We start from the raw sequence: 115343 nt of genomic DNA on the forward strand, positions 1-115343 counted from the left end.
CGGCTGCTGGCACGCGCCGCCGAGGCCGCGATCCACCGCGCCCCGCCCCACCGCTTCCCAATCCCGCCGGCACCCCCGGTCCTCGCGCCCTCCCCGGTCCCGCCGGCATCCCCGGTCCTCGCGCCCTCCCCGGTCCCGCCGGCACCCCCGGTCCTCGCGCCCTCCCCGGTCCCGCCGGTGTCCCCAAGCGGCCCGACACTCGACCTGGCCGCCTGACCGGCCCGCTCCCACTCCCGCCAACCCCGCGTCCGCATCGGTGATCATGAAGTTGGCGGTCCGGGGAAGCGCTCTCTGGTCGGCTAACTTCATGATCACCGCCTTGGGTGGGGGTGGGTGGGGCGTGGGGCTGGGTCAGGAGGGTGGAGACGCGATACTGTCTTGTTCAGTCGCGATGTATCGCGTTATGCTCCTCGCGATACCTGGCGTGTCCCGGGCGGGCGCGTCATCGAGGGGAGGACGCCATGGCCGGTTGGACTGTCGACAGCCCGCAACGGATCACGTTGGACGAGCCGGTCACCCGGCTGGAGGTCCGGCTCGTCAGCGGTCGGCTCAACGTGGTCGGCACCGACGGCCCGGCCCGGGTCGACGTCACCCGGGTCAGCCGCCGGCCGCTCGTGGTCGAGATGCACGACGGCCGGTTGACCATCCGGCACGACCGGATCGCCCGCTGGCCGGGGGTGCTCTGGTGGCTCGGCCAGCTCCGCCGCCGGTTCCGCGCCGAGGTGTCGGTCGCCGTCCCGGCCCAGGCGGTGGCCGACCTGCACCTGGTGGACGGCACGCTTGTCGCCTCCGGGTTGCGCCGGGACACCCGGGTCGACGTCGCCTCCGGCCAGGTGACATTGATGGGGCTGCGCGGTCGCACCACCGCCAAGGTCGTCTCCGGCCCGGTGGAGGCGCTGGGCATCGGCGGCGACCTCGACCTGGAGACGGTCTCCGGCGAGCTGATCCTGGCCGACAGCGCGCCCGACCGGGTCCGCGCCCACGCGGTCTCCGGATCGATCACCTGCGACCTGGACAATCCGCGGGGCAGCGAGATCCGGCTCAGCGCCATCTCCGGCAGCATCACCGTCCGGGTCCGCGAGGACAGCGACCTCAGCGTGCACCTGCACACCACCTCCGGCCGGATCACCAGCGGCTTCCCGCAGGTCTGCGGCGGGCAGCACGGCTTCGGCGCGGTGAAGGACAGCCACGGGGTGCTCGGCGGGGGCGCGGGTAAGCTCTGGGCGTCCGCGACGTCCGGCAGCATCGCGCTGCTGGCCCGCCCGGTCGTGGACGCCGACGACGTGGAGGATCTGCCGTGACCGCCGTGTTCAGTCACGGGCGGCTCCGGCTCTACCTGCTCAAGCTCCTCGACGACGGGCCGAAGCACGGCTACGAGCTGATCCGCCTGCTGGAGGAGCGCTTCCTCGGGCTCTACGCGCCGAGCGCCGGCACCATCTACCCGCGCCTGCAACGGCTTGAGGTCGAGGAGCTGGTCACCCACACGGCGGTGGGCGGGCGGAAGGTCTACGAGATCACCGAGGCGGGCCGCGCCGAGCTGCGGCAGCGCGCCGAGGAACTGGTCACCCTGGAGGCCGACATCAGCGCCTCCGTGGAGGATCTGTCCGCGCTGGCCGGCGAGATCCGCACCGAGGTTCGCGGCTCGGTGCGCGACCTGAAGCGGGAGCTGCGCGAGGCGACCCTCCAGACCCGGCAGGGCCGCTGGACGCCGCCGACCACCCGGCCCGGTGGCAACCGGGGCCGGGCGGGCGGTGGGAGCGGTCCGGACCCGGCCCGTCCGGCCGAGTCGCCGCTGCTCGCCGAGTTCGACAAGCGGCTGGCCGCGTTCACCGTCGAGGTCGGTGCGCTGGTCCGGGCCGGGCGGCTCAGCGACAACCAGCTCCGCACCGCGATCCGGCTGCTCGACGGCGCGCTCGACGGGCTACAGCGGCTGCTCCGCTGACCTCACAGGTTGTTTCCAGCTTCCGCCCAGCGTGGCCGCAGCCGGAGCACGGATGATGGGTGCCATGGCGGCTACCCAGACCGAGGCCCGACTGCTCGTCGTCGAGGACGATCCCAACATCCTCGAACTGCTCTCCGCGAGCCTGCGCTTCGCGGGCTTCGACGTGGCCACCGCGACAAGCGGCAGCGCCGCGCTGCACGCCGCCAAGGACCACCGGCCCGACCTGGTGGTGCTCGACGTGATGCTGCCCGACCTCGACGGCTTCGAGGTCATCCGGATGCTCCGCGAGGGCGGCACGCGTACCCCGGTGGTGTTCCTGACCGCCCGGGACGCCACCGACGACAAGATCCGGGGGCTGACCCTGGGCGGCGACGACTACGTCACCAAGCCGTTCAGCCTGGAGGAGTTGACCGCCCGGATCCGGGCCGTGCTGCGGCGCACCGCGACCGGTGAGCAGGCCCCGTCCCGGCTCACCTTCGCCGACCTGGAGCTGGACGAGGAGACGCACGAGGTGCACCGGGCCGGCCAGCGGGTGCAGCTCTCGCCGACCGAGTTCAAGCTGCTGCGCTACCTGATGCTCAACGCCAACCGGGTGCTCAGCAAGGCGCAGATCCTCGACCACGTGTGGAACTACGACTTCCGCGGCGACGACAACATCGTCGAGTCCTACATCTCCTACCTGCGCCGCAAGGTCGACAACACCCAGCCCCGGCTGATCCACACCCTGCGCGGGGTCGGGTACGTGCTGCGCAAGCCGGCGGCGTGAACGCCGTCCACGACGCGAAGGGCTGGGTGCGCAGCGTTCCGCTCCGGTTGAAGCTGGTCACCGCAGTCCTGGCCCTGGTGGCCGGCGCCCTGCTCGTGATCAGCGTCTCCACCGCCTACTTCCTGCACAACTACCTGGTCGGCCGGATCGACGGCGAGTTGAACGACCAGCTCGACCGCGGTGTGACGGTCAGCCAGAAAAACTCGACCACGCTGCCGACCGACTACATGGTGGCGCTGTGGAGCAGCTCCGCCCAGCGTGGCGCCGCGCTCCGCGACGAGACGCTGCAGGACCAGGACCTGCCGGCCGGCATCGAGGACCAGTCCTGGTACGACAGGCACGCCAACGGCGGGGCGTTCACCGAGGAGGGCGCCGACAAGCGGGTCCGCTGGCGGCTGATGGTCCGGCAGGACAGCGGGGACTCGTACCGGGTGATCGGGCAGAACCTTACCGATGTCGATCTCTCTGTGCGGCAGTTGCTCTGGATCGACCTCCTGGTGGGCGGGGCGGTGCTGATCATCCTGGCGTCGGTCGGCGCGGGCATCGTGCGTACCAGTCTGAAGCCGCTGGTGGAGATCGAGCGGACCGCGGCGGCCATTGCCGGCGGTGACCTGACCCGGCGGGTGCCCGACCCGGAGGAGGGGCGGCCGTGCCCCACCTCGGAGCTGGGCCGGCTCTCCCGGGCGCTGAACGCGATGCTGGCGCAGATCGAGGCCGCGTTCACCGCCCGGGCCGCCTCGGAGGCGGCGGCGCGCAGCGCCGAGGTGGGCGCCCGGGACGCCGCCGCGTACGCGCAGGCGTCCGAGGCGCGGGCCCGCCGGTCCGAGGAGCGGATGCGGCAGTTCATCGCGGACGCCTCGCACGAGCTGCGGACGCCGCTGACCACCATCCGGGGCTTCGCCGAGCTGTTCCGGCAGGGCGCGGCGCGGGCCCCGGAGCAGACTGCCGACCTGCTGCGCCGCATCGAGGACGAGGCGTCCCGGATGGGGCTGCTGGTCGAGGACCTGCTGCTGCTGGCGCGGATGGACCGGGAACGGCCGATCGCGTTGGCCCCGGTGGAGTTGCCGGTGCTGGCCTCGGACGCGGTGGAGGCGGCCCGGGTGGTCGACCCGGACCGGCGGATCGAGCTGGAACGGGAGCCGGGCGCCGGTCCGCTCGTGGTGCTCGGTGACGACGCCCGACTGCGGCAGGTGATCGGCAACCTGATGACGAACGCGCTCACCCACACCCCGCCGGACGCCGCGGTGACGCTGCGGTTGCGGGCGGAGCCGGGGAACCTCGCCGTGGTGGAGGTGGCGGACAACGGTCCCGGCCTCACCCCGGAGCAGGCCGAGCGGGTCTTCGAGCGGTTCTACCGGGTGGACGCGGCGCGGACCCGCCGGGCCGGCGGACCGATCAGCACCGGGCTCGGCCTGGCCATCGTCGCCGCGCTCGTCGCGGCGCACCACGGCACGGTGGAGGTGGCCGAGACGCCGGGTGGCGGGGCGACGTTCCGGGTGAAGCTGCCGCTGCTGCCCGAGGCGCCCGAGCCGGGCGAGTGACTTACAGAAAACATTCAGGCGGATTCCAGGCTGGTGACAGTGCGACGGGGAAAGCTGTAGGCATGACCGACCACGAGACCGAGCCGCAGCGGTCGCCGGCACCTGCCGACGCCGAGCCGTCGCACCACACCGCCGAGCTGCCCCGCGCCGAGAGCGGGACATCGGACTCCACCCCGGCCGCCGCGTCGGTTCCGGCCGACTCCCCGGCCGCCGGAACCAACGCCCACGCCGACTCGCCGGCCAGCCCGTACGCGCCGTCGTCCGGGTCCACGGCCAGCCCGTACGCCCAGCCCACCGGGACACCGGCCAGCCCGTACGCACCGCAGCACCCGACGTCCGGCCAGCACCCCTGGTACGGGGGGCAGCAGCACGGCGGCTGGGCGCAGCAGGGCGCCGCCGGCTATCAGTCGCCGCAGCAGGCCGGAGGCACCAGCTATCCGTCGCAGCCGCACTCCGGCGGGCCCGTGCCGACCTACCAGGCGCAGCCCGGGCACCAGCAGTATCACCCGTATCAGCAGCATCAGCACCAGGCCGGGCAGCCGGTCCCGCCGTGGGGTCAGCCGCAGCAGCCGGCGCGGCCGAGCCGGGCCGGCAAGTTTGTCGGCGCGGGCGTGCTGGCGCTGGCGCTGATGCTCGGTTCCGGCGTGGCCGGGGGCGCGCTCGCGCTCGCCCTCGACGGGGGCGGCGGCGTCACCCGCACCTACTCGGCCGCCCCGGTGATCAACAGCGCCGACCTGCCCAAGATCGCGGCGTCCGTCCAGGACAGCATCGTGACGATCATGACGGACAGCGGTGAGGGCTCCGGGGTGATCCTCAGCGCCGACGGGTACGTGCTCACCAACAACCACGTGGTCGCCTCCGCCAGCGGCGACACGGTGAAGGTGGTCTTCGCCGACGGCAAGAACGCCCCCGCGAAGATCGTCGGCACCGACCCGAAGACCGACCTCGCCGTGGTCCAGGCCAGCGGCGTGAGCGGCCTGAAGGCGGCGAAGTTCGGCGACAGCGACGGCATGCAGGTCGGCGACCAGGTGCTCGCGCTCGGTAGCCCGCTCGGACTCCAGGGTTCGGTGACCGCCGGCATCCTCAGCGCCCGCGACCGCACCATCTCCGCCGGTGAGGGCGGCCAGCAGCAGGCCCCGCAGCAGGGCGTCAGCTCGATCTCGGGCCTGTTGCAGACCGACGCCCCGATCAACCCGGGCAACTCCGGCGGCGCGCTCGTCAACACCCGGGGCGAGGTGATCGGCATCAACACCGCGATCGCCACCGCCGGGCAGGGCAGCAACGGCAACATCGGGGTCGGCTTCGCCATCCCGAGCAACAAGGCCAAGGACGTGGCGGAGAAGCTCCAGCGCGGCGAGAAGATCAGCCACCCGTCGCTCGGGGTCAGCGTGAACGCCGCCGAGGACGGCGGCGCGCTCGTCGCCGCGGTCACCCCGGGCAGCGCCGCCGAGAAGGCCGGGCTCCAGCGGGGCGACGTGATCACCAAGTTCGGTGACAAGGTGATCAACGACTCCAACGATCTGGTCGGCGCCGTGCAGGCCGGCAAGGTCGGCGACCGGGTCGAGATCCAGTTCAAGCGAAACGGATCCGACGAGACGGCAACCGTGACGCTCGCCGAGACGTCATAGTTCCCGAAGACCTGCCTCCCTCGCGGGCGGCGGGCGACAGAGCCAAGGGGGTTGGCTCCGTCGCCCGCCGCCCCTCTTCGTCCCTCACCCGGTGCGGGTGACCCCGCCTCACCCGCCGTTTACCCGGTGCCGGCTCGGGAACCCGTCGCCCGCCGGGGACCAACGGGGAGGGGCGCGTAACCGTGAACCAGCCGCTGTCGGAGCGCACGCGAGCCGGGCCCCTCCGGATCGCGATGGTGGTGCCGCCGTGGCTGTCGGTGCCGCCGCCCGGCTACGGCGGGCTGGAGCACGTGGTGGCCGGCCTGGTCGACGCCCTGGTCGAGCGCGGCCACGCGGTGACGCTGTTCGGCGCCGGCACGGAGCACGGAACCGCCGCCGAGTTCGTCTCCACCCACCCCGAGTTGCAGTACGACCGGATGGGCGAGTCGTTGCCCGAGTTGGCCCACCTGGCGCAGGTCGACCGCCTGGTGGACCCGGCCGACTTCGACCTCGTGCACGACCACACCACGATCGGTCCGATGGTGGCGGGTCGCCGCCGCGTCCCCACGGTGGCCACCGTGCACGGCAACCCCGTCGGCGAGTACGGCACGGTGCTCGGCAACACCGACCGCGGGGTGGGCCTGATCGCGATCTCGCACGCCCAGCGCCGAGCGAACCCCGGACTGCCCTGGGTCGGCACGGTGCACCACGCGATGCCGGTGCGGGACTTCCCGCACAAGCGGACGCCGGGGGCCGGGCCGGTGCTCTGGCTCGCCCGGTTCAGCCCGGACAAGGGCCCCGACGTGGCGATCCGGGCCTGCCGGGCGGCCGGGCTGCCGCTCACCCTGGCCGGCAAGTGCCACGAGCCGGCCGAGCGCCGCTATCTGGAGCAGGTGGTGGAGCCGCTGCTGGGCGACGACGTCGACCTGGTGGTGAACGCGGGCCGCGAGACGGTGCTGCGACTGCTGCTCGACGCCAGGTGCCTGATCATGCCGGTCCAGTGGGCGGAGCCGTTCGGCATGGTGATGGTGGAGGCCATGGCGACCGGCACCCCGGTGGTGGCGCTGCGCCGGGGCGCGGTGCCGGAGCTGGTCCGCCCCGGGGTCACCGGGCTGGTCTGCGACCGCGCCGAGGAGTTGCCGGCGGCGTTGCGCGCGGCGGCCGACCTGGACCCGGCCGACTCTGTCGCGCACGTCGCGGAGAGCTTCTCGGTGGAGCGGATGGCCGCCGGCCACGAGGCGGTGTACCGGGGCTTCCTGGCCGGGCGGGCGACGGCGGAGGGACCCCGGGCGGTCGCCCGGCTCGTGGCCGGGTGACCGGTCAGGTGCGTTCGGCCACGAGCGACGCCGCGGCGGCGTCGAGTTGCCGCGCGTACCCGGGGCTGATGCTGCCCTCGCGCCGACGCTCGGCGATCTTGCCGCGGAGCCGTTCCACCGCGGCCGTCACCTCGCCCTCGTCGCTCGCGGCCACCGCGTTACGCAGCAGGTTGCGCAGGTCCACCCCGACGTCGCTGCGGATCTCACCGTCGGTCAGCCCGGCCTCGATCAGCCCGTCCACCCGCTCGGCCGGGTCGACCGGGTCGCCGGCCGGCGCGGTCGGGCCGCCGGTGGTGGGCCGGTCGGTCGGCGCGGGCGGCGGCGCGGGGGTGGGCGTCTCGGGTTCGGGCGACGCGGTGGTGGGGGTCTCCGCCGGCCCGGCGGTCGGCAGTACCCGCGGGACCACCTGCCGGTCCGGGGTCAGCACCGGTGCCAGCAACACGGCGGCGGCGACAAGCACCACGCCGGCGCCGGCCAGCGCGAGAACCCGCCGGCGGCCCGGCGCGCCCCCCTCCGGCGGCGGTGATCCGGACGGCGGCGGCGGGCCGGACGGCGGCGATGATCCGGCCACCGGCAGCGGCGGGCCGGACGGCAGCGGCGATGATCCGGCCGGCGGCGGGCCGGCCGGCGGCGACGGCGAGGTCGAAGCCGCCCGGGGCGGCAGCGCGGGCAGCGTCACGGTCGGCGACAGCATGGTGGCGGCCTGCGGATCGGCGGGCAGCAACTGGTCGCGGAGCACGGCCGCCACCCGGTGCGCGGTGGGCCGGCGCCGCGGGTCGCGGGCCAGGCAGCGCAGGCAGATCTCCGCGACCGGCCGGGGCAGCCCCGGTACGCCGTCCAGCGTGGGCGGCGCGCTCTCCGCGAGCGCGGCGCTGAGCTGCTCCCAGGTGTCCGCCGGGTACGGCGGCTGGCCGGTGAGCGTCTCGAAGAGCAGCACGCCCAACGAGTAGACGTCGGTGGCCGGCTGGGCCGGCGCCCCGTCGAGGCGTTCCGGCGCCACGTACGCCGGAGTGCCGAACGTGCCGCCGTCCTCGTCCTCGTCCGGCGCTCCGACCCGGGTGGCGATGCCGAAGTCGAGCACCTTCGCCCCGACCCCGGTCATCATCACGTTGGCCGGGGTGACGTCCCGGTGCACGATGCCGAGCCGGTGCGCCGCGGCCAGCGCCTCGGCCACCTGGGCGCCCGTCTCCACCGCGGCCGGCCAGGGCAGCGGGCCCTCGGTCAGCCGGTGCTCCAGTTCCTCGCCGCTGAGCAGCTCCATCACCACGAACGAGGTGATGGAGCCGTCGGGCGCCACCGTCTCGCCGTAGTCGTGCACGGCCGTGACGTGCGGGTGGTCGAGCTGGGCGGCCGAGCGTGCCTCCTCGCGCACCATGTCGCGGAACCGGGCGTCGGCGGCGAGCGAGGGGGCCAGGACCTTCACCGCCACCACCCGGTCGAGCACCTCGTCGCGGGCCCGCCAGATCACCGACATGCCGCCGGCACCGATCCGGTCGATGAGCCGGTAACGCCGGGCCAGCAGGCGGCCGGCCTGGAGTGTCGCCATCACCTCGCACCTGCCTGGGCTCGGGAGCGCTATCAGGTTGCGGGAATGTGTCCGGGCTGTCAACGGGCGTCCGACTGCCGTCACACCCCGCGTGCCCGCAATGGCGAGGCGTGATCGACGGGACCGACGTCGCCAGCGCGGGCGGGCCGTCCGGCCACATGCCAGGATGAGCGGCATGGCAGGCGGTCCGGTGGCGTTCGTGCTCGGCGGCGGGGGCGTGCTGGGCGCGGTCGAGGTGGGCATGCTGCGTGCGTTGTTCCGCGCCCGGATCCGGCCCGACCTGGTGCTCGGCACGTCGATCGGCGCGGTCAACGGCGTCCTGGTGGCCGCCGACCCGACCGAGGCGGTCACCGATCGGCTGGTCCGGCTCTGGGCCTCCCCGGAGGCCGGTGAGGTGTACGGCGACTCGGTCGCCCGGCAGCTGCGCCGCTTCGCCGCGCGTACCCACCTGCACTCGCCGCGCCCGCTGCGCCGGCTGTTGGAGAGCGAGTTGGGCGAGGCGACCACGTTCGCGGACCTGGCGGTGCCGTTCCGCTGCTGCGCCGCCAACATCGAGCGCGCGGCCGAACACTGGTTCTCCACCGGGCCGGTGGTGCCGGCGGTGCTCGCGTCCGCCTCGGTGCCGGGCCTGCTGCCGCCGGCCCAGATCGGCGGGCAGCACTACATCGACGGCGGCGTGGTCAACTCGATCCCGGTCGGCGAGGCGGTGGCGGCCGGGGCGAGGCAGATCTTCGTCCTCCAGGTGGGCCGGATCGAACGCGAGTTGAGCCCGCCCCGCCGCCCCTGGGAGGTCGCCCAGGTCGCATTCGAGGTCGCCCGCCGGCACCGGTTCGCCCGGGAGATGGCGGCCCTGCCCGAGGGCATCGAGGTGCACGTGCTGCCGACCGGCGGGTTGGAGCCGCGCGACGACAGCCCGTGGGCGTACCGGGACATGGCGGCGGTGGGTCGACGGATCAGCCGGGCGTACACCGCCTCCCGCCGCTACCTGGACACCGCGCTGGAGCGTTGATGTCACTGCCACCCCGCTGGATCCGTCGGCTGCTGCTCGCGCCCGGCGTCGTGCTCCTCGCCGTCGCCGTGGTGACCACGCTGCCCGGCTGGGCGCTGCTGGCGCTGGCCGTGTCGCCGCTGGTGCCGGGGCGGCTGCGTCCGCTGCGGCTGCTCTGGATCGGCGCCGTCTACCTGGTCTGGGACGCCGCGGCGCTGCTCGCCCTCTTCCTGCTCTGGCTGGCCTCCGGCTTCGGCCGGCACAAACGGTCCCCGGCCTTCCAACGGGCGCACTACGTGGTCGCCGGCCGCTTCCTGCGGGTGCTGTTCTGGCAGGCCCGGTGGACGCTGCGGTTGAGCATCGACGTGGTCGGCACCGACCCGGACACCGCGCTGCCCGGCCGCCCGGAGTTGGTGCTCTGCCGGCACGCCGGCCCGGGCGACTCGTTCATCCTGATCCACGCGCTGGTGAACTGGTTCCACCGCGAGCCCCGGATCGTGCTCAAGGAGAGCCTCCAGTGGGACCCGGCCATCGACGTGCTGCTCAACCGGCTGCCCAACCGGTTCATCGCGCCCGGCCCGGACGGTCGGGACTCGGCGGTGCGGCAGATCGGGCACCTGGCCGCCGGCCTCGACGACGACGACGCCTTCGTGATCTTCCCGGAGGGCGGCAACTTCACCCCGTCCCGCCGGCTGCGCGCGATCGCCCGGCTGCGCCGGCTCGGCCTGGAGCGGATGGCGCTGCGCGCCGAACGGATGCAGCACGTGCTCGCGCCCCAACCGGGCGGGCTGCTCGCCGCGCTCGACGCCGCGCCGGAGGCCGGGGTGATCTTCGTGGCGCACACCGGCCTGGACCAGATGCTCACCGTCGCGGACGTGTGGCGCGAACTGCCGATGGACAAGCGGATCGTGATGCGCTTCTGGTCCGTCCCGCCCGAGGAGATCCCCGCCGGGGAGCAGGAACGCATCGACTGGCTGTTCGACTGGTGGGCCCGGATCGACAGGTGGGTCGCGGCGAACCGGGACGGCGCGACCGACGCCTGAGCGGCTTTACCCACCGCTTCCGGCGGAGCGGCCCGGCCGCCGCGTAGGGTGCGCTGGTGGAGCAGATCTGCGTGGTGACGACGGTGGTGGACGCCCGCCGGGTGGCGGACGTATTGGCGGCCACGGCCGTCGCCGGCCGCCTGGCGGCGTGTGCCCAGGTCGGCGGGCCGGTGGACAGCACCTACTGGTGGCAGTCGGCGATCCAGACCACCGCCGAGTGGTGGGTGCGGTTCAAGACCACGCCGGACCGGGTCGACGCGCTCGTCGACCAGCTCCGCGCCAGTCATCCGTACGAGGTGCCGGAGATTCTGGTGAGCCGGGAGGACAGCGGCAACCCCGACTACACGGCGTGGATGCGCGAGCACACCCGACCCTAGGTACGCCTACTCTGTCCGCCCGCCCGGCCGTCGGTGAAGCTGGCGGGGTGGAGAACACCGGCTACCCCTGTCCCGGTTGTGGCGCCCCGGCCGACCTCGTCGCCGGCTGCCGCACCTGCGGCCGCCCGCCCTATCCGCCCGCGGCCGAGGTGGTCCGACTGGACCGGGAGATCGTCGCGCTGACGCCGCGGGTGGACGCGGCCCGCCTCGCGTACCAGGAGCTGTCGGGTCACCTGTCCACGGCCCGGCAGCGGCGGGCGGCGCTTGCCGCCCGGATCCGCCTGGAGATCCCCGCGCCGCGCCGGGCGGCCACTGCCGTACCGCCGCCGCAGGTGCCGCAGGTGCCGCGGGTGCCGCCGCAGGTGCCGGCCGCCGTCCCGGTCCGGCCCGGCGGCGCGGAGACCTCCACCCGCGCGGTGCAGGGCCTGCTCTTCGTCCTCGGTGGACTGCTGCTCGGCACCGCCGCGGTGGTCTTCACCGCGGTCGCCTGGGCCGCGTTCGGTGTGGCCGGCCGGGCGCTGATCCTGCTTGCCGTCACCGCGCTGGCCCTCGCCGCGCCGCTGCTGGCCCGGGCGCGCGGCCTGCGCGGCACCGCCGAGACGATCGCCGCGGTCGGGCTGCTCCTGGTGCTCCTCGACGGGTACGCGGCCTGGTCGGTGAACCTGTTCGGGGTGGCCGGCTGGCCGGGCAGCAGCTACGCCGCGCTGGTCGGGGCGACGAGCGCCGCCGTGGCGGCCGGGTACGGGCGGCTGGGCCGACTCACCGCGCCGTGGTTCGCGGCGTGGCTTGTCGCGCAGCCGGTGCTGCCGCTGGCGGTGGCGGCGTCGAGGCCGTCGGCGGCCGGCTGGGCGCTGGTCCTGACCACCCTGGCGTTGGGCGACCTCGCGGTGGTGGTGGCCCTGCGCCGGCGGATCGCCGGTGGCGCGCCGCGCTCCGGCGACGTGGCCGCGGTCGTCCCGGCGGCGACTGGCTCGCCGGCGACGGCCGGTCCGGCGGTACGGGCCGGGGTGGTGCTCGGTTGGCTCGGGCACGGCGGGGCGCTGGTCCTGGCGGCCGGCTGCGCGCTGGTGCCGCTGGCCGTCGGCCGGGCGGCCGGCGCCGCGATGCTGGCCGGCGGTCCGTTGCTTGTGGTGGCGCTCGCCCTGGTCGCGGGCGCGTTCACGGCGGGCGGCCCGGTGCTGCGCGCGGTGGCCACCGGGCTGCTGGTGCCGGTGCTCGCCGTCGCGCTGCTGCGACCGGTCGCCGCCGTCCGCCCGGGTCTGCTGCTGCTCGCGGCCGGGTTGGTGGTGGTGGCGCTGGCCGGGGCGGTGCGCGTGCTGCCGACGCCGGTCCGGACCGGCCCCCGGGCGGGCGCCCTGGCGGTGGCCGCCGGCCTCGGCCCGGTCGCCGTGGTGCTGACCGGTGTGGTCGGCGCGGCCACCGTGGCCGCCTCGTTCCCGGCCTGGCAGGGCGGCCGGGACTGGGCGGTCCCGTCCTGGGGCTGGCAACTGTCGCCGACGCTGCTGCTCGTCGCCGGTGCGGTGGCGGTGCTGGCGCCCCGGGCCGCCCGGCCGGTGGCCGGGGTGGTGGCCGCCGGGCTGGCCGTCCTCGCCGCGCCGGCGGTGGCGACCGTGCCCTGGCCGGCGGTGCTGGTCGTCGACCTCGCGGTGGCCGCCGCGCTGCTGCTGGGCGTCGCGGTCCGGCCGCGCCGGGGGCGGGTCACCGTGCCGGTGGCCGCGTCGACCGCCGCGCTGCTGGTCGGGCACGCGCTGCTGGTCGGTTGCGCCGACCCGACCGGGGCCGGCGCGGTGCTCGCGGTGACGGTCGCGCTCGGCGGAACGGTGGCCGCGCTGGGCCGGCGCGGGTCGGGGGCGCAGCCGGTCGTCGCCGGGGTCGCGCTGGCCGTGGCGCTGCTCGCCGTACCGGCGGTGTTCGTCGTCGCGCTGCTCGGCCTGGGCGCGCCGGCGTGGTGGCAGCTCCGGGGCGGGACCGCCGCCGTCGTGCTGCCGGTGGCCGCCGTCGTCGCGGTCCGCCGCCGGTGGCCCGACCTGAGCGGGTACGCCTCGACGGGGCTCGCGGTGGCGCTCGCCGCGATCGGACTCGGGCCGCTGGTCGTGGCGGGCCGGGAACCGGTGGGGCTCTACGCCGTGGCGGGGGTGTGGTTGGCGCTGGCCGCCGGTGGCGGGGCCCGGCCGGCGGTGGCTGTTCGTGCGGTGGCCGTTCGTGCGGTGGCTGTTCGTGCGGTGGGTGGCGCGCTGGCCGGGGTGGCGCTGCTGGCCGCCGCCCCGGCCGCGCTTGCGGTGCTGGGGAGCCTGCCGGTCCGACCCTGGACCGGGCCGCCCGCCGGCACGGCGGTTGCTGCGGAGACGGCCCGGGCCGGTCTGGTGCTGCTGCTCCTGGGGGCCGCCGCGGCGGCGTACACCCGGTTGGCGGCCGGGGTCCCGGCGGGCCGCGCCCAGGTCGGTGCCGGTGCGGGTATGGGGGTCGGGGCGGACGGTGCCCGGGTCGGGGGCGGGGTCGGTGCGGACGATGCCCGGGTCGGGGTGGATCGCACGCGGGTGACCGGCGCTGCGGGGTCCGGCCGCCGGTGGCTGCCGGCGCTGGCCGGGCTGCCGTTCGGCGCGGTGGCCCTGCCGGTGCTGCTCGCGGCGGCCGGCGCGCCCTGGCCGGCGGTGCCGGCGGTGGTGTTCGCGGCCGGGTTGGCCGCGGTGCTGACGGCCGCGGTGACCGGGGCCCGCCCGGTGGTCCCGGCGGTGCTGCTGCCGCTGGGGGCGGTGCTCGGCGGGTTCGGGTTCGCCGGGCTGCTCGCCACCCGCGCCGGAACACTTGCCGCGTTGGGGGCGCTCGTGGTGTCCGGCATCGTGGTGGGGGTGACCGGCCGTCCGGCCGCCGTCCGGCTCACCGGCTGGCTGGGCGCCGTGGTCGCGGCCACCGGCTTCGCGGTCACCGCGCCGCTGGCCGCCGGGCTGCCGCTGCGTACCGCCGGGTTCGCGGTCCTGGCCGTCGCGGCCGTGACCCTGCACGGGGCGCCGGCGTTGCGGACCACCCCCCGGCTCGTCGATCTTGGACTTGTGGTCGTTCGCAGAACTCGCTATCCCGACATCGCAGGCGCCACAACTCCAAGATCGACGGAGCGGTCGGGGGAGCGGTCGGCGGGGTGGGTGCTCGGGGCGGCGGGGGTGGAGGCGGCGGCGCACGGGGTCGCGCTGTTGGCGCTGCTGCTCGCCGGTGGGGCGCTGCGGTACGCGGCGGCGGTCTGCGTGCTGTGGGGCGCGGTGGTGGCGGTGCGGGTGCTGCGACGGGGGGAGACGCCGGCCGGGCGTCGCCGGCTCGCGGCGGTCGCGGCCGGCAGCGAGCTGCTCGGCGGTTGGCTGCTGCTGGCCGCCGGTGGGGTGGCGGTGCTGGAGGCGTACACGGTGCCGCTGGCCGTGCTGGCCCTCGGCGCCGGTCTGGTGGCGCTGCGGCACCGGCCCGGGCTGACCAGTTGGCTGGCGCTCGGGCCGGGGCTCGGCGCGGCGCTGCTGCCGAGCCTCGTCTCGGTGCTGGCCGCGCCGGACCCGCAACCGCTGCGCCGGCTGGCGCTCGGCGTGGCGGCGCTCGGCGCGGTGCTCGGCGGGGCGGTCCGGCGCTGGCAGGCGCCGGTCGTGCTGGGCGCGGCGACGCTCGTGCCACTGGCCTTGCACGAGTTGGCCCGCGGGTGGGACCTGCTGCCCCGGTGGATCTTCCTCGGGCTCGGCGGGCTGCTGCTGATCGGCCTGGCGGCCACCTACGAGCGGCGCCGCCGCGACCTGACCCGGCTGCGTGCGGCCGTGGCCCGGCTGGGCTGACGGCGGGTTCCCGCGCCGGGCCCGGGGGACCGTTCAGGAGGCGGTCGCCACCAGGCCGGGGGTCGTTCAGGAGGCGGTCGCCACCGGGCGGTCGGTGCGGTCGGCGGGGGCCGGACGGCGGGTCAGCACCCGGGGGCCGGCGTCGGTGACGGCGACCGTGTGCTCCGAATGGGCGGTGCGGGAGCCGTCGGCGGAGCGGATGGTCCAGCCGTCGTCGTCGACCCGGATCTCGTCGGTCGAGCGGCACAGCCAGGGTTCGATGGCGATGGTGAGGCCGGGGGTGAGCTTCATGCCCCGGCGGGGGCGGCCACTGTTGGCGACGTGCGGGGCCTCGTGCATCGTCCGCCCGATGCCGTGGCCGCCGAACTCGCCGTTGACCCGGTAGCCGTAGGAGTGTGCGACCTCGCCGATCGCGGCCGAGACGTCACCGAGCCGGCCGCCGGGTCGGGCGGCGGCGATGCCGGCCTCCAGGGCGACCTCGGTGGCCTCGATCAGCCGCAGGTCGGCCGGGTCGGGGGTGCCGACGACGAAGGAGAGCGCGGAGTCGGCGGCCCAGCCGTCGATGGTGACGGCCATGTCGATGCTGAGCAGGTCGCCGTCGCGCAGCACGTAGTCGTGCGGCAGGCCGTGCAGGACCGCGTCGTTCACCGACAGGCACAGCACGTTGCGGAACGGGCCGCGCCCGAACGAGGGGGAGTAGTCCCAGTAGCAGGACTCGGCGCCGCGCTCGGCGATCCGGCGGCGGGCGTGGCGCTCGATGTCCATCAGGTTGACGCCGACCGCGGCGACGCCGCTCAGCTCGGCGAGCAGTTCGCCGACGAACTGGCCGGTCACCGCCATGCGGGCGATCTCATCGGTGGACTTGAGCTCGATCACGGTATTTTTATACCACGTCCGTTCGCGCCGTCCGGAGAGGGCTATCCTGCTGCCATGGTTCGCCAGCCACTCACCGCCGAACAGATCGCCGCGGGCCGGCGCCTCGGCGTCGCCCTCCGGTCCGCGCGGGCCGGCCGCAGCCTGGTCGAGGTGGCACTGGCGGCCGGCATCTCCCCCGAGACGCTCCGCAAGATCGAGGCGGGCCGCCTGCCCGCACCGGCGTTCGGCACCGTGGTCTGCCTCAGTCAGGCCCTCGACGTACCCCTCGGCGACCTGGCCGACGTGTGGCTGGCCGACATGCGCGTCCGACAGGCGTCCTGACCGATCGCTCCGGTAGGGGTAGCACCACCCCGGACCCGGGGGCTGACGGGATTACCCAGCGCTACCAAAGACGCCAGGATTGGTGACGGAGGGTCGCGCACCGGGTGCGACCCGCGGCACCGGGGGGCGACATCGGATGAGTTCTTCGACGTTGGCGGCACCGGCCACCCGGCGGGGCAGCGACTACGCGCGCCTGTCCCGCCGGGTCGCCGAGGCGGGGTTGTTCGACAGGCGTCCCGGCCGGTACGCGGTCCGCATCGTCGGCACCCTGGGCGCCTTCCTGGCCGGCTGGGCGCTGGTGGCGGTGGTCGGCAACACCTGGTGGCAGCTGCCGCTGGCGGCCGTGATGGCGGTGGCCACCACCCAGGTGGCGTTCCTCGGGCACGACGCCGGGCACCGGCAGATGTTCCGCCGGCGCGGGCCCAGCGAAGCGGCCGGCCTGGTCGCCGGCAACCTCGCCGTGGGGCTCAGCTACGGCTGGTGGGTGGACAAGCACAACCGGCACCACGCCAACCCCAACCACGCCGACGAGGACCCCGACGTCGGCGCCGGCGCGCTGGTCTGGACGTACGAGCAGGCGACGGCGACCCGGGGCCTGGGCCGGTGGATGGCCCGGCGGCAGGCGTGGCTGTTCTTCCCGCTGCTCCTGCTGGAAGGGCTGGCGCTGCACGTGGCGAGCGTCCGGGCGCTCACCGGCCGGGAGCCGGACGGCCGGTGGCGGGTCCCGATGCGGCACCGGGCCGTGGAGGCGCTGCTGCTCGCGGCGCACGGCGTCGGCTACGTCGGCCTGCTGCTGGCGGTCATGTCCCCCGGGAAGGCGCTGCTCTTCGCCGCCGTCCACCAGGGACTCTGGGGCCTCTACATGGGGTGCGCGTTCGCCCCCAACCACAAGGGCATGCCGATGCCGACCGCCGACGACGACCTCGACTACCTGCGTAAGCAGGTGCTCACGGCGCGCAACGTGCGCGGCGGCCGGTTCGTCGACCTGGCGCTCGGCGGCCTGAACTACCAGATCGAGCACCACCTGTTCCCGAACATGCCCCGGGCCAACCTGCGCCGGGCCCGACCGCTGGTCCGGGCGTACTGCGCCGAGCAGGGCATCCCGTACGCGGAGAGCGGGCTCGTCGAGTCGTACCGGCAGGGGTTGGCGCACCTGCACGAGGTGGGGCGACCGCTGCGCGCGGGCTGAGCCCGGCGGGCCGGGCGGGGCGTCGGGGGACGACCCCGGCCCGGTGCGGGCGCAGGCCGGTAGGGTCGTCGCATGGTGGACGGGCGCGACATGGTGCGGAGCGCGGCATGAGATTCGAGATCAGCAAGGTGCTGGACGCCATCGAGGGGCGGGTCTGCACCGACCCCGCGCTGGCCCGGGCCGTGGTCGACCTGGCCGAGGTGATCCGGTGGCAGAACCTGGACGGCGGTCGGCCGGCCAGCCTGCTGCGGCTCGGCATGGTGATCGACGCGCTGTCCCGGCAGATCGGGGAGGACAGCGTCCAGGTCTACGCGATCGTGCACCGGGCGTTGCTGTCCGACGCCGACCTGACCTCCAACGAGCGGATGGTGGTCCGCCGCTGGGCCGACGACGGGCTGGTCGAGGTGCTCGACCAGCCCGGCGACCGGATGCTCGAGGTGGCCGACCTGCTCGGCCTGCCGGTGCTGACCCGGGCCCGGCTCGACGGGCTCGTCGGCCGGTACCCGTGGCTCGGCCAGGCCGGCCGGGCGCTCGCCCCGGTGCCCGGCGCCGGCGGGCCGGTGTTCATCGCGCACGTCGGCGGCGGCCAGGACCCGAGCACCGGCAGTCGCTCGCCGGCCGGCGTCAAGCTGCTCTCCCGCAAGTGGCGCTGCCCCGAGCCGGGGTGCGCGTTGTTCGGTGGGGGCGGCGGCGCCTTCGCCGACCTGGCCGCGATCGACCGGGTCCCGTCCGAGCAGCCGCCGCCCACGCTGCGCACCGGCGCGCCGACCTGCCCCCGGCACGGCAGCCGCCTCTCCGACGCCGGGCAGCGCCCGCGCAGCGAGGTGCTGGCGGTGCGGATCGGCGGGCTGGTACGCAAGCGGTTCGTGCTCACCGAGGCCGACCCGGTGGCGGTCGGGCGGGCGCCGGACGGCCCCGGCGGGGTGCAGCTCGGCCAGTGGCTCAACGACGAGGCCCGGCGCTGGATCAGCCGCAGCCACGTCCGCTTCGACCTGGGGCGCGGGGGCGAGGTGGTGGTCACCGACACCAGCACCAACGGCTCCGGCATCCGGCCGGGCGGGTCCATGGTCGAGACGGACCGCATCCCGCTGCCGCCGCAGCAGTCCCGGACGCTCGGCGAGGGCGACCTGATCGAGCTCTACCCGGGCGTGCAGGTGGGCCGCGCCGCCGAGACGACGAGCGAAGCGACGTACGCCCCGAACTCGGTGATGGCCGAGGCGCCGACCATGGCGATGCGGCTGCCGCGTCCCTGACCCCCACGCGAAAGGGCGCCGGGACCGTCGTGGTCCCGGCACCCTTTTCGGGTACGCGGATCAGGCGGCCAGCACGGCGGCGAGCTGCGCCACCGCGTGGTCGATCTCCTCTTCGGTGATCACCAGCGGCGGCGCGAGCCGGATGGTCGAACCGTGGGTGTCCTTCGCGAGCACACCGCGCTCCATCAGCCGCTCACACGCCTGCCGGCCGGTCATCAGCGCCGGGTCGATGTCGACGCCGGCCCAGAGGCCGCGCACCCGGACGGCGACGAGGCCCTTACCGAGCAGCCCTTCCAGGCCGGTCCGCAGCCGCTCGCCCAGCTCGGCCGAGCGCCGCTGGAACTCGCCGGTGGCGAGCAGCCGGACCACCTCGGTGGCGACCGCGCACGCGAGCGGGTTGCCGCCGAACGTCGAGCCGTGCTGGCCCGGCTGGAGCACACCCAGCACGTCGGCGTTCGCGGCCACCGCGGAGACCGGCACGATGCCGCCGCCGAGCGCCTTGCCCAGCAGGTACATGTCCGGGACGACGCCCTCCAGGTCGCAGGCGAACGTCGTGCCGGTGCGCCCCAGGCCGGACTGGATCTCGTCGGCGACGAAGAGCACGTTGCGCTCGGTGCACAGCTCGCGGACCCCCGGCAGGTAGCCGGCCGGCGGCACCACGACGCCCTGCTCGCCCTGGATCGGCTCCAGCAGCACAGCCACCGTGTTCTCGTCGATCGCGGCGGCGAGCGCGTCCAGGTCGCCGTAGGGGACCACGGTGAAACCAGGTGTGTACGGCCCGAAGTCGGCGCGCGCGTCCTCATCCGTGGAGAAGCTGACGATGGTGGTGGTGCGGCCGTGGAAGTTCCCCTCCGCCACCACGATGTTGGCCCGGCCCGGGGCCACGCCCTTGACCTGGTAGCCCCACTTGCGGGCGACCTTGATGCCGGTCTCCACCGCCTCCGCGCCGGTGTTCATCGGCAGCACCAGCTCCTTGCCGCAGAGCGCGGCGAGCTCCCGGCAGAAGTCGGCGAACTGGTCGTGGATGAACGCGCGGCTGGTCAGCGTGAGGCGGTCGAGCTGCGCGTGCGCGGCCTCGATCAGCTTCGGGTGCCGGTGGCCGAAGTTCAACGCCGAGTAGCCGGCCAGGCAGTCCAGGTAGCGGCGGCCGTCCACGTCGGTCAACCAGGCGCCCTCGGCCGACGAGATCACCACGGGCAGCGGGTGGTAGTTGTGCGCCGTGTGACGCTCCGCGTCCCGGACCGCCGAGGGCGTCCGCAGCATGTCGTCGATGATCACTTGATCGCCTTTCCCTGACGGAGTCGCAACGTGCAGCACTTCGGTCCGCCGCCGGCCTTACGCAGCTCGGACAGGTCGATCCCGATGATCTCGTAACCCCGGTCGCGCAGCTTCGCGGCCAGGTCGGTGGCCTGCGCCGGCAGCACCACGTGCCGGCCGTCGCTGACCGCGTTCAGGCCGAGCACCTCGGCGTCGGCGAGCGTGGCGTGGATCGCGTCCGGGAAGAGCCGGCGCAGCGCCGCCCGGCTGCCCGGGGAGAACGCCTCCGGCAGGTACGCCACGGTCCGCTCGTCGAGCACGGTGAGCGCGGTGTCCAGGTGGTAGAAGCGGGGGTCCACCAACTGCATGGTCACCACCGGATAGCCGAAGACCTCCTGGAGTTGCGCGTGCGAGGCGTGCGCGGTGCGGAACCCGGTGCCGGCGAGCAGGTGGTCGCCGGCCAGTAGGACGTCGCCCTCACCCTCGTTGACGTGCTTCGGGTCGTACATCTCGAAACCGGCGGCCTCGAACCAGGCGCGGTAGGCGGGGGCCTCGTCGGCGCGCTGCGGGTCGCGGAACTGCACCGCCATCGCCTTGTCGTCGATCACCGTGCCGCCGTTGGCCGCGAAGACCATGTCCGGCAGGCCGGCGACCGGTTCGATCAGCTCGACCTCGTGGCCCAGATCGACGTACGTCTGCCGGAGCTGCTCCCACTGCCGGATCGCCAGGGCGGCGTCGACCGGGGCGGTGGGATCCATCCAGGGGTTGATCGCGTAGTCGACGGCGAAGTACGTCGGCCGGCACATCAGGAAGCGCTGGCGGGTGGCGTCCATCGTCATGTGGTGCTCCCAGGGTCGGGCGCGCCCGGCCACGGTCGGCCCACGGGCTGGCGCCGTGGCTCAACCGTATGCGTCCCGGTGCGACGACATCCACCGCGAGAACTTGCGTAGACCAGCGAATCGTTGCGTGTACGCGATCAGGTCCGACGATTCCTTGCGTCGCTCTGGCACGCAGCCGCCCTTGCCGGGGTGCCTGCGGGCCGGATTCAGGTGGCGACCGGCGGGGAGGCGCTCCCCGGATGTCTGAGAGGGTGGCCGGCGTCTCGATCCACTCCACTTCGGCGAGGTGGCGGTATCCCGGCCCGCTCGACCCCGCCACTTCGGCGGAATGGAGTCGATCAAGCGCGGGTTCTCGCCCATCGGGAGCACGTTCCCATCCAATGCGCCTCTGGGGATCTGACCGGACAAGGTTGCGTGGAGAACTGTGCCCCTCCGGGGCCACGCGCTTCCACCATCTCGGACGGCGTGAGTCGAAGAGCGCGGAACACACTTCGGGGGCGGCGAGTCGCCGCCCCCGAAAGAGGTGTTGCCCGGCCGGTGAACCACCGGTGCTGCCCGGTGAACCACCGGAGCTTTTCGGGCTGCCGGTTGCTGCCGGCGATCGGAACAGTGCCCTCAGAACCGATCGACAAACTGTGAGTCAAGCCACTCGCGGAACCGGCCCACCCACTCGCCGTCAGTGGTCGGCCAGTCGAACTGGCCGGTCATCGCCACGATGCCGAGCACCACGGCGGCCAGGCCGACCATGATGCCGATCAGCGCGTCGGTCTTGCCGGCCACGTGCCGGCGTCGGGTGGCGATCAGGCCCAGCACCGCCAGCACCGCGCCGGCCGCGCCGAGCCCGATGCCGTAGCCGGCCAGCGTGCCGGAGAGCACGAAGAGCGCGCCGGCCACGGACACGACCAGACCGAGCGTGGCGAGAAGGCTGGCCCGCGGCTTCTTCGTCAGCTCCGGATCGAGTTCCCGCTCGGGGCGACCGTCGCGGTCCAGGTCGACGGGCCGGTCGGTGTGGGTTTCGCGGTTCGGGTCGACGGACCGGTCGGTGTGGACGTCGCGGTTCGGGTCCACGGGCCGGTCGGTGTGGCTGTCGCGGTCGAGGTTGACGGGTCGGTCGGGGTGACCGTCGCGGTCCAGGTCGACGGGCCGGTCGGGGTGGCCGTCACGGTTCGGGTCGACGGTCGGCTCCGGGTCGACGGTCCGCGCGTTCCGGCCCAACGGCCTGCTGGTCGCCGCCCGGGCCGAGGCGGCCCGCTGCGCTGCCCGCCGCTCCGCCTCGCCGGTCCGTGCCATGGTCTCGACATGCCCGTCGCCGACCGGTCCGGCCTCGCCGCCGCGCCCGTCCGCCGGAACCCGCCCGGCGTCGGTGACTCGCGCAGCTTCGCCGCCGCGCCCGGCCCCGCTGATCGGCCCGGCCTCGCCGGCACGCTTCGCTTCGGTGGCGGTCGAGTCGCTGCGGTACGTGGCCCGCGCCGCGTCGCGGTCGGTGACCACCGGTTGGCCGGCCGTTCCGTCTGCGGTCGGGTGCTCGTCGCGGGCGTCGACGACACCGTCGCTGTTCGTATCGGTACTGTTCGCCGGGGACTTCCGGCGGGACAAGATGTTCACCTTGGCACCTCCTGATGCAGGCGCGGAGGCCGCGCATGACTGTCAGGAGGTACCCAGGCGTGCGGAAATCGACACCCGGTGACGGAACCGGGGCCGCCCGGCGGGGCCGGCTTGCGGCCCCGGTTCCCGCGCCGGGCGGCGCCGTCGTCAGGACTGGGTGCGTGACCACTGCTGGTTGGTGCCGCTCCCGCAGGTGTACTGCTGGACGTCCGCGCCGTCGCCGGTGCCGGAGTTGACCACGTCCAGGCACTTGCCGCTGTGCCGGGCCCGGAGCTGGAACCAGCTGCCGAGCGCGGCCCACTGCCACTGCTGGTTGGCGCCGCTGCCGCAGGTGTACTGGATGATGTTGGCGCCGTCGGCGGTGGACGCGCCGGCGACGTCGAGACACTTGCCGCTGTTGGCGTTGACGAGGCGGAACCAGCCGCCGCCGGCGTCCTGGAACTCCCACCGCTGGTTGCCACCGCCGTTCCAACTCCACTGCTTGACCTCGGCGTTGTTTGCGGTGGAGTTGTCCATCACGTCCAGCACCCGGCCGCTGTGCCGGGCGGTGACCCGGTAGGTGGTGGGCGCGCTGCCGGTGACCGTCCCGGCAGCCGTGTCGATGGTGACCGACGGATACCAGGTCAGGCTCATGCTGGTGGCGGTCGGGAAGCTGATCGGCAGCCACACGTACTGCGAGTCGTTGGCCGGCCCGCCCCAGGCTCCCGCCCACCTGTCACCCATGTACAGGTAGCTGGTGGTGGAGGTGCCCTGGATCGGCAGCACGAAGGCCGGTTGGGAGCTGAACGTGGTGTTGTTGCCCACGTCGGTCCAGCCGCTCCACGGTCCCGAGATGCTCGTCGCGGTGGCGTACCTGGCCTGGTTTGGGCTCCAGCCGGTCGCCGCCGACGTCAGCAGGAAGTAGGTGCTGCCCCGCTTGAACATCGCCGGCGCCTCGCGGGTCGCGCCGGCCCAGAAGTTGCCCACCAGGCCGGCGACGTTGAGATAGTCCGAGGTGAGCCGGTAGATGTGCAGATCGCGGTTCTCGTTGGCGGCCGAGATCATGTACGCGGTGCCGTTGTCGTTGTAGAGCGTGATGTCCCGCGACATGTGCTGCCCGAGCGGCCGGAAGCTGCCGTGGTAGGTGTAGTTGCCGTCCACGGTGGCCGACGAGGCGACGGCCGCCCGCGCCTCGCCGTAGTCCGACCCGTTCTCCTTGTGCATCCACATCACGAACCGGCCGGTGGCGGCGTTGTAGATGACCTTCGGCCGCTCGATGTTGGATCGTTGCAGCTCGGCGGCCGACGTCTGGGTGAGGACGTTGTTGCGGAACTCCCAGGTGCGCAGGTCGGTGGAGCGGTAGACGGAGACCGCCCGGAAGGTGTTGTCCGGATTGCGGTTCTCGCCGAACCAGTAGTAGTAGTTGTCGACCTTGAGGACGCCGCCGCCGTGGGCGTGCACCACGGCGCCGCTCGTGTCGGTGAACTGCGTGCCGTTGGTGACGGTCACCGGGGCCGCCAGCGCGGCCGAGCCCGGCCCGACCACCGTCGCGACGGCCACGATTAGTGCCATGCCGAACGCCAGGAGACGTCCCCGTCCGCTCATCCCACCGTTCCCGCCGTCGGGGAGCGCCCGATCCGTCGACCGCATGCCGGTCACCGGCCGCAGACCGGCGTGAAGCCGCCGGACCAGCCGCTCACGGCCACCATCAGCCCGAACGTGGTCGAGGCGCCCGGCGCCAGCGTCCCGTTCCAGGAGGCGTTGTGGACCACGACGTTCTGACCGGTGACCTCCGCCACCCCGCCCCAGATCGTCTGGATGCGCTCGTCACCGGACCACCGCCACTTCACGCGCCAGTCGTGCATCGGCTCGGTGCCGGTGTTGCGCACGGTGACCGTGGCGATGAAACCGCCGTACCACTGATTGTCGATCGTGGCCGACGCGGCGCACGTCGACGTCGACAGCGTCCGGCCCGGTCCGCCGATGAGGTACGGATCCTGCGTGCCGTGCGTGTCGCTGAACCGGAACCAGTAGTCGGTGTCGGGCGTCAGCCCGTCGATGGTCACGTCGCCGAAGCGCTCCGGCCCGGAGACGGCCTCGGCCACCGGGTTGCGCCGCTCAGTGGCGTCCTCCCGGCTGGCGAAGAGGGTGACGACCATCGGCGGGTCGTAGCCGCAGGGCGGGAAGAGAATCAGCGAGTAGGTGATGGTGAGGCTGGTGGTGGTGGCACCGCTCACCCGGCCGCTGACCGGCAGTGCCGGCGGGCACGTCAGCGTCGGGCCGGGCGTCGGCGTCGCCGCCGCGACGGTGGGCGGCTGGACGGCCGGCGGCTGGACGGCCCCGGTCGAGGTGGCCAGGCCGGTCAGGGTGAGCGCGGCGGCCAGTGCCGCGCCGAGCGTACGAAGCATCTGTTTCTCCTGCACTGAGAGCCCGTCCCGCGGCGTGATCGGCGGGAATGGCGGCACGGCGGACTGCCGGAGAGGGACTGCCCGGCGCGGGGTGCGTACCACCCCGCGCGTCACTCTCCTGCTGGATCGAGCGGCTCGCACCGGCTCCCGAGCGCGACTGGAGTCAGTCTGTCAGTCGACAGGTGTCGATTCAATGGAGTCCCACGGCGCGGCCGGCGCCCGGATGTGAGGCGAGAGGTGACGCTGGGCGGCTAGTCGGGCGCGACGCCGTGGGAACGGAGGATCTGGCGCACGCGTTCGCGCGTGTAGCCGGTCACCCGCACGATGTCGACCTGCCGCATGCCGCTCCTGGATGCCTCCGCGATGGCCGTCGCGAGCTGCTCGCGGGCCACGGTGACCTTCTCCCGATCCTCGGCCGCGCGCTGGGCGGAGGCAGCGGCGGTGGCCTGCGCCAGGTGAAACGCGCGTACCGCATCCGCCAGTCGGTTGGCCATACCGTAGATGATCTCACTGGCCAAGTCAGACACGACTTCCATGGCCATTGATTGGCCAAATGGGTGATGGTAGTTTGGCATTATGCAGGCGGCCCTCGGACAGCGATTGCGCCGCTGGCCGAGGGCCTTGATCGCCTACGAGGAGGCGACCCGTGAGCACCCTACCCACCCTGCCCGACTGCGGAGAACCGGCGACCGTCCGGATCGAGCTGTACACGACGGACTCCCTGGACGGCTGCGTGTACACCTGCGAGGCGCATGCCGCGCCCGCCGTCGCCGCGTTCGGCGGAGCCGGGCTGGCCGCGTACCCGACGGGTCTGAAGCCCGGGGTGTCGCGGCCCTGCGGGCACGTGTACGTCTATCCGACCGGTGCCCTCGCCGACGACCTGGACCACCCACGCTGGTGCGACCGGGACGGCTGCCGGCTCCGGGGCCAGCACCGCTCCCGCACCCGCCGAACGGACCCCGACCAGCCGGCGGCGCTCCGGGTCGGGGTGGGGCTGGTGCGGGCGCTGCATCCCGCCGCCGAGCCGATGGTGAGCCTGCGCGGCGCGGAGGCCGGCCTGCTGTTGTCGATCGGGCAGGCGCGGGTGCTGCGGTACCGCCTGGCCCGCCTGCTCGACCTGGCGGCGGCCACCGGGCGGGTGTGACAACGGCTGACTACGCTTGGTCCGTGCCAGAGGGACACACCATCCACCGGCTCGCCGCCCGACACGCCGAGCTGTTCGCCGGCGACAAGGTGCACGCCGACAGCCCGCAGGGCCGCTTCGCCGAGGGCGCCGCCCGGCTCACCGGCACCGTCCTGGACCACACCGAGGCGTACGGCAAGCACCTGCTGCACCACTACGCCGACGAGCTGGCGTTGCACGTACACCTGGGGTTGTACGGGAAGTTCGCGGACGGGCCGGGGGAGCCGCCGGCCCCGGTCGGGCAGGTGCGGCTGCGGCTGCACAGCGACCGCAACTGGCTGGAGCTGCGCGGACCCGCCGCCTGCGAGCTGCTCACCCCGCCCGAGGTGGCGGCGCTGCGCGGCCGGCTCGGCCCCGACCCGCTGCGCGGCGACGCCGACCCGGATCGGGCGTACGCGCGGATCCGGCGCAGCCCCACCCCGCTGGCCGCGCTGCTGCTGGACCAGTCCGTGGTGGCCGGCACCGGCCTGATCTTCGTGACCGAGGCGCTGTTCCGCGCCGGGGTGCCCCCGCTGCTGCCCGGGCGGGAGCTGACCTCGGCCGGCTGGGCGGAACTCTGGGCGGACCTGGTGACGCTGATGACCCGGGGAGTCGAGCGCGGCCGGATCGACACCGTGCGCGACGCGGACCTGCCGGAGGCGACCGGTCGGGCGCCGCGGGTCGACCGGCACGGCGGCGAGGTGTACGTCTACCGGCGGGCGGGCGCGCCCTGCCACGTCTGCGGGACCGAGGTGAGCCGGGGCTCACTCGCCGGGCGCAACCTCTACTGGTGCCCCACCTGCCAGGCCGGCTGAACCCGCCAGCGGTCCGGCCGGCTCGTCGCGCTGCGCGGGGCTGGCCCGTCGCGTCGCCGCCGACGTTGGCTGCGTCACGTCTCGTCGAGCAGCCAGCGGGCCGCCTCGACGTTGCCGGGGAAGACCTGCTCGCCGTCGATGCTCCAGGCCAGCGTCTGCCCGATCGCCCAGCCGCGTACCCGCTCCCGGTCCAGGCCCAGCTCGGCGGTGAGCCGGTCGAGCCGGTGCCGTACCGCCGCCGGGGAGTGACCCAGCTCGGCGCCGCGGACCAGCGGCACGACCGCGAACTCCCGCTCGCCGACAAGCGGCTTCGGGTCGATGACAAGCCACGGCTCGCGCCCGGCGGCCAGCACGTTGCCGGCGTGCAGATCCTGGTTGACGAGCACCTGCCCGCCCTGGCTCGGCGCGAGGTCGGCGAGCATCCGGAGCGCCGCGTCGAGCAGCCTCCGCTCGTACGGGCGGTTGGCCCGGCGCCACTTGACCGGCATCCGCTCGGCCCAGCCGGCGGCCTCCTCGGCGAGTGACGTGAACGGCGGGCCGGCCGGCACCGCCAGCCGGGGCAGCAGGTCGACCGCGGCGTCGAGCGCGGCGTCGGCCGGCAGCGTGTGCAGCGGGGTGCCCGGGTCGCAGCGCTCGACCAGCAGCGCCCGCCGGTCGGCGTCGTGGGCGAGCAGCCGGATCGCGCCCCGCCCGGCCCAGTGCGCCAGCGCGGTGGCCTCGTGGACGCTGTCGTCGTCCGGGTACTGCACCTTCAACACCGCCCGGGTGCCGTCCGGCAGCTCGGCTGGCAGGGCGAGCGAGGCGTACGCGTAGTCGAACGGCGGCCCGACGGCGGTCAGCTCCCACCGTGCCACGCACTCCGCCAGCCGGTCAGGCAGCTCCGCCAGCCACCCCCGCCCCACAGCTGTCCGTTCGACCCACTGCAGCCCCGCCGGAATCTCCCACCGCACCCGCCCATCCTGCCCGATCGGCTTTGGGTGCAGTTGTTGTCGCCAGGGCAGCAACAGTTGCACCCAAAGGCGGTCAGGGGCGCCAACCGGCGGCGGTCAGGGCGGCTTGGAGCTGGGCGACCACGTCGGCGGGGCGGTGCCTCACGTCGAACGCGGTGAAGCGCAGGATGCGATCGCCCTCGATCCAGACCCGGTTCTGCCGGCGCAGGTCCGCCGCCCAGTGCCGGACGTCCATGTGATGGGCGCCGTCCACCTCCACGTGCAGCCGCCAGCGCCGCCAGTACGCGTCCAGGTAACGCTGCCTGCCGTCGGCGTCCCGGCGACGCTCCTGCCCGTCCGGAACCGGCAGCCCGTGGCGGCGGCAGAGCCGCACCAGGTCGATCTCCGAAAGCGCCTCCGCGCCGCCGGCCACGTCGTGCAGCGTCTGCCGGATCAGGGGTCGCCGCCGGGCCCGGGGCAGCCGGTCCAGCACCGCGCCGAGCTCCGCCGGGGTCACCCGCCGCTGCTGGCAGCCGGCCGCGACGATCGCCTGCGCCTCGTCGTCCGTACGCGCCCAGCCGGCCGCGTCCACCAACGAGCGCGCCATGGTGGTACGGGCCGGCCGGCCCACCTGGCGGTCGGCGGCGGGCAGGTGACGCGCCCGACGGACCCGTACCGCCGGCAGGCCCGGCGGCAGCCGGCGGATCGGGCCGACCGCCCGGCGCTGGTGCGGCACCAGGACGTCCACCGCGTCGTGCCGCCATGCGTCGCGCAGCCCGCCGGCCCGCGCGGCGGCGAGCCCGGCGAGCACCGCGCCGTCGCCCGCCGCCAGCACCGCGATCCACCACTGCTGCTCCCGGGTGTACGGGCCGCCCGGCGCGGCGCGCAGGATCCCGCGACACACCCGGTGCCAGCGACCGCTCGCCAGCAGGTGCCGGACCCGACCCGGCGGCAGAACTTCCGTCGCCTGGGCCCAGGTGAGCACCTCGGACTGCCCGAACAGCAACCATTCCAGCCGCGACGCGTCGTCTCCCGGTATCCGCACCGGTCGATTCCACAGCGCGCTGTGCGCGCTCGTCCGCCCCGAACCGGCACATGGCGCGTGGCCGGGCGGGTGTTAAGCGGGGGCCCCGCCTATACCGGAGGCGTTAACCGGGGCCCCCGCCTTACGCGAGGGCGGCGAGGGCGTCGACGGCCTTGCGGGCGGCGATCAGCACCGGGTCCCAGACCGGCGCGTACGGGGGCGCGTAACCGAGGTCGAGCGCGGTCATCTCGTCCACCGTCATGCCGTTCCACAGCGCCACGGCCAGCGCGTCGATCCGCTTGGCCGCCTCGGACCAGCCGACGATCTGTGCCCCGAGCAGCCGCCCGCTGGGCCGCTCGGCGATCAGCTTCACGGTCATCTGCCGCGCGCCCGGGTAGTAGCCGGCCCGGTTCGTCGACTCGGCCAGCACGGTGACGAACTCGAAGCCGGCCTCGGCGGCGTCCCGTTCCCGCAGCCCGGTGCGCCCCACCTCCAGGTCGCAGACCTTGGTGACGGCGGTGCCGATCACGCCGGGGAAGGTGGCGTACCCGCCGCCGATGTTGATCCCCGCGACGCGGCCCTGCTTGTTCGCGTGCGTGCCGAGCGGAATGTGCACCGGCATGCCGCTGACCCGGTGCAGGCTCTCCACGCAGTCGCCGGCCGCCCACACGCCGGGCACCCCGGTCACCCGCATCCGGCGGTCCACCCGGATCCCGCCGGACGGACCGAGCGGCAGGCCGGCGGCCTCGGCGAGCGCGGTGTTGGGGCGTACGCCGAGACCCAGCACCACGATGTCGGCCGGGATCGGCCCCTCGTCGGTGACCACCGCGGCGATCCGGCCGTCCCGTTCTGCCAGGCCGGTGACGGTCAGCCCGGTGCGGATGCCGATGCCGGTGCCGCGCATCGCCTCGGCCACCAGCTCGCCCATGTCCGGGTCGACGGTGGACATCGGCTGCGCGGCCTGCTCGACCAGTTGGACGGAGAGCCCGCGGTAGACGAGCGCCTCGGCCATCTCGACGCCGACGTAGCCGCCGCCGACCACCACCGCGTGCCGCGGCCGGGGCTCGCGTTCCAGCCAGTCGCGCACCGCCTCGCCGTCGTCGAGCGTCTGCACGCCGAACACCCCGGCCACGTCGTCGCGCGCCCACTCCGGCTGCACCGGGGTGGCGCCGGTGGCGTACACCAGGGTGTCGAAGCCGGCGCGGACCTCGCCGCCGCCGTCCAGGTCCCGGGCGACCACCTCGCGGCGGCCCAGGTCGATGGCGGTCACCTCGTGGCGCATCTGGACGTCGATGTCGTAGTCGCCGTGGAAGGCCGCCGGGGTGCGGGCGACGAGTTGGTCGCGCTCCGGGACCACGCCGCCGATCCAGTAGGGGATGCCGCAGGCCGAGTAGGAGGTGAAGTGCCCCCGCTCGAAGGCGGTGATCTCCAGGTCGGCCCGGCCGCGGCGGCGCCGCGCCTGCGACGCCGCCGACATGCCGGCGGCGTCGCCGCCGATGACGATCATCCGTTCCGCCACGCCGCTCATCCTGTCACGCCCGGCCCGCGCCACGGGCGAGCTCAACCACGGGTCTGCCGGGCCACGTCCGCGACCACGTCGGCCAGGTCGCCGGTACGCGCGAACACCTCCCGCTGCCGCGCCGCGCCGGTGCCGTGCCGGCGCAGCCCGCCGAGCAGTTCGGTCACCCGGTCGAGGTCGCCGTGCCGCGCCAACTCCGGGCGGATCCGGTCGACAATCCGGTCCAGCAGCTCCCAAGCCGGCCGCAGCTCGCCGTCGTGCAGGTCGACGCCCTCGCCTTCCAGCCCGTCGTGGGCGGCCCGCCAGTGCGCCGCCACCAGCAGGTGGTGGTCGGTGTTGACGGCCGATCGGCCGGCGGCGATGTCGGTGAGCGCGGTCGCGACGAGCCCGCGCACGAGCGCGGCCACCAGGATCGCGTCGTCCACGGACGGGCAGACGTCACCGATCCTGATCTCCACGGTCGGGTACTTGGCGGAGAGCCGGGCATACCAGTAGAGCATTCCCTCGTCCAGCATCACGCCGCTGGCGATGAGCTGCCGGATCAACCGCTGGTAGTGCTCGTGCGACTCCAGGTAGGGCGTGGGCGCGACGGACGGCCAGCGTTCCCACTCGATCGAGCGCCAGCTCGCATAGCCGGTGTCCGCGCTGCGCGCGAACGGGGAGTTGACGGTGGCCGCCTGGAGGATCGGCAGCCAGGGCCGGACGTGGTTGAGCACCTGGACGCCGGTGTCCGGGTCCGGTACGCCGACGTGCACGTGCATGCCGTTGTTGCCGGGGCCGGGCACCAGCAGCCGGAACCGCTCGATCATCCGGTCGAAGCGGGGTTTGTCCACCACCGCCGGGACCGGCCCGTCGACCGGCCCGGTGCCGATCGCCAGCAGCCGTACGCCGGCCCGCTCGGCCGCGTCGGCCAGCTCGGCGCGCAGCATCGACAGCGAGTGCCGGATCGAGGACAGGTCCAGCCCCGGCGGGCTGCCGATCTCGATCTGGCTGGTCTGGAACTCGCGTTCCACCTGGCCCCGCAGCTCGGCCGGCACCTGCTCCATCACCAGTTCGACGGCGGGCACGGCGGTGCCGGTGTGCGGGTCGGCGAGCAGGAACTCCTCCTCGACGCCGACCGTCAACAGGTCGGTCCGGCCGTCCGGCGCGGCATCCCGTTCCCGCTCCGCCACTGAGCCGCTCATCGCCACCACCGTCTCCTTCCGACCGGCACGGCACCGTGCCGTGTGGTCGACGCCTTGTTACCCACCGTGTCGACGCCCGGAAACGCGCCGGACGGCGTGTCGGCCCGGCTCGCCCGGTCGGTTTCGCGAGCGGCGGGACCGCTTCGGTCGGCGGGGCCGGCTTCGGTCGGCGGGGCCGGCTTCGGTCGGCGGGGCCGCTTCGGTCGCGGGCGTGCCGGGTGGCCGGTGTGGCTTCGCCAGCTCGGCGAGGTGGCGGGGTCGGAGCGACGCGGACACCGCCACCTCGCCGAACTGGCGCTCGCGGGCGGGCCGGGGGTGACACGACGTTCTAGGGTGAGCGGGTGGCAGGGATGCTGGCGCTGGTGAGCGGGCCGTGGGCGTACGCCCTCGTCCTGGTCACGGACCGGCCGGCCGGGTTGCTGGCCGGCGCTGCCGTGGTCGCCGCGCTGCTACTGGCCACGGTGATCGCGCTGCGGGTGCGGGCGCTTCCCACGGCACCCGGCACCCGGCACACCGCCGCCCTGCGCGCCCGCGCCCGGCGCCGTCAGGTGCCCCGGCAGGTCGATCCGGACGCGCCCGGTCGTCCGCGCCCGCGCGCACCCGGGTTGCGCCCGTCGGCCGCCTAGCCACGCCGGACCGCCGCTGGTAGGGGCGGATCTGCCGGTTCGGGTCGGACGCCGCCCGGAGGCGTGCCCAGCGCCTGGCCGTCCCCCGCGGGCGCGTGGGGCCGGACCGCCGGACGACGCCCGCCGGTCCTTCCGCATGGCTGCGCGGCCGATTCCGTCGTCATTCGCCCTCCGGCGCGCCGTCGTGCGCCCGGGGCGTCCGGAATCGGACCGAGGGGTCTACCCATGCTCGCCTTCGCACCGTTGCACACCGCGGCCTCGGCCGCCGCCGCCGTCGTCACCTGGCTCGCCGACGCGCTCGTCCCGCTCTCCGGCGGCGCCGCGACGGCCGTCGCCATCGTCCTGTTCACCGTCGGGGTCCGGCTGCTGATCTCGCCGCTCACCCTGGCGCAGGTTCGCGGGGAGCGGCGTCGCGCGGCGCTCGCCCCGGAGGTTCGCGACCTCCAGAGCCGGTACGCCGATGATCCGGCCCGCCTCCAGAGCGAGCTGTTCGCGCTCTACCGGCAGGCCGGGGCGAGCCCGGTCGCGGGCTGCCTGCCGGCGTTGTTGCAGGCGCCGTTCTTCATGGTCATGTACCGCCTCTTCGCCACCGGGGACGGCGCGCCGGAGCTGCTGGGGGAGCGCCTGGCCGGCGTACCGCTGGGGTGGCATCTCGCCGACGGCCTGGCCGGCCCGGTGCCGGCCGTGTTCGGGGTGTTGTTGGCCGCGCTGCTGGCGCTGGCCTGGTGGTCGTCCCGGCGGACACGCCGGCTGGCCGCCGCCGCCACGATCACCGCCACCGGCACCGCCACCGCCGCCGCCGCCACCGCCACCGCCGCCGCCACCGCCACCGCCGCCGCCACCGGCACCGCCGCCACCGGCACCGCCGCCGCCGGCACCGCCGTCACCGGCACCCACACCGGTGGCGGCGCGCCGGCCGGCGGCCCGGGCGCGGCGGTGCTCGGGCGGCTGATGCCGCTGCTGCCCTACGGCACCGTGCTGGTGGCGCTCGTGGTGCCGCTCGCGGCGGTGCTCTACCTGGTCACCACCACCGCGTGGACCGCGCTGGAGCAGGGGGTGCTGCGGCGACCGCAGCTGGCCGCCATCGACAAGCGTTGACAAAGGCGGGGACGGGCGCGTAGAACTCGCTCTCAGAGAGCGCTCTCCGCCCCCGTCCCCGCAGAGAGGCAACCCGGATGAAACCGATTTCGGCGGCCCCCGCCGCCTCCTCCACCGTGCCCCGGATCCGCCGCCGGCTCGCGCTGGCCGCCGCCGTGGTCGTCAGCACCACCGCGCTCGCGGCCGTCTCGATGACCGCGCAGGCCGCCGTCCCGTCCCCGCCGTCGGGCTGGAACCTGGTGTGGAGCGACGACTTCACCGGCGCGGCCGGCACGCTGCCGTCGTCGGCAAACTGGATCATCGACACCGGCACCAGCTATCCGGGCGGCCCCGCCAACTGGGGCACCGGCGAGATCCAGACCTACACCTCGAACACCGCGAACCTGTCCCAGGACGGATCGGGCAACCTGCGCATCACCCCGCTGCGCGACTCCGCCGGCCGCTGGACGTCCGCCCGGATCGAGACGGTCCGGTCGAACTTCAAGCCGCCGGCGGGCGGCGTGCTGGCCCTGGAGGGCCGGATCCAGATGCCGAACGTCACCGGCGCGTCGGCGGCCGGGTACTGGCCGGCGTTCTGGGCGCTCGGCTCGCCCTACCGGGGCAACTACCAGAACTGGCCGGGCATCGGTGAGTTCGACGTGATGGAGAACGTCAACGGCATCAACTCGGTCTGGGGAGTGCTGCACTGCGGCGTCGCGCCGGGCGGCCCGTGCGACGAGTTCAACGGCCGCGGGGCGTCCCGGGCCTGCCCGGGCAGCTCCTGCCAGTCGGCGTTCCACACCTACCGGTTCGAGTGGGACGCCTCGGTGAGCCCGCAGCAACTGCGCTGGTACGTAGACGGCCAGCTCTTCCACACCGTCACCCAGAGCCAGGTCGGGGAGCCGTACTGGAGCCAGATGACCAACCACAGCGGCTACTTCATGCTGCTCAACGTGGCCATGGGCGGCGGCTTCCCGGACGGGGTGGCCGGCTCGGCCACGCCGACCTCGGCGACCGTGTCCGGCCGGCCGATGCTCGTGGACTACGTGGCGGCCTACTCCCGGGGCGGAGGCGGCAACCCGTCGCCGACCCCGACCACGCCGCCGCCGGGCGGGGTGCGCAACGCGTACGCCACCATCCAGGCGGAGTCGTTCAACGCGCAGAACGGCGTGCAGGTGGAGACGTGCACCGAGGGCGGTCAGAACATCGGCTACCTGGCCAACGGTGACTGGGCCCGCTACGACAACGTGGACTTCGGCTCGACCCCGCCGCGCGACTTCGTGGCCCGGGTCGCGTCCGGCGCGGCGGCCGGGGTGAGCGGCCTGGTGGAGGTGCGGGTGGACAGCCCGACCGCGACGCCGATCGGCAGCTTCGCGGTCGGCAACACCGGCGGTTGGCAGACGTGGCGCTCGGTGCCCGGCAACGTCGGCTCGGTGACCGGCCGGCACACCGTCTACCTCACGTTCAGCAGCGGCCAGCCGTCGGACTTCGTCAACCTCAACTGGTTCACCTTCCGCCGCTGAGGTGTAAGGCGGGGGCCCCGCTCAACGCATTCGGATGTGGCGGGGGCCCCGCCTAACACCTCGCCGGCGCCGGCGTCAGCGCCCGGTGGTCACCGACTGCCGGGCGCGCCGCCGGCGTACCTTCTTCACCGCCCAGCTCGCGATCATCACGCCGAAGATCGCGAAGAACGCGTAGTTGAACCAGTGGCTGTAGCGGTCGACGTCCTCCCAGCGCGCGCCCAGGGCGAAACCGGCGCCGACGATCAACCCGTTCCACACCGCGCTACCGAGCGTGGTGAACAGGACGAACTCGCCCATCGGCATGCGATTCGCGCCGGCCGGCACGGAGACCAGGCTGCGCACCACAGGCACCAGCCGGCCGATCAGCACCGCCCAGCGGCCGTGCCGCTCGAACCAGCGGTCCGCCTTCTCCAAGTCCGCCAGGTCGACCAGCGGGATGTGATCCAGCCAGCGTTTCAGCCGGTCCTCGCCGAGCGCCGCGCCGAGCCAGTAGAGCACGAGCGCGCCGAGCAGCGAACCGGCGGTCGCGGCCAGCACGATCACCACCACGTTGAACCGGCCCTCGGCGGAGAGGTAACCCGCCATCGCCAACACGATCTCGCTCGGGATCGGCGGGATGATGCTCTCCAGCGCCACCAGCAGCGCGACACCGACCGCGCCCATCGAGTCGATCACGCTCGCCACCCAGCCGGTCAGCCCGGTGAACTGGTTCGGATCGACGTCTTGGGCCAGGGCCATGGCGGTCCTTCCACACGGGTGCCGGAGATCAGCGGGTAGTACCCGGGGCGGTCCGGCCCACACCCGCCGGTGACCCGGCTAACCGTCCGGGTGCAGCGCCGCGTCCGCCGGCCCGCGCCGCCAGCCGGTGAAGCGGACCAGCAGGCCGCCGTGGCTGGGTGAGCAGCAGTACGGCCCGGCCGTCGCCTCCGCCGCCGGGTCGAGCGGCGCGACCCGCACCAGCCGCCACGGCTCGTCGTCGACCCGGGCCCGGATGGTCAACGCGTCCCCGGCCCGGCTCACCCGGACCGTCACGTCCCGTCCCGACCACTCCGGCACCGGCGCCACCGACCAGTCGGAGAACTCGTCGGTCACCACGGCGCCGACCTGCGGCGAGCCGTCGCTCACCTCGACCCCGGCCTTCGTCCACCGCCGCTCGTCCACCCGCACCAGCACGCCGGCCTGGTCGAACTGGGCGGTGTAGTCGAGCCGGAAGGACACCTCGACGGCGCTGTCCACGGCGAACGGCGCGAGCAGCGCGGAGCCGTCGTCGTGCACGAAGCCGTAGCTGGTGCGCCGCCAGAAGTCGCTGCCGCCCCGCGGCTCGACGAGCAGGGCGTCGTCGACGGCCTCGGCCCGCTCGGGCGGGTTCAGCCACGTGCCGGCGGACCAGTCGCTGGCGGATACGTCCACGCTCATGCCGTGCTGACCGGGCTTGCCCGCACGGCACTCGCCCCGCTCGGTGCGTTCGCTCATGCCGGCACGGTAACCGGGTTTGGCGAATCGCGGGTTCGGAGAAGTAGTCGTCGCATGGGTGACAGGTGGTATCAGGAGGCGGTCGTCTACTGCCTCGACGTGGACTCGTACGCGGACTCCGACGGCGACGGGGTGGGTGACTTCCAGGGGCTGATCGGCCGGCTGGACTATCTGGCCCGCCTCGGGGTGACCTGCCTCTGGCTCAACCCGATCCATCCCTCACCGAACAAGGACGACGGGTACGACGCCACCGACTTCTACAACGTCGACCCGCGCCTGGGGACCCTCGGTGACTTCGCGGAGCTGCTGCACCAGGCGCAGAACCGCGGCATCCGGGTGATCATCGACCTGGTGGTCAACCACACCTCGGACCAGCACCCGTGGTTCCAGTCCGCCCGTTCCTCGCCCGACTCGCCGTACCGCGACTGGTATGTCTGGGCGGACCACGAGCCGGCGGACCGGCACCAGGGCATGGTCTTCCCGGGCGAGCAGCACGAGACCTGGACCTACGACCGGACCGCCAAAGCCTGGTTCTACCACCGCTTCTACAAGTTCCAGCCGGACCTCAACATCGAGAACCCGAAGGTCCGGGCGGAGATCAAGAAGATCACCTCGTTCTGGCTCCAGCTCGGCGTCTCCGGATTCCGGATGGACGCCGTGCCGTTCATCATCGAGAAGACCGAGCCGGGCAACCCGAACGCGACCAAGGACTTCGACTTCCTCACCGACCTGCGCCAGCACGTGCAGTGGCGGCGCGGCGACGCGGCCCTGCTCGCCGAGGCGAACGTCGAGCCGGACCAGTTGCCCGTCTACTTCGGCGACGACAGCGGCTCCGGCAACCGCATCCACATGCTCTTCGACTTCATGCTCAACGGCCGCCTGATGCTCGCGCTCGCCCGGGAGGACCCGGAGGCGATCATCGACGCGCTGCGCGACACCCCGAAGCTGCCCACCGGCGGCCAGTGGGCCACGTTCCTGCGCAACCACGACGAGATCGACCTGTCCCGGCTCACCGCCGACCAGCGCAACGACGTGCTGGCGAAGTTCGGGCCGGAGGAGAGCATGCAGCTCTACGGCCGGGGCATCCGCCGCCGGCTCGCCCCGATGCTCGGCAACGACCGCCGGCACATCGAGCTGGCGTACGCGCTGCAGTTCTCGCTGCGCGGCACGCCGGTGCTGCGCTACGGCGAGGAGATCGGGATGGGGGAGGACCTGTCGCTGGACGGGCGGGACGCGATCCGCACCCCGATGCAGTGGTCCTACAAGGACAATGCCGGCTTCTCCACCGCCGAGCCGGAGAAGCTGCTCCGCCCGGTGATCGACAAGGGTGAGTACGGCTACCAGCACGTGAACGTCACCGCGCAGCGCAAGGACCCGCGCTCGCTGCTCGGTTGGTTCGAGCGGATGATCCGTACCCTGCGGGAGGCCCCGGAGATCGGTTCGGGCAGCACCGCCCACATCGACGTGCCGATGCCCCCCGGCGTGCTCGCGCACCGCGCCGACGGGCCGACCGGGACCATGGTCTTCCTGCACAACCTCGGCACCGAGGACGTGGAGGTCGACCTGAGCACCCTCGCCCCGGAGGCCGACCTGCCGATCGACGTGCTGACCGACCGCAACTACGAGGACGTGGGCAAGCTCGACCAGCTCAAGCTGAACGGTCACGGTTACCGGTGGATCCGGCTCTGCCGGGGTGGGGCCCTCTGAGGTGACATGACGGCGGGATAGGCTCCTCCGATCTAGCCACGTTACCGGGAGGTAATCATGTCGGAGGAGCCCCGCGTCGCCATCGTGACCGGAGCCGCGCGCGGCATCGGCGCGGCCACCGCCCGCCGGCTGGCCGCCGACGGCATGGCCGTCGCCGTGGTCGACATCGACGAGTCCGCCACCGGCGAGACCGTCGAGGCCATCACCGCCGCGGGCGGCCGGGCGCTCGGCGTCGGCGCGGATGTGGCCGACCGGGTCCAGGTCGAGGCCGCCGTCGAGCGGGTCGCCGCCGACCTGGGCGCGCCGACCGTCCTGGTCAACAACGCCGGTGTCCTCCGCGACAACCTGCTGTTCAAGATGACCGACGCCGACTGGGACACGGTCCTGGGCGTGCACCTACGCGGCGCGTTCCTGTTCAGTCAGGCCGCACAGAAGCACATGGTCGAGCGGAAGTGGGGGCGGATCGTCAACCTCTCCAGCACCTCGGCGCTCGGTAACCGGGGGCAGGCGAACTACTCCGCCGCCAAGGCCGGACTCCAGGGCTTCACCAAGACGCTCGCCATCGAGCTGGGCCCGTACGGGGTGACCGTCAACGCGGTGGCGCCCGGCTTCATCGTCACCGACATGACCGCCGCCACCGCGGCCCGGATGAAGGTCGACTTCGCCGCGCTCCAGGAACACGCCGCCGCCGAGATCGCGGTACGCCGCACCGGCCGCCCGGAGGACGTCGCGCACACCATCTCGTTCCTGACCAGCGAGGGCGCGTCCTTCGTCTCCGGCCAGGTCATCTACGTGGCCGGCGGCCCCAAGTCCTGACCCGCCCGCGCGGTCAGGTGCGGGGGCGGCGGGTGCGGTGGAGCCAGAGAAGGCCCAGGAGGGGTAGCACCAAGGGGATGTAGCCGTAGCCGCTGCCGAAGTCGGACCAGACCGTCTCGTCCGGGAACAGCTCGCGGTCGGCGATGCTCAGCACGCCCACCGCGAGCACCCCGACCAGCTCGACCGAGCAGCACGCGAGCGCGACCCGGCGGCCGGCGTGCCCGGCCCGGGCCAACCCCACCGCCGCCACGATGTAGATCAGCGCGGCCAGCGCGGAGAGCAGGTACGCCACCGGCGCCTCGTCGAACTTCGTGGCGATCTGCAGTCCGGCCCGCGACGTCGCGGCGATGGCGAACAGGATGTAGACCGCGATCAGCAGCCGGCCCGGCCCGCGGTTCGTGGCGCGCTCCGGCGTGGCGGTCTCAGCCACCGACGACCTCCCAGGTCTGCTGGAGTCGCACCACCACGACCGGGGTGACCAGGCAGACCGCGCAGACGATGGCCGAGCCCCAGCGGGTCGGCTCCATCCGGGCCAGCACCCAGGCCAGCGGCGGTAGGCAGACGAGCGTCACCAGGTAGCCGAAGAACGCACCCGGCTCGCCCGGCCGGTCGCCGCCGCCGAGCGCGACGAGCGCCGCCACGGTCAACGCCAGCAGCGCCAACTCCACCACGGCCAGGCCGGCGAACTGGACCCGGTCCGGCGGGCGCTGCCGCACGGCCGCGACCAGGGCCCAGACCGCGACCGCGAGCGACAGCACGATCGCGATCGTGGCGAGCAACCCGTCCACCGGCGAGCCGGCCGCCGCCGCGCTGGTCATCGACGCAGTGTCGTTCACCGGGCCAGCCTACTAAGCGGCGTAGTAGGGGCGCGTCGGCCGGGTCGGGGCGCGCCGGCCGGGCCGGGCGACTAGCGTGGATCACGCTCCCGGCGTACGCCGGTGGCCGGCGACGACGGCAGGAGGTCCGGGGTGCGGTTCGGGTTGTTCGGCACCGGTCACTGGGCGGCGAAGACGCACGCCGCGGCCATCGACGCCCACCCGCGGGCGCAACTGGCCGGCGTGTGGGGGCGGAACCCGGCGAAGGCGGAGGAGCTCGCCACCCGGCACGGCGTACCGGCCTTCACCGACGTGGACGCGCTGGTCGAGGCGTGCGACGCGGTCGCCGTGGCGCTCCCGCCGGACGTGCAGGCCGACATCGCCGTCCGGGCCGCCACCGCCGGGCGGCATCTGCTGCTGGACAAGCCGCTGGCGCTCGGCCTCGCCGACGCCGACCGGGTGGTCGACGCCGCCCAGTCCGCCGGGGTGGCCTCGGTGGTCTTCTTCACCCAGCGCTTCCACCCGAACGTCACCGGCTCCCTCGCCTCGGCCGCGGCGGCCGGCGGCTGGCAGCACGCCCGGTGCACCATGTTCGCCTCGATCTTTCAGCCCGGTAATCCGTACGGCGGCTCGCGGTGGCGGCGGGACCGGGGCGCGCTGTGGGACATCGGCCCGCACGCGCTGTCGCTGATCCTGCCGGTGCTCGGCCGGGTCACCCGGGTCGCCGCGATGGACGGGCCGAGCGGCCTGGTGCATCTGCTGCTCACCCACGACGGCGGCGCGACCAGCTCGCTCTCGCTCACCCTCGACGCGCCGGCCGAGGCCGTGACCCGCGACGTCGTCTTCTTCGGCGAGAACGGCACCGAGAGCGTCCCGCCCGGCGACGGCAGTGCGCTCCAGGCGTTCGGCGCGGCGCTCGACCAGTTGCTGGCGGAGGTCGACGCGGGCACCCGCGACCACCGCTGCGACGTCCGGTTCGGCCGGGAGGTGGTGGCCGTGCTCGACGCCGCGGAGACCGCCCGGGCGCAGGGGCGCACGGTCGAGCTTTAGCAGACCGGCCGGAAATCGCGGCCATCCGGTCCGGCGCCGGCACCGAATGCCTACCGTGCGGGCAGAGGGAGCCGACGGAAGGTGGAACCGGATGACCCACGGCGACAGCGTCGGTGACGTGCCGGGGCGGTCGAGGTTGCACGCCGTGCCCCCGGCCGCCCCGGACCAGCGGGTGGAGACCGACGACCTGCTGCGGGCGGTGGCGCGCGGTGACGAGGCGGCGTTCGAGCGGCTCTACGGCCTCGTCTCGCCGCGCGTCTACGGCCTGGTGCGGCGGGTGCTGCGCGACCCGGCCCAAGCCGAGGAGGTCGCCCAGGAGGCGCTGGTCGAGGTGTGGCGCACCGCCGCCCGGTTCGACCCGTCCCGGGGCTCCGCCACCGCCTGGGTATTCACCATCGCCCACCGGCGCGCGGTGGACCGGGTCCGGTCCGAACAGGCCGGCGCCGAACGCACCCGCCGGGCCGCCGCCGGATCCGCCGAGACGCCGTACGACGAGGTGGCCGAGGAGGCGGCGGCCCGCTTGGAACGGCAGCAGGTACGCCACTGCCTGAACGCGCTCACCGAGGTGCAGCGCGAGGCGATCACGCTTGCCTACTACGGCGGGCACAGCTACCGCGAGGTGGCCGGCCTGCTCGACACCGCGCTGCCGACCGTCAAGAGCCGCATGCGGGACGGGTTGATCCGTCTGCGCGACTGCCTGGGAGTGGGGCTGACCCGATGACCGACATCCACGCGCTCGCCGGGGCGTACGTGCTCGACGCGGTGGACGACGTCGAGCGGGCCGCGTTCGACCGGCACCTGGCCGACTGCGAAAGTTGCGCGCTGGAGTTGGCCGAGCTGCGCGAGACGGCCGCGCGGCTGGCCGACTCGACCTGGTCCGTACCCCCGCCCGCGCTGCGCACGGCGGTGTTGGCGGAGATCCGGCGTACCCGGCAGGAACGGCCCGGTCCCGCGGGCCGCGTCGGGCCCGCCGCGGCCGGGGCCTGGCGACGCCGGCTGGCCGTCGCGGCCGCCGTCGTGCTGCTGGCCGGCGGCGCGGGCGCGGCCACCTGGGTGGCCCAGGAGCAGCGGGTACGCGACGCGCGCACCGAGGCCGACGCGGCTCGGGACGAGGCGGGCCGGATCCGGGCGGTGCTGGCCGCCCCGGACGCGGTGGTGCGCACCGGCGTCGCGCCGGCCGGCGGCCGGGTGACCGTGGTGGCGTCGGCGAGCCGGGACGAGGGGGTGGCCCTGGTGGCCGGGCTGGCCGCGCCGGGGCCGGACCGGGCCTACCAGCTCTGGCTGATCGAGGGCGCCACGGCCACCTCGGCCGGGGTGCTGCCGGCCGGGCAGGGCGGCGGCACGAGGCTGCTCTCGGGCGTCCGTGGCAAGGGCCTGTTCGGCGTCACGGAGGAGCCGGCGGGCGGCTCGGCGCAGCCGACCATGACGCCGCTCGTGTCGTTCACCCTCACCTGAGGTGAAAGGCGGGGCCCCCGCTTAACGCATTCGGTAGAGGAGGGGGCCCCGCTTAACACGTGGCATCGAGCGGGGCTGCGCTAGCTGTTCAGGATCAGCAGGGCCTCGCCGAGTTCGGCCGGGGTGTCGAACTCCTCGGCCGGCAACGTGCGGAGCGTCTGGAGCGCCTCGGTGCTGGCGCCGTTCTCCTGCCCCCAACGGACCAGATCCTCCCGCGAGACCGGATAGTCGAGCCCGGCCAGGAACTCCTGCAACTGCGCGCCGGTGACGGTCATACCGGCCGGTTACCCGTATGCCCGGCCGGCATGCCCGGTTGCCTGGTCCGGCAGCCTGGTCCGGTTGCCTGGTCCGGCCGCGCGACGGTTTGCCCGGGCGGCACCCGGGTAGCCGCGCACATGCTGGTTCAGCGGCTCGGCGCGCCGAGCGACTTCGACCCGCTGCTGGAGCGCGTCCGGAACGCCCGCATCGTGATGATCGGCGAGGCGACGCACGGCAGCTACGACTACTACCGGCTGCGGGAGCAGTTGACCCGGCGACTCATCGCCGAACAGGGTTTCGACTTCGTCGCGGTGGAGGGGGACTGGCCGGACTGCGACCGGGTGCACCGATCGGTGGTGGGCGCACCCGGCGGCCTGGCCGATCCGCTCGTCGCGCTGGAACGCTTCGAACGGTGGCCCACCTGGATGTGGGCGAACGCCGAGGTGGCCCGCTTCTGCCGCTGGCTGCGGGCCTGGAACCTGGAACGCCCCGAGGGCGAACGCGCCGGCTTCCACGGCCTCGACGTCTATTCCCTCTGGGAGTCGATGCAGGCCATCTTCGACTACCTGGGCGAGGAGGACCCGGCGTCGCTGGAGGCGGCCCAGGAGGCGTACCGCTGCTTCGAGCCGTACGGCAAGCAGGTCGAGGAGTACGGCATGGCCAGCCGGTTCGTCTCCGCCCGGTGCGAGGAGGAGGTGGTGCGGCTGTTGGCGCGTACCCGGGAACAGGCCGCCGCGGACGGCCCGGACCGTTTCTCGGCCTGGCAGAACGCGGAGGTGGTGGCCGGCGCGGAGCGTTACTACCGGGCCATGGTCGGCGGTGGCCCGGAGTCGTGGAACGTCCGCGACATCCACATGGCCGACACGCTGGACCGGTTGCTGGACCGCTACGGGCCGGGCGCGCGGGGCGTCGTGTGGGCGCACAACACGCACGTCGGGGACGCGCGGGCCACCGAGATGGCGGCGGACGGCATGGTCAACATCGGCCAGTTGGGCCGGGAGCGGCACGGCCGCGACGCGGTGGCGTTGATCGGCTTCGGCAGTTACCGGGGCACCGTGGTCGCCGCCCCGCGCTGGGGCTCGCCGGCCGAGACGATGGTGGTGCCGCCGGCGCGCGAGGGGTCGGTCGAGCGCCGGCTGCACGAGCTGATGCCGGACCGGGCGGTGCTGGTCTTCGGCGGCCCGGACGAGCCGGAGTGGGTGACCGGCGAGGCGGACCACCGGGCCATCGGCGTGGTGTACGACCCGAGCTTCGAGTCCTGGGGCAACTACGTGCCGACGCGGCTGGGGGAGCGGTACGACGCGTTCGTCTGGTGCGACGAGACGACCGCGCTGCACCCGTTGCCGGCGTTGGTGACTCCCGGTGAGATGGAGACGTACCCGGCCGGGGTGTGAGCGCGGGTGTTAAGCGGGGCCCCCGCCTATACAAAAGGCGTTAAGCGGGGGCCCCTCCTTTCACTTCACCGGGGCGGGCTCGCGTTCGGCGAGGTGGGCGCGGAGGCCCTCGCCCTCGACGTCCACGTTGGGCAGCGCCCGGTTCAGCCAGCGGGGCAGCCACCATGCGGCGTTGTTCAGCAGCGACATCACCGCCGGGACGATCGTCATCCGGACCACGAAGGCGTCGATGGCGACGCCGATCGCGAGCGCGAAGCCCATCGACTTGATGATCGGGTCCTCCAGGAAGACGAAGCCGCCGAACACCGAGATCATGATGAGCGCCGCGGCGGTGACCACCCGGGCACCGTGTCCCATGCCGCTGATGGTGGCGTCACGGGCGGTCTCGCCGTGCACGAAGTCCTCCCGCATGCGGGAGACCAGGAAGACCTCGTAGTCCATGGCCAGGCCGAACAGGATACCGATGAGCAGGATCGGCAGGAAGCTGACGAGCGGGGCCGGCGTGTCCACGCCGAGCAGCCCGGCCAGGTGCCCCTGCTGGAACACCGCCACCGTGATGCCGAACGTGGCCGCGACGGTGAGCAGGAAGCCGAGGGCCGCCTTGACCGGCACCAGGATCGACCGGAACACCAGCATCAGCAGCAGCACGGACAGGCCCACCACGAGCAGCAGATAGACCGGCAGGGCGTCGGAGAGCTTCTCCGACACGTCGATGCCGATCGCGGTGACGCCGGTGAGCATCACCTCGGCGTTCTGGACGTCGCCGACCTGCCGGCGGATGTCGTGCACCAGCTCCTCGGTCTTCTCGTCGGTCGGCCCGGTCTTCGGGATGACCCCGAGCAGGGCGGTCCGGCCGGACGGGTCAAGCTGCGGCGGGGCGACCGCCAACACCCCGTCGGTCTTCTGGATCAGCGCGACGACCTGCGGCACGGCGGCCTGGGTGGCCTGCGGCGAGTCGGCGGTGACCACGACCGCGAGCCGGCCGGTGAAGCCGGGACCGAAGCCTTCCTGGATCAGGTCGTTGCTGACCCGGGCCGGGCTGCCCTCGGCGGCGGAGGAGGCGTCCGGCAGCGCCAGGCGCATGTCCTGGGACGGGATGGCGAGCAGCCCGAGGCCGAGCAGACCGACCAGGATGACCGGGATGCGGAAGCGGGTCACCAGGCGCGCCCAGCGGAACCCGAAGCCGGAGCGGTCCTCCGAGCCGACGGCCGGATTCTCGACCGCTTCGCGGTTGCGCAGCTTGCGCGGCAGCACCTTCCGGCCGGCGAAGCCGAGCAGCGCCGGGGCCAGCGTGATCGCCACCAGCACGGCCACGGTGACGGTGCCGGCGGCGGCCAGGCCCATCACGGTGAGGAACGGGATGCCGACCACGGCCAGGCCGGCGAGCGCCACGACCACGGTGGCGCCGGCGAAGACCACGGCGGAGCCGGCGGTGCCGACGGCCCGGCCGACCGCCTCCTCGGGGGAGAGCCCGTCGAGCAGGTTCTGTCGGTGCCGGGAGGTGATGAACAGGGAGTAGTCGATGCCGACGGCGAGGCCGAGCATCAGCGCCAGGATCGGGGCGGTGCTGGTCAGCTCGACCGCGCCACTGAGCGCGAACAGGCCGGCCATGCCGACGCCGACGCCGATCAGCGCGTTCAGCATGGTCATGCCGGCCGCCACCAGCGAGCCGAACGTGATGACCAGGACGATCGCCGCGACCAGCACACCGAGCGCCTCGGTCGAGCCGACCTCCGGCTCGCCGTTGAGGACCTCACCGCCGGGCGCGATCTGCCAGCCCTGCGCCGCGGCCTGCTGACCGACCTTCTCGTACGCGTCGCGCTGCTCGGTCGTGACGTCGTCCGCCCGGCCGGCGAACTGCACCTGGATCAGCGCGTACCGGCCGTCCGGCGTGATCGCCTGCGCCTGGTACGGGTCGACCGCGCCGACCACGCCGGGCAGCGTGGCCGCCTCCTGGGTCACCTGCTTGACCACCGCCTGGCCGGCCGGCGTGGTGAGGGCGCCGTCCTGCGGGGCCTTCACGGCGATGGTGCCGGTGGCGCCGCTGGCCGCCGGGAACCGGTCGGCGAGCAGGTCGATCGCCTGCTGCGACTCGGTGCCCGGCATGGTGAAGTTGCTCGCCGTCGGGCCTCGCAGGGTGGCCGCGGCCAGGCCGAGACCGACGAGTACGACGAGCCAGACGACGGCGACGAGTCGCCGTCGGCGCAGGGATGCCCGGCCGAGCCGGTACAGCAGGGTCGCCATGGACCTTCCTTCGTCCTCGGGATTGCGACAGTGGGATCAGGTGGTGGGTTCGAGCGCGCGGCGTGCGACGGCGAGCAGCGCGGGTCGCAGCTCCTCGTCGCTGATGTCCAGGAACTCGCCGCAGGTCTCGGCGATGCCGGCGAGCACGACGAGCGCGGCGACGCGGGCCGCCGGCCGGTCGGAGAAGCCGGCGAAGGCGGCGACCAGCCGTTCGGAGATCTGTTGGATGTGCGCGAACGCCGGCTGTTGGAGCAGGTCCGGGAACTCGCCCCGGAGCAGCGCGATCTCCCGGCGGAACCGGACCGCCAGGTCGACGAAACCTTCGGCGGCGGCCCGTTGGGCCTCGGCGCCGGTGAGGTCGGCGAGCCGGGCGTCGAGCTCCTCCAGCACCGCGATGGCCGGGGCCATCAGTTCGCAGAGCAGGGCGTCCTTGCTGGCGAAGTGGTAGAGCACGGTGGCCTTGGAACAGCCCACCTCGCGGGCGATGTCCTGGAGTGAGGTGCCCTTGTATCCGGTGACGGCGAACCGACGGGCCGCCGCGCTGAGCAGCTCGTCGTGGGTGGCCGGGGTGGCGCGTGCCATGCCCCCAAGCATGCCTGACCGATCGGTCAGCACCTGACCGATCGGTCAGAAGGATTGCGTGGGCTTCGCCACATCGAGGTGTTTGTGCAGGTCAGCTCATTGTCGCGCTGGTCCACCCGGCGAGCCACTCGTCCGACCACGTGAGCGCGCCGGAGCGCAGGTCAGCCACCAGGCCGCGGACCCACTCCAGTTCGGTACGCAGCAGGGCCGCCTGGTACTCGTCCTCGACCAGGAAGAGGCGGGGCAGGTCGATCGTGCTCAACGCCGCCTCGCGCTCGCGCAGTCGCGCCTCGATCGTGTCCGCCCGCTCATCGAGCCGCCGGGCGGCCTCCTCCGGCGGCAGGATCGGCAGGAACGACAGGGCGGCGGGGAATTCCGGGAACTCCCGGGCGGGGGTGGCGAGTGCGTCGGCGAGCCATCCGTCGAGGGTGCGCCGGCCGGCCGGGGTGAGGGCGTACACCGTGCGCTCCGGCCGTCCCTCCGCTCGGATGGTCTCCGCGACGCGGATCAGCTCCTCGCGGCGCAGCCGCTCGATGGCCTGGTAGATGCTGTTTCGCTGCGCGACGTTGACCACGTCGTGCTTTCCCCGCTCCCGGATGAGCTGCTGCATCCGGTACGCGTGCATCGGCGCCTCGACCAGGAGGGCCAGCACCATCATCGCCAGCGGCGAGCGACGAGCCGTCATGTGCCCACCCTAGGCGACCCCTTTTCCTCGCATAGTCATTCTATGTATAGTCATCACATGACTAAAGCTGTCGTCATCGGCGCGGGCCTGGCCGGTCCGGTCGCCGCCATGGCCCTGATCCGCGCCGGCGTCGACGCGGCCGTCCACGAGGCGTACGAGCAGGACGCCGTCGGGGTGGGCGCGTTCCTCACGCTCTCGGTCAACGGGCTGGACGCGCTGCGCGCCATCGGGCTGGACGGCCTGGTGGCCGGGCTCGGGCACCCGACGTCCCGAATGGTCATGCGGAACCACCGGGGCCGCCGGCTGGCCGAGTTCCCCGCCCCGGGCGCCCGCACCGTCGGCCGCTCCGACCTCTACCGGGCGCTGCGCGACGAGGCGCTGCGCCGCGGTGTCGAGTTCGTACACGGCGCCCGGCTGGTCGACGCCGAGGCCCACGAGAACGGGGTGACCGCCCGGTTCGCCGACGGTCGCAGCGTCCCCGGCGACCTGCTGGTCGGCGCCGACGGGCTGCGCTCCCGGGTGCGCACGCTCATCGACCCGGCCGCGCCCGCGCCGCGCTACGTGCCGCTGCTCAACGCCGGCGGGTTCGCCCGTGGGCTGCGCCTGCCCGACGAACGCGGCACCATGCAGATGATGTTCGGCCGGCGCTGCTTCTTCTGCTGGATCGTGGTGGGCCGGGACGAGGTCTGGTGGTTCGCCAACCCGCCGCAGCCGCTCGAACTCAGCCGGGAGCAGCTCGCCGCGATCGGCCCGGACGAGGCCCGCGCCCGGCTGCGCGCGCTGCTCGACGGCGACCCGAGCCCGGCGAGCGCGATCCTGGACCACACCACCCGGATCGAGTACGGCTGGCCCACGTACGACCTGCCGTCGGTGCCGGTCTGGCACCGGGCCCGCATGATCGTCCTCGGGGACGCCGCGCACACCGCCGCCCCCTCGTCCGGCCAGGGCGCGGCGATGGCCTTCGAGGACGCCGTCCAACTCGCCCGTTGCCTGCGCGACGTGCCGGACGTGCCGGCGGCGTTCGCGGCGTACGAGCGCCTGCGCCGTGCCCGGGTGGAGCGGGTCGTCGCGCAGGGACGGCGGACCAGCACCGTCAAGGTGGCCGGCCCGGTCGGGCGGTTGGCCCGGGATCTGGGCATGCCGCTGGTCGCCCGCCTGATGGCGCGCGACGACGGCGCCGCGCAGTCCTGGCTCTTCGACCACCACATCGACTGGGCGGAGCGGGTCCAGGTCTGAGTCAGCCCGCCGGCGTGCCGTGCTCCCGGTCGTACGCCGCCCGGGCCGCGCCGATCGCCGCCCGGTGCCGCTCCGCCCAGTGGGTGAGGGCGACCAGCGACTCGTACAGCTCCCGGGCCATCGGGGTCGCGGTGTACTCCACCCTCGGCGGAACGGTGGCGTGCACGTGTCGGACGAGCAGGCCGTCGCGCTCCAGGTTGCGCAGGGTCAGCGTGAGCATCCGCCGGCTGATGCCCGCCACCCGCCGCTCCAACTCGGTGAAGCGGACCGGGCCGGTCGAGGCGGCGATCAGGATGCCGATGCTCCACTTGCCGCCGACCCGGTCCAGCGCCTCCCGCACCGTGCAGGCCCGGGCCTGGTCCGCCGAGTCGGACGCGCACCGGTCGTCCTCGGACGTCACCGCACCCCCTCCGCTCGACCCCGACGGTGGTCTCGGGAACCATCATGCGCCACGAGGCGCGGCGGGCCGCCGCCGTGTCGGGGTTGCCGGGGCGGGCGCGGCCCGGGAAGGTGGGCGGATGGGCGCCGCTGACGAGACCCGCGACGGGGTGTCGCTGACCAACCTGGACCAGCCGCTGTTCGACGCCGCCGGCGCGACCAAACGCGACCTGGTCGACTATCTCGACGCGGTGCACGGGCGGATCCTGCCGGAGCTGCGCGACCGGCCGCTGTCGGTGCTGCGGGTCCGGCCCGGCCAGGAGCCGTTCATGCAGAAGAACCTGCCGAAGTACACGCCGGACTGGGTGCGCCGCACCGAGGTCTGGGCCGAGGCGTCGCACCGGCGCATCTCGTACGGCCTCTGCGACGACCGGCGCACGCTGCTCTGGTTCGCCAACCAGCGGGCGGTGGAATATCACCCGACGCTGGCCCGAACCGGGCAGGCCGAGCACCCCACCCACCTGGTGCTCGACCTGGATCCGCCGGAGGGCGCCGACTTCGGCGCGGTGGTGCGGGTGGCGCTGCTGGTGCGGCAGACGCTCACCGACGCCGGGCTGGCCGGCGCGGTCAAGACCAGCGGGGCGAAGGGCCTGCACGTGATCGTGCCGGTGGCACCGACGACCACGGCCGAGGAGGCCGCCGCCGCGACCCGGGCGCTCGCCGTCCACGCCGAACGGCTCGACCCGGCGCGTGCCACCACCGCGTTCGTCGTGGCCGACCGCGGGGGTCGGGTCTTCGTCGACTCCACCCGGGCGTACGGGGCGACGGTGGTGGCCGCGTACAGCCCCCGGATCCGCCCGGGCACGCCGGTGTCGTATCCGATCGGCTGGGACGACCTGGAGTCGGCGACGCCTGCCGACTTCACCGTGCGGACGGTGCCCGCGCTGCTCGGGGACCGGGATCCGTGGGCGGAGGCGTTGCCCGCGCCGCAGGCGCTGCCGGCGGAGCTGGTGGACGAGGGGCGGACCATTCCGGTGGCCCGGGTCCAGGCCATGCACGAGGGCAAGCGTCGCGCGAAGGCCCGCCGCGAGGCCGGTTGACCTGGCGCTCCTGTGCCGACGTACGGGCGCGACAGTAGCTGCCACAGTCATGGGCCGGTGCCGGCACATGCGGCAAGCACCACGCCGTCGACCGGGAAGATCAGCACCGTCGCCACGTTCGCGGCGCGGGCACCACACATCGGCAGGCGTAATGGTGGCTGACCCTCATGATCATTTCATTGTGATCATATTCAACCGTGGTGGCCGTTTCGAGTCGGATCAACGACAAGCATAGTCGGGTCGGTGAAGCTCGCGATCTTTCGAGTGGTCGCATTTTCAATGGTCGGCTACTTGAACTGCCGTTGATCGTCGTGACGCGCTGCTCAGTCAGTTCCTTCTTTGGCTTCCGCGCCTCTGCTACAGTCGGCGGGCCTTGGTGAGGCCCTTCGTTTGACAGGCATGCGGCACGTTTGAAGACATCTCAGCTGTTCTGTGGATCTGGAAAACGAAAGTTGGTGAGAAGTGGATGTCCAAGAGTGACCTCGTGGCAATTGACTACACGAATTATCGCGGAGAGCGGGGCATTCGTACGATCCGGCCAGGAAAAATATGGTTTGGCAGGACTGAATATCATCCTGATGAGCAATGGTTGCTCGACGCCGAAGACGTTGAGCGTGGGGTGAGTAGAACGTTTGCCATGTCGGATATTCATGCCTGGTCGGATTGCGGGGCCAGCCCTGGGCGCAAGGAACCCGCCGAGTTGGGCAACGATGTATCTTGCAGATAAGGCGATTCGTAGTCAGTTGACGCGGATGCAGATCACGGTCCCCGGCGAATTTGCGGAATTCGACCCAGAAACCCAGATCCAGCCTTGCTCCATCGACCTCCGACTTGGATGGAGGTTTTGGTCTCCGCGCCGTGGACTGTCGATCGACCTCCGGCGTAGCAAGCTTCTCGAAGTCGCTCCGCGTCGTCGCTGGAAAGAGCGGAACCTCAGGTCGGGCGAATCGATCCTCCTTGTGCCAGGGGCGATGCTGCTGTCACACACGCTTGAGCAGTTCTCGATTCCGCCGAACTGTGCAGGCAAGATCGAGGGAAGATCGAGCTATGCGCGCCTGGGTCTCCAGATTCATTGCGCTGCAGATTTCATAAATCCCGGCTATCGGGGTCGAATGTCTATGCAGTTGGTCAACCTCGGTAAGGTGCCTATCAAGTTGTTCCCTGAGTTGCCGGTCTGTCAGCTCGTTCTGGTCGCGCTGTCCGAGGTCCCGAGCCGCCTGTACGGAGACATGTCGTTGAGCAGCAAGTATAACGACGACGACGGCGGGCCCTCCTACTGGTGGAGGGACCATCTCCTCCGCAGCGTGCTCGAAAAGATGAAGATTCGCGATGTGGCGACCACCGTGCAGGAGGAGATAGTCGCCCGGATCGGCTTGCCGGATTATGACGTACTTCGCAGGCTCGAAGGCTTTGTCGCGCGATCGCGCACTCCTGAGATGGACAGTGCCGATCAGATTCTCGACAACTTCGCACTGAGTGAAGATCGAAAGCGCAAGCTTGATGAGTTGGCGCGTCGCCTCCCTGTCGGTGCTTTTGTCGTTCTGTTGGGGGCCACGATCTCTGTCGCGTTCGTGCAGCCATTCCGACTCCTGCACTACCTGTTGTGGTTGGCAACCGGCGTGTCGGCGGTCGGTGCCTGGATCGCAGCCATGAGGCCGTCATCGAACTATCTCGGCTCCAAAGAATTGGATCAGATCGGGCGTCCTGCGCCTGTGGCCACTGGTCAGACGCCAATCAGCGAATGAAGTGCGCTAGCTCTGACGAAGCTTCAACTGGGCGTAACCGACATTGATCTGATCGCCGAGTTTGATCTTTAGCTCTCCGACGAATTGCGTGAGTTGATTCAGGGCCTCTTGGGGAGAGTCCGCGTCTCCGACGAATTCAAACTCCACGAACGAGCCAATTCCATCGATCGTGTCGATTGCTGCGACTATCTGACTGGATACATCCCACTCCTCGCGGGTTTTTCGTACTTCAACAATTCTGACGAAATCCAACTCGTCGAGTATGTGTAAGACTGCCTCCGCGTCGGTCACGCGCGACTCGTATTCGTGATAATTGGTGGCGCTGGTCGGCCCGAGGTCCAGCTTGCGTTTGAAGTTTATGGACGACGAGCCATCGTCCTCCTGGCGGACGCGGAGCCAGTGGTCGAGTTGATCGACCTGTTCCATGGTTTGGTAGGGGGGCCTGAGATAGGTGTCCCTTTGGACGCGAGGAGAAGTGGGGCGGGCGTCGATTTCCCTCAGCTTCGCACGGAGAGCGTCGGCGTCGTGGAGTACAAACTTTTGCTCGATCTCGATGTACTTCATACGCGCTCCCATGTCAGCGAAGTTGGAACGTCGTCGCTATTCTCCTTCAGTCTATATCGCTATAAGTCGCTGGGGTCGCAGGCGTTGCGGCGGGTGTGGTCTCCCGTGCAGCCGGCCGCCTGACCGGCGGCCACCAGGATCGGTCGGTGGGGGAGCCGTCTGCTCGCAGGGCAGACAAGCGAAACGGGCCTCGCCGGTTTCGGCGAGGCCCGAACAGTCGCTACGACAACTTCAGCTTGTGCCCCCGGCAGGATTCGAACCTGCGCCCCCGCCTCCGGAGGGCGGTGCTCTATCCCCTGAGCTACGGGGGCTCAGCGACCCGGGAAGCGTAGCAAACCCGTTCCCGGATCACCGAATCGGTATCGCCCGTGCGGCGGGTCAGGCGGCGGCGAGCGTGCGACCGCAGCTCGGCAGCGGGTGCAGCGCGATGCGCCGGGGCAGCCGCCGGGGCCACTCGTTGCGCGGCCAGGAGCCGTCCACGATCAGGTGCACGGTGCGTTCCTCGGCGCCGCTGAGCCGCAGGACGAAGTCCCGGGGCAGCGGCGGGTCCACCGAGGGCGTGGTGACCATGAACCGCACCCGCCCCCGGGACGAGACCGCCGAGACCACCTCGGCGGTCGGCATGGTGCCGCGCAGCCGGACCCGGCCGATCCAGTAGACCTCCGCGGCGTGCTCCTGGGCCGCCCGCGTGATCGTCGGGTATTCGGTGCGCACCCACCGCTCGACCGCGCCGACGCAGAGCCCGCAGGCCCGCTCGCGCGGCTCGCGCGGCCCGAGCCCCCAGGCCCGCAGGTACGCCCCGACGGCGCCGGCGTCCATGGCCAGCCCGAAGCGGCGTTCGATGAGCGTGCTCAGGCTCTGCCGCGTCCACAGCTCCTCGTCGAGGCCGAACTCGTCGGGGTGGACGCCCCGCAGCACGTCGATGAGTTCGAGTTCCTGTTCGCGACTGAGCGTTCCCGGCTCGCCCTGCCGCAGTCCGCGACGGACGGCTGCCACCGCTCCGTCACCGCCGATGGTGTGGCGTCGGCACCAGCTGGTCACCGACCGCCCTGCGTCTCTGAGTGCAACCCCCACGTCCTGCGCAACGAGCCCGAACCGTAACCGGTCACGATATGTATGGAGAAAACTCCCGAAGCCGGGCAATGGGTCGTTAACCCTGAAACGCCTTAATCGGTCTAAACGGACAAGTGGGGCGTCAGGGCGTGCCGCCCAGGCGCTTCAGCGCCGCGTTGAGGTTGGCCAGGTCGTTCTGCTGGGTGTTCTTCATGACCTGGGCGACCGCCCGCACGTCGTCGTCGTGCCCCTCGTCGAGGATGCCGTCGATCATGTGGACGCCGCCGATGTGGTGGCGGATCATCATGTTCAGGAACATCACGTCGAACTCGCGACCGCTCGCCGCCTTGAGCTTCGCCATCTCCTCCGGCGTGGCCATGCCGGGCATCAGGCCGTCCTTCACCAGCTCGGCGCCGCCCGGCATCCACGCCATCGGCGGCTGCCCGCCGGTCGGGTCCAGGTTCCAGGAACGCAGCCAGGTCTGCATGGTGCCGATCTCGCCCTGCTGCCCGGTGGCGATGTCGACGCCGACCTGACGTACCTCCGCGTCCTGGCCCTGGCCGAACGCCAGCAGCCCCATGGCCACGGCCTGGTTGTGGTGGGTGGTCATGTCCCGGGCGAAACCGGCCTCGGCCGAGTTGTCGCCCGGGCGGGTGAGCGCCGGGGTGAGCAGGCCACCGGCGTACCCGAGGAGGAGCCCGACCACGACGGCGGCGGCCACGACCAGCAGGCCGTAGCGGCGGGCCGGCGCCCGGCCACCCTCGTCGTCGGTGGCCGGGACCTCGTCGAACTCGCTGTCGGTCGTCACCGGAGCGGTCATCGTGGCGTCCTCACTGGGTCGGCTGCTCGGGCATGTTCGGCTGGAGGTTGTCCCGAGGGGTGGTCCCGGTGGCGGTGACGCCCTGGTCGCAGAGCGCGTTCGGGCCCTCGATCGAGGCGTTCACCCGCAGCGTCTTGATGAAGTCGTCGATCCGGCCGTCGTCGGCGTCGTCGACCTTGAGCTGGAAGCCCCACGCCTGGAGCGAGATCGGCTTGTCCAGCCCCTCGTACGGGCTGAGCATCAGCTTCTCCTGGCCCTGCACCTTGCTCTTGAGCTTCGTCACCTGGTCGGCGGGCAGGTCGGGGCGGTAGGTGATCCAGACGGTGCCGTGCTCCAGGCTGTGCACCGCGTGCTCGTTGGCGATCGGGGCGTCGTAGACGTCGCCCATGCAGTTCTGCCAGGCCTGGTTGTGCGGGCCGCCGACCGGCGGGGACTGCTCGTACTTCAGCGTGCCCGGCTGGTGGTTGCCGCCCTTGAGCAGGTCCTTGTCCGTCTTGCGGAAGTCGACCACGCCGTCGATCGCGTCGGCCCGCTTCTCCCAGGGCTGGGCGCCCTGGTAGACCGCCCACGCGCCGATGCCGATGATGCCGACGGCGAGCACACCGACCGCGACGAAGAGCGCGATCGGGCCCCACGAGCGACCCTGGCTCACCTTCACCGGGGTCACCGGCTTGCGGCCCTTGCCCCCGGTGCCCTGCCGTGGCGTGCCCTTGCCGCCCCCGGCCTTGCCCGCGCCGGCCTTGGCGGCGGGCTTGTCGCCGGCCGCGGGTCGGCCGGCGGCCGGCTTCTTGCCGGTGCTGACCACGGTGGGACGGCGTTCCGGGCCGCCCGGGGTGCTGATGCTCATCGTGCCTCGTCAGGTCGGTCGGTCAGGGGAGCGGGGGTGCCGGTTCACATGCTGGGTCGCCGCCGCGGTGCCCGAGTCTACCCCCGATAACATGGTTCAGTGACTCCCGCAGAACTCGCCGAGGTCGTCCTCGCCGCAGCCCACGCCGTCTTCGACGAACGGGGTCTGGACCGCGCCGCGCTGCCCGCGCAGACCACCGTCGAGCGACCCCGCAACCCCGATCACGGTGACTACGCCTCCACGCTGGCGCTCCAGCTCAGCAAGAAGGTCGGGGTGCCTCCGCGGGAGCTGGCCGCCGCGCTGGCCGAGCAGCTCGGCCGGGCGCCGGGGGTCAAGTCGGTGGAGATCGCCGGCCCGGGTTTCCTGAACATCCGGCTCGACCCGGCCGCCGCCGGCCAGCTCGCCAAGGTCATCGTCGAGTCCGGTCCGGCGTACGGGCGCAGCGACACCCTGGCCGGGCAGCGGATCAACCTGGAGTTCGTCTCGGCGAACCCGACCGGTCCGGTGCACATCGGCGGCGTTCGCTGGGCCGCCGTCGGCGACGCGCTCAGCCGCCTGCTCCGTGCCACCGGGGCCGACGTGGGCACGGAATACTACTTCAACGACGCCGGCTCCCAGATCGACCGGTTCGCCCGGTCGCTGCTGGCCGCCGCCAAGGGCGAGCCCGCCCCGGAGGACGGCTACGGCGGGGCCTACCTCGCGGAGATCGCCACCGAGGTCGTCACGCGCCGGCCGGAGGTGCGGGAGCTGCCGGACGCCGCCGCCCAGGAGGTGTTCCGGGTCGAGGGCGTCCAGCTCATGTTCGCCGAGATCAAGTCATCGCTGCGCGACTTCGGCGTCGAGTTCGACACCTACTTCAACGAGAAGGACCTGCACGACCGGGGCGAGCTGGAGGCGGCGCTGACCCGGCTGCGCGAGCAGGGGCACGTCTTCGAGTCCGAGGGCGCGACCTGGCTGCGCACCACCGACTTCGGCGACGACAAGGACCGGGTGCTGCGCAAGTCCAACGGCGAGTGGACCTACTTCGCCGCCGACTGCGCCTACTACCTGGACAAGCGGGAACGCGGCTTCGACCGGGTCGTGATCATGCTGGGCGCCGACCACCACGGCTACCTCGGCCGGATGCGGGCGATGGCCGCGTGCTTCGGCGACGACCCGGAGCGCACCCTGGAGATCCTCATCGGCCAGCTGGTCAACCTGGTCCGCGACGGCGCCCCGGTGCGGATGAGCAAGCGGGCCGGCACCGTGGTCACGCTCGAGGACCTGGTCGACGCCATCGGCGTGGACGCCTCGCGCTACGCGCTGGCCCGCTACTCGGCCGACTCGCCGATCGACATCGACGTGGAGCTGTGGACGCGGGCCAAGAACGACAACCCGGTCTACTACGTGCAATATGTGGCCGCCCGAACGGCCGGGGCGGCCCGCAACGCCGCCGAGATCGGCCTGAGCCGGGGCGACGCCGCCGCGTTCCGCCCCGAGCTGCTCGGTCACGACAAGGAGAACGAGCTGCTCAAGGCGCTCGCCGAGTTCCCCGCCGTGGTGGCCACCGCCGCCGAGCTGCGCGAGCCGCACCGGGTCGCCCGCTATCTGGAGGAGAGCGTCGCGCAGTCCTACCACCGGTTCTACGACAACTGTCGGATCGCCCCGCAGGGCGACGAGGAGATCACCGACACCCACCGGGCCCGGCTCTGGCTCAACGACGCCACCCGGGTGGTCATCGCCAACGGCCTGCACCTGCTCGGCGTCTCCGCGCCCGAGAGGATGTGACGACCGATGCGCGCGCACGAGGCCGGTGCCCTGCACGGGGACATCGGCAACCGAGGGCCGGGCTGGCTGCGTACCCCGGCCGACGTCAACGCCCTGGTGCCGGCGCTCTGGCCGCGCCACGTGGCGCGCGGCCCGGCCGGCGCGCTCACCGTCGCCGGCCTGGACGTCCGCGACCTGGCCGCCGAGTTCGGCACCGCGGCGTACGTGCTGGACGAGGACGACCTGCGCGAACGCTGCCGGGAGTTCCGGGCCGCCTTCCCGGACGCGGACGTCTACTACGCCGGCAAGGCGTTCCTCTGCCGCGCCGTGGTGCGGATGATCGCCGAGGAGGGCATGTTCCTGGACGTCTGCACCGGTGGTGAGCTGGCCACCGCGCTCTCCGCCGGGATGGATCCGGCGCGGATCGGCTTCCACGGCAACAACAAGTCGGTGGCGGAGCTGACGCGGGCGGTGGACGCCGAGGTCGGGCGGATCATCGTCGACTCGTCCACCGAGATCGACCGGCTGACCGCGCTGGCCCGGGAGCGCGGCGTGCGCCCCCGGGTGCTGCTGCGGGTCACCGTCGGCGTGGAGGCGCACACCCACGAGTTCATCGCCACCGCGCACGAGGACCAGAAGTTCGGCTTCTCGCTTGCCGGTGGCGACGCCGCGGCGGCGGCCTTCCGGATCCTCGACGAGGACGTGCTGGAGCTGCGCGGGCTGCACTCGCACATCGGCTCGCAGATCTTCGACGCCAGCGGCTTCGAGGTCTCCGCCCGCCGGGTGCTCGCCCTCCAGGCGCAGATCCGCGACGCCCGCGGCGTGGAGCTGCCCGAGCTGGACCTGGGCGGCGGCTTCGGCATCGCGTACACCACGCAGGACGACCCGGCCTCGCCGCACGACCTGGCCAAGCGGCTCCGCAAGATCGTCGACGGGGAGTGCGCGGCGGAGAACCTGGCCGTGCCGCACCTCTCGGTCGAGCCGGGGCGGGCCGTCGTCGGCCCGGCCGTGTTCACGCTCTACGAGGTCGGGACCGTCAAGTGCGTGGCGCTCGGCGAAGCGGCCGGCGGTCGCGCCTACGTCAGCGTCGACGGCGGGATGAGCGACAACATCCGCACCGCGCTCTACGATGCCTCCTACTCGGCGACGGTGGCCAACCGCGCGTCGGACGCGGCGCCCATGCTCGCCCGGGTGGTGGGAAAGCATTGTGAGTCCGGGGACATCGTGGTGAAGGATGAATTCCTGCCCGCCGACGTGCAGCCCGGAGATCTTGTCGCGGTGCCCGGCACCGGGGCCTACTGCCGGAGCATGGCCAGCAACTACAACCATGTGCCGCGTCCCCCGGTCATCGCCGTCCGGGACGGACAAGCCCGGGTGATCGTTCGCCGGGAGACGGAAGACGACCTGCTCGCATTGGATGTCGAATGACCTCACCTGTTCGCCTGGCACTTCTCGGCTGCGGCACGGTCGGCAGCGACGTGGTTCGCCTGCTGCACGAGCAGTCGGCCGACCTCGCCGCCCGGATCGGCGCCCCGCTGGAGATCGCCGGCATCGCCGTACGCCGGCTCGGCCGGGACCGCGGCGACCTGCCGGTCGAGGAGAGCCTGTTCACCACCGACCCGCTGGGGCTGATCAAGCGGGACGACGTGGACGTGGTGGTGGAGGTGGTCGGCGGCATCGAGCCGGCCCGCGGCTGGCTGGTCGAGGCGCTGCGCGCGGGCAAGAGCGTGGTCACCGCCAACAAGGCGCTGCTCGCCGAGGACGGCGCCACGTTGCACGACGCCGCCGCCGAGGGCGGCGCCGACCTCTACTACGAGGCGAGCGTCGCCGGGGCCATCCCGCTGCTGCGCCCGCTGCGCGAGTCGCTGCACGGCGACCGGATCACCCGGGTCACCGGCATCGTGAACGGCACCACCAACTTCATCCTCTCCGCCATGGACGCCACCGGCGCCGGCTTCGCCGAGGCGCTCGAGGAGGCCACCGAGCTGGGGTACGCGGAAGCCGACCCGACGGCCGACGTGGAGGGCTTCGACGCCGCCGCGAAGGCCGCCATCCTCGCCTCGTTGGCGTTCCACACCCGGGTCACCGCCGCCGACGTGCACCGCGAGGGCATCACCGAGGTGACCGCGGCGGACGTCGCGAGCGCCAAGGCGATGGGTTGCACGATCAAGCTGCTGTGCATCGCCGCCCGGGGCGGCGACGCGGCCGGCCGGGAGACCGTGAACGTGCGGGTGCACCCCGCGATGATCCCGCTCACCCATCCGCTGGCCCGGGTGGGCGACGCGTTCAACGCGGTCTTCGTCGAGGCCGACGCCGCCGGGCAGCTCATGTTCTACGGCCGGGGGGCGGGCGGCGCGCCCACCGCCAGCGCGGTCCTCGGTGACGTGGTGGCGGTCGCCCGCAACCGCCTCGCCGGGGTGCGCCAGGCAAGCGAGTCGGCGTACGCCGACCTGTCGGTGCGGCCGATGGGGGAGGCGCTCACCCGCTATCACATCAGCCTCGACGTGGCCGACCGGCCGGGCGTGCTGGCGGCGGTGGCGGGGGTGTTCGCCCGGCACGAGGTCTCCATCGCCACCGTGCGGCAGGGCCCGGCCGGCGGCGACGCCGAGCTGGTCATCGTCACCCACGTCGCGCCGGACGCCGCGCTCGCCGCCACCGTGCGGGAGCTGCGCGGGCTGGACACCGTCCGCTCGGTCACGAGCGTGCTGCGGGTCGAGGGCGGCGCGTAACCACGGCGTCCCGCCTGATGGTTAGGGCAGGGTGTACCGGTGGCCGGTCGGGAAGGCTGGTCCACGCTGTTGGCAGACCCCGCGACCGGGGCGACGGAGGCGAGGAGCGCGACATGTGGCGAGGGCTGATCGAGGCGTACCGGGACCGGCTGCCGGTCACCGACGCCACTCCCGTCGTCACCCTGCACGAGGGGAACACGCCGCTGCTGCCGGCGCCGGTGCTCTCCGCCCGGGTCGGCGCGGACGTGTGGCTCAAGGTCGAGGGGGCGAACCCGACCGGCTCGTTCAAGGACCGCGGCATGACCGTCGCCGTCTCCAAGGCCGTCGAGGGCGGCGACAAGGCGATCATCTGTGCCTCCACCGGCAACACCAGCGCCTCGGCCGCCGCGTACGCCGCCCGCGCCGGGATCACCTGCGCGGTGCTGGTGCCGCAGGGCAAGATCGCGTTGGGCAAGCTGGCCCAGGCGCTCGTGCACGGCGCGAAGCTGCTCCAGGTGCAGGGCAACTTCGACGACTGCCTGGCGATGGCCGGCAAGCTCGCCCAGGACTACCCGGTCGCGCTCGTCAACTCCGTGAACATCTACCGGCTGCACGGGCAGAAGACGGCCGCCTTCGAGATCGTCGAGGCGCTCGGCGACGCGCCCGACATCCACTGCCTGCCGGTCGGCAACGCCGGCAACATCTCCGCGTACTGGATGGGCTACTCGGAGGACCTGCGCGACGGCAACGCCACGAAGACCCCCCGGATGTACGGCTTCCAAGCGGCCGGCGCGGCTCCGATCGTCACCGGTCAGATGGTGCCCGAGCCGTCGACCATCGCCACCGCCATCCGGATCGGCAACCCGGCGAGCTGGACCAAGGCTCTCGACGCGCGGGACGCCTCGGACGGGCTGATCTCGGCGGTCACCGACCGGGAGATCCTCGCCGCCTACCGGCTGCTGGCTCGCGAGGTGGGGGTCTTCGTCGAGCTGGGCAGCGCGGCAAGCGTGGCCGGCCTGCTCCAGCAGGCCGCCGACGGCCGGGTGCCGGCCGGCTCCCGGGTGGTGTGCACGGTCACCGGGCACGGCCTGAAGGACCCGGAGTGGGCCATCTCGACGGCTCCGGCGCCGCTGACCATCGCCAACGACGCCCTCGCCGCCGCCCGTTCGCTCGACCTGGCCTGAGGCCACCGGGCCGTCGTGCCCGGGCGTGGAACGGTCACGCGGCGCGAAAGCGGGAGCGGCGCCCGGCGTGCCGGGGTGCGTGCCGGGAGCGCGATCGCGTGCGGCAGACTCTGAGCACACCCGTTGGACCCCTCCTCAGGAGTTGAGTAACTCCCATGTCGCTGCTCGCCAGATTCAGTCTTGCCAACCGGGGCCTGATCGCCCTGATCGCGTTGGTGACCGCGGCGTTCGGGGCGTTCGCCGTGCCGTCGCTGAAACAGCAGCTGCTGCCGTCGCTTGAGTTCCCCGCCGCGTTCATCGTGGCGCCGTACCCGGGTGCGGCGCCGGAGATCGTCGAGTCCCAGGTCGCCGAGCCGATCGAGAACAGCCTCCAGGGCATTCCGGGGCTGGAGAAGGTGACGTCCACCTCCCGTGAGGGCGCGGCCACCGTCCAGGTGCAGTACGAGTTCGGCACCGACCTGGGCGACGTGGTCAACAAGATGGAGACCGCGCTCAACCGGGCCCAGCTCCCGGAGGGCGTCGACCCGCAGGTGATCGCCGGCAGCACGGACGACCTGCCCGCCGTGGTGGTCGCCGCGACCGGCGACGGCGACGAGCGGGCGCTGGCGGAGAAGCTGCGCGCCACCGTCGTACCGGAGCTGGAGGGGTTGGACGGGGTCCGCTCGGTGGACGTCACCGGCACCCGGGACCAGGTGGTCACGGTCACGCCTGACCCGGCGAAGCTGGCCGCCGCCCAGGTGGCGCCGACCGCGATCGCGGCGGCGTTGAAGACCAACGGGGTGGCGGTGCCGGCCGGCGCGCTCGCCGACGGCGACCGCTCGCTGCCGGTGCAGGTCGGCACGCCGATCCGCACCCTGGACGACCTGCGCGGCATCGTGCTCACCACCGCGCCGGCGACCCCGGTACGCCTCGGCGACGTGGCCCGGGTGGAGCAGCAGCTCGCCCCGGCGACGTCGTTCACCCGCACCAACGGCAAGCCGAGCCTCGGTATCGCGGTCACCGCGAGCCCGGACGGCAACGCGGTCGGCATCTCGCACGACATCCGCGACCGCCTGGACGAGCTGAAGGCCGCCTCCGGCGCGGAGCTGACCGTGGTCTTCGACCAGGCCCCGTTCGTCGAGCGGTCCATCGAGAGTCTCACCACCGAGGGCCTGCTCGGGCTGCTGATGGCCGTGGTGGTGATCCTGGTCTTCCTGCTCTCGATCCGGTCCACCGTGGTCACCGCCGTCTCGATCCCGCTGTCGGTGCTGGTCGCGCTGATCGTGCTCTGGGCCGGCGACTACTCGCTGAACCTGCTCACGTTGGGCGCGTTGACCATCGCGGTCGGCCGGGTGGTCGACGACTCCATCGTGGTGCTGGAGAACATCAAGCGGCACCTGGAGTACGGCGAGCCGAAACGGGAGGCGATCCTCACCGCAGTCCGTGAGGTGGCCGGTGCGGTGACCGCGTCCACGCTCACCACGGTCGCCGTGTTCGCGCCGATCGCTCTGGTGGGCGGGTTCGTCGGGCAGCTCTTCGCGCCGTTCGCGATCACCGTGACGGTGGCCCTGCTCGCCTCGCTGCTGGTGTCGCTGACGGTGATCCCGGTGCTCGCCTACTGGTTCCTGCGGCCGGGTCGCGGCGCGGGCGACGAGGCCGCCCACCGGGCCGCCGAGGAGAAGGAGCTGCGCAGCCCGCTCCAGCGGGCGTACCTGCCGGTGATCGGCTTCGCCACCCGCTCCCGGAAAAGCCGGTGGGCCACCGTGGCGCTCGGCCTGCTGGTGCTGCTGGGCACGTTCGGCCTGGCCCAGAAGCTGGAGACCAACTTCCTGGACGACTCCGGCCAGGACACGCTCGCGATCCGGCAGGAGATGCCGGCCGGCACCGGGCTCGCCGGCACCGACCGGGCCGCCGCCCGCGTCGAGGAGGTGCTGCGGCGTACGCCCGGGGTGGAGACCTACCAGGTCAGCGCCGGTGGTGGGGACAACCCGTTCGCCGGCGGCGGCAGCGACCAGGCGTCCTGGTCGCTGGCGCTCTCCGACGACACCGACGCCGCGGCCGTGCGTGAGGTGCTGCGCAAGGAGTTCGACGGGCTCGGCCCGGACGTCGGCGAGCTGACCTTCGGCGGCGGGCAGAACGCCTCCGCCAACCAGGTCGAGGTGGTGGTGCAGGCCGCCGACCAGGAGACGCTGGCCCGGGCGGCGGAGCAGGTGCGGGCCGCGATGGCCGGCACCGCCGGCGTCGAGGACGTCACCACCGGCCTGGCCACCCGGGTGCCCCGGGTCGAGGTGACGGTGGACCGGGTGGCCGCGGCCCGCGCGGGTCTGACCGAGGCGGCCGTGGGGCAGCTCGTCGCGCAGACCTACCGGGGGGCGCCGCTCGGCCAGGTGACGCTCGACGGCACGGCGCAGAACGTGGTGTTGAGCAGCGGGGCCCGGCCGCCGGTGAGCGTGGACGAGCTGCGGGCGCTGCGGGTGGGCGCGGTGCCGCTGGACGCGATCGCGGACGTCAACCAGGTCGACGGACCGCAGCAGGTGACCCGGATCGACGGTGAGCGCAGCGTCTCGGTGACCGGCACGGCCACCGGCTCGAACCTCGGGGCCACCACGCAGGAGTTGCAGAAGAAGCTGGACGCGCTGGACGTGCCGGGCGCCACGTACGTGATCGGTGGGGTGAGCGCCGACCAGGCGGACGCGTTCGCCGACCTCGGCCTGGCCGTGCTGGCCGCCATCGCGATCGTCTTCCTGATCATGGTGGCCACGTTCCGCAGCCTGACGCAGGCGCTGATCCTGCTGATCTCGGTGCCGTTCGCGGCGACCGGGGCGATCGCGCTGCTGCTGGCCACCGGGACGCCGCTGGGCGTGCCGGCGCTGATCGGTGTGCTCATGCTCGTCGGCATCGTGGTGACGAACGCGATCGTGCTGCTCGACCTGATCAACCAGTACCGGGCGCGAGGCATGAGCGTGACCGAGGCCGTGGTCGAGGGCGGTCGACGTCGGCTGCGGCCGATCCTGATGACCGCGGTGGCGACCGTGTTCGCGCTGCTGCCGATGGCGTTCGGGCTGACCGGCGAGGGCGGCTTCATCTCCAAGCCGCTGGCCGTCGTGGTGATCGGCGGCCTGCTCAGCTCGACGCTGTTGACGCTGGTGCTGGTGCCGACGCTCTACACGATGGTGGAGCACACGAAGGGGTCGCTGCGGGACCGCCGTCGCGGCGGCGTGGCCCCGGTCGAGCCGGCCGAGCCCGAGGCCCCGGTCGAGGCCCCGGCGCCGGAACCGGTGACCGTCGGTGGCGGAGACGGCCCGGCCGCGCCGCCGGCCCGCCCGTCCGGGGCGTTGATCGACGGTACGGACCAGTTCGAGGTGCTCCGCCTCCCCAAGAGCCGCCGGTCCCCCCTCCCCCCGACCGAGTGAAAGGAGGGGGCCCCGCTTAACGCTTCCGGTATAGGCGGGGCCCCCGCTTAACAACCTCCCCCCGCTCGGGGCCACGCCGAGCCGCACCCGGACGGTACGCTCGGTGAGCTGGTGCCTACTCGGGGTGCGGGGGCGCGATGGTGGACGGCGCGGGCCGATGGGGTCGGCGGACGCTGCTGCGCCGGTCCGCGCTGCTGCTCGGCGGTGCCGCCCTGGGCTCGGCCGCCACGCTGGAGAGCACCTGGGTGGCCGACCGTCGGCTCCCGTTGGCCGGCGGCCCGGCCAGCGCCACCCTCGGCAGTCGTCGCCAGAACGTCGGTGCCGGCGGCGTGCAGGTGGTCTGGGGCGTCCGGACCAGCACGCCGCTGGTGGCGTTGACGTTCGACGACGGGCCCCGGCCACAGTGGACGCCGATGGTGTTGGACACCTTGGCCGAGCACCGGGTGCCGGCCACCTTCTTCCTGGTCGGCGAGCGGGCCCGCCGGCACGCCGCGCTGGTGCGGGGCCGGATGGGCGGGCACGAGGTGGGCAACCACAGCTGGGCGCACCACGACCTCGCCCGGATGGACGCCGCCGCCGTGCACGACGACCTGAGTCGCAGCCACGACGCGATCACCGCGGCCACCGGGGCGGCGCCCCGGCTGCTCCGCCCGCCCTGGGGGCACCTGGGCGGGGCGGTGCTGTACACGGCGGCCCAACTGGACTACCGGGTGGTGCTCTGGACGCTGCAGATGGTCGAGGGCGAGTTCCCGCACGACCCGGCCGGACACGCCCGGCGGATCGTCGGCGACGTCCGGCCCGGCACCATCCTGCTCGGCCACGACGTCGGCGACGAGCGGCGGCTGGTCGCGCTCCGCGGCCTGCCCGACATGATCGCCGGGCTGCGCGCCCAGGGCTACACCTTCGTCACGGTCTCCGACCTGCTGCGCCGAGCACCGGCCCCGGGGGCGGCCCGGTAGGGTGCCGGCGTGCCACCCACCCTCTCGGTCCTCGTCCGCAACCGTGACTTCCGGCACCTGTTCCTCGCCGAGCTGGTGGTCTTCGGCGCCGACTGGTTCGTCATGGTGCCGCTGCTGGTGCTCCTGCCGGCCCTGACCGGCAGCGGGGTCTGGGGAGCGCTGGTGCTGGCCGTGGACACCGGCACCACCGCGCTGCTTCTTCCGTACGCCGGCACCGTGGCCGACCGGTTCGACCGCCGCCGGGTCATGATGGCGGCCAATGTGGCCGCGCTCGCCGGCATCCTGCTGCTGCTCGGCGTCCGGAGCGCCGGTACGGCGTGGCTGGCGCTGGTGTCGATCGCGATCGTGGCGGTGGCGAAGGCGTTCTACTCGCCGGCCGCCCAGGCCGCCCTGCCCAATGTGGTCGATCCGGCCGACCTGGCGTCGGCCAACGCGGTCGCCGGCTCGGCCTGGGGCACGATGACCGTGGTCGGCGCCTCGCTCGGCGGCATCCTGAGCGCCGCGGCCGGCCCGTACGCCAGCTTCTGGGTGGCCGCCGTGGGCCTGGTCGGGGCGGCGGTGCTGGCCGCGCTGATCCGCCGTCCCCTCCAGGCGCCCAGGGACCCGGCGGCGACGGCGCCGCGTGCCGCGGCGGCGATCCGGGAGGCGCTCGGCTACATCGCCCACCGGCCGCGTGTGCTCGCGCTGGTGACGGTGAAGTCGGCGGTCGGTCTGGGCAACGGTGTGCTTACCGTGTTCCCGCTGCTCGCCGCCGTGTACGGGGTCGGCCCGGCCGGGGCCGGCCTGCTGTTCGCCGCGCGGGGGGCCGGGGCGCTCGTCGGCCCGATCCTGATGCGCCGGGTGCTCAGCAACCGGGCCTGGCTGCTCACCGGCCTGGCGCTGTCCATGTCGATGTACGGCCTGGCCTACCTCGGCGCCTCGGTGGTGTCCTGGTTTCCGCTGGTGCTGGTCCTGGTTTTCCTGGCCCACCTGGGTGGCGGCAGCAACTGGGTGCTGTCCAACTACGCCCTTCAGGGTGAGGTTCCGGACCGGCTGCGCGGGCGGGTCTTCGCGACCGACATGATGCTGGCGACGCTCGCCATCGCGGTCAGCCAACTTGTGGTGGCGCTCGTGGTGGACCGGGTGGACGAGCGCACCGTGCTGGCCGGCTGCGGGCTCGTCACGGTCGTCTACGCGGTCGGTTGGCGGTTCGCCACCCGACGCCTCTCGCTCACCGACCCGGCCCTGGACCGGGCCGGCTGACCGGCCGGTCCCACGCTGCGGGCGGTCCGGCGGGTGTTGTCGGGGTCAGGCCCTAGCATGAGCCGGTGCCGACGACTTTCGCCCCCGGCCCGGTCCGGGTCCGGGTGCCCGCGACGAGCGCCAATCTCGGCCCCGGCTTCGACGCGCTCGGGCTGGCTCTCGGCCGTCACGACGACGTGACGGCCGAGGTGACCGATGACGGCGTACGGGTGGTGGTCACCGGCGAGGGCGCCGGTGAGCTGCCGGCGGACGACCGGCACCTGGTCGTGACCGCCATGCGGGCCACGTTCGACGTGCTCGGCGCGCAGCCCGCCGGCCTGGCCCTGGAGTGCGTCAACCGGATCCCGCAGGCCCGAGGTCTCGGTTCGTCCTCGGCGGCGATCGTGGCCGGGGTGCTGGCGGCCCGCGCGCTCGTGGTCGACGGCGGGCGGCGGCTGGACGACGAGGCCGTGCTGCGGCTGGCGGCGGAGTTGGAGGGTCATCCGGACAATGTGGCGCCGTGCCTGCTCGGCGGCTTCACGATCGCCTGGACGGAGCCGACCGGGGCCCGCGCGGTGTCGTTGCCGGTGGCGCCTGCCGTCCGCCCCACCGTCTTCGTGCCGGCGGAGCGGGGGCTGACCTCGGTGGCCCGGGCCGCCCTGCCGGCCACCGTGCCGCACGCCGACGCGGCGTCCAACGCGGGCCGGGCCGCGTTGCTTGTGCACGCGCTGACCACCGATCCGGCGCTGTTGCTGCCGGCCACCGTCGACCGTCTGCACCAGGAGCAGCGGGCGCCGGGCATGCCCGACACCGCCCGACTGGTCGCTGAGCTGCGTGGGGCCGGTGTGGCGGCGGTGGTCAGTGGGGCCGGTCCGACCGTGTTGGCGCTCTCCGACGTGCCGGCCGGGTTCGAGGCGGGAACAGATTGGCGCCGTTGGGAGTTGCCGACAGATGTCAGCGGAGCCCGGGTTTTCCGGGGTACACTTTGACACGCCGAGCGGGACCCTGTTGCCGCAGGTCGGAAGAGTTGATTACGCTCTAGACCGAGCACAGCCGCGAAGCATGCGATCTTCCTGCGGTTCGGCGCACCCCCGAAGCTCTCGGCGGTCAGCCCGTCACCCCTGCCCAAGGCCCACGCCGCACCGCAGTTTCCACAGGTCGCCGCAGGCGGCGAGACCTGCTCACCGATGGTGGTGAGTCGGGAAACCGACCGGCTGCTGTGTTACAGACTCCCGCGACGCGTCCATGCGAGGCGGGTGCACCGAGGCCGCCCGGCCACCTGGTTCCACGACTCCGGGCAGCCCCGGCCTATCGAGGGAAGGAATCCATTGAGCGACACCACCGACGTGACGTCGGATGTTTCCAACGTCGCTGGCGATGCCACCACCGCCGCTCCCACGCGCCGTCGGCGTAGCGGCACCGGCCTGTCGGCGATGCTGCTGCCGGAGCTCCAGAGCCTGGCCGCGTCGCTCGGCATCTCCGGTACGGCTCGCATGCGCAAGGGCGAGCTGATCAGTGCGATCACCGAGCGGCAGGGCGGCGCCGCCGCCGGAACCCCTCGACCACGGGCCGAGGTCGCGGCCGCGACCGCCCCCGCCCGCGAGGAGGTGCACGCCGAGGTCCACCAGGAGCGGGCCGAGGGCGAGCGTCGTCCCGCCGAACAGGCGCCGGTCGCTGAGGCGACCGAGGGTCGTACCCGGGGCCGCCGGAGCCGGGCCACCGCCGTGACCGCCGAGGCGCCGCGGCCGGCCGAGACGCGGGCCGAGGAGGCTCCCGTCGAGACCGGCGACCGGGTCGAGCGTGACCGGGTCGAGCGCGGCGGCGAGCGTGCTGAGCGCGGCGGTGACCGTGCTGAGCGCGGCGGCGAGCGTGCCGAAGGCGGCGGCGACCGTGCTGAGCGCGGCGAGCGCAACGACGGCCGGGGCCGCGAGCGTGCCGAGCGCGGCGGCGACCGCAACGACCGGAGCGAGCGCGCCGAGCGGGGCGACCGCGGTGACCGCAACGACCGGGGTGACCGCAACGACCGGGGTGACCGCAACGACCGGGGTGACCGCAACGACCGGGGTGACCGCAACGACCGGGGTGACCGTGCCGAGCGGGGCGAGCGTAACGACCGGGGCGAGCGCGCCGAGCGGGGCGACCGCAACGACCGGAACGACCGCGGTGACCGCAACGACCGGGGTGACCGCAACGATCGCGGGGACCGTAACGACCGGGGCGACCGCAACGACCGGGGTCCGCGCGCCGAGCGTGACAACCGTGACGATGACGATGACGAGGGCGGCGGCCGGCGGGGGCGGCGCAGCCGGTTCCGGGACCGTCGGCGTGGCCGGGGCGAGCGGGGCGACGGCGACGGCGGTGGCGGTGGCCGCGAGCCGCAGGTGAGTGAGGACGACGTGCTCGTCCCGGTCGCCGGCATCATCGACGTGCTCGACAACTATGCCTTCGTCCGGACCACCGGCTACCTGGCCGGCCCGAACGACGTGTACGTCTCGATGTCCCAGATCAAGAAGTACGGCCTGCGCCGCGGTGACGCCATCACCGGCGCGGTGCGGGCGGCCCGCGACGGCGAGCAGCGGCGGGACAAGTACAACCCGCTGGTCCGGCTGGACACCATCAACGGCATGGAGCCGGACGAGGCGAAGCGCCGGCCGGAGTTCTACAAGCTCACCCCGCTCTATCCGCAGGAGCGACTGCGCCTGGAGACCGAGCCGCACATCCTGACCACCCGGGTCATCGACCTGGTGATGCCGATCGGCAAGGGGCAGCGGGCGCTCATCCAGTCGCCGCCGAAGGCGGGTAAGACGATGGTGTTGCAGGCGATCGCGAACGCGATCACCCGCAACAACCCGGAGTGCCACCTGATGGTGGTGCTGGTGGACGAGCGGCCCGAAGAGGTCACCGACATGCAGCGGTCGATCAAGGGCGAGGTCATCGCGGCCACGTTCGACCGTCCGCCGCAGGACCACACCACGGTGGCCGAGCTGGCCATCGAGCGGGCGAAGCGGCTGGTCGAGCTGGGGCACGACGTGGTCGTCCTGCTCGACTCGGTGACGCGGCTCGGGCGGTCGTACAACCTGGCGGCACCGGCCAGCGGCCGGATCATGTCGGGTGGTATCGACTCCACCGCGCTCTACCCGCCGAAGCGCTTCCTCGGCGCGGCCCGCAACATCGAGAACGGTGGCTCGCTGACCATCATCGCCACCGCGCTCGTGGAGACCGGTTCGATGGCGGACACGGTCATCTTCGAGGAGTTCAAGGGCACCGGCAACGCGGAGCTGAAGTTGGACCGGAAGATCGCGGACAAGCGCGTCTTCCCGGCGATCGACATCAACCCCACCGGCACCCGCAAGGAGGAGGTCCTCCTGGCGCCGGAGGAGCTGGTGATCATCCACAAGCTCCGCAAGGTGCTGCACTCGCTGGACTCGCAGGCGGCGCTCGACCTCCTGCTGGACCGGCTCAAGCAGTCGCGTACCAACATCGAGTTCCTGATGCAGATCGCGAAGTCCACGCCGGGCGAGTGAGCTGACAGGTTCGCTGACGAGGGGCACGGCCGACGGCCGTGCCCCTCGTCACATACCGGCCAGCGGGTGGGGGAGTGGGCGGGGACGGGGTGGGAATGCGGGAGTACGGGCGGGCGTTGTGGCGGGCGGACCTGCTGTGCCGGCCGGCCGACGCCCATGGCACACTGGTCAATCGGCCACCGGTTCCGGTTCACGCCCGAGCCCGTCGCGACGACGGGAACACCGACGGCGACCCGGCGACCACCCACGAAAGGACCGAGGCGACATGAAGCCCAACATCCACCCGGAGTACGCGACCACCGAGGTCCGTTGCTCCTGCGGCAACACGTTCACGACCCGCAGCACCGCCAAGGGCGGCGCCATCAGCGTCGAGACCTGCAGCGCCTGCCACCCGTTCTACACCGGTAAGCAGCGCGTGCTGGACACCGCCGGTCGGGTCGCGAAGTTCCAGCAGAAGTACGCCAAGGTTCAGGCCAAGAAGGCCAAGTAGCTCCACCGACGACGCCCGTGTCCGGCTCCGGCCGGGCACGGGCGTTCGTCCGTTTTCCGCCGGTGTCGCTGGCTGTCGCCGGTGTCGCCGAATGTCGCCGGTGTCGTCGTTCGTCCGAAGGAGCATCCGCAGCATGAGCAGTGAGCGCCTGGCCGCCCTCCTCGACGAGTACGCCGAGCTGGAGAAGCGGCTCGCCGACCCGGCCCTGCACTCCGACCAGGGCACCGCCCGGCGGGTCGGCCGGCGGTACGCCGAACTGGTCCCGCTGCACAAGGCGGCCGGCGAGTTGGCGCAGGCCCGGGCCGACCTGGTCGCCGCCCGCGAACTCGCCGCCGAGGACGCGGCGTTCGCCGGCGAGGCGGACACCATCGCGGCCTCGCTGCCGGCGTTGGAGGAGCGCCTCGCCGAGCTGCTGATCCCGCGCGACCCGCACGACGCCAAGGATGTGATCGTCGAGATCAAGGCCGGCGAGGGCGGCGAGGAGTCGGCGTTGTTCGCCGGCGACCTGCTGCGGATGTACACCAGGTACGCCGAGCGGCGGGGCTGGGTCACCGAGGTGATCGACGCCCAGGACTCCGACCTCGGCGGCGTGAAGGACGTCTCGCTGGCGATCAAGACGAAGGGCGTGCCCGACGGCGGCAACGGCGTCTGGTCGCGGCTCAAGTGGGAGGGCGGCGTACACCGGGTGCAGCGCGTCCCGGTCACCGAGTCGCAGGGCCGGATCCACACCAGCGCGGCCGGCGTGCTGGTGCTGCCCGAGGCGGAGGACGTGGACGTCACGATCGACCCGAACGAGCTGCGGATCGACGTGTTCCGCTCGTCCGGCCCCGGCGGCCAGTCGGTGAACACCACCGACTCGGCGGTCCGTATCACGCATGTGCCGACCGGCATCGTGGTGTCCTGTCAGAACGAGAAGTCTCAGCTCCAGAATCGCGAGCAGGCGATGCGGATCCTGCGCGCCCGGTTGCTCGCCGCGGCCCAGGAGCAGGCCGACGCCGCCGCCTCGGACGCGCGCAAGGCCCAGGTCCGCACGGTGGACCGGTCGGAACGGATCCGCACCTACAACTTCCCGCAGAACCGGATCACGGACCACCGGATCGGCTACACCGCGTACAACCTCGACCTGGCGCTCGCCGGTGAGCTGGACGGGGTGCTCGACGCCCTGGCCGAGGCGGACCGGGCGGCCCGGCTGGCCGGCGAGACCGAGCTGGCCCGCCGCTGAGCGCTGCGGGGTGTTAAGCGGGGGCCCCGCCTATACCGGAAACGTTAAGCGGGGGCCCCGCCTTACACCCTCAGCTGGCGCGGAGGCGGTCCTTGGCGCGGAGCATCTCCCGGTCGGCCAGCTCGAACGCGGCGCCGAGCGCCTCCCGGACGCTGATCGTGGTGCTGCCGTCGACCTCGGCGAAGCCGATGGTCACCCCGACCGGGGTGCCCGGGACCAGGGTGTCCCAGTCCTCGGTGCGGACGGCCGCCTCGATCCGCCGGGCCACCTCGACCGCCTCCGACATGCCGGTGTCCGGCAGCACCACGACGAACTCGTCGCCGCCGTAGCGCGACACGAAGTCACCCCGTCGCATCACCCGGTTGATCACGCCGGCCACCCGTTGCAGCACCAGGTCGCCCGAGTGGTGGCCGTGCCGGGTGTTCACCGCCTTGAACCCGTCGAGGTCGCAGACGCCGATCACCACCCGCTCGCCCCGGGACACCACCGCGCCGAGGTAGCGTTCCAGCCGGCGCCGGTTCGGCAGCCCGGTGAGCGGGTCGGTAAGTGCCTCGCCCTCGTAGCGGGCGGCCTCGCGGCGCATCTCCTCGTGGTCGATCCGGGCGGCGATGCCGTCGATGTAGACGTCCCGCAGGCGGTCGCTGCGCCGCGCAGCCAGCCGGAACGCGTGCCGGTCCGCGCGGTGCGCGCCGGCGTGGTCGCCGGCCCGGGCCAACGCGATGCTGCGCAGCCGGGGTGACTCGGCGGCGCCGAGCGTCTCGTCGGAGACCCGGATCGCGTCCAGCCGGGTGACCGCCTCGATCGGCCGCCCGGCGGCGACCGCCAGGCAGACGTGGCCGAGCTGGCGCAGGTCGCGGGCGCGGGCGCTGTCCCCGCCGTGGCCGAGCAGCCGGTTCGGGTCGGCGTCGCCGGCGGACTCCACCCGGTCGCCGAGCGCGGCCCGCCGGGCGGCGGCGTACCCGTAGGCGGCCAGGCTGCTGGGCCGCAGGTTGCCGGCCCGCCCGCCGCGCAGGAACCGGGCCAGGTCGCCGGCCACGTCGCGCAGCACCCGCAGGCAGCCGTCGCTGTCGCCGTTGTGGTCCAGGGCCACCGCGTTGCGCAGCCGGATGCCCGGCGCGGCGAATGTCTCCTCCGGGATGCCCGCGCTGAGCCCGACCTCGCGGGCCCGTTCGATCGCGCCGAGCGCGTGGCCGTGGAAGCTGAGGTAGGAGTAGGCCATCGCCAGGTCGTGCCAGCCCCAGGCGGTGTCCCGGTCGGGGGTGTCGTCGGCGCTCAGCGCGCGGGCGGCCCGGACCAGGTGCGTGACACACCTGTCGAGCGCGCCCTGGTGGTGGGCGGCGAGCGCGGCCAGCGCGTTGAGGTGCCCGTGCAGGTAGGGCTCGGCCAGGTCACGTACGGCGGCGGAGGCGTCCTCGACGGCCCGGGTGAACTCGGCGGTCCGCCCGAGATTGAGCAGCGCGGACAGGCGCTGCACGAGGGCGTCGGCGCGGGCGTACGGGTCGTCGGTGGTGCGGATCACGCGGTCGAGCAGGACGCATGCCTCAGCGGAACGGCTGACCTCCTGCAACGCCCGCGCGCTTCGGAGGGCGTCAACCTGGTCCTCGACCTGGTCGAGCCAGCCCACTCGCGACCTCCCTGCCGTGTGCGCCCGGACGCACCCGTTCGTGTGGCGAACCGCGACGCCTCATGATTATTGCGTGAGCACACTCCCGCAACACCCGTCCGAAGGGACAGAACGCGAACGGGTCTCGCTGGTCGTCGCCCGGGTGGCCCGGGCGCTTGCCGCGGCCGGTGTCGAGGCGCCCCGGGCGGAGGCCGAGCAGTTGGCCGCGTACGTGTTGGAGGTGCCGCGCGGGCGGCTGGCGCTGGCCGACGGGTTCACCGCGACCCAGCGCGACCGCCTGGACGCGCTGGTCGACCGGCGGGCGGCCCGGGAGCCGTTGCAGCACCTCACCGGCGTGGCCGGCTTCCGGCACCTGGAGCTGGCGGTCGGCCCGGGGGTGTTCGTGCCGCGGCCGGAGACCGAGCTGCTGGCCGGCTGGGGGATCGACGCGGCCCGGCGGCTCGCCGCGCCGCTCGTGGTCGATTTGTGCAGCGGCTCCGGTGCGATCGCGCTCGCGGTCGCGCAGGAGGTGCCGTCGGCGCGGGTGGTGGCCGTGGAACGGTCCCCGGCCGCGCTGGCCTGGCTGCGGCGCAACGCCGCCGGGCGGGTGGCCGCGGGGGACCGGCCGGTCGAGGTGGTGGCCGCCGACGTCACCGGCCCGGAGCTGCTGGCCGACCTGGCCGGCCGGGTCGACGTGCTGCTCTGCAACCCGCCGTACGTGCCGCGGTCGGTGGCGGTGCCGCCGGAGGTGGCCGGGCACGACCCGGACGAGGCGGTGTTCGGCGGCGCGGACGGTCTGGACGTGATCCGGCCGGTGGTGGCCCGGGCGGCGGCGCTGCTGCGCCCGGGTGGGCTGATCGGCGTGGAGCACGACGACACGCACGCGGCGGCGGTGCCGGCCCTGCTGGACCGAGACGGCCGGTACGAGAGCGTGGCGGAGCACCGGGACCTCGCCGGGCGGCCCCGGTGGGCGACCGCGTCCCGGCGGGCGGACGGCACCCACGCCGACGGGGGCGCGGCGTGGCAGACTGACTCCTCGTGATGCTCTACGACTGTCGGTCGCCCGCCGACCGGGACCGCGGCATCGCCGCTGCCATCGAGGCCGTCAAGAACGGCGAACTCGTCGTCCTGCCGACCGACACGGTCTACGGCGTCGGGGCGGACGCCTTCACGCCGTACGCGGTGAAGGCCCTGGCGGACACCAAGGGTGGCACACGGCAGGCGCCCCCGGTGCTGATCGGCTCCCGGCACACCCTCGACGGCCTGGTCTTCTCGCTGCCGGGCGCGGCACGTGACCTGGTCGAGGCGTTCTGGCCGGGCGCGTTGACCATCGTGGTGGAGCATTCGCCGAGCCTGGCGTGGGACCTGGGCGACACCAGCGGCACGGTGGCGGTGCGGATGCCGCTGCACCCGGTCGCGCTCGAGGTGCTGCGGGAGACCGGGCCGATGGCGGTGGCCTCGGCCAACAAGGTCGGCCAGCCCGCCGCGCTCACCGCCGAGGAGGCCCGGGACCAGCTCGGCTACGGCGTGCGGGCCTATCTGGAGGCGGGGCCGGCGGTCGACCCGGTGCCAAGCACCATCGTCGACCTGACCGGCGAGGTGCCGCGGGTGCTGCGCCAGGGCGCGGTCACGCTGGCGAAGCTGCGTGACGTGGTGCCGGACATTCTCGACGAGCGGGGGGCCTGAGTGCCGCCGTTCACCGTTCTGCACGTCTGCATGGGCAACATCTGCCGGTCGCCGATGGCCGAGCGGCTGCTGCTGCTCGCCGTCCGGGAGCGGCTGGCCCGGCTCGACGTCGATCCGGCCGACTCGGACGCGCTCGTGCACAGCCACAGCGCCGGCACCGGCGGGTGGCACGCCGGTGAGGAGATGAACCCGCCGGCCGCGCGGCAGGTGATCGCGCGGGGCGGTGACGTCGCCGGGTTCGCCGCGCGCCGGTTGCGCTCGGACCTGATCGACGGCGCCGATCTGGTCCTCACCGCGACGGCCGACCAGCAGGAGTACGTGGTGGCGCTGCGGCCGGACGCGGCCGGACGCACGTTCGTGCTCGGTGAGTTCGGCCGGCTGCTGGGTGCGCTGGACCGGTCCGCGCTGCCGTCGGCGGCGCCCACGCCGGACGCTGTGCACGCCCGGGGCGTCGCGCTCGTGGCGGCGGCCGACGCGGCCCGGGAGGGCGCCGCCCTGCCCACCGATGATCTCGACGATCCGTGGGGCCGGGGCGATCAGTGTTTCAGCCGGGTGGCCGACGAGATCGAGGAGACGGTCCAGCCGCTGGCCGCCGCGCTGCTGCCCTGACGGCCCGAGAATTCATCCTTTCTCGCGAACTTCCTGCGCCTTTCGCCGAACACGGCGGCGAAAACGGCGAATCCGGCCATTCTGAACGGGTCCGTACGGCCGGCTCCTGCGGGGAGAGCTGATGAACCGGGCCCATCTCGACAAGCTGTTCACCGTCCTGCTCGCCGGCGTGCTCGCCGGACTGGCCCTGGCCGCCGCCGCGCTGCCGGCCGCGCTGGTCTTCGGGCTGGGCGTGCAGAACCTGATGCCGTACACCGAGTTGCCGGAGGCGCTGCGGGCGCCGCAGCCGGCGCAGCGCTCCAACCTCTACGCCAACGACGGCCACACGCTCATCACCTCGTTCTACGTCGAGGACCGGGTGGACGTGCCGGTCGGCGAGGTGGCGCCGGTGATGCGGGACGCCATCGTGGCCGCCGAGGACGTGCGCTTCTACGAGCACCACGGCGTCGACGTGCGGGGCGTGGTGCGGGCGTTGACGGCCAACCGCAAGGAGGGCACCCGGCAGGGCGCCTCCACGCTGACCATGCAGTACGTGCGCAACGCGCTCGCCGGTGATCCCCGGCTGACCGAGCGGGAGCGGGCCGCGGCCACCGAGATCACCGCCGGCCGCAAGATCCGCGAGATGCGGTACGCGCTGACGCTGGAACGGCAGGTCGGCAAGGACGAGATCCTCGGGCGCTACCTGAACATCGCGTACTTCGGCGCCGGCGCGTACGGCATCGCCGCCGCCAGCAAGCGTTACTTCTCCACCACCCCGGACCGGCTGACGCTGGCTCAGGCCGCCCTGCTCGCCGGCCTGGTGCGGGCGCCGGACCACGACGACCCGATCAACGGCGACGCCGACGCGGCGCTGGACCGCCGGGCGTACGTGCTGGACCGGATGGCGGAGACCGGCCGGGTGAGCGCCGCGGACGCGGCGGCGGCCAAGGGCTCACCGCTGGCTCTGAACGCGAGCGCCACCCCGAACGACTGCGCCGCGGTGCCTGCCGGCCACAACGACTGGGGCTTCTTCTGCGACTGGTTCACCAAGTGGTGGAACGCCCAGCCGGCGTTCGGGCAGACCGCGGACGAGCGACAGCGCACGCTGCGCCGGGGCGGCTGGTCGATCGTCTCCTCGCTCGACCCGGACGTGCAGGCCAAGGCGAGCGAGCAGGTGCGGGAGATCTATCCGGAGACGACCCAGCGGGCCGCCCCGACGGCGGTGGTGCAGCCGGGCACCGGCCGGGTGCTGGCCATGGCGGTGAACCGCGGCTTCGGCACCGCCGCGAACCCGGCCGGGCAGCAGAACTACCCGAACACGGTGAACCAACTCGTGGCCGGGGGCGGTGACATCGTCGGCTACCAGGCCGGCTCCACGTTCAAGCTGTTCGCCCTGCTGGCCGCGCTGGAGGCCGGGCTGCCGCTGGACACCGAGTTCGACGCGCCCCGGGTCTACGTCACCAAGTACCCGATCGACGGCGGCCCGGCCAGCTGCGGGGGCCGGTGGTGCCCGGCGAACGCGAACACGGCCTGGATGGACGGCGACCGGGACATGTGGGACGCGTTCGGCCGTTCGGTGAACACCTACTTCGCCTGGCTGACCGAGCGGGTCGGCGCGGACCGGGTGGTCGAGATGGCCGAGCGGCTCGGTATCGAGTTCCGCGCGCCGCAGGACGCCCGGATGGCCCGCGACGGAGCGGCGAGCTGGGGGCCGTTCACCCTCGGGGTCTCCGCCACCACGCCGTTGGACCTGGCCAACGCGTACGCCACGGTGGCCGCCGAGGGCATCTGGTGCCGGCCCACCCCGGTGACCTCGATCACCGACGCGAGCGGCCGGCGGGTGGCCACCGGCGACACCGACTGCCGGCAGGTGCTGGACACCGAGGTGGCCCGCGCGGCGGCCGACGCCAGCCGCTGCCCGGTGGGCGACCAGTCGATGTACCGGCGGTGCGCCGGTGGCACGGCCGAGGAACTGGCGCCGGGCCTGCGCCGGCCGTTGGCCGGCAAGACCGGCAGCTCGGAGCGGAACGCCACGGAGACCGTGGTCGCGTTCACCCCGCAGCTCGCCGTGGCGACAATCGCGGCGAACCCGGACGACCCGCGGGACGCGGTCGGCGGCGGCGTGCAGAAGCGGCAGATCGCCGCCGTGGGCCGCATCCTCGCCTGGGCGCTGCGCGACCAGCCGGTCCGGGACTTCGTCCCGCCGAGCGAGTCCGTCGCCTTCCAGCGCACCAGCCCCCGCACCAACAACTGAGGTGATTGGCGGGGCCCCCTCCTATCGCCTGGGCGATAACAGGGGCCCCCGCCTAACCGGTGGGGTGCTCGGCGCCGCGGGCGATGTTGCGGGCCATGCCGCCGAAGACGACGGCGTGGAACGGGGCGACCGAGGCCCAGTAGAGATGGCCGGGCAGGCCCTGCGGAAGGAAGACGGCGCGCTGGACGTAGCGGCTGTGCCCGTCGTCGGTCGGCTCGGCCCGCATCTCCAGCCAGGCCCGGCCGGGCAGCCGCATCTCGGCGCGCAACCGCAGCAGCTCACCGGGGACGATCTCCTCGACCCGCCAGAAGTCGAGCGCCTCGCCGACCTGGAGCCGGTGCGGGTCGCGTCGGCCGCGGCGCAGCCCGACGCCGCCGACCAGCCGGTCCAGCCACCCGCGCACCGACCAGGCCAGGGGGAACGAATACCAGCCGTGCTCGCCACCGACGCCCTCGATGACCCGCCACAACGCGGCCGGCGGCGCGCTCACGGCCTGTTCCCGCAGGTCGGTGTAGGCGGTGCCGCCGGACCAGTCCGGGTCCGACGGCAGCGGGTCGGCCGGCGCGTCCGGGCCGCTCGCGTTCGACCAGCGCGTCTCCACCTGGGCGTCGCGCACCTTGGCCAACGCCAGGCCGACCGCCTGGTCGAAGCCGGTCAGCCCGTCCGGCGGGTCGGGCACCCAGCGGGCGATGTCGTGTTCGTGCGCGACCGCCTCGTGCACCAGGCTCTCCACCAGCGGCCGGGCGATCTTGTTGGGCACCGGGGTGATCAGGCCGACCCAGTGCGAGGAGAGGCCGGGGGTGAGCGGGCGCACCGGCAGGATGAGCCGTGGCCGCAGCCCGGCCACCCGGGCGTAGCGCTGCATCATCTGCGCGAACGTCAGCACGTCCGGGCCGGCGATGTCGAACCCGCGGTTCACCTCGGCCGGCAGGTGCGCGGCGCCGGCCAGGTAGCGCAGCACGTCGCGGACCGCGATCGGCTGGATCCGGTTGCGTACCCAACGCGGGGTGACCATCGCCGGCAGCCGCTCGGTCAGGTGGCGCAGCATCTCGAACGAGGCCGAGCCGGACCCGATGATCACCGCGGCGCGCAGCACGGCGGTCGGCACGCCGCTGTCGAGCAGGATCCGGGCCACCTCCGCCCGGGAGCGCAGGTGCGCCGAGGGCAATCCCTCCCGTTCCGCCGGCTCCGGCCCACCGAGGTAGACGATCCGGCGTACGCCCGCGGCGCGCGCCGCCTCGGCGAAGTTGGTCGCCGCCGCCCGGTCGGCCGCCTCGAAGTCGCGCTGCCCCAGCGAGTGGACCAGGTAGTAGGCGACCTCCACGCCCTCGAACGCTCCCGGCAGCGTCTCCGGCCGGCGCAGGTCGCCCTCGACGATCTCGGCGTCGGCGGCCCAGGGCACGTCGCGCAGCCGCCCGGCCGTGCGGGCCAGGCAGCGCACGGTGTGCCCGTCGGCCAGCAGCCGGGGCGCGAGGCGTCCGCCGATGTAGCCGGTGGCGCCGGTGACGAGGCATCTCACGGCCTCCAGTGTGCGGCTCCGTAGACTCCTTCGCTGTGGAGAACGCGAGGGAGCTGCAAATGATCACGGTGTTCCCGGCGTACCCCCGTGGCTGAGCCGGCGGCGCGCGCGGCGGAGGCGACCGCGGACCGCGGCTGGCGGCTGCGCCATCTGCCCGTGCTGCTGGCCGCGGTGGCGGTCATGGCGGCGGTGGCGGCGGTGGCCGGCGGGGTGTGGCGCGGCGCGGACGGCGCGCTCGGCGCGGCGGCCGGGGTGGCCGTCACGGCGGCCAGCTACACGCTCACCACCGTGGTGCTGGCCTGGGCCGACGCCCGGGATCCGCAGCTCGTGCTGCCGTTCGGGCTGGGCCTCTACATCGCGAAGATGACCGCGCTCGGCGGGGTGATGGTGCTCGTCGCCTCGACCGGTTGGCCGGGGCTGATCCCGTTCTGCCTGGGCATCGCGGCGGGCGTGGTGGTGTGGACCGGGGCGCACATCTGGTGGCTGGCCACCGTCCACGCGCGACGGACGGCGGGCTGACGCGTCTCCTTTTTCGGGCGACGCGCCGACGTGTCCGCGATCGGTCATTCTCTCAGTGGCGGGGGAGGAGTACCGTGCCTCCAGACGACTTCGCCCGCCCGTGTCCCACACAACCAGGTTGTGCGGGGGGTGAGGCACAACCTCTTCTGCTCGACTGATATCGTTCGCCCCGTCATGGCCGGTGACCAGAAACCCCCCAACACTGGCGGCCCGGGCGACGTTCCGTCCGGTGCCGGTCAGGGTTGGACCGCGCTCTCATACCTCATCGGGGGCATGCTCGTCTGGGGTTTCATCGGCTGGCTGGTCGACCGTTGGCTCGATACCGGCGGCGTCGCCACCGGCATCGGGGTCGTGCTCGGCATGGCCGGGGGCATCATCCTGGTCGTCCGCCGGCTGGGCACGCCTACTTAGGAAGGGACGCGGTGTTCGGACAGGCGAACGTCCTGGCTCAGGGCCAGGCGGAATTCCCGCCGAAGGTGGGGGACTTCTACCTGCCCAGCATCCTGCCCTGGGGTGCGGAGAACTCGTACTGGTTCACCAAGATCACGGCGATGGTGTGGGTCGCCGTCGGCATCTTGATCATTTTCTTCCTGGTCAGCTACCGGAACCCGCAGCTGGTCCCCACCAAGAAGCAGTGGTTCGCCGAGTCGATCTACGGCTTCGTGCGCAACAACATCGCGGTGGACATGATCGGGCACGCGGGGGTGCGGTTCGCTCCCTACTTCACCACGCTCTTCTGCTTCATCCTGCTGACGAACTTCTTCGCGATCGTGCCGTTCTTCCAGATCTCGCCGAACTCGCACATCGCGTTCCCGGCCTTCCTCGCCGTGATCAGCTACGTGATGTTCAACTACGTCGGCATCCGGCACCACGGCTTCGCGAAGTACTTCAAGAACTCTCTGGTCCCGCCGGCGCCGTGGTACATCCTGCCGCTGCTGATCCCGATCGAGTTCTTCTCGACCTTCCTGGTCCGGCCCTTCTCGCTCGCGGTCCGTCTCTTCGCCAACATGTTCGCCGGCCACATGCTCCTGCTGGTCTTCACGCTCGGCGGATTCGCGATGATCAGCGCCAACGTCTGGCTCGCGCCGGTGTCGGTGCTGTCCTGGGTGATGACGATCGCGCTGACCTTCCTCGAGTTCCTGGTGATCTGTCTGCAGGCGTACGTCTTCACGGTGCTGACCGCCAGCTACGTGCAGGGCGCCCTCGCCGACGAGCACTGATCCGATCTTTCGCACCAACCGTTGTCGTCCCGCGTGACCGTCACGTGTGATAACCAGGAGGAACCGTAATGAGCATCCTTGCCGAGGTAACGGGCAGCACCGCTGCCATCGGTTACGGCCTGGCCGCCATCGGCCCGGGCATCGGCGTGGGCCTGGTCTTCTCGGCCTACATCCAGTCGACCGCCCGCCAGCCGGAGTCGTCCCGGATGACCCTCCCCTACGTCTGGATCGGCTTCGCCGTCATCGAGGCGCTGGCACTGCTGGGCATCGCCTTCGGCTTCATCTGGGCCGGCTGACCCAATCCCTGATGACCGGGAGGTCTTCCATGTTCTTCCTCGCCGCTGAGGGTGGTGAGACGACCCACAACCCGATCATCCCTGTCTGGCAGGAGATCGTGGTCGGCGGGATCGCCTTCATCGTGCTCTGCATCGTGCTGATGAAGTTCGTCTTCCCGCGCATGGAGCAGACGTTCCAGGCCCGGGTCGACGCGATCGAGGGCGGCATCAAGCGCGCCGAGGCCGCGCAGGCCGAGGCCAACCAGCTGCTCGAGCAATATCGGGCCCAGCTCGCCGAGGCGCGTACCGACGCCGCCCGGATCCGGGACGACGCGCGGGCCGACGCCGAGGGCATCCGCCAGGACATCCTCGCCAAGGCACGCGAGGAGTCCGACCGGGTCATCGCCGCCGGCAAGGAGCAGCTCCAGGCCGAGCGGGCCACCATCGTGCGCGAGCTGCGCACCGAGATGGGCACCATCGCGGTGGACCTGGCCAGCAAGATCGTCGGTGAGTCGCTCGCCGACGAGGCGCGTCGCAAGGGCACCGTCGACCGGTTCCTGAACGGTCTCGAGAGCACGGGGGCCCGCTGATGCAGGCCGCCAGCCGGGAGTCGTACTCCGCCGGGGTCGAGCGCCTCGACGCGTACGTCCGCGGCGCGGAGCCGTCGGCGGTGGCCTCCACCGCCGACGACATCCTCTCCGTCGCCGACCTGCTGCGGCGCGAGCCGCGGCTGCGCCGGGCGCTCTCCGACCCGGCGCGCTCGGGGGCGGACCGGTCCGCGCTGCTCACCGGGATCCTGAGCGGCAAGGTCGGCGCGGACGCGCTCGACCTGCTCGCGTCGCTTGTCTCCGGCCGCTGGTCGGCCCCGTCGGAGTTGCTCGACGGCGTCGAGCGGCTCGGCGTGGAGGCGCTCCTGGCGAGCGCCGACTCGGCCGGTGAGCTGGGCGAGGTCGAGGACGAGCTGTTCCGCTTCGGGCAGGTCGTCTCCGGCTCCGCCGAGCTGTCGAACACGCTCTCCGACCCGATGGCCCCGGCCGAACGGCGGGCCGGCCTCACCGGCCAGTTGCTCGACGGCAAGGCCCGCCCGGTCACCGTCCGCCTCGTCGAGGCCGCGCTCGCCGGCTTCGGGGGACGCTCCTTCACCGGTGCGCTCACCCGGCTGGTCGAGCTGGCCGCCGACCGGCGGGACCGCCAGGTCGCGTACGTGACCGTGGCGGCTCCGCTCACCGACGAGGAGGAGCGACGCCTCGGTGCCCGCCTCACCGAGATGTACGGTCGGGAGGTGTCCGTCAAGCAGACGGTCGACCCCGACGTGCTCGGCGGGGTGCGCGTACGGGTCGGTTCCGACCTGTACGACGGCACCGTCCTGCGCCGCCTCAACGAGACCCGCAACGCGCTCGCAAAGCGCTGACCAGCGTCTTAGCAGCCCTGATTCGACGCCATCGGACCGGTCGGTACTAGGTATCCCCGGGCCCCTGAACTTTAAGGAAGCAGAGGATGGCCGAGCTGACCATCTCGACGGAGGAGATCCGCGGCGCCCTGGAGCGCTACGTCTCCTCCTACACGGCCGACGTCTCCCGTGAGGAGGTCGGCACCGTCGCCGATGCCGGCGACGGCATCGCCCACGTCGAGGGTCTGCCCTCGACCATGACCAACGAGCTCCTGGAGTTCGAGGACGGCACGCTCGGCGTGGCCCTGAACCTCGACGTCCGGGAGATCGGTGTCGTCGTCCTCGGTGACTTCGGCGGAATCGAAGAGGGCCAGCGCGTCAAGCGCACCGGCCGGGTGCTCTCCGTGCCGGTCGGGGACGCGTTCCTCGGCCGCGTGGTGAACGCGCTCGGCGAGCCGATCGACGCCATCGGCGACATCGCCAACGAGGGCTACCGCGAGCTGGAGCTCCAGGCCCCGAACGTGATGGCCCGGCAGTCGGTCTCCGAGCCGCTGCAGACCGGCATCAAGGCCGTCGACGCGATGACCCCGATCGGCCGCGGCCAGCGCCAGCTGATCATCGGCGACCGGAAGACCGGCAAGACCACGGTCGCGCTCGACGCCATCCTCAACCAGCGGGACAACTGGCGCTCCGGCGACCCGACGAAGCAGGTCCGCTGCATCTACGTCGCGATCGGCCAGAAGGCCTCCACCATCGCCTCCATCAAGGGGACGCTTGAGGAGGCCGGCGCGATGGAATACACCACCATCGTCGCCTCCCCGGCCTCCGACCCGGCCGGCTTCAAGTACCTCGCGCCCTACACCGGCTCGTCCATCGGGCAGCACTGGATGTACGGCGGCAAGCACGTCCTGATCGTCTTCGACGACCTGAGCAAGCAGGCCGAGGCGTACCGGGCCGTGTCGCTGCTGCTGCGCCGCCCGCCGGGCCGTGAGGCGTACCCGGGTGACGTCTTCTACCTGCACTCCCGGCTGCTGGAGCGCTGCGCGAAGCTCTCCGACGAGCTGGGCGGCGGCTCGATGACCGGCCTGCCGATCATCGAGACCAAGGCGAACGACATCTCGGCGTTCATCCCGACCAACGTCATCTCGATCACCGACGGTCAGATCTTCCTCGAGACCGACCTGTTCAACCAGGGCGTCCGGCCGGCGATCAACGTCGGCACCTCGGTCTCCCGGGTCGGTGGCGCCGCGCAGGTGAAGCCGATGAAGAAGGTCGCCGGCTCGCTGCGGCTGAACCTCGCCCAGTTCCGTGAGCTGGAGGCGTTCGCCGCCTTCGCCTCCGACCTGGACCGGGCCTCGCAGAACCAGCTCAACCGGGGCGCCCGGCTGGTCGAGCTGCTCAAGCAGCCGAACTACTCGCCGTACCCGGTGAACGAGCAGGTCGTCTCCGTGTGGGCCGGCACCGAGGGCAAGCTCGACGACGTCCCGGTCGGCGAGGTCCGCCGCTTCGAGTCGGAGTTCCTCCAGTACCTGCGGCACAAGCACGAGGGCGTGCTGGCCTCGATCGCGGACAACAAGTGGGGCGACGACATCACGTCCTCGCTGGACTCGGCCATCGCCGAGTTCAAGCAGGTCTTCCTGGGCAAGGAGGACGAGGTCCGGATCAACGAGGCCCCGGCCGAGGCGCTTGAGGGCGAGCAGAGCCGCGAGACGGTGACGCGCTTCCGCGACGGCAACACCGACCGCCCGGCCGAGAGCTGATCCGATGGCCGCCCAGGTACGCGTTCTCCGGCAGCGGATCCGCTCCGCCAAGGGGATGAAGAAGATCACCAAGGCGATGGAGCTCGTCGCGACGAGCCGCATCGCCAAGGCCCAGGCCAAGGTGGCGGCGTCGCTGCCGTACGCCGAGGCGATCACCGGCGTGCTGACGGCGCTGGCCTCGAACGCGCGGATCGACCACCCGCTGCTCACCTCGCGTGAGCGGGTGCGGCGGGCGGGCGTCCTGCTGGTCACCGCCGACCGCGGCCTGGCCGGCGGGTACAGCTCGAACGCGATCCGGACCGCCGAGTCGCTGATCGCCCGGCTGCGGGCCGACGGCAAGGAGCCGGTGCTCTACGTCATCGGCCGCAAGGGCGTGGCGTACTACCGGTTCCGCAGCCGGGAGATCGCCGGCAGCTGGACGGGCTTCTCCGAGCAGCCGTCGTTCGACGACGCCCGCGAGGTCGGTGACACGCTGATCAAGGCGTTCACCGCCGGCGCGGACGACACGGACGGTCACGCCGGCGCGGACGGGATCCTCGGGGTGGACGAGCTGCACATCGTCTACACCGAGTTCAAGTCCCTGATGACGCAGAACCCGGTCACCCGGATCATCGGGCCGATGGAGGTCGAGGACCGGCCGCGGTCCGAGGGTCTGCTGCCGGCGTACGAGTTCGAGCCGGAGCCGGAGTCGCTGCTCGACGCGCTGCTGCCGAAGTACATCAACACGCGGATCTACGCGGCGTTGCTGGAGTCGGCGGCGAGTGAGTCGGCCGCGCGTCGGCGGGCGATGAAGAGCGCCACCGACAACGCCGAAGAGATGATCGAGAAGTACACGCGCGAGATGAACTCGGCCCGTCAGGCCGGGATCACCCAGGAGATCAGTGAGATCGTCGGCGGCGCGAACGCGCTGGCCGCGTCGGGAAGTGAAGTGTGATGACTGTATCCGCAGTGGAGACCAAGACGGCCACGGGTCGCGTGGTCCGGGTCATCGGCCCGGTCGTCGACGCCGAGTTCCCGCGCGACAACATGCCGGAGCTGTTCAACGCCCTGCACGTCGACGTGACGCTCTCCGGCGGTGAGAAGACGCTGACCCTGGAGGTCGCCCAGCACCTGGGGGACAACCTGGTCCGCGCCATCTCGATGCAGCCGACCGACGGCCTGGTCCGTGGCGCCGACGTCCGGGACACCGGCGCGCCGATCAGCGTGCCGGTGGGCGACGCGGTGAAGGGCCACGTGTTCAACGCGATCGGCGAGTGCCTCAACCTCACCGAGGGCGAGACCATCAACGCCGACGACCGGTGGGGCATCCACCGCAAGGCCCCGGCCTTCGCGGACCTGGAGCCGAAGACCGAGATGCTGGAGACCGGCATCAAGGTCATCGACCTGCTCGCCCCGTACGTCAAGGGCGGCAAGATCGGCCTGTTCGGCGGCGCGGGCGTGGGCAAGACGGTGCTCATCCAGGAGATGATCACCCGGGTGGCACGGAACTTCGGTGGCACCTCGGTCTTCGCCGGCGTGGGTGAGCGCACCCGCGAGGGCAACGACCTCATCGCCGAGATGACCGAGTCCGGCGTCATCGACAAGACCGCGCTCGTCTACGGCCAGATGGACGAGCCGCCGGGCACCCGGCTGCGGGTGGCGCTCTCCGCGCTCACCATGGCGGAATACTTCCGCGACGTGAAGAAGCAGGAGGTGCTGCTCTTCATCGACAACATCTTCCGCTTCACCCAGGCTGGTTCCGAGGTCTCCACGCTGCTCGGCCGCATGCCGAGCGCCGTGGGTTACCAGCCGACCCTGGCCGACGAGATGGGCGAGCTCCAGGAGCGGATCACCTCCGTCCGGGGTCAGGCCATCACCTCGATGCAGGCGATCTACGTGCCCGCCGACGACTACACCGACCCGGCGCCGGCCACCACGTTCGCCCACCTCGACGCGACCACCAACCTGGAGCGGTCGATCTCCGACAAGGGCATCTACCCGGCGGTGGACCCGCTGGCGTCCTCGTCCCGGATCCTCGCCCCGGAGTTCGTCGGCGAGGACCACTTCGCCGTCGCCACCGAGGTGAAGCGGATCCTGCAGCGCTACAAGGACCTGCAGGACATCATCGCGATCCTCGGCATCGAGGAGCTCTCCGAGGAGGACAAGCTCACCGTCGGCCGCGCCCGCCGGATCGAGCGGTTCCTCTCGCAGAACACGTACGCGGCCGAGCAGTTCACCGGCGTCCCCGGCTCGACGGTCCCGATTTCGGAGACCATCGACGCCTTCCGCCGGATCAGCGAGGGGGAGTTCGACCACTTCCCGGAGCAGGCGTTCTTCATGTGCGGCGGCCTGGAGGACCTCAAGGCCAAGGCCGAGGAGCTGATGGGTGAGGAGGGCTGAGAGCCCGCTCACACCACGGAGGCCGCCCCGACATTTCGTCTGGGCGGCCTTCGCCTGTTCCAGGCCGTTCACCTACCCGAGGTCCGGATCGCGGGCGGGCGGTTCGCGGGAGGGCGCGGTACCGTTCGTGACACGAATTCGCATCACGGTCGTTGATCTCTGCAACGAAACGGACCCCCGCGCCCGTCTTCTCTTCGTGGGCGCGACGATTGGAGATGCTCGTGGGTAAGGGCGGCGCGGATCGCGGCAGGCGGTCCCTGTGGCGTGGCGTGCCGCGATGGGCCCGACTGTGCACGATCATCGGGATCGTCATGATGGTGCTCAGCGGCTCGGTGCTCGTGGGCTACAACACACTCGTGGCGCGCTACGAGGGAGCGGTCGGCAAGGGCGACCTCTTCGGCGAGCAGGCCGCCGGCGCCACCGAGAAGAAGAGCGACATCAAGGGCCCGCTCAACATCCTGCTTGTCGGCATCGACCCCCGCAATCCGAGGACCCGGCCGCTCTCCGACTCGATCATGGTCCTGCACGTGCCGGCCGGCATGGACCGGGGCTATCTCTTCTCCCTCCCGCGTGACCTGCGGGTGGACATCCCGGCCTTCGCGAAGGCCGACTACCGCGGTGGCAACGACCGGATCAACGCCGCCATGTCGCACGGCAGCAACGTGCCGGGCAAGGACCCGAGCGCCGCGCAGGGCTTCGAGCTGCTCGCCAAGACCGTCCAGGAGGTCACCGGCATCAAGCGGTTCGACGCCGGCGCGATCATCAACTTCAGCGGGTTCAAGAAGATCGTCGACGCCATGGGCGGCGTCGACATGTACATCGAACGCGACGTCAAGTCCGAACACCTCCAGCCGGACGGCTCGCCCCGCCAGCTCAAGCCCGGTGGCGGCGGCTACCTCGGCCCGCAGGCGCGGTACGAGAAGGGCAACGCCCACCTCAACGGCTGGCAGGCGCTGGACTACGTCCGGCAGCGCTACCCGAAGAACGGCGTGCCGGACGCGGACTACGGCCGGCAGCGGCACCAGCAGCAGTTCGTCAAGGCGATGGTGAGCCAGGCGTTCGGCGCCGACGTGGTGGCCAACCCGATCAAGCTGGACCGGGTGCTCCGCGCGGCCGGGCAGTCGCTGATCTTCAACGGCCGGGGCAACAGCGTCGTCGACTTCGGCCTCGCCCTGAAGGACATCCGCTCCGACTCGATCGAGACGATCAAGCTGCCCGGCGCCCCGATCGGAAGCGGCAGCGCCTACCGGGGTGAGCAGCTGTTGGACCCGGCCGACGACTTCTTCGCCGCCCTGCGCGCCGACCAGCTCGACGCGTTCCTGCTGGAGCACCCCGACTTCAAGCAGAAGAGCAATTAGCCTGAGCGGGTGCGGTACGACGTGGTCCGGCTCTCACCACCCGCCGTGGGCGGGCGGTGAGCCCGCGACTAGACTTTCGGCAATCCGCCGCCGCAGCAAGGAGACAGCGTGGCACAGCAGCTTCACGTCGAGCTCGTAGCCGTCGAGGAGAAGGTCTGGACCGGTGAGGCCGAGATGGTCGTCGCCCGGACGACCGAGGGTGAGCTCGGTGTGCTGCCGGGGCACGCGCCGTTGCTCGGCCAGCTCGCGGAGCCCAGCCAGGTCCGCATCAAGCAGGCCGGCGGCCAGCAGGTCGCGTACGACGTCGCCGGCGGCTTCCTGTCGGTGACCGGTGAGGGCGTGACAGTCCTCGCCGAGAGTGCCACCCCGGCCACCCCGGCCCGCTGAGCCGACCCGCCGATGGAGATCGTGGAAGGGATCGGAGTCGGCGTCGCGATAGTCGTCGTCGCGCTCCTGATCCTCTTCATTCGGCGGGCCCTGTTCACCCGTAGCGGGGGCATCATCCGGCTGAGCGTCCGGGTCACCACCATGCTCGACGGTCGCGGTTGGTCGCCCGGCTTCGGTCGCTTCGTCGGTGACCAGCTCCGGTGGTACCGCATGTTCAGCTTCGCGCTGCGCCCGAAACGGGTGCTCTCCCGCAAGGGGCTGGCGGTGGAGCGACGCCGGCTGCCGGAGGGGCAGGAGCGCCTCTCGATGCCGTCGGACTGGGTGATCCTGCGCTGTACCAGTCACCACGCCCCGGTCGAGATCGCCATGGCGCGATCCACGGTCACCGGCTTCCTCTCCTGGCTCGAGGCCGCCCCTCCGGGGGCGGTCTCGCCGCGTATGGCCTCGCAGGACTGGCCCGCCGCCTGACGCCCGGTCGGGTTGTCAGCACGCTCTGTCGCCTTCGGGTGGAAACGGCTTGGCGATGACGCGAGTGATGTGTGGTCGCCCCCCCGAACACACCCATAGCACCCCACTCCGCCGTCTGCGGCGCCACACCCATCATCGGCCGAGCGGGGGCGCGAGTGGAGCGCTGTGGACGTCTCGGGGGGCCGGAGACGTCCACAGCGCTCCAGTCGTGGGCCGAGTGGGGCGTGGGTGGAGCGTTATGGACGTCTGCGGCGTGTGGGTGGGTCGGTGGTGTGCGACCGGTTGGGTGAAGTGTCCGGTTCGGGGGTGGTGGGCGCGGGGGGCGGGGCGTTGTATCCGGTGACCGACCGAGGAGGGCTGGCGCAGCGTCGCCGTCCTGCCCCCGCGCATTCTTCCCGCGCCCGCGGTGAGGCACCGCCCCCGCGGAGCAGCCGGATCCCCGCGAGGACTTCTCTGAGCGCCTGTCGGTGCTTGCACACCCTCGTGTTAAGCGGGGCCCCTTCCTCTACCGGAGGCGTTAAGCGGGGGCCCCTCCTTAACCGACCGAGGCGACCAGCTCGACCTCGTACCCCTGGTTGTCGGTGAGGTAGGCGGCGTAGCTGTCCGGGCCGCCGGCGTGCGGATGCCGGTCCGGGAAGAGCAACGCCCAGCCGTGCTCGGGGGCGGCGGCGACCAGACGGTCGACGGCGGCCGGCGGGCCGGCGTGGAAGGCCAAATGGTTGAGGCCCGGCGCGAGCCGGTCGTGGACGCGGCCGGCGAGCGCCGGCGACTCCTCCAGCACCAGGTAGGTGGGCCCGTGCCGCCAGGACCGGCCGGCCGGCCAGTCCTGGTACGGCGTCCAGCCCAGCTCGCCGAGAAGCCAGCCCCAGGCACGTCTGGCCGCCGCCAGGTCGGGTACCCAGACCTCCACGTGGTGCAGGCCGCCGGCGGTCAGCGTTTCCCGCCCGGCACCCATAGCACGTCTCCGCCCGGATTGGCCGTTCTTGACAGGATGAAAAGCAGATCGGAGAGCCGGTTGAGATACTTTGCCGGGAGGGTGCTGGTCCGGTCGGGGTCGACCGTGACGAGCGCCCATGCCGCACGCTCGGCGCGCCGGGCGGTCGTCCGTGCCACGTGCAGCAGTGCCGCGCCCGCGGTGCCGCCGGGGAGGATGAAGGAGTCGAGCTTGCTCAGGCGCGCGTTGTACTCGTCGCACCAGCCTTCGAGGCGCTCGACGTACTCCTCGGTGACCCGCAGCGGCGGGTACGCCGGGTCCGGCTCCACCGGCGTCGCCAGGTCCGCTCCGACGTCGAACATGTCGTTCTGCACGGTTTCCAGCACGGTACGCAGGTCGTCGGGGAGCTGCCCGAGGGCGAGGGCGACGCCGATGGAGGCGTTGCACTCGTCGACGTCCGCGTACGCGACGATCCGTGGATCGGTCTTCGGCACCTGCTCGTTGTTGCTCAGCCTGGTCATGCCGGCGTCGCCGGCCTTGGTGTAGATGCGCGTGAGGTGGACGGCCATGACGCACAGCCTACGGATACCGGACCTGACCATCCCGGTGCGGCCGGACCGGCCGACCGCGGTGGGGCCGGGTGACGCCGGCGACCCGGCGGTCAGCGACGTCGACGTCATCCGGGTACGGGGGGAGGCCCGGCTGGCCGGCACCGTGCACGTGGTGGGCGCGAAGAACTCGGCGTTGAAGCTGATGGCCGCCGCGCTGCTCGCGCCCGGCCGCAGCGTGATCACCAACGTGCCCCGGATCACCGACATCGCGATCATGGGTGAGGTGCTGCGGCGGCTCGGCTGCGGCGTACGCTTCGGCCCGGACGACCCGGTCGACCCGATGGTGGCCCGCGGCGGCAAGGAACGGTCCCGCTCGGTCGTCATCGACGTGCCGGAGCGGCCCGGCGCGGAGGCCGACTACGAGTTGGTCCGCCGGCTGCGTGCCTCGATCTGTGTGCTCGGCCCGTTGCTGGCCCGCCGCGGGCACGTGCGGGTGGCCCACCCCGGCGGCGACGCCATCGGCTCGCGCGGCCTGGACATGCACATCGCCGGGCTGGCCCGGATGGGCGCGGAGATCTCCGGCGAGCACGGGTTCGTCATCGCCGAGGCGCCGGACGGGCTGCACGGCGCGGACATCGTGCTGGACTTCCCGAGCGTCGGCGCGACCGAGAACCTGGTGATGGCGGCCGTGCTGGCCCGGGGCGGCACGACGATCGACAACGCGGCCCGGGAGCCGGAGATCGTCGACATCTGCACCATGCTGAGCCGGATGGGCGCCCGGATCGAAGGGGCCGGCACGTCGACGCTGCGCATCGTCGGCGTGCCCGGCCTGCGCCCGGTGCGGCACGCCACGGTGGGGGACCGGATCGTCGCCGGCACCTGGGCGTTCGCCGCGGCGATGACCCGGGGCGACGTCACCGTGACCGGCCTGGACCCGGCGTACCTGGCGGTCGCGCTGGACAAGCTGGTCGCGGCCGGCGGCCTGGTGGAGACGCGCGGTGACACCTTCCGGGTACGGATGGACGACCGGCCGGCGGCGGTGGACGTGGTCACGTTGCCCTTCCCGGGGTTCGCCACCGACCTGTTGCCGATGGCGATCGGGCTGGCCGCGGTCAGCGAGGGTGGCTCCCTGATCACGGAGAACATCTTCGACGGCCGGTTCATGTTCGCCAACGAGATGATGCGGCTCGGCGCGGAGATCCGTACCGATGGTCACCACGCCCTGGTGTGCGGCCGGGAGCGGCTCTCCGGCGCGCCGGTGCGCGCCACCGACATCCGGGCCGGCGCCGGCCTGATCATCGCCGGGCTCTGCGCGGACGGGGTCACCGAGGTGTCGCACGTGCACCACGTCGACCGGGGTTACCCGGACTTCGTGGCGGACCTGCGTGCGCTCGGCGTCGAGGTGGAGCGGGGCACCGCGCCGGAGGAACCGGACCTGGCCATCTGACGCTCCTTATCCCTCGTTAAGTAGGGTTCTCCAGGACAGTGGAGAACCACGGGCGAGGGAGAAGCAGATGGCGGGTCGACTGGCGGTCGTCGGTGCCGGGCTGATGGGCTCGGGCATCGCCCAGGTCGCGGCGCAGGCGGGCTGGCAGGTGACGCTGCGCGACGTGGACGACGCGGCCACGGAGCGGGGCGTCGACGGCATCCGGAAGTCGCTGGCGAAGTTCGCCGAGAAGGGCAAGATCGAGGCGTCCGACGTCGAGGCGACGCTGAGCCGGATCACCCCGACCACCGAACTGGAGGCGGCGGCCGACGCGGACATCGTGGTCGAGGCCGTGTTCGAGAAGATCGAGATCAAGCACGAGGTGTTCCGCGCGCTGGACAAGATCTGCAAGGCGGACGCGGTGCTTGCCACCAACACCTCGGCCATCCCGGTCACCCAGATCGCCACCGCCACGCAGCGTCCGGAGTCGGTGGTCGGCACCCACTTCTTCTCCCCGGTGCCGATGATGAAGCTCTGCGAGCTGGTCCGGGGCTACAAGACGAGCGACGCGACGATGGACGCCGCCCGGGGTTTCGCCGAGGAGATCGGCAAGACCGTCGTGGTGGTCAACCGGGACATCGCCGGCTTCGTCACCACCCGGCTGATCTGCGCCCTGGCGATGGAGGCGGTCAAGCTCGTCGAGTCCGGCGTGATCTCCGCCGAGGACCTGGACACCGCCTGCAAGCTCGGCTTCGGGCACGCCATGGGCCCGCTGGCCACGGTCGACCTGACCGGCGTGGACGTGCTGCTCAACGCCACCCGCAACATCTACACCGACACCGCCGACGAGAAGTTCTTCCCGCCGGAGCTGCTCCAGCGCATGGCCACCGCCGGTGACCTGGGCCGCAAGACCGGGCAGGGCTTCTACCCGTACTGAGCGCGGCTACCGCCCCGGACGACTCACGTCCGGGGCGGGGTGAGCGCGGCGCCGAGCAGCGCGAACGCGTCGGGGATGACGGTGCCCCAGTAGCCGAAGTTGTGCCGCCCATCGGCCCAGGCTGCGCGCACCGGCTTCTCGGGCAGTTCCCGGGCGAGCGCGCGGACGTCGGCGAGGAAGTTGTCCTGCCGGCCGCACCAGAGCCCGACCGGGGTGCCGCGTAGCTTGTCGACGCCGGTGAAGACCGCGTCGCCGGGGCGCACCGCGGGGGAGAAGGCCGCGGCCATCCGCAGCCATTTCGGGTACGCCTCGGCGAGCAGCAGCGCCCCGAAGCCCCCCATCGACCAGCCCCAGACGGCCATCCGGCTGGTGTCGAAGCCGCGTCGGGCGCACCAGGCGGGCACCTCCTCGCGCACCATCCGCTGCGGGTCGTCGTCGCCGCTGCGGCGCCAGGAGAGCCGGCCACCTGTCGCGCCGGCGAGCGCGAACGGCGGGGTGCCACGGCGTACCGCGTCGGTGAGGAAGCGGGCCAGGCCGAACCGGCCGTAGTCGCGCGGGGTGGCCGAGGCGCCGTGCAGCACCAGGCAGACGGGCAGGCCGCGGCCGTCGCCGTACCCCTCGGGCACGGCGGTCCAGAGGTCCACCTCCCGGCCGCGGGCGCCGGAGGCGATGCGGATCAGCCGCTCGTCGCCGGCCGGCGCGTCCGGCAGGGCGGGCCCCGGCCCGGGGCGGGGCTCGGACAGTTGCCGGGCGGCCAGCCCGCCGACCAGCCCGGCGCCGGCGACCCCTCCGGCGGCGGTGAGCAGCGTCCGCCGGCTCAGCGTGCGTCCCATGCCGGGCAGTGTGCCACCCCGGGTGTTAAGCGGGGCCCCTTCCTCTACGCCAGGCGTTAAGAAGGGGCCCCGCCTTACCACCTCAACCGTCGCGGCGCGTCGTCCAGCGGAAGGTGGTCAGGCACAGCAGCAGGCCGATCACGCACCATGCGCCCAGCACCAGCGCCACCCGGCCCAGCTCGAACGAGCCGCCCGGCTCCTGGCCGCCGAAGCTGTCCGGCAGGAACACCGAGCGCAGCCCCTGGCACATCCACTTGAGCGGGAAGAGCGCGGCGACCTGCTGCATCCAGGTCGGCAGGCTGGTGAAGACGAAGAACACGCCGGAGATGAACTGGAGGACCAGCGCGACCGGGGTGACCACGGCCGAGCCGCTGCGGGCGGTGCGGGCCAGCGACGAGATGGCGATGCCGCACAGCGTGCAGGCGGTGACGCCGAGGACGGCGACCCAGCCGAACGTCAGCCACTTGGCGGCGGTCTGCGGCAGGTCGAGGTCGAACAGCGCCACCGACACGGCGAGCAGCAGTGCGGTCTCGGCGATGCCGATCGCCACCACCATGAGCACCTTGCCGGCGAACCAGACCCACTTCGGCATCGGCGTGCCCCGGTAGCGCTTGAGCACGCCCCGGTCCCGCTCGATCGGGATCCAGATGCCGAGGTTCTGGAAGCTCACCGTCATCAGGCCGGTCGCGATCATGCCGGTGATGAAGTATTGCGTGTAGCTGACGCCCGGGGCGATCTCGTCACTGAAGATCGCCGCGAAGATCAGGATCATGATGATCGGGAAGCCCATCGTGAAGACGACGGACTCCCGGCTGCGCAGGAACTGGGTGATCTCCAGCCGGCCCTGGCGCAGCGCCAGCGCGCCCGCGCCGGGCCGCCGGGTCGGCGCGGCGGCGACCGGGGCCGCCGGCTTCGTCGTGGTGGTCATCAGTGTCCGATCATCCGCAGGTAGACGTCTTCCAGGGTGGGCCGGCGCACGGCCAGGCCGGGCACCTCGCCGCCGAACCGCGCGGCCAGCTCGGCCACCAGCGCCGTCGGCGTCGCGGTCTCCGCCGACTCGGCCAGCCCGTCCGGGGTACGCCAGGAGACGGTCGCCAGCGACTCCTGCCGATTGCCCAGCGCGTTCGGCGGCGCGACCTCGATCACCCGCCCGGCGGCGATCACGCCGACCCGGTCGGCGAGCGCCTCGGCCTCGTCCAGGTAGTGCGTGGTGAGCACGATCGTGGTGCCGGCGGCGGAGAGGTCCCGGATCAGCTCCCAGAACTCGCGCCGGGCCTCCGGGTCGAAGCCGGTGGTCGGCTCGTCGAGGAAGAGCAGCTCGGGGCGGCCGACGATGCCCAAAGCCACGTCCAGGCGGCGCTTCTGCCCGCCGGAGAGCGTGTGCGTACGGGCCTTGGCCTTGGCGCCCAGCCCGACCCGCTCGACCACCTTGGCCGGGTCGTCGGCGTCCGGATAGAAGCCGGAGAAGTGCCGGACCACCTCGCCGACGGTCAGCTCGTCGAACTCGCCGGTGCCCTGGAGCACGATGCCGACCTTCGCGCGCCAGGTGGCGTCCGGTGAAGCCGGGTCGACGCCGAGCACCCGGACCTCGCCGGCGTCGCGGTGCCGGTAGCCCTCCAGGATCTCCACCGTGGTGGTCTTGCCCGCGCCGTTCGGGCCGAGCAGGGCGAACACCTCTCCCCGGTGGACGTCCAGGTCCACCCCGGCCACCGCGACGTTGTCGCCGTACGTCTTGCGCAGTCCCCGTACGGAGATCGCGAGCTGCTGGTCCATGCCTCAAGTGTGCGTCCTGCCGCCACCCGCCGCGGTCCCGGGTTCACTATATACGCGGGGTATACACCCGGTGTAGTCTCGGCCCATGACGGTGCCCCTGACCCTGCTCGGCCTGCTCGAACGCGAGCCCAGCCACGGCTACGACCTGAAACGCGACTACGACACCTTCTTCGGGCGCGGCAAGCCGTTGCCCTACGGGCAGGTCTACTCGACGCTCAGCCGGCTGGCCCGGGACGGAAAGGTGGTGGTCAGCGACGTCGAGCCCGGCTCCGGCCCCGACCGCAAGCGCTACGTCATCACCGACCGGGGCGCCACCGAGGTGGAGCACTGGCTGACCGAGCCGGTCGAACCGGAACCACACCTCCAGACCGTGCTGTTCGCCAAGGTCGTGCTCGCCCTCATGCTGGGCCGCCCGGCCGAGGAATACCTCGACACCCAGCGCGCCGCGCACCTGCGCCGGATGCGCGAGCTGACCGAGGTCAAGCGGGCCGGCGGGCTCGTCGACGTGATGCTCGCCGACCACGGCCTCTACCACCTGGAGGCCGACCTGCGATGGATCGAGACGGCCGGCGCCCGACTGGACGCGCTACGGAAGGCGGTACGGCGATGACCGTGACCATCGAGGCCCGGGACGTCACGTTCTCGTTCGGCGACACCCCGGCCCTGCGCGGCGCGAGCCTCGCCGTCGAGGCCGGTGAGATCGTCGCCGTGATGGGCCCCAGCGGCTCCGGCAAGTCGACGCTGCTGCACTGCCTGGCCGGCATCCTGGTGCCCGACTCCGGCGAGGTCCGGATCGGTGACGTGCGACTCGACGCGCTCGGCGAGGCGGAGCGGAGCGCGTTGCGCCGCGACCGCTTCGGGTTCGTCTTCCAGTTCGGCCAGCTCGTCCCGGAACTCACCGCGGCGGAGAACGTCGCGTTGCCGCTGCTGCTCGGCGGCGTCCGACGCGCCCCGGCGCTACGGTCCGCCCGCGCCTGGTTCGAGCGGCTCGGGCTGGGCGGCCTGGAGCACCGGCGCTCCGGCGAACTCTCCGGTGGGCAGGCCCAACGCGTGGCGCTGGCCCGTGGCCTGGTCGCCCGGCCGCAGGTGCTCTTCGCCGACGAGCCCACCGGCGCGCTCGACTCGCTCACCGGCGAGGAGGTGATGGACCTGCTCGTCGACACCGCCCGGGACCAGGGCACCACCGTCGTCCTGGTCACCCACGAACCGCGGGTCGCCGCGTACGCCGACCGGGAGGTCGTGGTGCGCGACGGCCGGATCAACGCGCCGGCCGGGGTCGCCTCGTGATCGCGCTCGCGCTGCGCCTGGCCGTCGCGGGCGGCCGGGAGGCGCTCGTCCGGCTGGCCGCCGTCGCCGCCGCCGTCGCGATCGGCACTGGGCTGCTGCTCACCACCGTGGCCGGCGTGCACGCCACGAACGCCCAGCTCGGCCGGTACGCCGCGATGTATCCGCAGGAGACGGCGGGCGGCGCCGCCGACCCGCTGCTCTGGTCGACCCGGACCGACTACTTCCACGGCGCGCAGATCGCCCGCGTCGACGTCGCCGCGACCGGTCCGACCGCGCCCACCCCGGTCGGCGTCCCCCGGGTGCCCGGCCCCGGCGAGTGGTACGCCTCCCCGGCGCTGCGGAAGCTGCTGGCCACCACCCCGGCGGACCAGCTCGCCGACCGCTATCCCGGCCGCGATCTCGGAACCGTCGGTCCGGCGGCGCTCACCTCGCCGGACACGCTGCTCATCCTCGTCGGCGGCACCCCGGAGCAGGTGGGCGCGCTGGACCGGGTCCGGAAGGTCACCCGGGTGGACGGCAACGAGGCGCCGTTACCGGAGACCGCGATCGACCTCATCCTCGGTGTGGTGGTCGGTGGGCTGCTCTTCCCCGTCCTCATCTTCATCGGCACCGCGACCCGGCTCGGCGCTGCCCGCCGGGAGCAGCGCTTCGCCGCGATGCGCCTGGTCGGCGCCACCCCACGACAGATCTCGGTGGTCGCGGCCGTGGAGGCCACCCTCGCGGCGGCGGCAGGCGTCGCGGTCGGCTTCGCGCTCTTCCTCGCGTTCCGCCGGCAGCTCGCCGGGATCCCGTTCACCGGCATGCCGTACTTTCCCGACGACCTCGCCCTCGGCGCGCCGGACGTGCTGCTGGTGGCGCTCGGCGTGCCGGTGGGCGCGGCGGTCGCCGCCCGGGTGGCGTTGCGCCGGGTGCGGATCTCCCCGCTCGGCGTCACCCGGCGGGTCACACCGAGGCCGCCGCGGGCGTACCGGTTGATCCCGCTCGTGCTCGGTTTCGCCGGGCTGGGCCTCGGCCTGCTCTACCGGCCCGAGACCGGCGACGGCCAGACCGCGCTCTTCCTGCCCGCCCTGCTGCTGGTGATGACCGGGCTGGTCACCGGCGGGCCCTGGCTGACCATGGTCGGCGCGCGGGCGATGGCCGCCCGGGCGCGCCGGCCGGCGGCGCTGATCGCCGCCCGCCGGCTCGCCGACAACCCGGCCGCCGGTTTCCGGGCGGTCAGCGGGGTGATGCTCGCGCTCTTCGTGACGACCGTGGCGGTCGGTGTGATGGGCACGATCGCCGCCGAGCGCGGCCCGGCCCCCCGAGGTTCGCTGGAGGCCGGTCGGCTGTCGTTCAATCTGGTGAACGACGCGCCGGTGCCCGCCGCGCTGCTGACCGACCTGGCCACGGTTCCCGGCGTGCACAATCCGGTGGTGGTCCGGCAGAACCCGGTGCGCGACCTCGGACACGAGCCCGGCGTGATCGCTTGCGCGGACATCCCACCCGCCTACGGGCGCTGTGCGCCGGGGGTGGCCGTGGCCGAGGTGGCACCGGGCCTGATCCCCTGGCGGGAGTCCGCCTCGGCGGACCGGATCTGGCCGGCGTCCACTGTCGACCCGGCCGCCCTGTCGGGGCTGCCGGCGGATTCGGTGGCGGTGGACGCGGACGGCGCGGCGGCCGTCGAGCGGGCCCGGACCGTCATCGAACGCGCGGTCCCCGCCTTCGTGGTGGCCCCGAACGTACCGGGCGACTTCGAGGCCGACTTCGCCGACACCATGCGGGGCTGGCAGCGGTTGGCCGACGTGGTCGTGGTGTCCAGCCTGGCGCTCGCCGGGTGCAGCCTGGCGGTCGCCGTGGCGGCCGGTCTCAGCGAGCGGAAGCGGCCGTTCAGCCTGCTGCGGCTCAGCGGCGCGCCGGTGCGGCTGCTGCGCCGGGTGGTGGTGCTGGAGAGCGCGGTGCCGATGCTGACCGTCGCCGCGGTCGCGGTCGGGATGGGACTGATCGCCGCGCACCTGTTCCTGCGCGCGCAGATGCACTACGAACTGCGCCTGCCCGGGGTCGGGTTCGCCGCCGTGGTGGCCGTCGGGCTGCTCGGCTGCCTCGCCGTCATCGCCGCCACGCTGCCGCTGCTGCAACGCGTCACCGGTCCGCAGACCGCCCGGAGCGAGTGATCCGCCAGGTTGGCCGACCACACCCGGAGCCCCGGTCGGCCCACCGGTGCAGCCATCCAACTGTGTGGTTTTGCACAGCCTCTTTTACTGAACGGTAACTTAGACTCCGGCCATGGACGACGTGATGCCGGGACGCCTGCCGGAGCGGGACCGCCCGTGGGTGATGCGCACGTACGCCGGGCACTCCTCCGCCGCGGCCTCCAACGCGCTCTTCCGCCGCAACCTGGCGAAGGGGCAGACCGGGCTGTCGGTCGCGTTCGACCTGCCCACCCAGACCGGATACGACCCCGACCACGAGCTGGCCGCCGGCGAGGTGGGCCGGGTCGGTGTGCCGGTGGCGCACCTCGGCGACATGCGTGCGCTCGTCGACGGCATCCCGCTGGCCGAGATGAACACCTCGATGACGATCAACGCGCCGGCCATGTGGATGCTTGCCCTCTACGGCACGGCCGCCGCCGAGCAGGGCGCCGACCTGCGCCGCTGCGCCGGCACCACGCAGAACGACATCATCAAGGAATACCTGTCCCGGGGGACCTACATCTTCCCGCCGGCCGCGTCGCTGCGGCTGACCGCCGACGTGGTCGCGTACACGCTGCGGGAGATGCCGCGGTGGAACCCGGTGAACATCTGCTCGTACCACCTCCAGGAGGCCGGCGCGACGCCGGTGCAGGAGGTCGGGTTCGCGCTCGCCACCGCCGTCGCCGTGCTGGACACCGTGCGCGACTCCGGCCAGGTGCCGGCCGAGCGGATGGGTGACGTGGTCCAGCGGATCTCCTTCTTCGTCAACGCCGGGGTGCGCTTCGTCGAGGAGATCGCCAAGATGCGCGCGTTCGGCGCGCTCTGGGACGAGATCACCCGCGACCGGTACGGCGTGACCGAGGCGAAGCAGCGCCGGTTCCGTTACGGCGTGCAGGTCAACTCGCTGGGCCTGACCGAGGCGCAGCCGGAGAACAACATCCAGCGGATCGTGCTGGAGATGCTCGGCGTCACGCTCTCCCGGGACGCCCGGGCCCGCGCCGTGCAACTGCCCGCCTGGAACGAGGCGCTCGGCCTGCCCCGCCCGTGGGACCAGCAGTGGTCGCTGCGCATGCAGCAGGTCCTGGCGTACGAGTCGGACCTGCTCGACTATCCCGACCTGTTCGACGGCTCGCACGTGATGACCGCGCTCGTCGACGACATCGTGACCGGCGCCCGGGTCGAGCTGGACAAGGTACTGGAGATGGGCGGCGTGGTGACCGCCGTGGAGTCCGGCTACCTCAAGAGCGCACTCGTCGCCTCGCTCGCCGACCGCCGCCGGCGGATGGAGTCCGGCGCGGACGTGGTGATCGGCGTCAACCGGTTCACCGAGACCGAGCCGTCCCCGCTGACCGCGGCCGGCGCCGAGGCGATCGAGCAGGTGGACCCGGCCGTCGAGGCGACCGCCGCGGCCGGCGTACGCGAGTGGCGGATCCGCCGGGACGCGGTGGCCGTGGACGCCGCGCTGGACCGGCTGCGCGCGGACGCCGCGACCACGACGAACCTGATGCCGGCGACGCTCGCCTGCGTGGCCGCGGGAGTGACCACGGGGGAGTGGGCGGGCGCGCTGCGCCGGGTCTTCGGCGAGTACCGGGCGCCGACCGGGCTGGCCGGCGCGGCCGGGGCGGGCGGCGACCCGGGCCTCGCCGCGGTCCGCGAGCGGGTCGCCGCCACCGCCCGCGAACTGGGCACCGGCCGGCTGCGCCTGCTGGTCGGCAAGCCGGGGCTGGACGGGCACTCCAACGGCGCCGAGCAGATCGCGGTACGCGCCCGCGACGCCGGCTTCGAGGTGGTCTACCAGGGCATCCGGCTGACCGCCGGGCAGATCGTGGCCGCCGCCGTGGAAGAGGACGTCGACCTGGTCGGCCTCTCCGTGCTCTCCGGCTCGCACCTGGCCGCCGTGCCGGCGGTGCTGGCCGGGCTGCGCGCCGCCGGGCGGGGTGACCTGCCGGTGGTGGTGGGCGGCATCATCCCGCCGGCCGACGCGCGGGCGCTGCTCGCCGCCGGGGTGGCGCGGGTGTTCACGCCGAAGGACTTCGCGCTCACCGGCATCATCGACGAGCTGGTCACCGTCATCCGCGACCGGATGTAAGGAGGGGGCCCCGCTTAACGCATTCGGTAGAGGCGGGGCCCCCGCTTAACACCGGATCCGCCCCGGCAGCGCGTGCAAAAGCCTAAAGTGGGGGCAAGAAACCACGAAAGGGCGGAAAGATGACCGCGTCGATGGAGATGCCCCGGGTCCAGGAGTGCGCCGTCCGGTCCTGCGCCTACAACCACACGAACGACTGCCACGCCTTCGCCATCACGATCGGCAGCAGCGACCACGCGCACTGCCACACCTACGTGGACATGCCGGTGCGCGGCGGCATCGAGCAGCTGACCGCCCAGGTGGGCGCCTGCTCACGTGCCGACTGCCAGCACAACTCCGACCTGGAGTGCCACGCCCCCGCCATCACCGTCGGCCCGGACATGGACATGGCCGACTGCATGACCTACCGCAGTCGCTGAAGCCGGGGCAGGCTCAGACGCGGAACCCGGCGGCGCGGGCCGCGGCGCGTTCCCGACGCCGGTCGGAGCGGCGGCGGAACAACCACGCCACGAAGGCCACCAGGCCGACCGCGAACACCAGCACCAGCACCGGCAGCAGGATCGCCGCCACCGACATGACCACGCTCGTGGCGTCCTCGGCGGTGCTGGCCACAGGTGCGCCGAAGCCGGCCGTGGCCGCGTTGACGACCGGCCGGGCGGCGGCCTTGAGCAGGTGCACGCCGAGCGCGATGAGCACGCCGACGACCACCGGCACCCACTGGTGGGTGGAGAAGAACGTGTCCGGGTCGCTGACCGTGACCGTCTCCGCGCCGGAGCCGGCGCCGAAGGCCAGGCCGCCCGCGGTCGGCCGGACCACCGTCTGCACCACGTCGTTCACATGGTCCACCACCGGCACCTTGTCGGCGACCACCTCGACCGCGAGCAGGACGGCGAGGATCAGCAGCACCCAGCCGTTGCCGAGCCACTGCCAGCCGCTCGGCAGCTCGATCAGGTCGGTGTAGCGGGCCAGCAGGCCCATCAGCATCAGCGGGATGTAGGCGTTGAGGCCCGCCGAGGCGGCCAGGCCGGAACCGGTGAGGACTTCGAGCACGATCTCAATATGGCACCGGTACGCCAGTGGCGCTCGTCGGCGCCGGCCGAGGGCTCGGCTACCCTCGTCGGGTGCGGTTGGTCATTGCGAAGTGCTCGGTGGACTATGTCGGACGACTCTCGGCCCACCTGCCGCCGGCCACCCGGCTGCTCATGGTGAAGGCGGACGGCTCGGTGTCGATCCACGCGGACGACCGGGCCTACAAGCCGTTGAACTGGATGAGCCCGCCGTGCCGGCTGGAGGAGGCCCCCGGCGTGTGGCGGGTGGTCAACAAGGCCGGCGAGGAGCTGCGCATCACCCTGGAGGAGATCTTCCAGGACACCTCGTACGAGCTGGGCCTCGACCCCGGCCTGCGCAAGGACGGCGTGGAGGCGCACCTCCAGGAGTTGCTCGCCGCCAACCCGACGACGCTGGGGGAGGGCTTCACCCTGGTCCGGCGGGAGTACATGACCGCGATCGGCCCGGTCGACCTGCTCTGCCGGGACGCCAACGCCGGCGCGGTCGCGGTCGAGGTGAAGCGGCGCGGCGAGATCGACGGCGTGGAGCAGCTCACCCGCTATCTGGAGCTGATGAACCGCGATCCGCTGCTCGCGCCGGTCACCGGCGTGTTCGCGGCGCAGGAGATCAAGCCGCAGGCGCGGGTGCTCGCCACCGACCGCGGCATCCGCTGCGTGGTGGTCGACTACGACAAGCTGCGTGGCATCGAACGCGACGAGCTGACGCTGTTCTGAGCCGGGGCCGCTCGGCGTCGCCGGTGACCCGACCGGTCAGCGCCCCCGGCCGTACATCAGCTTGGCCACCCTGACCAGGCGCGCGACGTCGGCCGGGGTGCGCTCGAACGTCATGGCCGGCAGCAGCGAGCGCGCCCGACGTCGGGTGACCGCCTTGGCCCGGCCGAACTCGCGCAACCCGTCCTCACCGTGGATCCGGCCGAAGCCGGACTCGCCGGTCCCGCCGAACGGCAGCGTCGACATGCCGGCGAAGGTGAGCGCCGAGTTGACCGAGGCCATCCCGGAGCGCAGCCGCCGCGCCACGGCCACCGCCCGCGCCCGGCCGAAGACCGAACCCCCGAGGCCGTACGGCAGCGCGTTGGCGCGCTCGACGGCCTCGTCGACGTCGCGGACCCGGTTGACGGTGAGCGTCGGGCCGAACGTCTCCTCGCGTACGGCGGTCGAGTCCTCCGGCACGTCGACGAGCACGGTCGGGTGCACGTACGGCGGTTGGACCGCCTCCGGGCCGCCGAGCACCGCCCGGCCGCCCCGGGCGACCGCGTCGTCGATGTGCCGGCGGATGACGTCGATCTGGGCCGGCATGGTGATCGGGCCGAGGTCGGCCCCGTCGGCGCCGACGGTCAACCGGCCGGCCCGCGCCGTCACCCTGTCGACGAAGGCGTCGAAGACCTGGTCGACCGCGTAGACCCGCTCGATGCCGATGCAGGTCTGCCCGGCGTTGGTCAGCCCGCCCCACACGGCCGCGTCGGCGGCGGCGTCCAGGTCGGCGTCCGCGTCCACGATCATGGCGTCCTTGCCGCCGGCCTCCAGCAGCACCGGGGTGAGCGTCTCGGCGCAGGCCGCCATGACCTTCTTCGCGGTGGCGGTCGAGCCGGTGAAGGCCACCTTCGCCACCCCGGAGCGGCACAGCGCCGCGCCGACGTCGCCCAGCCCGTGCACCGCCTGGAACACCTGCTGCTCCGGCACCACCTCGGCGAACCGGTCGACAAGCCACTGGCCCACGGCCGGGGTGTACTCGCTCGGCTTGAACACCACCGCGTTGCCGGCGGCCAGCGCGTACGCGGCGGAGCCGATCGGGGTGAACACCGGATAGTTCCACGGGCCGATCACGCCGACCACCCCGTACGGCTGGTATTCGAGGTGGCCGGTGAACTCGGCGAGGATCAGCCGGGAGCGGACCCGCCGGGGCCCGAGCACCCGCCGCGCGTTGCGGGCGGCCCAGTCGATGTGCTCCAGCGCGGTGAGGACCTCCACCACCGCGTCGCCGACCGGTTTGCCGCTCTCAAGGTGCATCAGGTCGGCCAGCTCCTCGATGCGCCGGGCCAGCACGCCGCGCCAGCGCTGGAGCCGGTCCCGGCGGCCGGTGAAGCCGAGCCCGGCCCACCAGTCGGCGGCGGCGCGGGCCCGGTCGACGGTGGCGCGCACGTCCGCCTCGGTCGCCACCGGGAGCCGCCCGGCCTCCGCGCCGGTCGCCGGGCTGGTCGACACCAGTCGACCGGCCTCGATGAGCGGGGTTCCGGGGACATGCACACTGGTCATGGCCGCAGTGTAAACCCGAACGTTACTCACTGGTAGGTGTCGCGGGCCGCGCAAGCAGGTCGTACCGACGGTCGTCATATCGACGCATGTGATAGCCGATCGCGCCCTTCCCGCCCACCCGAACGGCGAACGGGAGATGACCGGCCGGGGTCACGGGGGTGACCACGCGGTGGTGGGGAGCCACTACGGTGACGTGGCAGGCTGACCGCGGGGCGATGTGGGGTGGAGGTCGACTTGTCGATGGAGGAGCATCCTGAGCTGATGCCGTTGCTGACGGTGTCCGGCGGGGCGATGCGTGGGCTGAGTTTCCGGATCGGCCGGGGCGTGCAGGTGATCGGCCGCGCGCCGGAAGCCGACGTCGTGCTCGCCGACGCGCACCTGAGCCGGCGGCACGCAAGCGTCCAGGCCACCGGCGAGGGGGTGCTGCTCACCGACCTCGGCTCGACGAACGGCACCTGGCTCAACGACACCCGGGTCGTCGGCAGCGTGCCGGTCTCCGACGGGGACGTGATCCGGCTCGGCCGGACCGACCTGCGTCTCTACGACCCGGGCGTGGCCCGGACCGACCCGGTCGGGATGAACTTCGGCCGCCCGCGCCGCGACCAGCGGCCCACGCTGCCGCTGCCGGTCCCGGCACCCAGGCATCCGATCGAGGCGCGCACCCCGCAGCCCGCCGACGCGAGCTGACCGCACGCGCCCCGCGCGCTCGCTTTCCCGTGAAACAGGGGAGTGGGGCGGGGTGTGTGGGGTGGGGACATGGAACTCGGCGGGGGTGGTGTGTCAGTGTGCGCGGATGCGGAGCGCACGGCACATGGTCCAGGCGAACGGCATCACCCAGGCGGTCCGGGTGGCCGGGCCGCCGGACGGCGTGCCGGTGCTGCTCGTGCACGGCAACGTCTCGTCGTCGGCGTTCTGGGAGCCGCTGCTGTCCCGGCTGCCGGAGACGCTCCGGGTGGTCGCCCCCGACCTGCGCGGATACGGCGAGACCGACACCGCCCCGGTCGACGCCACCCGAGGGCTGAGGGACTTCGCCGACGACGTGGCCGCCCTGCTCGACGGCCCCGGGCTGTTCGCGCCCGGGGCCCGGCCGGTGGTGGTCGGGCACTCCCTCGGCGGCGGGGTGGCGATGCGGCTGCTCGTCGACCAGCCGGAGCGGGTGGCCGCCCTGTTGCTGGAGGCGCCGGTCTCCCCGTACGGCTTCGGCGGCACCCGGGATCTCGACGGCACCCCCACCACGCCCGACTTCGCCGGCACCGGCGCGGGCGGCGCGAACCCCGACTTCGTGGCCCGGCTCGCCGCCGGTGACCGGGGCGCGGACGGCCCGACCAGCCCGCGCACCGTGCTGCGCACCGCCTACGTGGCCGATCCGGTGTCCCTCGGCGAGCACGAGGACCTGCTGCTGGAGAGCATGCTGACCACCGCCACCGGGGACGACAACTACCCGGGCACGGCGGTCGCCTCGGCCCACTGGCCGGGGACCGCCGCCGGGCCGCGCGGTGTGCTCAACACCCTGGCCCCGGCCCACTTCCGGCTCGCCGACGAGTTGGTCGCCGTCCCGGTCAAGCCGCCGGTGACCTGGGTACGCGGTGACGCCGACGTGATCGTGTCGGACACCTCGCTGTTCGACCTGGCGTACCTCGGTCAGCTCGGGATCGTGCCCGGCTGGCCGGGCGCGGACGAGTGCCCGCCGCAGCCGATGGTGGGGCAGACCCGCGCGGTGCTGGACCGCTACGCGGCGGCCGGCGGGGCGTACCGGGAGGTGGCGCTGCCGGGCTGCGGGCACAGCCCGCACCTGGAACAGCCGACCGAGTTCGTCGCCGAACTGCTGGCGCTCGCCGGGGTGCCCACGCCCGGCTGAGGCGTGGTGCGTGAAATATCCCACGGCGTCTCGACAACGCAGCGTCACATGGCAGACTCCGGCGCATAACCTTAGCGGCCGTTCAAGTCGGTAACGGCGGAGGCAACCGAGGGAGGCCGGTCGTGGCGCGCGAGTTCACCAGGGTGGGCGTGGTGGGTCTGGGCACCATGGGTGCCGGCATCGTCGAGGTGTTCGCCCGCAACGGACTCGACGTGACCGCCGTGGAGATCTCCGAGACCGCGCTGGAGCGGGGCCGGGTCACCCTGACCGGCTCCACCGACCGCGCCGTGGCCAAGGGCAAGCTCGCCGAGACCGACCGGGACGCCCTGATGGCGCGGGTCGACTTCCGGGTCGGGCTGGACGCCCTGCACGACGTGGACCTGGTGATCGAGGCGGTGCCCGAGCACCTCGACCTGAAGCAGCGGATCTTCGCCGAGCTGGACCGGGTCTGCAAGCCCGAGGCCATCCTCGCCACCAACACGTCGTCGCTGAGCGTAACCGAAATCTCCGTCGCCACCAGCCGGCCGAACCAGGTCATCGGCATCCACTTCTTCAACCCGGCGCCGGTGATGAAGCTGGTCGAGGTGGTCCGCACGGTGGTCACCTCGGCCGACGTGGTGGCCGACGTGGAGGGGCTGTGCGCGCGGCTCGGCAAGGTCGACGTGACGATCAGCGACCGGGCCGGCTTCATCGCCAACGCGCTGCTGTTCGGCTACCTGAACCACGCCGTCGGCATGTTCGAGGCCCGCTACGCCACCCGCGAGGACATCGACGCCGCCATGAAGCTCGGCTGCGGCCTGCCGATGGGCCCGCTGGCGCTGATGGACCTGATCGGCCTGGACACCGCGTACGAGATCCTCGACACGATGTACCGGCGCGGCGGCCGGGACCGCCGGCACGCCCCGGCCCCGCTGCTCAAGCAGATGGTCACCGCCGGGCTGCTCGGCCGGAAGTCCGGGCGCGGCTTCTACACCTACGAGCGGCCGGGCTCACCGAAGGTCGTACCCGACGAGCACACGCCGGTGGCCGCGGACGCCGCGCCCGCCGACGGCGCCCGTGCCGTCGCGAAGGTCGGTGTCGTCGGCTCCGGCACCATGGCCACCGGCATCATCGAGGTCTTCGCCAAGGCCGGCTACGAGGTCGTCTCGGTGACCCGGGGCGCGGAGAAGTCCGCCACGGTCTGCGAGGCGGTCAAGACGTCGCTCAACAAGGGCGTGGTCCGGGGCCGGCTCGCCGAGACCGACCGGGACGCCGCGCTCGGCCGGGTCACCTGGTCCGCCACGCTCGAACACCTCGCCGACGTCGACCTGGTGGTCGAGGCCGTGGTCGAGGAGTTGAGCGTCAAGAAGGCGCTGTTCGCCAGCCTGGACGAGATCTGCAAGCCGGGCGTCGTGCTCGCCACCACCACCTCGTCGCTGCCGGTCATCGACGTGGCGATGGCCACCCAGCGCCCGGCCGACGTGGTCGGCCTGCACTTCTTCAACCCGGCGCCGGTGATGCCGCTGGTGGAGGTCGTGCGGACTATCCGCACCTCCGGCGAGACCTCGGCCACCGCCCGCGCGGTCTGCGCGGCGCTCGGCAAGACCGCCGTGGTCTGCGGCGACCGGTCCGGCTTCATCGTCAACGCGCTGCTCTTCCCGTACCTGAACGACGCGGTGAAGATGCTGGAGGCCAGCTACTCCACCGCCGACGACATCGACCACGCGATGAAGCTCGGCTGCGGCTACCCGATGGGCCCGTTCGAGCTGCTCGACGTGGTCGGCCTGGACGTCTCGCTGGCCATCCAGCGGGAGCTGTACCTGGAGCTGCGCGAGCCCGGCTTCGCGCCGGCGCCGCTGCTGGAGCACCTGGTCACCGCCGGCTACCTGGGGCGTAAGACCGGCCGCGGGTTCCGCGACCACACCAACCGCTGAGCGGGTCAAACGGCCCGCGCCGCTGACGGCGTCCTGCCCCCGGAGGGGCGCGCCCGTACCAGGATCGCCCGGAGGTCGGCCGTACGCTGGTAACCGTGAGCCCTCGTCGCAATCGGCCCCGCCGGGATGACAGCACCGGCCTGGACGCCGAACGAGCCCGACACGGCGTGTCGACCGTGCAGCAGTGGCGCGACGGCGACTGGCAGGTGCGCGCGGTCAGCGGCGGGGCGTCCGCCAAGACGTACCGCTGTCCCGGTTGTGACCAGGAGATCCGGCCCGGCGTGGCGCACCTGGTGGCCTGGCCGGCGGACGACCGGGGTGACCTGACCGACCGCCGGCACTGGCACAGTGGCTGCTGGCGGGCCCGGGACCGGCGCCTGCCGAACCTCCAGCGCGGTCGCGGCGCCCCCCGCCACGGCTGAGCGATCTGGATCACCAGGTTCCCGCCCCGGCGGGCGGCGCGACCGGCGACGCGGGAGACTGGGGCGGTGAGCACTCCGATCCGCGCCTCGTCGATCCTGCCCGGCCGCCGGGAAGACATCGAGCTGCACACCGCCGACGGGCTGACGCTCGTCGGCGAGCTGGCCCGGCCGCTGGAACGTACGCCGGTCGGCACCCTGGTCTGCCTGCACCCGCTGCCCACCCACGGCGGGATGATGGACAGCCACGTGTTCCGCAAGGCGGCCTGGCGGCTGCCCGCGTTGGCCGATCTGGCCGTGCTCCGGTTCAACACCCGGGGCACCAGCAGCGTCCGCGGCACCAGCGAAGGCACGTTCGACAACGCCGTCGACGAGCGGTTCGACGTGGCCGCCGCGATCGAGTACGCCGAATTCCACGAGCTGCCGAACATCTGGCTGGTGGGCTGGTCCTTCGGCACCGACCTGGCGTTGAAGCACGGCTGCGACCCGGCGGTGGCCGGCGCGATCCTGCTCTCCCCGCCGCTGCGCTACTCCGCCCCGGAAGACCTCCAGGTGTGGGCCGACTCGGGTCGGCCGCTCACCGCCCTGGTGCCGGAGTTCGACGACTACCTGCGCCCCGAGGAGGCCCGGCGGCGGTTCGCCGCGATTCCACAGGCCGAGGTGGTCGGCGTGGACGGCGCCAAGCACCTCTGGGTCGGCGACGCGGAGAAGGTCCTCGACGAGATCGTCCGGCGGGTCGCCCCGGCCGTGCCGTTGCCGCTGCCGACCACCTGGGACGGCCCGATGGAGACCGGCGACGTCAGCGCCTACGCCGACCGCACGGTGGCCGCGTTCGCCGACACCCCGGTCCCCGGGCCGGAGCAGCGGAACGCCGGGTAACGCTCAGCGCGCGTCCTGCCGGGGCAGCACCACCTCGCGGAGGATCAGCTGCAACGCGGCCACCGTGGGGATCGCGATCAGCGCGCCCACCACGCCCAGCAGCGACACCCCGAGCAGCGCGGCGAGCAGTGCGGCCACCTCGTTCACCGACACCGCGCGGCGCATGATCTTCGGGTAGATCAGGTAGTTCTCCACCTGCTGGTAGACCACGAAGAACACGAGGCAGGCGATGCCCACCGGCAGGTCGGTGGCGAGGCCGACGAGCGTCACCACCACCGCGCCCAGGGTCGCCCCGATCTGCGGGATCAGGTCGGTCACCGCGACCACCACGGCCAGGGCGAACGGGTACGGCAGATCGATCACCATCGCGAAGACGAACGTGCTCGCCCCGGCCAGCACCGCGATGGCAAGCGCGCCGACCATGTACGCGCCGACCCGGGCCAGGATCTCGTCGCCGATCAGCCGCACCCGTTCCCGGCGGGAGCGCGGCACCAGCGCGTAGCCGAGGTTGCGCAGCTTGTCGAAGTAGGCCAGGAAGTAGATCGTCAGCACCAGCACGGTCAGCACCCGGAAGAGCGTGCCGAAGATCAACTGTGCGCCGCCCAGCACGCCGCCGAGCGCCCGGCCGATCGTGTCGGCGTTCGCCGCCGACCGGACCCGCTCCATCACGTCGTACCGGACCACGAGATCGTTCACCGTGGGATTGCGCCGCAGGTCCTCGACGTAGCCGGGCAGCTGTTGGATGAACTGCCCGGACTGGGTCACCACCGGGGGCACCAGCGCCAGCAGGCCGCCGACGATGAGCAACACCACGGTCAGCGACACCACCGCCACGGCCAGCCCGTGCGGCAAGCCCCAACCGCGCAGCCGGACCACCGCCGGGTGCAGGCCCACCGCGAGGAAGAGCGCGATCACCACGAGCACCAGGATGCCGGCCGCGTTCCGCACGCCCAGGAACAACGCGTACGCCAGCAGCACGCCGAGCGCGCCGGTGAAGCCGACCAGGAAGCTGTTGCGTCGCAGTGGCCGCCCGGGCACCCCGAACCGCCCCGACGGTTCGAACTCACTCGGCTCGATGTCGGTGGCCGCGCTGCCCGCGCTGCCCGCGCTGGCCGCGCTGGCCGCGCTGGCCGCGCTGCCGGCGCTGCCCGCGCTGCCGGCGCTGCCCGCGGCGTCACCGGTGGGCGCGCTCGCGGACCTGCCGCTGTGCTTGAGGTAGGTGCTGTCGGTGTCGGTGTCGGTGCCCGTGTCGCTGCCGGTGCCGGTGTCCGAGGTGTCGGTGCTTCCGGCCTCGGCGACCGGGCCGGGTCCGGCGTGGGCGTCGCGGGTTGTGCCGGAACCCGGAGGTCGGGCGGGAGCGCCGTCCCCCAGGGCGGCGGTGCCGGGCGGTGCCGGGCTGTCGTCCTGGCCGGTGAACTCCGGCTCCGGGCGTAGCGCCTCGAACGGGTCGTCGTCCGGGGCTGCGGATCCCTCCTGCGACACCCGTGCCCTCCCGGCTACCCGTTGCCCCGCTCGGCGCGGCGGAGCGACTCGTGACGGGCCGCGTGTCGCCGACGCCGCTGCCCTCTGCCCGCAGGGTAGCCGCCTCCGCCTGCGCCGACCATCCCTCCACCACCTCCCGCCGTCCGGCTGTCCGGTGAGCGCCCGCGGGCCGTCTCCATCGCCTCAACGAACGTGGCGGACGTGGCGGACGTGGTGGCCGGTCGGCGGTACCAGTTCGGTCCAGGGCACGCCAGATGCCGCAGTTCCCCCGACCTGGCGTGGACGTGCCGGGATGGGGAGTGGGCCTCCGGCCGAAGCCGATCCACGGGTCCGCATCCCGTCCACGGGTCCGCCGGTCTGGGTGCCATCCCGCTCTGCGACGACGCGCCCCGCCGCCCCGTATCCGCCCGACCCGCCCGACCCGCCCCCCCGCGACGCCCACCGTCCCTCCCGTCAACCGAGACCGATCTCCCATCATGCGGAACAGCCGAGATCTTGGTACGAAACGGCCCCTCTGGGGGCCGTTTCGTACCAAGATCTCGGAGCGGCAGGGCACTTCGCCGGGTGGTCCAGGAGTTGGCGACGCGGATCGGCGGTGGTGGCGTCGGTTCGGTGAGGTGGTGTGGTCGGGGAGCGTCGGATACCGCCGTCTCGGCGAGCTGGCGTTTGATCTTGGCGCGGCGGAACCTGGCCGGTGGCCGGTGGCCGGTGGCCGGTGGCCGGTGGCCGGTGGCGGGTGGCCGGTGGCGGGTGACTTGTGGCGGGGTCAGTCCTTGTCGACGGTGACCGCGCTGGGCTTGGCGCTGCGCTCGTCCGTGGTGGGCTTGGTCGGGCGTTTGCCGTTCTCACCGGTGCTGGTGATCTTCGTGGGGGTGGCGCCCCGACCGCCCTCGCCCGGTACGGCGGCCACGGTGGGTTCCCCGTCGACGCCCGCGCCGGCGGCCGAGTCCATCGTGGTCACCGGCTCGGCGATCGGCTTCGCCTGCCCGCCCTCCGCCGGCTCACCATTCGTCCGGCTTCCGCCCTGGTCCGGCCCGGCGCCGTTGACGGTCACCGCGGCCGTGCCCTTCGCCGTGCCGCTGCCCACCAGGGCGCCGTCGCCGGCCGGGAGCGCACCGTCATCAGCCCGCCGTCCGCCGTCATCTCCCGGTCGGCTGCCGTTGGCGGCGGTGGCGAGGTCGCCCGGGTCGACCGGGGTGGCCGAGATGCCCGCCGACTCGGCGTCCCGACGCAGCGTCGTGAGCCGGTCCTGCAGGTCGTCGGACTCCTGCCGGGACTTCCACGTCTCGGTGCGCAGGTCGGCCAGCTCCTGCTGCGCCTTGGCGATCTCCAGCATCACCCCGGCGAGCTGTTGCCGGCCCGCGGCCACCTCCTGCTGGGTGGCGGCGAGGTGCTGCTGGGTGGTGGCCAGGTGCTGCTGGGTCGTGGCCGCGTACTCCTCGAACTGGCGGCGCGAGGCCGCGACGTGCTCGTCGGCCCGGCGGCGCTGCTCGGCGGCGTCCGCCTCGGCGCGGCGCAGCAGCTCGGCGGCCTCCAGCTCGGCCTGCTGCCGCATGGTGAGCGCGTCGGCCTCGGCGGCCTGCCGGATGCTCGCGGCGTTCTGCTCGATCTCGTCCCGCCGGGTCGCGTACGCCTGCTCCAGCTCCTGTTGCCGGCCGGTGTGCTGCTTCTCCAACTCGTCGCGGCGCTTGGCGAACTCCTGCTCGGCGGCGGCGTGGCGCTGGGCCAGCTCCTTCTCCGCCTTCTCCCGCTGCCCGGCGACCTCCTTCTCCACCCCGGCCCGCCACGCGCCCAGCTCCTGCTGGGTCTGGGCGCGGGACTGCTGCACGTACGCCTCGGTCTCGGTGCGCATCCGCTGCACGTACGCGTCGACCTCGGCGCGGTTGCGCTTGCCGGCCTCGGCGGCGTCGGTGGTGAGGCGGCTGGCTTCGGTGCGGGCCCGGCCGCGGGTGGCCTTGGCGGCCTCCTCCGCGTCGTCCACGATCTTCTTGGCCTCGGCCAGCGCCTTGGCGTGGGTGGCCCGGCCGGCCTCGGCGGCGGCGTCGGTGAGCCGCTTCGCCTCCTGCTGACCCTTGGCGTGCACCTCCTTGGCCGCCTCGCGCAGTTGATTCGCCTCCTGTTGCGCCTTGGCCACCGCCTCCTTGGCGGCCTCGCGCAACCGGGCGGCCTCCTGCTGGGCCCGGGAATGGATCTCCTTGGCGGTGTCCCGGAGCTGGGTGGCTTCCTGCTGGGCCTTGGCCAGCGCGTCCTGGGCGGTCCGGCGCAGCTTCTCGGCCTCGTCCTGGGCGGCCGTACGCAGCTTCGTGGACTCGTCCTTGGCGGCTTTCAGGGTGGCCTCCGCCTCGGCCTTACGGGCGGCGGTGTGCCGCTCCTCCTCGGCCCGGCGGGCGGCGAGCGCGATCTCGAAGTCCTTGAAGGCGTGCGCGGCCTGCTCCCGCGCCTCCTCGACGATGTGCTCGGCGGCGGCCCGGCGGGCCTCGATCTCCTCGTTGGCGGCGGCGAGGATGTCGTCGGCCTGCTCCTCGGCCATGGTGAGGATCTGCTCGACCCGGGGCCCGAGGTGCCGGAACGAGGCGCGGTCGACCACGCCCACCTGCTTGCGCACCTGGGCGAGGTCGCGTTGGAGCACCTCCACCTGACCCGCCAGCTTGTGGATCTGGGTGTACGCCTGCTCCCGCTCGGTGGTCAGCGCCGCGATCTCGTGTTCCGCGCGGGCGACGTAGCGGTCGACCTGTCGTTTCTCATATCCCCGCAGCGCGGACTCGAAGCTGGGTTCCGTAGTCACGTCCCCGCCGAGCGCGAACAGTTCCTCGCCGTGCGACATGCCTCCATCCTCACACGCATCCGGCTCTGCGGGGGCGATACGGACGCCCCTTCTGGGACCTACTTCACCCTCGTGGCGAAACGGGCCGGAGAAAGCATGACGGCGCGGGGTGGCACCGGTAACCCGGTGTCACCCCGCGCCGTGGCTCATGCCCCGTCAGCGGTTGGTGGCTCAGCCGGCCGACTCGGCCGTCACCTTCTGGCCGGAGGCGTCGGCCTTCGGCGTCTCGCCCTTGTTGCCGCCCGCCGGCACGCCCGGCACGATGCCGGCCAGACCGGAGAGCATCTGCCCGAGCTGCGAGGTGACCGCGTCCTTCTGGCGGGTCAGGTCCTCGACCTCGCGGCGGGCCGCCTGCGTGGTCAGCTCCGCCTCGGTGCGGGCCTCGTTGAGCACCCGCTGCGACTCGGCCCGCGCCTCGTTCAGCGTCTTGTCGGCAAGCGCCTTGGCCTTGTCGACCGTGTCGTTGGCGGTGCGCTCGGACTCGACCCGACGGGCCTCGGCCCGCTGCTCGATCTCCTTCGCCCGCTCCTGGGCGGCCCGGGCCCGCTGCTCGGCCTCGTTGACCATCTTCTGGGTCTGGGAGACCTGCGCGGCGTGTCGCGCCGACTCCTCGCGCTCGGCCTTCTCGCGCCGCTCGGCGAGCTGGAGCTCCAGGGCCTGGAGGTCCTTGTCGCGCTTGTCGCGCGCGTCGGTGAGCAGCTTGGTCGCCTCGGCCCGCTTCTCCTCGGCCTCCCGGGCGGCCTTGGCACGCTGCTGGGTGATCTCCCGCTCGGCGGTGGCGCGCAGGGTGGCGACCTCCCGCTCGACCGTCGACTTCAGCTCGGCCACCTCGTGCGCGGTGACCGTACGCAGCTGCTTGGTCTCCCGGTCCGCGTCGGCGCGCAGGGTGTCCGCCTCCCGGCGGGCCTGGACGCGGACCTCGGCGGCCTCACGCTCGGCGGCGGTGCGGACGCTGCCGGCCTCGCGCTCGGCGGTGGCCTTCATGGCGGCGGCCTCGGCGCGCGCCTTGTCCGTGATCTCCCGGGCCTCGAGGCGGGCGGCGGAGAGAATGCCCTCCGACTCGCGCTTGGCCTCGTTGCGGTGGTCGTTCGCCTGTTCCTCGGCCAGCCGGAGGATCTGCTCGACGCGGGTGCCCAGACCGGAGAGGGTCGGCCGGCTGTTCTCCTCGAGCTGCTTGTTGGTCTCGGTGAGCTTCTGCTCGAGCGCGCCCTGGCGCTGCTCGGCCTGCCGGAGACGGCGCTGGGCGTCGTTCATCCGCTGCTCGGCCTCGGCGCGGGCCTGCTCGGACTGGCTCAGTGCGGCGGTCAGCCGGCCGATGAAGTCGTCGACCTGGTTGGTGTTGTATCCGCGCAGGCCAACAGTGAAATCGGGCTGTGAGTTCGCGTTATCGAAGAACGCAAGAGGGGAGGACTGCTGCTGGGGCATTGGGACATACTCGCAGACGCCCCAGGGTGGTTCGCAAGAGTGGTCGGCACCTTTCGCGTCCTCTTTACATGGTCAACTCCTTCGACCGGGCGGACCGGGCCGAACGGCGATCTTGGCAGCTCCCGGGCGGGGCGGGCGGCGGCGGGACGGTGACGGGAAAGGGCCACGGGTCGACGCCCGTGGCCCTTTGTCATCACGTCTGTCTTCGCGACTGTCCCGGCGACAGTCGAATGGCGTCACGGTCGGCCGGAAAGGCAATCCGACACCACCGTACGGTCAGTGCCCGCGGAACCGGTTGATCGCGTTTTCGTGCCGCGACCGCAGCGCGGTGTCCCGGACGCCGAGCCCGTCGGTCGGGGCCAGGCAGCGCACGCCCACCTTGCCCTGGTGCGCGTTGCGGTGCACCTCGTACGCGGCCTGGCCGGTCTGCTCCAGCGGATAGGTCCGCGACACGGTCGGATGCACCTTGCCGAGCGCCACCAGCCGGTTGGCCTGCCACGCCTCGTGGTAGTTGGCGAAGTGGCTGCCGACGATGCGCTTGAGGTGCATCCACAGGTAGCGGTTGTCGTACTGGTGCAGATATCCGCTGGTGGAGGCGCAGGTGACAATCGTGCCGCCCTTCTTGGCGACGTAGAC

At 72.9% G+C, this 115343-nt stretch carries 105 protein-coding genes, 1 tRNA gene and 1 pseudogene (2 of these 107 running past the window's edge); 68 read left to right on the forward strand and 39 right to left on the reverse strand.

The window, feature by feature from the left end:
• The 7 genes from O7602_RS03880 to O7602_RS03910 form a co-directional block, all read left to right on the forward strand.
• Positions 1–216: the end of a lysophospholipid acyltransferase family protein gene (locus O7602_RS03880; RefSeq protein WP_281586855.1), read on the forward strand. 792 nt of this gene lie to the left of the window's left edge; only the last 216 of its 1008 coding nucleotides appear in the window; the start codon falls outside the window, past its left edge; it ends in the stop codon at positions 214–216.
• A gap of 245 nt (positions 217–461) precedes the next feature.
• A complete protein-coding gene (locus O7602_RS03885) occupies positions 462–1301 on the forward strand; it encodes a DUF4097 family beta strand repeat-containing protein (RefSeq protein ID WP_281586856.1) in 840 nt (279 codons plus the stop codon).
• The gene (locus O7602_RS03890) at positions 1298–1942 is read left to right on the forward strand and encodes a PadR family transcriptional regulator (RefSeq protein ID WP_281586857.1); all 645 of its coding nucleotides are present in this window, start codon (positions 1298–1300) and stop codon (positions 1940–1942) included. The genes O7602_RS03885 and O7602_RS03890 overlap by 4 nt, the downstream gene beginning before the upstream one ends.
• 64 nt (positions 1943–2006) lie before the next feature.
• Positions 2007–2708, forward strand: coding sequence for a response regulator transcription factor (locus tag O7602_RS03895; RefSeq protein WP_091068807.1), 702 nt, complete (start codon positions 2007–2009; stop codon positions 2706–2708).
• On the forward strand, positions 2705–4249 hold the full coding sequence (locus O7602_RS03900; protein WP_281586858.1) for a HAMP domain-containing sensor histidine kinase: 1545 nt from the start codon (positions 2705–2707) through the stop codon (positions 4247–4249). Before O7602_RS03895 ends, O7602_RS03900 begins: the two co-directional genes overlap by 4 nt.
• 62 nt (positions 4250–4311) lie before the next feature.
• Positions 4312–5877, forward strand: a complete 1566-nt coding sequence (locus O7602_RS03905; protein ID WP_281586859.1) for a trypsin-like peptidase domain-containing protein — start codon at positions 4312–4314, stop codon at positions 5875–5877.
• Between the two features lie 233 nt (positions 5878–6110).
• Positions 6111–7172, forward strand: a complete 1062-nt coding sequence (locus O7602_RS03910; protein ID WP_281590105.1) for a glycosyltransferase family 4 protein — start codon at positions 6111–6113, stop codon at positions 7170–7172.
• A gap of 4 nt (positions 7173–7176) precedes the next feature.
• Here O7602_RS03910 and O7602_RS03915 read toward each other — a convergent pair whose 3' ends face one another.
• Positions 7177–8718: a serine/threonine-protein kinase gene (locus tag O7602_RS03915; protein WP_281586860.1), complete on the reverse strand. Its 1542-nt coding sequence runs from the start codon at positions 8716–8718 to the stop codon at positions 7177–7179.
• A gap of 175 nt (positions 8719–8893) precedes the next feature.
• Here O7602_RS03915 and O7602_RS03920 point away from each other — a divergent pair, with 175 nt between their 5' ends.
• The 4 genes from O7602_RS03920 to O7602_RS03935 are packed head-to-tail and all read left to right on the forward strand — an operon-like array spanning position 8894 to position 14932.
• Positions 8894–9727, forward strand: coding sequence for a patatin-like phospholipase family protein (locus O7602_RS03920; protein ID WP_281586861.1), 834 nt, complete (start codon positions 8894–8896; stop codon positions 9725–9727).
• Positions 9727–10749, forward strand: a complete 1023-nt coding sequence (locus O7602_RS03925; protein WP_281586862.1) for a 1-acyl-sn-glycerol-3-phosphate acyltransferase — start codon at positions 9727–9729, stop codon at positions 10747–10749. The genes O7602_RS03920 and O7602_RS03925 overlap by 1 nt, the downstream gene beginning before the upstream one ends.
• A gap of 56 nt (positions 10750–10805) precedes the next feature.
• Positions 10806–11126, forward strand: a complete 321-nt coding sequence (cutA, locus tag O7602_RS03930) for a divalent-cation tolerance protein CutA (RefSeq protein WP_281586863.1) — start codon at positions 10806–10808, stop codon at positions 11124–11126.
• Between the two features lie 47 nt (positions 11127–11173).
• A complete protein-coding gene (locus tag O7602_RS03935) occupies positions 11174–14932 on the forward strand; it encodes a hypothetical protein (RefSeq protein ID WP_281586864.1) in 3759 nt (1252 codons plus the stop codon).
• A gap of 66 nt (positions 14933–14998) precedes the next feature.
• Here the strand turns inward: O7602_RS03935 and map are convergent, their stop codons facing one another.
• The gene (map, locus tag O7602_RS03940; protein ID WP_281586865.1) at positions 14999–15808 is read right to left on the reverse strand and encodes a type I methionyl aminopeptidase; all 810 of its coding nucleotides are present in this window, start codon (positions 15806–15808) and stop codon (positions 14999–15001) included.
• Positions 15809–15862: 54 nt separating this feature from the next.
• Here map and O7602_RS03945 point away from each other — a divergent pair, with 54 nt between their 5' ends.
• From O7602_RS03945 to O7602_RS03955, 3 genes are all read left to right on the forward strand, one after another.
• Positions 15863–16129 (forward strand): helix-turn-helix transcriptional regulator, encoded by a 267-nt coding sequence (locus tag O7602_RS03945; RefSeq protein ID WP_281586866.1) that lies wholly within the window; start codon positions 15863–15865, stop codon positions 16127–16129.
• Positions 16130–16265: 136 nt separating this feature from the next.
• On the forward strand, positions 16266–17318 hold the full coding sequence (locus tag O7602_RS03950) for an acyl-CoA desaturase (RefSeq protein ID WP_281586867.1): 1053 nt from the start codon (positions 16266–16268) through the stop codon (positions 17316–17318).
• Positions 17319–17425: 107 nt separating this feature from the next.
• Positions 17426–18571, forward strand: a complete 1146-nt coding sequence (locus O7602_RS03955; protein WP_281586868.1) for an FHA domain-containing protein — start codon at positions 17426–17428, stop codon at positions 18569–18571.
• Positions 18572–18631: 60 nt separating this feature from the next.
• On the opposite strand, the gene rocD is transcribed toward O7602_RS03955, so the two are convergent.
• The 6 genes from rocD to O7602_RS03985 form a co-directional block, all read right to left on the reverse strand.
• Positions 18632–19846 carry an ornithine--oxo-acid transaminase gene (rocD, locus tag O7602_RS03960; protein WP_281590107.1) on the reverse strand — a complete coding sequence of 405 codons (1215 nt, stop codon included), beginning with the start codon at positions 19844–19846 and terminating at the stop codon, positions 18632–18634.
• Entirely contained in the window at positions 19846–20661 is an 816-nt protein-coding gene (gene ddaH / locus O7602_RS03965) for a dimethylargininase (RefSeq protein ID WP_281590109.1), read from the reverse strand. Before ddaH ends, rocD begins: the two co-directional genes overlap by 1 nt.
• Before the next feature lie 621 nt (positions 20662–21282).
• Positions 21283–22272, reverse strand: a complete 990-nt coding sequence (locus O7602_RS03970) for a thrombospondin (protein ID WP_281586869.1) — start codon at positions 22270–22272, stop codon at positions 21283–21285.
• 147 nt (positions 22273–22419) lie between these two features.
• Positions 22420–23823, reverse strand: coding sequence for an RICIN domain-containing protein (locus tag O7602_RS03975; protein ID WP_281586870.1), 1404 nt, complete (start codon positions 23821–23823; stop codon positions 22420–22422).
• Between the two features lie 83 nt (positions 23824–23906).
• Positions 23907–24659 (reverse strand): cellulose binding domain-containing protein, encoded by a 753-nt coding sequence (locus O7602_RS03980; protein WP_281586871.1) that lies wholly within the window; start codon positions 24657–24659, stop codon positions 23907–23909.
• 251 nt (positions 24660–24910) lie between these two features.
• Positions 24911–25201 (reverse strand): hypothetical protein, encoded by a 291-nt coding sequence (locus O7602_RS03985; RefSeq protein ID WP_281586872.1) that lies wholly within the window; start codon positions 25199–25201, stop codon positions 24911–24913.
• Between the two features lie 104 nt (positions 25202–25305).
• Between O7602_RS03985 and O7602_RS03990 the strand changes: the two genes are divergently transcribed.
• Entirely contained in the window at positions 25306–25803 is a 498-nt protein-coding gene (locus O7602_RS03990) for a hypothetical protein (protein ID WP_281586873.1), read from the forward strand.
• Positions 25804–25826: 23 nt separating this feature from the next.
• On the forward strand, positions 25827–26636 hold the full coding sequence (locus O7602_RS03995; RefSeq protein ID WP_281586874.1) for a DNA-formamidopyrimidine glycosylase family protein: 810 nt from the start codon (positions 25827–25829) through the stop codon (positions 26634–26636).
• Positions 26637–26710: 74 nt separating this feature from the next.
• On the opposite strand, the gene O7602_RS04000 is transcribed toward O7602_RS03995, so the two are convergent.
• The 4 genes from O7602_RS04000 to O7602_RS04015 form a co-directional block, all read right to left on the reverse strand.
• Positions 26711–27490, reverse strand: coding sequence for an aminoglycoside phosphotransferase family protein (locus O7602_RS04000; RefSeq protein WP_281586875.1), 780 nt, complete (start codon positions 27488–27490; stop codon positions 26711–26713).
• Positions 27491–27659: 169 nt separating this feature from the next.
• Positions 27660–28610: a DUF559 domain-containing protein gene (locus O7602_RS04005; protein ID WP_281586876.1), complete on the reverse strand. Its 951-nt coding sequence runs from the start codon at positions 28608–28610 to the stop codon at positions 27660–27662.
• A gap of 121 nt (positions 28611–28731) precedes the next feature.
• On the reverse strand, positions 28732–30108 hold the full coding sequence (locus tag O7602_RS04010) for an FAD-dependent oxidoreductase (protein ID WP_281586877.1): 1377 nt from the start codon (positions 30106–30108) through the stop codon (positions 28732–28734).
• 41 nt (positions 30109–30149) lie between these two features.
• Positions 30150–31301 carry a glutamate--cysteine ligase gene (locus O7602_RS04015; protein WP_281586878.1) on the reverse strand — a complete coding sequence of 384 codons (1152 nt, stop codon included), beginning with the start codon at positions 31299–31301 and terminating at the stop codon, positions 30150–30152.
• 341 nt (positions 31302–31642) lie between these two features.
• Between O7602_RS04015 and O7602_RS04020 the strand changes: the two genes are divergently transcribed.
• The 3 genes from O7602_RS04020 to O7602_RS04030 all read left to right on the forward strand — a co-directional run bounded on the left by O7602_RS04020 (position 31643) and on the right by O7602_RS04030 (position 34518).
• Positions 31643–31918, forward strand: a complete 276-nt coding sequence (locus O7602_RS04020) for a DUF6412 domain-containing protein (RefSeq protein ID WP_281590110.1) — start codon at positions 31643–31645, stop codon at positions 31916–31918.
• A gap of 225 nt (positions 31919–32143) precedes the next feature.
• Positions 32144–33016: a membrane protein insertase YidC gene (locus tag O7602_RS04025; RefSeq protein WP_281586879.1), complete on the forward strand. Its 873-nt coding sequence runs from the start codon at positions 32144–32146 to the stop codon at positions 33014–33016.
• An 86-nt stretch (positions 33017–33102) separates the two neighbouring features.
• Positions 33103–34518 carry a carbohydrate-binding protein gene (locus tag O7602_RS04030; RefSeq protein WP_281590111.1) on the forward strand — a complete coding sequence of 472 codons (1416 nt, stop codon included), beginning with the start codon at positions 33103–33105 and terminating at the stop codon, positions 34516–34518.
• A 75-nt stretch (positions 34519–34593) separates the two neighbouring features.
• Here the strand turns inward: O7602_RS04030 and O7602_RS04035 are convergent, their stop codons facing one another.
• Both O7602_RS04035 and O7602_RS04040 read right to left on the reverse strand, forming a co-directional pair.
• Positions 34594–35256 carry a DedA family protein gene (locus tag O7602_RS04035; protein ID WP_281586880.1) on the reverse strand — a complete coding sequence of 221 codons (663 nt, stop codon included), beginning with the start codon at positions 35254–35256 and terminating at the stop codon, positions 34594–34596.
• Between the two features lie 78 nt (positions 35257–35334).
• Entirely contained in the window at positions 35335–35991 is a 657-nt protein-coding gene (locus O7602_RS04040; protein ID WP_281586881.1) for a DUF1349 domain-containing protein, read from the reverse strand.
• 54 nt (positions 35992–36045) lie between these two features.
• Between O7602_RS04040 and O7602_RS04045 the strand changes: the two genes are divergently transcribed.
• Both O7602_RS04045 and fabG read left to right on the forward strand, forming a co-directional pair.
• The gene (locus tag O7602_RS04045) at positions 36046–37698 is read left to right on the forward strand and encodes an alpha-amylase family protein (protein ID WP_281586882.1); all 1653 of its coding nucleotides are present in this window, start codon (positions 36046–36048) and stop codon (positions 37696–37698) included.
• A gap of 57 nt (positions 37699–37755) precedes the next feature.
• Complete coding sequence (gene fabG, locus O7602_RS04050) at positions 37756–38514, forward strand: 3-oxoacyl-ACP reductase FabG (RefSeq protein ID WP_281586883.1); 759 nt, start codon at positions 37756–37758, stop codon at positions 38512–38514.
• 13 nt (positions 38515–38527) lie between these two features.
• Here the strand turns inward: fabG and O7602_RS04055 are convergent, their stop codons facing one another.
• Together O7602_RS04055 and O7602_RS04060 are read right to left on the reverse strand one after the other, a co-directional pair.
• Entirely contained in the window at positions 38528–38944 is a 417-nt protein-coding gene (locus tag O7602_RS04055) for a hypothetical protein (RefSeq protein WP_281586884.1), read from the reverse strand.
• On the reverse strand, positions 38937–39332 hold the full coding sequence (locus O7602_RS04060) for a hypothetical protein (RefSeq protein WP_281590112.1): 396 nt from the start codon (positions 39330–39332) through the stop codon (positions 38937–38939). Before O7602_RS04060 ends, O7602_RS04055 begins: the two co-directional genes overlap by 8 nt.
• A gap of 150 nt (positions 39333–39482) precedes the next feature.
• Between O7602_RS04060 and O7602_RS04065 the strand changes: the two genes are divergently transcribed.
• The 3 genes from O7602_RS04065 (at position 39483) to O7602_RS04075 (ending at position 41834) form a co-directional block, all read left to right on the forward strand.
• On the forward strand, positions 39483–40379 hold the full coding sequence (locus O7602_RS04065) for a Gfo/Idh/MocA family oxidoreductase (RefSeq protein WP_281586885.1): 897 nt from the start codon (positions 39483–39485) through the stop codon (positions 40377–40379).
• Between the two features lie 91 nt (positions 40380–40470).
• A complete protein-coding gene (gene sigK, locus O7602_RS04070) occupies positions 40471–41100 on the forward strand; it encodes an ECF RNA polymerase sigma factor SigK (protein ID WP_281586886.1) in 630 nt (209 codons plus the stop codon).
• Complete coding sequence (locus O7602_RS04075) at positions 41097–41834, forward strand: anti-sigma factor (protein WP_281586887.1); 738 nt, start codon at positions 41097–41099, stop codon at positions 41832–41834. Before sigK ends, O7602_RS04075 begins: the two co-directional genes overlap by 4 nt.
• An 80-nt stretch (positions 41835–41914) precedes the next feature.
• Here O7602_RS04075 and O7602_RS04080 read toward each other — a convergent pair whose 3' ends face one another.
• Positions 41915–42109, reverse strand: a complete 195-nt coding sequence (locus tag O7602_RS04080; RefSeq protein WP_281586888.1) for a DUF2795 domain-containing protein — start codon at positions 42107–42109, stop codon at positions 41915–41917.
• Positions 42110–42229: 120 nt separating this feature from the next.
• Here O7602_RS04080 and O7602_RS04085 point away from each other — a divergent pair, with 120 nt between their 5' ends.
• On the forward strand, positions 42230–43486 hold the full coding sequence (locus tag O7602_RS04085; RefSeq protein WP_281586889.1) for an erythromycin esterase family protein: 1257 nt from the start codon (positions 42230–42232) through the stop codon (positions 43484–43486).
• Positions 43487–43546: 60 nt separating this feature from the next.
• Here the strand turns inward: O7602_RS04085 and O7602_RS04090 are convergent, their stop codons facing one another.
• From O7602_RS04090 to O7602_RS04100, 3 genes are all read right to left on the reverse strand, one after another.
• Entirely contained in the window at positions 43547–45730 is a 2184-nt protein-coding gene (locus O7602_RS04090; protein WP_281586890.1) for an MMPL family transporter, read from the reverse strand.
• A gap of 36 nt (positions 45731–45766) precedes the next feature.
• Positions 45767–46312, reverse strand: coding sequence for a TetR/AcrR family transcriptional regulator (locus O7602_RS04095; protein ID WP_281586891.1), 546 nt, complete (start codon positions 46310–46312; stop codon positions 45767–45769).
• A gap of 91 nt (positions 46313–46403) precedes the next feature.
• Entirely contained in the window at positions 46404–46997 is a 594-nt protein-coding gene (locus O7602_RS04100) for a PadR family transcriptional regulator (protein ID WP_281586892.1), read from the reverse strand.
• Positions 46998–47054: 57 nt separating this feature from the next.
• Here O7602_RS04100 and O7602_RS04105 point away from each other — a divergent pair, with 57 nt between their 5' ends.
• A complete protein-coding gene (locus tag O7602_RS04105; protein WP_281586893.1) occupies positions 47055–48233 on the forward strand; it encodes an NAD(P)/FAD-dependent oxidoreductase in 1179 nt (392 codons plus the stop codon).
• Between the two features lies 1 nt (position 48234).
• Here the strand turns inward: O7602_RS04105 and O7602_RS04110 are convergent, their stop codons facing one another.
• Complete coding sequence (locus O7602_RS04110; protein ID WP_281586894.1) at positions 48235–48633, reverse strand: helix-turn-helix domain-containing protein; 399 nt, start codon at positions 48631–48633, stop codon at positions 48235–48237.
• Between the two features lie 118 nt (positions 48634–48751).
• Here O7602_RS04110 and ligD point away from each other — a divergent pair, with 118 nt between their 5' ends.
• The gene (gene ligD / locus O7602_RS04115) at positions 48752–49711 is read left to right on the forward strand and encodes a non-homologous end-joining DNA ligase (protein WP_281586895.1); all 960 of its coding nucleotides are present in this window, start codon (positions 48752–48754) and stop codon (positions 49709–49711) included.
• A 710-nt stretch (positions 49712–50421) separates the two neighbouring features.
• Positions 50422–51456, forward strand: coding sequence for a dCTP deaminase (gene dcd, locus O7602_RS04120; RefSeq protein WP_281586896.1), 1035 nt, complete (start codon positions 50422–50424; stop codon positions 51454–51456).
• A 6-nt stretch (positions 51457–51462) separates the two neighbouring features.
• Here the strand turns inward: dcd and cyaB are convergent, their stop codons facing one another.
• The 5 genes from cyaB to O7602_RS04145 all read right to left on the reverse strand — a co-directional run bounded on the left by cyaB (position 51463) and on the right by O7602_RS04145 (position 54740).
• On the reverse strand, positions 51463–52020 hold the full coding sequence (gene cyaB / locus O7602_RS04125; RefSeq protein ID WP_281586897.1) for a class IV adenylate cyclase: 558 nt from the start codon (positions 52018–52020) through the stop codon (positions 51463–51465).
• A 239-nt stretch (positions 52021–52259) separates the two neighbouring features.
• Positions 52260–52331, reverse strand: a tRNA-Arg gene (locus tag O7602_RS04130).
• Positions 52332–52398: 67 nt separating this feature from the next.
• Positions 52399–53094 carry a winged helix-turn-helix domain-containing protein gene (locus O7602_RS04135; RefSeq protein WP_281586898.1) on the reverse strand — a complete coding sequence of 232 codons (696 nt, stop codon included), beginning with the start codon at positions 53092–53094 and terminating at the stop codon, positions 52399–52401.
• Between the two features lie 121 nt (positions 53095–53215).
• Positions 53216–53893: a DUF305 domain-containing protein gene (locus tag O7602_RS04140; protein WP_281586899.1), complete on the reverse strand. Its 678-nt coding sequence runs from the start codon at positions 53891–53893 to the stop codon at positions 53216–53218.
• Between the two features lie 10 nt (positions 53894–53903).
• Positions 53904–54740, reverse strand: a complete 837-nt coding sequence (locus O7602_RS04145) for a DUF3105 domain-containing protein (protein WP_281586900.1) — start codon at positions 54738–54740, stop codon at positions 53904–53906.
• A gap of 99 nt (positions 54741–54839) precedes the next feature.
• Between O7602_RS04145 and argS the strand changes: the two genes are divergently transcribed.
• The 11 genes from argS (at position 54840) to prfA (ending at position 71186) form a co-directional block, all read left to right on the forward strand.
• Positions 54840–56507, forward strand: coding sequence for an arginine--tRNA ligase (gene argS, locus O7602_RS04150; protein ID WP_281586901.1), 1668 nt, complete (start codon positions 54840–54842; stop codon positions 56505–56507).
• A 6-nt stretch (positions 56508–56513) separates the two neighbouring features.
• Positions 56514–57914, forward strand: a complete 1401-nt coding sequence (gene lysA, locus O7602_RS04155) for a diaminopimelate decarboxylase (RefSeq protein ID WP_281586902.1) — start codon at positions 56514–56516, stop codon at positions 57912–57914.
• Entirely contained in the window at positions 57911–59215 is a 1305-nt protein-coding gene (locus O7602_RS04160; RefSeq protein WP_281586903.1) for a homoserine dehydrogenase, read from the forward strand. Before lysA ends, O7602_RS04160 begins: the two co-directional genes overlap by 4 nt.
• 113 nt (positions 59216–59328) lie before the next feature.
• On the forward strand, positions 59329–60378 hold the full coding sequence (gene thrC, locus O7602_RS04165) for a threonine synthase (protein ID WP_281586904.1): 1050 nt from the start codon (positions 59329–59331) through the stop codon (positions 60376–60378).
• Between the two features lie 155 nt (positions 60379–60533).
• A complete protein-coding gene (locus O7602_RS04170) occupies positions 60534–63770 on the forward strand; it encodes an efflux RND transporter permease subunit (protein ID WP_281586905.1) in 3237 nt (1078 codons plus the stop codon).
• A 137-nt stretch (positions 63771–63907) separates the two neighbouring features.
• Positions 63908–64729, forward strand: a complete 822-nt coding sequence (locus O7602_RS04175) for a polysaccharide deacetylase family protein (RefSeq protein ID WP_281586906.1) — start codon at positions 63908–63910, stop codon at positions 64727–64729.
• A 9-nt stretch (positions 64730–64738) separates the two neighbouring features.
• Positions 64739–65971 carry an MFS transporter gene (locus tag O7602_RS04180; RefSeq protein WP_281586907.1) on the forward strand — a complete coding sequence of 411 codons (1233 nt, stop codon included), beginning with the start codon at positions 64739–64741 and terminating at the stop codon, positions 65969–65971.
• Positions 65972–66036: 65 nt separating this feature from the next.
• The gene (gene thrB, locus O7602_RS04185; RefSeq protein WP_281586908.1) at positions 66037–66939 is read left to right on the forward strand and encodes a homoserine kinase; all 903 of its coding nucleotides are present in this window, start codon (positions 66037–66039) and stop codon (positions 66937–66939) included.
• Between the two features lie 339 nt (positions 66940–67278).
• Complete coding sequence (gene rho / locus O7602_RS04190) at positions 67279–69474, forward strand: transcription termination factor Rho (RefSeq protein WP_281586909.1); 2196 nt, start codon at positions 67279–67281, stop codon at positions 69472–69474.
• Positions 69475–69739: 265 nt separating this feature from the next.
• Positions 69740–69964, forward strand: a complete 225-nt coding sequence (rpmE, locus tag O7602_RS04195; RefSeq protein WP_073828674.1) for a 50S ribosomal protein L31 — start codon at positions 69740–69742, stop codon at positions 69962–69964.
• A 133-nt stretch (positions 69965–70097) separates the two neighbouring features.
• Positions 70098–71186, forward strand: a complete 1089-nt coding sequence (gene prfA, locus O7602_RS04200; RefSeq protein ID WP_281586910.1) for a peptide chain release factor 1 — start codon at positions 70098–70100, stop codon at positions 71184–71186.
• Positions 71187–71256: 70 nt separating this feature from the next.
• Here prfA and O7602_RS04205 read toward each other — a convergent pair whose 3' ends face one another.
• Entirely contained in the window at positions 71257–72810 is a 1554-nt protein-coding gene (locus O7602_RS04205) for a GGDEF domain-containing protein (RefSeq protein ID WP_281586911.1), read from the reverse strand.
• Between the two features lie 73 nt (positions 72811–72883).
• Between O7602_RS04205 and prmC the strand changes: the two genes are divergently transcribed.
• The 4 genes and pseudogenes from prmC (at position 72884) to O7602_RS04225 (ending at position 77317) form a co-directional block, all read left to right on the forward strand.
• Positions 72884–73831 carry a peptide chain release factor N(5)-glutamine methyltransferase gene (gene prmC / locus O7602_RS04210; protein ID WP_281586912.1) on the forward strand — a complete coding sequence of 316 codons (948 nt, stop codon included), beginning with the start codon at positions 72884–72886 and terminating at the stop codon, positions 73829–73831.
• Positions 73822–74475, forward strand: a pseudogene (locus O7602_RS04215) (L-threonylcarbamoyladenylate synthase); the annotation flags it as partial. The gene prmC and the pseudogene O7602_RS04215, both read left to right, overlap by 10 nt.
• Positions 74476–75084 (forward strand): phosphotyrosine protein phosphatase, encoded by a 609-nt coding sequence (locus O7602_RS04220; protein ID WP_281586913.1) that lies wholly within the window; start codon positions 74476–74478, stop codon positions 75082–75084. It begins immediately after the preceding pseudogene.
• A gap of 121 nt (positions 75085–75205) precedes the next feature.
• Complete coding sequence (locus O7602_RS04225; RefSeq protein ID WP_281586914.1) at positions 75206–77317, forward strand: transglycosylase domain-containing protein; 2112 nt, start codon at positions 75206–75208, stop codon at positions 77315–77317.
• A gap of 52 nt (positions 77318–77369) precedes the next feature.
• Here the strand turns inward: O7602_RS04225 and O7602_RS04230 are convergent, their stop codons facing one another.
• Complete coding sequence (locus tag O7602_RS04230) at positions 77370–78836, reverse strand: SDR family oxidoreductase (protein ID WP_281586915.1); 1467 nt, start codon at positions 78834–78836, stop codon at positions 77370–77372.
• Positions 78837–78923: 87 nt separating this feature from the next.
• Between O7602_RS04230 and O7602_RS04235 the strand changes: the two genes are divergently transcribed.
• From O7602_RS04235 to O7602_RS04290, 12 genes are all read left to right on the forward strand, one after another.
• Positions 78924–79355 (forward strand): hypothetical protein, encoded by a 432-nt coding sequence (locus tag O7602_RS04235; protein ID WP_281586916.1) that lies wholly within the window; start codon positions 78924–78926, stop codon positions 79353–79355.
• 174 nt (positions 79356–79529) lie between these two features.
• A complete protein-coding gene (locus O7602_RS04240; RefSeq protein WP_181570036.1) occupies positions 79530–79766 on the forward strand; it encodes an AtpZ/AtpI family protein in 237 nt (78 codons plus the stop codon).
• Between the two features lie 11 nt (positions 79767–79777).
• Positions 79778–80575, forward strand: coding sequence for a F0F1 ATP synthase subunit A (gene atpB, locus O7602_RS04245; protein WP_281586917.1), 798 nt, complete (start codon positions 79778–79780; stop codon positions 80573–80575).
• Positions 80576–80643: 68 nt separating this feature from the next.
• Entirely contained in the window at positions 80644–80871 is a 228-nt protein-coding gene (locus O7602_RS04250) for a F0F1 ATP synthase subunit C (protein WP_091318740.1), read from the forward strand.
• Between the two features lie 29 nt (positions 80872–80900).
• Positions 80901–81440, forward strand: a complete 540-nt coding sequence (locus O7602_RS04255) for a F0F1 ATP synthase subunit B (protein ID WP_281590114.1) — start codon at positions 80901–80903, stop codon at positions 81438–81440.
• A complete protein-coding gene (locus O7602_RS04260; RefSeq protein ID WP_281586918.1) occupies positions 81440–82261 on the forward strand; it encodes a F0F1 ATP synthase subunit delta in 822 nt (273 codons plus the stop codon). The genes O7602_RS04255 and O7602_RS04260 overlap by 1 nt, the downstream gene beginning before the upstream one ends.
• Before the next feature lie 86 nt (positions 82262–82347).
• Complete coding sequence (gene atpA, locus O7602_RS04265) at positions 82348–84000, forward strand: F0F1 ATP synthase subunit alpha (RefSeq protein WP_281586919.1); 1653 nt, start codon at positions 82348–82350, stop codon at positions 83998–84000.
• A gap of 4 nt (positions 84001–84004) precedes the next feature.
• The gene (locus O7602_RS04270) at positions 84005–84934 is read left to right on the forward strand and encodes a F0F1 ATP synthase subunit gamma (RefSeq protein ID WP_281586920.1); all 930 of its coding nucleotides are present in this window, start codon (positions 84005–84007) and stop codon (positions 84932–84934) included.
• On the forward strand, positions 84934–86379 hold the full coding sequence (gene atpD, locus O7602_RS04275; protein WP_281586921.1) for a F0F1 ATP synthase subunit beta: 1446 nt from the start codon (positions 84934–84936) through the stop codon (positions 86377–86379). Before O7602_RS04270 ends, atpD begins: the two co-directional genes overlap by 1 nt.
• Before the next feature lie 215 nt (positions 86380–86594).
• Positions 86595–87737 carry an LCP family protein gene (locus tag O7602_RS04280; RefSeq protein WP_281586922.1) on the forward strand — a complete coding sequence of 381 codons (1143 nt, stop codon included), beginning with the start codon at positions 86595–86597 and terminating at the stop codon, positions 87735–87737.
• Positions 87738–87845: 108 nt separating this feature from the next.
• Positions 87846–88124 carry a F0F1 ATP synthase subunit epsilon gene (locus O7602_RS04285; protein WP_047893558.1) on the forward strand — a complete coding sequence of 93 codons (279 nt, stop codon included), beginning with the start codon at positions 87846–87848 and terminating at the stop codon, positions 88122–88124.
• 12 nt (positions 88125–88136) lie between these two features.
• Positions 88137–88592: a DUF2550 domain-containing protein gene (locus O7602_RS04290; RefSeq protein ID WP_281586923.1), complete on the forward strand. Its 456-nt coding sequence runs from the start codon at positions 88137–88139 to the stop codon at positions 88590–88592.
• Between the two features lie 535 nt (positions 88593–89127).
• Here O7602_RS04290 and O7602_RS04295 read toward each other — a convergent pair.
• Together O7602_RS04295 and O7602_RS04300 are read right to left on the reverse strand one after the other, a co-directional pair.
• Positions 89128–89547 (reverse strand): VOC family protein, encoded by a 420-nt coding sequence (locus O7602_RS04295; RefSeq protein WP_281586924.1) that lies wholly within the window; start codon positions 89545–89547, stop codon positions 89128–89130.
• The gene (locus tag O7602_RS04300) at positions 89523–90095 is read right to left on the reverse strand and encodes a cob(I)yrinic acid a,c-diamide adenosyltransferase (protein ID WP_281586925.1); all 573 of its coding nucleotides are present in this window, start codon (positions 90093–90095) and stop codon (positions 89523–89525) included. Before O7602_RS04300 ends, O7602_RS04295 begins: the two co-directional genes overlap by 25 nt.
• Between O7602_RS04300 and murA the strand changes: the two genes are divergently transcribed.
• Entirely contained in the window at positions 90094–91524 is a 1431-nt protein-coding gene (gene murA, locus O7602_RS04305; protein ID WP_281586926.1) for a UDP-N-acetylglucosamine 1-carboxyvinyltransferase, read from the forward strand. The two genes, O7602_RS04300 and murA, sit on opposite strands and share 2 nt — an antisense overlap.
• A gap of 67 nt (positions 91525–91591) precedes the next feature.
• On the forward strand, positions 91592–92440 hold the full coding sequence (locus O7602_RS04310) for a 3-hydroxyacyl-CoA dehydrogenase family protein (protein WP_281586927.1): 849 nt from the start codon (positions 91592–91594) through the stop codon (positions 92438–92440).
• A 23-nt stretch (positions 92441–92463) separates the two neighbouring features.
• Here the strand turns inward: O7602_RS04310 and O7602_RS04315 are convergent, their stop codons facing one another.
• The 3 genes from O7602_RS04315 to O7602_RS04325 form a co-directional block, all read right to left on the reverse strand.
• Positions 92464–93273 (reverse strand): alpha/beta hydrolase-fold protein, encoded by an 810-nt coding sequence (locus tag O7602_RS04315; protein WP_281586928.1) that lies wholly within the window; start codon positions 93271–93273, stop codon positions 92464–92466.
• Positions 93274–93355: 82 nt separating this feature from the next.
• Positions 93356–94201 carry an ABC transporter permease gene (locus O7602_RS04320; RefSeq protein ID WP_281586929.1) on the reverse strand — a complete coding sequence of 282 codons (846 nt, stop codon included), beginning with the start codon at positions 94199–94201 and terminating at the stop codon, positions 93356–93358.
• Positions 94201–95046, reverse strand: coding sequence for an ABC transporter ATP-binding protein (locus O7602_RS04325; RefSeq protein ID WP_281586930.1), 846 nt, complete (start codon positions 95044–95046; stop codon positions 94201–94203). Before O7602_RS04325 ends, O7602_RS04320 begins: the two co-directional genes overlap by 1 nt.
• 85 nt (positions 95047–95131) lie before the next feature.
• Here O7602_RS04325 and O7602_RS04330 point away from each other — a divergent pair, with 85 nt between their 5' ends.
• From O7602_RS04330 to O7602_RS04350, 5 genes are all read left to right on the forward strand, one after another.
• Positions 95132–95656, forward strand: coding sequence for a PadR family transcriptional regulator (locus O7602_RS04330; RefSeq protein ID WP_281586931.1), 525 nt, complete (start codon positions 95132–95134; stop codon positions 95654–95656).
• The gene (locus O7602_RS04335; protein ID WP_281586932.1) at positions 95653–96333 is read left to right on the forward strand and encodes an ABC transporter ATP-binding protein; all 681 of its coding nucleotides are present in this window, start codon (positions 95653–95655) and stop codon (positions 96331–96333) included. The genes O7602_RS04330 and O7602_RS04335 overlap by 4 nt, the downstream gene beginning before the upstream one ends.
• The gene (locus tag O7602_RS04340) at positions 96330–98483 is read left to right on the forward strand and encodes an FtsX-like permease family protein (RefSeq protein WP_281586933.1); all 2154 of its coding nucleotides are present in this window, start codon (positions 96330–96332) and stop codon (positions 98481–98483) included. The genes O7602_RS04335 and O7602_RS04340 overlap by 4 nt, the downstream gene beginning before the upstream one ends.
• Before the next feature lie 112 nt (positions 98484–98595).
• Entirely contained in the window at positions 98596–100590 is a 1995-nt protein-coding gene (locus tag O7602_RS04345; protein ID WP_281586934.1) for a protein meaA, read from the forward strand.
• 119 nt (positions 100591–100709) lie between these two features.
• Complete coding sequence (locus tag O7602_RS04350; protein WP_281586935.1) at positions 100710–101006, forward strand: DUF1540 domain-containing protein; 297 nt, start codon at positions 100710–100712, stop codon at positions 101004–101006.
• 13 nt (positions 101007–101019) lie between these two features.
• On the opposite strand, the gene O7602_RS04355 is transcribed toward O7602_RS04350, so the two are convergent.
• Positions 101020–101637: a DUF4126 domain-containing protein gene (locus O7602_RS04355; protein ID WP_281586936.1), complete on the reverse strand. Its 618-nt coding sequence runs from the start codon at positions 101635–101637 to the stop codon at positions 101020–101022.
• Between the two features lie 71 nt (positions 101638–101708).
• Here O7602_RS04355 and nucS point away from each other — a divergent pair, with 71 nt between their 5' ends.
• Positions 101709–102368: an endonuclease NucS gene (gene nucS, locus O7602_RS04360; protein ID WP_281586937.1), complete on the forward strand. Its 660-nt coding sequence runs from the start codon at positions 101709–101711 to the stop codon at positions 102366–102368.
• Positions 102369–102404: 36 nt separating this feature from the next.
• Here the strand turns inward: nucS and O7602_RS04365 are convergent, their stop codons facing one another.
• Positions 102405–103907: an aldehyde dehydrogenase family protein gene (locus O7602_RS04365; RefSeq protein WP_281586938.1), complete on the reverse strand. Its 1503-nt coding sequence runs from the start codon at positions 103905–103907 to the stop codon at positions 102405–102407.
• A gap of 240 nt (positions 103908–104147) precedes the next feature.
• Here O7602_RS04365 and O7602_RS04370 point away from each other — a divergent pair, with 240 nt between their 5' ends.
• The 5 genes from O7602_RS04370 (at position 104148) to O7602_RS04390 (ending at position 108976) form a co-directional block, all read left to right on the forward strand.
• Entirely contained in the window at positions 104148–104594 is a 447-nt protein-coding gene (locus O7602_RS04370; RefSeq protein ID WP_281586939.1) for an FHA domain-containing protein, read from the forward strand.
• A gap of 106 nt (positions 104595–104700) precedes the next feature.
• The gene (locus O7602_RS04375) at positions 104701–105765 is read left to right on the forward strand and encodes an alpha/beta hydrolase (protein WP_281586940.1); all 1065 of its coding nucleotides are present in this window, start codon (positions 104701–104703) and stop codon (positions 105763–105765) included.
• Between the two features lie 122 nt (positions 105766–105887).
• Positions 105888–107678, forward strand: a complete 1791-nt coding sequence (locus tag O7602_RS04380; protein ID WP_281586941.1) for a 3-hydroxybutyryl-CoA dehydrogenase — start codon at positions 105888–105890, stop codon at positions 107676–107678.
• A gap of 95 nt (positions 107679–107773) precedes the next feature.
• Positions 107774–108100 (forward strand): hypothetical protein, encoded by a 327-nt coding sequence (locus O7602_RS04385; RefSeq protein ID WP_281586942.1) that lies wholly within the window; start codon positions 107774–107776, stop codon positions 108098–108100.
• Positions 108101–108166: 66 nt separating this feature from the next.
• Positions 108167–108976, forward strand: a complete 810-nt coding sequence (locus O7602_RS04390) for an alpha/beta hydrolase (RefSeq protein WP_281586943.1) — start codon at positions 108167–108169, stop codon at positions 108974–108976.
• Between the two features lie 3 nt (positions 108977–108979).
• Here O7602_RS04390 and O7602_RS04395 read toward each other — a convergent pair whose 3' ends face one another.
• The 4 genes from O7602_RS04395 to ccrA all read right to left on the reverse strand — a co-directional run.
• Positions 108980–110053 (reverse strand): AI-2E family transporter, encoded by a 1074-nt coding sequence (locus O7602_RS04395; RefSeq protein ID WP_281590115.1) that lies wholly within the window; start codon positions 110051–110053, stop codon positions 108980–108982.
• 1171 nt (positions 110054–111224) lie between these two features.
• Entirely contained in the window at positions 111225–113282 is a 2058-nt protein-coding gene (locus O7602_RS04400; RefSeq protein WP_281586944.1) for a hypothetical protein, read from the reverse strand.
• 171 nt (positions 113283–113453) lie between these two features.
• Complete coding sequence (locus tag O7602_RS04405; RefSeq protein WP_281586945.1) at positions 113454–114707, reverse strand: DivIVA domain-containing protein; 1254 nt, start codon at positions 114705–114707, stop codon at positions 113454–113456.
• A gap of 276 nt (positions 114708–114983) precedes the next feature.
• A protein-coding gene (gene ccrA, locus O7602_RS04410; protein ID WP_281586946.1) for a crotonyl-CoA carboxylase/reductase crosses the window boundary here: on the reverse strand, positions 114984–115343 show its 3' end. It continues 996 nt past the right edge of the window; 360 of the gene's 1356 nt are visible here — the last part of the coding sequence; the start codon falls outside the window, past its right edge; it ends in the stop codon at positions 114984–114986.

Origin of the sequence: Micromonospora sp. WMMD1128, assembly GCF_027497235.1 — a bacterium.
In the GTDB taxonomy this organism is placed as follows: Bacteria; Actinomycetota; Actinomycetes; order Mycobacteriales; family Micromonosporaceae; genus Micromonospora.

Coding starts and splice junctions, on each gene's coding strand:
- O7602_RS03885 (WP_281586856.1), top strand. CDS start 462: ATGGCCGGTTGGACTGTCGACAGCCCGCAACGGATCACGTTGGACGAG.
- O7602_RS03895 (WP_091068807.1), top strand. CDS start 2,007: ATGGCGGCTACCCAGACCGAGGCCCGACTGCTCGTCGTCGAGGACGAT.
- O7602_RS03905 (WP_281586859.1), top strand. CDS start 4,312: ATGACCGACCACGAGACCGAGCCGCAGCGGTCGCCGGCACCTGCCGAC.
- O7602_RS03910 (WP_281590105.1), top strand. CDS start 6,111: ATGGTGGTGCCGCCGTGGCTGTCGGTGCCGCCGCCCGGCTACGGCGGG.
- O7602_RS03915 (WP_281586860.1), bottom strand. CDS start 8,718: ATGGCGACACTCCAGGCCGGCCGCCTGCTGGCCCGGCGTTACCGGCTC.
- O7602_RS03920 (WP_281586861.1), top strand. CDS start 8,894: ATGGCAGGCGGTCCGGTGGCGTTCGTGCTCGGCGGCGGGGGCGTGCTG.
- O7602_RS03925 (WP_281586862.1), top strand. CDS start 9,727: ATGTCACTGCCACCCCGCTGGATCCGTCGGCTGCTGCTCGCGCCCGGC.
- O7602_RS03945 (WP_281586866.1), top strand. CDS start 15,863: ATGGTTCGCCAGCCACTCACCGCCGAACAGATCGCCGCGGGCCGGCGC.
- O7602_RS03950 (WP_281586867.1), top strand. CDS start 16,266: ATGAGTTCTTCGACGTTGGCGGCACCGGCCACCCGGCGGGGCAGCGAC.
- O7602_RS03955 (WP_281586868.1), top strand. CDS start 17,426: ATGAGATTCGAGATCAGCAAGGTGCTGGACGCCATCGAGGGGCGGGTC.
- ddaH (WP_281590109.1), bottom strand. CDS start 20,661: ATGGACGCCACCCGCCAGCGCTTCCTGATGTGCCGGCCGACGTACTTC.
- O7602_RS03975 (WP_281586870.1), bottom strand. CDS start 23,823: ATGGCACTAATCGTGGCCGTCGCGACGGTGGTCGGGCCGGGCTCGGCC.
- O7602_RS03980 (WP_281586871.1), bottom strand. CDS start 24,659: ATGCTTCGTACGCTCGGCGCGGCACTGGCCGCCGCGCTCACCCTGACC.
- O7602_RS03985 (WP_281586872.1), bottom strand. CDS start 25,201: ATGGCCATGGAAGTCGTGTCTGACTTGGCCAGTGAGATCATCTACGGT.
- O7602_RS04020 (WP_281590110.1), top strand. CDS start 31,643: ATGCTGGCGCTGGTGAGCGGGCCGTGGGCGTACGCCCTCGTCCTGGTC.
- O7602_RS04025 (WP_281586879.1), top strand. CDS start 32,144: ATGCTCGCCTTCGCACCGTTGCACACCGCGGCCTCGGCCGCCGCCGCC.
- O7602_RS04035 (WP_281586880.1), bottom strand. CDS start 35,256: ATGGCCCTGGCCCAAGACGTCGATCCGAACCAGTTCACCGGGCTGACC.
- O7602_RS04040 (WP_281586881.1), bottom strand. CDS start 35,991: ATGAGCGAACGCACCGAGCGGGGCGAGTGCCGTGCGGGCAAGCCCGGT.
- O7602_RS04045 (WP_281586882.1), top strand. CDS start 36,046: ATGGGTGACAGGTGGTATCAGGAGGCGGTCGTCTACTGCCTCGACGTG.
- fabG (WP_281586883.1), top strand. CDS start 37,756: ATGTCGGAGGAGCCCCGCGTCGCCATCGTGACCGGAGCCGCGCGCGGC.
- O7602_RS04060 (WP_281590112.1), bottom strand. CDS start 39,332: ATGACCAGCGCGGCGGCGGCCGGCTCGCCGGTGGACGGGTTGCTCGCC.
- sigK (WP_281586886.1), top strand. CDS start 40,471: ATGACCCACGGCGACAGCGTCGGTGACGTGCCGGGGCGGTCGAGGTTG.
- O7602_RS04075 (WP_281586887.1), top strand. CDS start 41,097: ATGACCGACATCCACGCGCTCGCCGGGGCGTACGTGCTCGACGCGGTG.
- O7602_RS04080 (WP_281586888.1), bottom strand. CDS start 42,109: ATGACCGTCACCGGCGCGCAGTTGCAGGAGTTCCTGGCCGGGCTCGAC.
- O7602_RS04085 (WP_281586889.1), top strand. CDS start 42,230: ATGCTGGTTCAGCGGCTCGGCGCGCCGAGCGACTTCGACCCGCTGCTG.
- O7602_RS04090 (WP_281586890.1), bottom strand. CDS start 45,730: ATGGCGACCCTGCTGTACCGGCTCGGCCGGGCATCCCTGCGCCGACGG.
- O7602_RS04095 (WP_281586891.1), bottom strand. CDS start 46,312: ATGGCACGCGCCACCCCGGCCACCCACGACGAGCTGCTCAGCGCGGCG.
- O7602_RS04100 (WP_281586892.1), bottom strand. CDS start 46,997: ATGACGGCTCGTCGCTCGCCGCTGGCGATGATGGTGCTGGCCCTCCTG.
- O7602_RS04105 (WP_281586893.1), top strand. CDS start 47,055: ATGACTAAAGCTGTCGTCATCGGCGCGGGCCTGGCCGGTCCGGTCGCC.
- ligD (WP_281586895.1), top strand. CDS start 48,752: ATGGGCGCCGCTGACGAGACCCGCGACGGGGTGTCGCTGACCAACCTG.
- dcd (WP_281586896.1), top strand. CDS start 50,422: ATGTATCTTGCAGATAAGGCGATTCGTAGTCAGTTGACGCGGATGCAG.
- cyaB (WP_281586897.1), bottom strand. CDS start 52,020: ATGAAGTACATCGAGATCGAGCAAAAGTTTGTACTCCACGACGCCGAC.
- O7602_RS04140 (WP_281586899.1), bottom strand. CDS start 53,893: ATGACCGCTCCGGTGACGACCGACAGCGAGTTCGACGAGGTCCCGGCC.
- O7602_RS04145 (WP_281586900.1), bottom strand. CDS start 54,740: ATGAGCATCAGCACCCCGGGCGGCCCGGAACGCCGTCCCACCGTGGTC.
- lysA (WP_281586902.1), top strand. CDS start 56,514: ATGCGCGCGCACGAGGCCGGTGCCCTGCACGGGGACATCGGCAACCGA.
- O7602_RS04160 (WP_281586903.1), top strand. CDS start 57,911: ATGACCTCACCTGTTCGCCTGGCACTTCTCGGCTGCGGCACGGTCGGC.
- thrC (WP_281586904.1), top strand. CDS start 59,329: ATGTGGCGAGGGCTGATCGAGGCGTACCGGGACCGGCTGCCGGTCACC.
- O7602_RS04170 (WP_281586905.1), top strand. CDS start 60,534: ATGTCGCTGCTCGCCAGATTCAGTCTTGCCAACCGGGGCCTGATCGCC.
- O7602_RS04175 (WP_281586906.1), top strand. CDS start 63,908: ATGGTGGACGGCGCGGGCCGATGGGGTCGGCGGACGCTGCTGCGCCGG.
- rpmE (WP_073828674.1), top strand. CDS start 69,740: ATGAAGCCCAACATCCACCCGGAGTACGCGACCACCGAGGTCCGTTGC.
- prfA (WP_281586910.1), top strand. CDS start 70,098: ATGAGCAGTGAGCGCCTGGCCGCCCTCCTCGACGAGTACGCCGAGCTG.
- O7602_RS04225 (WP_281586914.1), top strand. CDS start 75,206: ATGAACCGGGCCCATCTCGACAAGCTGTTCACCGTCCTGCTCGCCGGC.
- O7602_RS04240 (WP_181570036.1), top strand. CDS start 79,530: ATGGCCGGTGACCAGAAACCCCCCAACACTGGCGGCCCGGGCGACGTT.
- O7602_RS04250 (WP_091318740.1), top strand. CDS start 80,644: ATGAGCATCCTTGCCGAGGTAACGGGCAGCACCGCTGCCATCGGTTAC.
- O7602_RS04255 (WP_281590114.1), top strand. CDS start 80,901: ATGTTCTTCCTCGCCGCTGAGGGTGGTGAGACGACCCACAACCCGATC.
- O7602_RS04260 (WP_281586918.1), top strand. CDS start 81,440: ATGCAGGCCGCCAGCCGGGAGTCGTACTCCGCCGGGGTCGAGCGCCTC.
- atpA (WP_281586919.1), top strand. CDS start 82,348: ATGGCCGAGCTGACCATCTCGACGGAGGAGATCCGCGGCGCCCTGGAG.
- O7602_RS04270 (WP_281586920.1), top strand. CDS start 84,005: ATGGCCGCCCAGGTACGCGTTCTCCGGCAGCGGATCCGCTCCGCCAAG.
- atpD (WP_281586921.1), top strand. CDS start 84,934: ATGACTGTATCCGCAGTGGAGACCAAGACGGCCACGGGTCGCGTGGTC.
- O7602_RS04280 (WP_281586922.1), top strand. CDS start 86,595: ATGCTCGTGGGTAAGGGCGGCGCGGATCGCGGCAGGCGGTCCCTGTGG.
- O7602_RS04290 (WP_281586923.1), top strand. CDS start 88,137: ATGGAGATCGTGGAAGGGATCGGAGTCGGCGTCGCGATAGTCGTCGTC.
- O7602_RS04295 (WP_281586924.1), bottom strand. CDS start 89,547: ATGGGTGCCGGGCGGGAAACGCTGACCGCCGGCGGCCTGCACCACGTG.
- murA (WP_281586926.1), top strand. CDS start 90,094: ATGACGCACAGCCTACGGATACCGGACCTGACCATCCCGGTGCGGCCG.
- O7602_RS04300 (WP_281586925.1), bottom strand. CDS start 90,095: ATGGCCGTCCACCTCACGCGCATCTACACCAAGGCCGGCGACGCCGGC.
- O7602_RS04310 (WP_281586927.1), top strand. CDS start 91,592: ATGGCGGGTCGACTGGCGGTCGTCGGTGCCGGGCTGATGGGCTCGGGC.
- O7602_RS04315 (WP_281586928.1), bottom strand. CDS start 93,273: ATGGGACGCACGCTGAGCCGGCGGACGCTGCTCACCGCCGCCGGAGGG.
- O7602_RS04320 (WP_281586929.1), bottom strand. CDS start 94,201: ATGACCACCACGACGAAGCCGGCGGCCCCGGTCGCCGCCGCGCCGACC.
- O7602_RS04325 (WP_281586930.1), bottom strand. CDS start 95,046: ATGGACCAGCAGCTCGCGATCTCCGTACGGGGACTGCGCAAGACGTAC.
- O7602_RS04330 (WP_281586931.1), top strand. CDS start 95,132: ATGACGGTGCCCCTGACCCTGCTCGGCCTGCTCGAACGCGAGCCCAGC.
- O7602_RS04335 (WP_281586932.1), top strand. CDS start 95,653: ATGACCGTGACCATCGAGGCCCGGGACGTCACGTTCTCGTTCGGCGAC.
- O7602_RS04345 (WP_281586934.1), top strand. CDS start 98,596: ATGGACGACGTGATGCCGGGACGCCTGCCGGAGCGGGACCGCCCGTGG.
- O7602_RS04350 (WP_281586935.1), top strand. CDS start 100,710: ATGACCGCGTCGATGGAGATGCCCCGGGTCCAGGAGTGCGCCGTCCGG.
- O7602_RS04365 (WP_281586938.1), bottom strand. CDS start 103,907: ATGACCAGTGTGCATGTCCCCGGAACCCCGCTCATCGAGGCCGGTCGA.
- O7602_RS04370 (WP_281586939.1), top strand. CDS start 104,148: ATGGAGGAGCATCCTGAGCTGATGCCGTTGCTGACGGTGTCCGGCGGG.
- O7602_RS04375 (WP_281586940.1), top strand. CDS start 104,701: ATGCGGAGCGCACGGCACATGGTCCAGGCGAACGGCATCACCCAGGCG.
- O7602_RS04400 (WP_281586944.1), bottom strand. CDS start 113,282: ATGTCGCACGGCGAGGAACTGTTCGCGCTCGGCGGGGACGTGACTACG.
- O7602_RS04405 (WP_281586945.1), bottom strand. CDS start 114,707: ATGCCCCAGCAGCAGTCCTCCCCTCTTGCGTTCTTCGATAACGCGAAC.